The sequence below is a fragment of the Pararhizobium sp. genome (assembly GCF_965279435.1).
Lineage (GTDB): Bacteria > Pseudomonadota > Alphaproteobacteria > Rhizobiales > Rhizobiaceae > Pararhizobium.
Genome location: NZ_CBDIHY010000002.1, coordinates 171,500 through 284,286, shown reverse-complemented (window position 1 = coordinate 284,286; position 112,787 = coordinate 171,500). Strand labels below are relative to the sequence as shown.

The 112,787-nt window shown below is 60.3% G+C and carries 107 protein-coding genes, 1 pseudogene and 1 riboswitch (2 of these 109 running past the window's edge); of the genes and pseudogenes, 72 read left to right on the top strand and 36 right to left on the bottom strand.

The features are described from left to right. Both ACQY8Q_RS02870 and ACQY8Q_RS02865 read right to left on the bottom strand, forming a co-directional pair. Nucleotides 1-100, bottom strand: the 5' portion of a protein-coding gene (locus tag ACQY8Q_RS02870) for an amino acid ABC transporter permease (RefSeq protein WP_428424465.1). Its footprint begins 548 nt before the window's first position; the window shows 100 of its 648 coding nt (coding positions 1-100); the start codon lies at nucleotides 98-100; its stop codon lies beyond the left edge, outside the window. An 80-nt stretch (nucleotides 101-180) separates the two neighbouring features. After that, the gene (locus ACQY8Q_RS02865) at nucleotides 181-963 is read right to left on the bottom strand and encodes an ABC transporter substrate-binding protein (protein WP_428424463.1); all 783 of its coding nucleotides are present in this window, start codon (nucleotides 961-963) and stop codon (nucleotides 181-183) included. Nucleotides 964-1,098: 135 nt separating this feature from the next. Between ACQY8Q_RS02865 and ACQY8Q_RS02860 the strand changes: the two genes are divergently transcribed. Further along, on the top strand, nucleotides 1,099-2,058 hold the full coding sequence (locus ACQY8Q_RS02860; RefSeq protein ID WP_428424461.1) for a LysR family transcriptional regulator: 960 nt from the start codon (nucleotides 1,099-1,101) through the stop codon (nucleotides 2,056-2,058). Here ACQY8Q_RS02860 and ACQY8Q_RS02855 read toward each other — a convergent pair. The 6 genes from ACQY8Q_RS02855 to rpsU form a co-directional block, all read right to left on the bottom strand. After that, nucleotides 2,055-2,501, bottom strand: a complete 447-nt coding sequence (locus tag ACQY8Q_RS02855) for an acyl-CoA thioesterase (RefSeq protein ID WP_428424459.1) — start codon at nucleotides 2,499-2,501, stop codon at nucleotides 2,055-2,057. The genes ACQY8Q_RS02860 and ACQY8Q_RS02855 overlap by 4 nt on opposite strands. A gap of 156 nt (nucleotides 2,502-2,657) precedes the next feature. Beyond that, nucleotides 2,658-2,933, bottom strand: a complete 276-nt coding sequence (locus ACQY8Q_RS02850; RefSeq protein WP_428424457.1) for a hypothetical protein — start codon at nucleotides 2,931-2,933, stop codon at nucleotides 2,658-2,660. A 91-nt stretch (nucleotides 2,934-3,024) separates the two neighbouring features. Beyond that, nucleotides 3,025-3,741, bottom strand: coding sequence for a hypothetical protein (locus ACQY8Q_RS02845; RefSeq protein ID WP_428424455.1), 717 nt, complete (start codon nucleotides 3,739-3,741; stop codon nucleotides 3,025-3,027). A 159-nt stretch (nucleotides 3,742-3,900) separates the two neighbouring features. After that, nucleotides 3,901-4,566 carry a hypothetical protein gene (locus ACQY8Q_RS02840; RefSeq protein WP_428424453.1) on the bottom strand — a complete coding sequence of 222 codons (666 nt, stop codon included), beginning with the start codon at nucleotides 4,564-4,566 and terminating at the stop codon, nucleotides 3,901-3,903. Between the two features lie 176 nt (nucleotides 4,567-4,742). Beyond that, nucleotides 4,743-5,123 (bottom strand): helix-turn-helix domain-containing protein, encoded by a 381-nt coding sequence (locus ACQY8Q_RS02835; RefSeq protein WP_428424451.1) that lies wholly within the window; start codon nucleotides 5,121-5,123, stop codon nucleotides 4,743-4,745. Between the two features lie 489 nt (nucleotides 5,124-5,612). Beyond that, nucleotides 5,613-5,846 carry a 30S ribosomal protein S21 gene (gene rpsU / locus ACQY8Q_RS02830; protein WP_037110421.1) on the bottom strand — a complete coding sequence of 78 codons (234 nt, stop codon included), beginning with the start codon at nucleotides 5,844-5,846 and terminating at the stop codon, nucleotides 5,613-5,615. Between the two features lie 451 nt (nucleotides 5,847-6,297). On the opposite strand from rpsU, the gene ACQY8Q_RS02825 reads away from it, so the two are divergent. The 12 genes from ACQY8Q_RS02825 to ACQY8Q_RS02770 all read left to right on the top strand — a co-directional run bounded on the left by ACQY8Q_RS02825 (nucleotide 6,298) and on the right by ACQY8Q_RS02770 (nucleotide 21,243). Continuing rightward, nucleotides 6,298-6,591, top strand: coding sequence for a hypothetical protein (locus tag ACQY8Q_RS02825; protein ID WP_428424449.1), 294 nt, complete (start codon nucleotides 6,298-6,300; stop codon nucleotides 6,589-6,591). 288 nt (nucleotides 6,592-6,879) lie between these two features. Further along, nucleotides 6,880-7,094: riboswitch (cobalamin riboswitch) on the top strand. Between the two features lie 109 nt (nucleotides 7,095-7,203). After that, a complete protein-coding gene (locus tag ACQY8Q_RS02820) occupies nucleotides 7,204-7,611 on the top strand; it encodes a DUF1636 family protein (protein WP_428424447.1) in 408 nt (135 codons plus the stop codon). A 24-nt stretch (nucleotides 7,612-7,635) separates the two neighbouring features. Beyond that, entirely contained in the window at nucleotides 7,636-8,430 is a 795-nt protein-coding gene (locus ACQY8Q_RS02815) for an ABC transporter ATP-binding protein (protein WP_428424445.1), read from the top strand. Between the two features lie 16 nt (nucleotides 8,431-8,446). Beyond that, complete coding sequence (locus tag ACQY8Q_RS02810; RefSeq protein WP_428424443.1) at nucleotides 8,447-9,409, top strand: ABC transporter substrate-binding protein; 963 nt, start codon at nucleotides 8,447-8,449, stop codon at nucleotides 9,407-9,409. A gap of 75 nt (nucleotides 9,410-9,484) precedes the next feature. Next, nucleotides 9,485-10,492 (top strand): FecCD family ABC transporter permease, encoded by a 1,008-nt coding sequence (locus tag ACQY8Q_RS02805; RefSeq protein WP_428424441.1) that lies wholly within the window; start codon nucleotides 9,485-9,487, stop codon nucleotides 10,490-10,492. A gap of 311 nt (nucleotides 10,493-10,803) precedes the next feature. Then, nucleotides 10,804-13,335, top strand: a complete 2,532-nt coding sequence (locus ACQY8Q_RS02800) for a LuxR C-terminal-related transcriptional regulator (RefSeq protein ID WP_428424439.1) — start codon at nucleotides 10,804-10,806, stop codon at nucleotides 13,333-13,335. Between the two features lie 119 nt (nucleotides 13,336-13,454). Then, on the top strand, nucleotides 13,455-15,149 hold the full coding sequence (locus ACQY8Q_RS02795; protein ID WP_428424437.1) for a hydantoinase B/oxoprolinase family protein: 1,695 nt from the start codon (nucleotides 13,455-13,457) through the stop codon (nucleotides 15,147-15,149). Beyond that, a complete protein-coding gene (locus tag ACQY8Q_RS02790; RefSeq protein WP_428424435.1) occupies nucleotides 15,146-17,209 on the top strand; it encodes a hydantoinase/oxoprolinase family protein in 2,064 nt (687 codons plus the stop codon). Before ACQY8Q_RS02795 ends, ACQY8Q_RS02790 begins: the two co-directional genes overlap by 4 nt. A gap of 1 nt (nucleotide 17,210) precedes the next feature. Next, complete coding sequence (locus ACQY8Q_RS02785) at nucleotides 17,211-18,296, top strand: ABC transporter ATP-binding protein (RefSeq protein WP_428424433.1); 1,086 nt, start codon at nucleotides 17,211-17,213, stop codon at nucleotides 18,294-18,296. 51 nt (nucleotides 18,297-18,347) lie between these two features. After that, entirely contained in the window at nucleotides 18,348-19,526 is a 1,179-nt protein-coding gene (locus ACQY8Q_RS02780) for an ABC transporter substrate-binding protein (protein ID WP_428424431.1), read from the top strand. A 59-nt stretch (nucleotides 19,527-19,585) separates the two neighbouring features. After that, nucleotides 19,586-20,455 (top strand): ABC transporter permease, encoded by an 870-nt coding sequence (locus tag ACQY8Q_RS02775; RefSeq protein WP_428424429.1) that lies wholly within the window; start codon nucleotides 19,586-19,588, stop codon nucleotides 20,453-20,455. Beyond that, nucleotides 20,452-21,243 (top strand): ABC transporter permease, encoded by a 792-nt coding sequence (locus ACQY8Q_RS02770; RefSeq protein ID WP_428424427.1) that lies wholly within the window; start codon nucleotides 20,452-20,454, stop codon nucleotides 21,241-21,243. Before ACQY8Q_RS02775 ends, ACQY8Q_RS02770 begins: the two co-directional genes overlap by 4 nt. A gap of 13 nt (nucleotides 21,244-21,256) precedes the next feature. On the opposite strand, the gene ACQY8Q_RS02765 is transcribed toward ACQY8Q_RS02770, so the two are convergent. Next, nucleotides 21,257-21,895, bottom strand: a complete 639-nt coding sequence (locus tag ACQY8Q_RS02765) for a TetR/AcrR family transcriptional regulator (protein ID WP_428424425.1) — start codon at nucleotides 21,893-21,895, stop codon at nucleotides 21,257-21,259. A 283-nt stretch (nucleotides 21,896-22,178) separates the two neighbouring features. Here ACQY8Q_RS02765 and ACQY8Q_RS02760 point away from each other — a divergent pair, with 283 nt between their 5' ends. The 9 genes from ACQY8Q_RS02760 (at nucleotide 22,179) to ACQY8Q_RS02720 (ending at nucleotide 31,840) form a co-directional block, all read left to right on the top strand. Continuing rightward, nucleotides 22,179-22,739, top strand: a complete 561-nt coding sequence (locus ACQY8Q_RS02760; RefSeq protein WP_428424423.1) for a TRAP transporter small permease — start codon at nucleotides 22,179-22,181, stop codon at nucleotides 22,737-22,739. Nucleotides 22,740-22,749: 10 nt separating this feature from the next. After that, a complete protein-coding gene (locus ACQY8Q_RS02755) occupies nucleotides 22,750-24,030 on the top strand; it encodes a TRAP transporter large permease (protein ID WP_428424421.1) in 1,281 nt (426 codons plus the stop codon). Nucleotides 24,031-24,097: 67 nt separating this feature from the next. Continuing rightward, nucleotides 24,098-25,111 (top strand): TRAP transporter substrate-binding protein, encoded by a 1,014-nt coding sequence (locus tag ACQY8Q_RS02750; RefSeq protein ID WP_428424419.1) that lies wholly within the window; start codon nucleotides 24,098-24,100, stop codon nucleotides 25,109-25,111. Between the two features lie 66 nt (nucleotides 25,112-25,177). Continuing rightward, a complete protein-coding gene (locus tag ACQY8Q_RS02745; RefSeq protein WP_428424417.1) occupies nucleotides 25,178-26,065 on the top strand; it encodes a shikimate dehydrogenase in 888 nt (295 codons plus the stop codon). After that, a complete protein-coding gene (locus ACQY8Q_RS02740) occupies nucleotides 26,062-27,969 on the top strand; it encodes a bifunctional sugar phosphate isomerase/epimerase/4-hydroxyphenylpyruvate dioxygenase family protein (RefSeq protein ID WP_428424415.1) in 1,908 nt (635 codons plus the stop codon). Before ACQY8Q_RS02745 ends, ACQY8Q_RS02740 begins: the two co-directional genes overlap by 4 nt. A 212-nt stretch (nucleotides 27,970-28,181) precedes the next feature. After that, nucleotides 28,182-29,201: a glycosyltransferase family 2 protein gene (locus tag ACQY8Q_RS02735; protein WP_428425532.1), complete on the top strand. Its 1,020-nt coding sequence runs from the start codon at nucleotides 28,182-28,184 to the stop codon at nucleotides 29,199-29,201. After that, nucleotides 29,194-29,895 carry a class I SAM-dependent methyltransferase gene (locus tag ACQY8Q_RS02730; RefSeq protein ID WP_428424413.1) on the top strand — a complete coding sequence of 234 codons (702 nt, stop codon included), beginning with the start codon at nucleotides 29,194-29,196 and terminating at the stop codon, nucleotides 29,893-29,895. Before ACQY8Q_RS02735 ends, ACQY8Q_RS02730 begins: the two co-directional genes overlap by 8 nt. Continuing rightward, complete coding sequence (locus ACQY8Q_RS02725; protein ID WP_428424411.1) at nucleotides 29,867-30,301, top strand: GtrA family protein; 435 nt, start codon at nucleotides 29,867-29,869, stop codon at nucleotides 30,299-30,301. The genes ACQY8Q_RS02730 and ACQY8Q_RS02725 overlap by 29 nt, the downstream gene beginning before the upstream one ends. Nucleotides 30,302-30,385: 84 nt before the next feature. Then, complete coding sequence (locus tag ACQY8Q_RS02720) at nucleotides 30,386-31,840, top strand: hypothetical protein (protein WP_428424409.1); 1,455 nt, start codon at nucleotides 30,386-30,388, stop codon at nucleotides 31,838-31,840. Nucleotides 31,841-32,011: 171 nt separating this feature from the next. On the opposite strand, the gene ACQY8Q_RS02715 is transcribed toward ACQY8Q_RS02720, so the two are convergent. Both ACQY8Q_RS02715 and ACQY8Q_RS02710 read right to left on the bottom strand, forming a co-directional pair. Further along, nucleotides 32,012-33,859 carry a dipeptide ABC transporter ATP-binding protein gene (locus ACQY8Q_RS02715; protein WP_428424407.1) on the bottom strand — a complete coding sequence of 616 codons (1,848 nt, stop codon included), beginning with the start codon at nucleotides 33,857-33,859 and terminating at the stop codon, nucleotides 32,012-32,014. A 35-nt stretch (nucleotides 33,860-33,894) separates the two neighbouring features. Continuing rightward, a complete protein-coding gene (locus ACQY8Q_RS02710; protein WP_428424405.1) occupies nucleotides 33,895-35,094 on the bottom strand; it encodes an aminotransferase class V-fold PLP-dependent enzyme in 1,200 nt (399 codons plus the stop codon). 112 nt (nucleotides 35,095-35,206) lie between these two features. On the opposite strand from ACQY8Q_RS02710, the gene ACQY8Q_RS02705 reads away from it, so the two are divergent. Beyond that, the gene (locus ACQY8Q_RS02705; protein WP_428424403.1) at nucleotides 35,207-36,022 is read left to right on the top strand and encodes an IclR family transcriptional regulator; all 816 of its coding nucleotides are present in this window, start codon (nucleotides 35,207-35,209) and stop codon (nucleotides 36,020-36,022) included. A 16-nt stretch (nucleotides 36,023-36,038) separates the two neighbouring features. Here the strand turns inward: ACQY8Q_RS02705 and ACQY8Q_RS02700 are convergent, their stop codons facing one another. The 6 genes from ACQY8Q_RS02700 to ACQY8Q_RS02675 all read right to left on the bottom strand — a co-directional run bounded on the left by ACQY8Q_RS02700 (nucleotide 36,039) and on the right by ACQY8Q_RS02675 (nucleotide 42,348). Continuing rightward, complete coding sequence (locus ACQY8Q_RS02700; protein ID WP_428424400.1) at nucleotides 36,039-36,539, bottom strand: RidA family protein; 501 nt, start codon at nucleotides 36,537-36,539, stop codon at nucleotides 36,039-36,041. 42 nt (nucleotides 36,540-36,581) lie between these two features. Beyond that, the gene (locus ACQY8Q_RS02695; RefSeq protein ID WP_428424398.1) at nucleotides 36,582-37,793 is read right to left on the bottom strand and encodes an amidohydrolase/deacetylase family metallohydrolase; all 1,212 of its coding nucleotides are present in this window, start codon (nucleotides 37,791-37,793) and stop codon (nucleotides 36,582-36,584) included. Between the two features lie 3 nt (nucleotides 37,794-37,796). Then, nucleotides 37,797-38,666 carry an ABC transporter permease gene (locus tag ACQY8Q_RS02690; RefSeq protein ID WP_113315887.1) on the bottom strand — a complete coding sequence of 290 codons (870 nt, stop codon included), beginning with the start codon at nucleotides 38,664-38,666 and terminating at the stop codon, nucleotides 37,797-37,799. Beyond that, nucleotides 38,666-39,607, bottom strand: coding sequence for an ABC transporter permease (locus ACQY8Q_RS02685; protein WP_428424396.1), 942 nt, complete (start codon nucleotides 39,605-39,607; stop codon nucleotides 38,666-38,668). Before ACQY8Q_RS02685 ends, ACQY8Q_RS02690 begins: the two co-directional genes overlap by 1 nt. An 86-nt stretch (nucleotides 39,608-39,693) precedes the next feature. Next, nucleotides 39,694-41,220 (bottom strand): ABC transporter substrate-binding protein, encoded by a 1,527-nt coding sequence (locus tag ACQY8Q_RS02680; protein ID WP_428424394.1) that lies wholly within the window; start codon nucleotides 41,218-41,220, stop codon nucleotides 39,694-39,696. 483 nt (nucleotides 41,221-41,703) lie between these two features. Beyond that, nucleotides 41,704-42,348 carry a TetR family transcriptional regulator C-terminal domain-containing protein gene (locus ACQY8Q_RS02675; protein ID WP_428424392.1) on the bottom strand — a complete coding sequence of 215 codons (645 nt, stop codon included), beginning with the start codon at nucleotides 42,346-42,348 and terminating at the stop codon, nucleotides 41,704-41,706. A 275-nt stretch (nucleotides 42,349-42,623) separates the two neighbouring features. Between ACQY8Q_RS02675 and ACQY8Q_RS02670 the strand changes: the two genes are divergently transcribed. The 11 genes from ACQY8Q_RS02670 to ACQY8Q_RS02620 all read left to right on the top strand — a co-directional run bounded on the left by ACQY8Q_RS02670 (nucleotide 42,624) and on the right by ACQY8Q_RS02620 (nucleotide 56,432). Next, the gene (locus ACQY8Q_RS02670) at nucleotides 42,624-44,726 is read left to right on the top strand and encodes an FAD-dependent oxidoreductase (RefSeq protein WP_428424390.1); all 2,103 of its coding nucleotides are present in this window, start codon (nucleotides 42,624-42,626) and stop codon (nucleotides 44,724-44,726) included. A 10-nt stretch (nucleotides 44,727-44,736) separates the two neighbouring features. Beyond that, nucleotides 44,737-46,008, top strand: a complete 1,272-nt coding sequence (locus tag ACQY8Q_RS02665) for an MFS transporter (protein WP_428424388.1) — start codon at nucleotides 44,737-44,739, stop codon at nucleotides 46,006-46,008. Then, on the top strand, nucleotides 46,005-48,023 hold the full coding sequence (locus ACQY8Q_RS02660) for a CocE/NonD family hydrolase (protein WP_428424386.1): 2,019 nt from the start codon (nucleotides 46,005-46,007) through the stop codon (nucleotides 48,021-48,023). Before ACQY8Q_RS02665 ends, ACQY8Q_RS02660 begins: the two co-directional genes overlap by 4 nt. A 16-nt stretch (nucleotides 48,024-48,039) precedes the next feature. Further along, a complete protein-coding gene (locus ACQY8Q_RS02655; protein ID WP_428424384.1) occupies nucleotides 48,040-48,984 on the top strand; it encodes an ABC transporter permease in 945 nt (314 codons plus the stop codon). Nucleotide 48,985: 1 nt separating this feature from the next. Then, nucleotides 48,986-49,894: an ABC transporter permease gene (locus ACQY8Q_RS02650; protein WP_428424382.1), complete on the top strand. Its 909-nt coding sequence runs from the start codon at nucleotides 48,986-48,988 to the stop codon at nucleotides 49,892-49,894. Next, the gene (locus tag ACQY8Q_RS02645) at nucleotides 49,891-50,790 is read left to right on the top strand and encodes an ABC transporter ATP-binding protein (protein ID WP_428424380.1); all 900 of its coding nucleotides are present in this window, start codon (nucleotides 49,891-49,893) and stop codon (nucleotides 50,788-50,790) included. Before ACQY8Q_RS02650 ends, ACQY8Q_RS02645 begins: the two co-directional genes overlap by 4 nt. Next, the gene (locus ACQY8Q_RS02640; protein ID WP_428424378.1) at nucleotides 50,787-51,791 is read left to right on the top strand and encodes an oligopeptide/dipeptide ABC transporter ATP-binding protein; all 1,005 of its coding nucleotides are present in this window, start codon (nucleotides 50,787-50,789) and stop codon (nucleotides 51,789-51,791) included. Before ACQY8Q_RS02645 ends, ACQY8Q_RS02640 begins: the two co-directional genes overlap by 4 nt. 51 nt (nucleotides 51,792-51,842) lie before the next feature. Further along, nucleotides 51,843-53,405, top strand: a complete 1,563-nt coding sequence (locus tag ACQY8Q_RS02635) for an ABC transporter substrate-binding protein (RefSeq protein ID WP_428424376.1) — start codon at nucleotides 51,843-51,845, stop codon at nucleotides 53,403-53,405. A gap of 98 nt (nucleotides 53,406-53,503) precedes the next feature. Next, nucleotides 53,504-54,676 (top strand): aromatic ring-hydroxylating oxygenase subunit alpha, encoded by a 1,173-nt coding sequence (locus ACQY8Q_RS02630; protein WP_428424374.1) that lies wholly within the window; start codon nucleotides 53,504-53,506, stop codon nucleotides 54,674-54,676. Between the two features lie 49 nt (nucleotides 54,677-54,725). Next, the gene (locus tag ACQY8Q_RS02625) at nucleotides 54,726-55,475 is read left to right on the top strand and encodes an electron transfer flavoprotein subunit beta/FixA family protein (protein WP_428424372.1); all 750 of its coding nucleotides are present in this window, start codon (nucleotides 54,726-54,728) and stop codon (nucleotides 55,473-55,475) included. Nucleotides 55,476-55,502: 27 nt separating this feature from the next. Further along, complete coding sequence (locus ACQY8Q_RS02620; protein ID WP_428424370.1) at nucleotides 55,503-56,432, top strand: electron transfer flavoprotein subunit alpha/FixB family protein; 930 nt, start codon at nucleotides 55,503-55,505, stop codon at nucleotides 56,430-56,432. 62 nt (nucleotides 56,433-56,494) lie between these two features. Here ACQY8Q_RS02620 and ACQY8Q_RS02615 read toward each other — a convergent pair whose 3' ends face one another. Continuing rightward, complete coding sequence (locus ACQY8Q_RS02615; protein ID WP_428424368.1) at nucleotides 56,495-58,597, bottom strand: FAD-dependent oxidoreductase; 2,103 nt, start codon at nucleotides 58,595-58,597, stop codon at nucleotides 56,495-56,497. A 355-nt stretch (nucleotides 58,598-58,952) separates the two neighbouring features. Between ACQY8Q_RS02615 and ACQY8Q_RS02610 the strand changes: the two genes are divergently transcribed. From ACQY8Q_RS02610 to ACQY8Q_RS02590, 5 genes are read left to right on the top strand one after another with little or no spacing between them, the layout of a single operon-like run. Further along, nucleotides 58,953-60,038 carry an ABC transporter substrate-binding protein gene (locus ACQY8Q_RS02610; RefSeq protein ID WP_428424366.1) on the top strand — a complete coding sequence of 362 codons (1,086 nt, stop codon included), beginning with the start codon at nucleotides 58,953-58,955 and terminating at the stop codon, nucleotides 60,036-60,038. Nucleotides 60,039-60,054: 16 nt separating this feature from the next. Further along, a complete protein-coding gene (locus ACQY8Q_RS02605; protein ID WP_428424364.1) occupies nucleotides 60,055-60,678 on the top strand; it encodes a hypothetical protein in 624 nt (207 codons plus the stop codon). Further along, complete coding sequence (locus ACQY8Q_RS02600; protein WP_428424362.1) at nucleotides 60,671-61,378, top strand: hypothetical protein; 708 nt, start codon at nucleotides 60,671-60,673, stop codon at nucleotides 61,376-61,378. Before ACQY8Q_RS02605 ends, ACQY8Q_RS02600 begins: the two co-directional genes overlap by 8 nt. Beyond that, the gene (locus tag ACQY8Q_RS02595) at nucleotides 61,378-62,442 is read left to right on the top strand and encodes a FecCD family ABC transporter permease (RefSeq protein ID WP_428424360.1); all 1,065 of its coding nucleotides are present in this window, start codon (nucleotides 61,378-61,380) and stop codon (nucleotides 62,440-62,442) included. Before ACQY8Q_RS02600 ends, ACQY8Q_RS02595 begins: the two co-directional genes overlap by 1 nt. Nucleotides 62,443-62,444: 2 nt before the next feature. Next, nucleotides 62,445-63,206 carry an ABC transporter ATP-binding protein gene (locus ACQY8Q_RS02590; protein WP_428424358.1) on the top strand — a complete coding sequence of 254 codons (762 nt, stop codon included), beginning with the start codon at nucleotides 62,445-62,447 and terminating at the stop codon, nucleotides 63,204-63,206. Between the two features lie 39 nt (nucleotides 63,207-63,245). On the opposite strand, the gene ACQY8Q_RS02585 is transcribed toward ACQY8Q_RS02590, so the two are convergent. The 5 genes from ACQY8Q_RS02585 to ACQY8Q_RS02565 all read right to left on the bottom strand — a co-directional run bounded on the left by ACQY8Q_RS02585 (nucleotide 63,246) and on the right by ACQY8Q_RS02565 (nucleotide 69,559). Further along, entirely contained in the window at nucleotides 63,246-64,151 is a 906-nt protein-coding gene (locus ACQY8Q_RS02585) for an NAD(P)-dependent oxidoreductase (protein WP_428424356.1), read from the bottom strand. Nucleotides 64,152-64,227: 76 nt separating this feature from the next. After that, entirely contained in the window at nucleotides 64,228-65,841 is a 1,614-nt protein-coding gene (locus tag ACQY8Q_RS02580; RefSeq protein WP_428424354.1) for a GMC family oxidoreductase, read from the bottom strand. A gap of 19 nt (nucleotides 65,842-65,860) precedes the next feature. Beyond that, complete coding sequence (locus ACQY8Q_RS02575; RefSeq protein ID WP_428424351.1) at nucleotides 65,861-67,078, bottom strand: mandelate racemase/muconate lactonizing enzyme family protein; 1,218 nt, start codon at nucleotides 67,076-67,078, stop codon at nucleotides 65,861-65,863. Nucleotides 67,079-67,103: 25 nt separating this feature from the next. Beyond that, nucleotides 67,104-68,528, bottom strand: coding sequence for an aldehyde dehydrogenase (aldA, locus tag ACQY8Q_RS02570; RefSeq protein WP_428424349.1), 1,425 nt, complete (start codon nucleotides 68,526-68,528; stop codon nucleotides 67,104-67,106). 110 nt (nucleotides 68,529-68,638) lie between these two features. After that, on the bottom strand, nucleotides 68,639-69,559 hold the full coding sequence (locus tag ACQY8Q_RS02565; protein ID WP_428424347.1) for a LysR substrate-binding domain-containing protein: 921 nt from the start codon (nucleotides 69,557-69,559) through the stop codon (nucleotides 68,639-68,641). Nucleotides 69,560-69,821: 262 nt separating this feature from the next. Here ACQY8Q_RS02565 and ACQY8Q_RS02560 point away from each other — a divergent pair, with 262 nt between their 5' ends. The 12 genes from ACQY8Q_RS02560 to ACQY8Q_RS02505 all read left to right on the top strand — a co-directional run bounded on the left by ACQY8Q_RS02560 (nucleotide 69,822) and on the right by ACQY8Q_RS02505 (nucleotide 81,586). Continuing rightward, the gene (locus ACQY8Q_RS02560) at nucleotides 69,822-71,414 is read left to right on the top strand and encodes a sensor histidine kinase (RefSeq protein WP_428425530.1); all 1,593 of its coding nucleotides are present in this window, start codon (nucleotides 69,822-69,824) and stop codon (nucleotides 71,412-71,414) included. Beyond that, a complete protein-coding gene (locus ACQY8Q_RS02555) occupies nucleotides 71,411-72,025 on the top strand; it encodes a response regulator transcription factor (protein ID WP_428424345.1) in 615 nt (204 codons plus the stop codon). Before ACQY8Q_RS02560 ends, ACQY8Q_RS02555 begins: the two co-directional genes overlap by 4 nt. A gap of 94 nt (nucleotides 72,026-72,119) precedes the next feature. Beyond that, nucleotides 72,120-72,605: a GlcG/HbpS family heme-binding protein gene (locus tag ACQY8Q_RS02550; protein WP_428424343.1), complete on the top strand. Its 486-nt coding sequence runs from the start codon at nucleotides 72,120-72,122 to the stop codon at nucleotides 72,603-72,605. Nucleotides 72,606-72,812: 207 nt separating this feature from the next. Continuing rightward, nucleotides 72,813-74,453, top strand: a complete 1,641-nt coding sequence (locus ACQY8Q_RS02545) for a TIGR04028 family ABC transporter substrate-binding protein (protein ID WP_428424341.1) — start codon at nucleotides 72,813-72,815, stop codon at nucleotides 74,451-74,453. Between the two features lie 57 nt (nucleotides 74,454-74,510). Further along, a complete protein-coding gene (locus ACQY8Q_RS02540; protein WP_428424339.1) occupies nucleotides 74,511-75,455 on the top strand; it encodes an ABC transporter permease in 945 nt (314 codons plus the stop codon). After that, complete coding sequence (locus tag ACQY8Q_RS02535; RefSeq protein WP_428424337.1) at nucleotides 75,452-76,372, top strand: ABC transporter permease; 921 nt, start codon at nucleotides 75,452-75,454, stop codon at nucleotides 76,370-76,372. Before ACQY8Q_RS02540 ends, ACQY8Q_RS02535 begins: the two co-directional genes overlap by 4 nt. Then, nucleotides 76,369-78,069, top strand: coding sequence for a dipeptide ABC transporter ATP-binding protein (locus ACQY8Q_RS02530; RefSeq protein ID WP_428424335.1), 1,701 nt, complete (start codon nucleotides 76,369-76,371; stop codon nucleotides 78,067-78,069). Before ACQY8Q_RS02535 ends, ACQY8Q_RS02530 begins: the two co-directional genes overlap by 4 nt. Then, complete coding sequence (locus tag ACQY8Q_RS02525) at nucleotides 78,069-79,118, top strand: putative FMN-dependent luciferase-like monooxygenase (protein ID WP_428424333.1); 1,050 nt, start codon at nucleotides 78,069-78,071, stop codon at nucleotides 79,116-79,118. Before ACQY8Q_RS02530 ends, ACQY8Q_RS02525 begins: the two co-directional genes overlap by 1 nt. Before the next feature lie 30 nt (nucleotides 79,119-79,148). Then, nucleotides 79,149-79,775 carry a CMD domain protein gene (locus ACQY8Q_RS02520; RefSeq protein WP_428424331.1) on the top strand — a complete coding sequence of 209 codons (627 nt, stop codon included), beginning with the start codon at nucleotides 79,149-79,151 and terminating at the stop codon, nucleotides 79,773-79,775. A 12-nt stretch (nucleotides 79,776-79,787) separates the two neighbouring features. After that, entirely contained in the window at nucleotides 79,788-80,393 is a 606-nt protein-coding gene (locus ACQY8Q_RS02515; protein WP_428424329.1) for an alkylhydroperoxidase domain protein, read from the top strand. Nucleotides 80,394-80,553: 160 nt separating this feature from the next. Next, a complete protein-coding gene (locus ACQY8Q_RS02510; RefSeq protein ID WP_428424327.1) occupies nucleotides 80,554-80,904 on the top strand; it encodes a hypothetical protein in 351 nt (116 codons plus the stop codon). A gap of 217 nt (nucleotides 80,905-81,121) precedes the next feature. Beyond that, nucleotides 81,122-81,586: a DUF411 domain-containing protein gene (locus ACQY8Q_RS02505; protein ID WP_428425528.1), complete on the top strand. Its 465-nt coding sequence runs from the start codon at nucleotides 81,122-81,124 to the stop codon at nucleotides 81,584-81,586. Nucleotides 81,587-81,692: 106 nt separating this feature from the next. Here the strand turns inward: ACQY8Q_RS02505 and ACQY8Q_RS02500 are convergent, their stop codons facing one another. Then, a complete protein-coding gene (locus tag ACQY8Q_RS02500; RefSeq protein ID WP_428424325.1) occupies nucleotides 81,693-82,448 on the bottom strand; it encodes an IclR family transcriptional regulator in 756 nt (251 codons plus the stop codon). Between the two features lie 137 nt (nucleotides 82,449-82,585). On the opposite strand from ACQY8Q_RS02500, the gene ACQY8Q_RS02495 reads away from it, so the two are divergent. The 3 genes from ACQY8Q_RS02495 to pcaF are packed head-to-tail and all read left to right on the top strand — an operon-like array spanning nucleotide 82,586 to nucleotide 85,433. Next, nucleotides 82,586-83,434: a CoA transferase subunit A gene (locus ACQY8Q_RS02495; RefSeq protein ID WP_428424323.1), complete on the top strand. Its 849-nt coding sequence runs from the start codon at nucleotides 82,586-82,588 to the stop codon at nucleotides 83,432-83,434. Between the two features lie 10 nt (nucleotides 83,435-83,444). Next, on the top strand, nucleotides 83,445-84,227 hold the full coding sequence (locus ACQY8Q_RS02490; protein ID WP_428424321.1) for a CoA-transferase subunit beta: 783 nt from the start codon (nucleotides 83,445-83,447) through the stop codon (nucleotides 84,225-84,227). Then, complete coding sequence (gene pcaF, locus ACQY8Q_RS02485; RefSeq protein WP_428424319.1) at nucleotides 84,228-85,433, top strand: 3-oxoadipyl-CoA thiolase; 1,206 nt, start codon at nucleotides 84,228-84,230, stop codon at nucleotides 85,431-85,433. A 276-nt stretch (nucleotides 85,434-85,709) separates the two neighbouring features. Here the strand turns inward: pcaF and pobA are convergent, their stop codons facing one another. Beyond that, nucleotides 85,710-86,882, bottom strand: coding sequence for a 4-hydroxybenzoate 3-monooxygenase (pobA, locus tag ACQY8Q_RS02480; protein WP_428424317.1), 1,173 nt, complete (start codon nucleotides 86,880-86,882; stop codon nucleotides 85,710-85,712). Between the two features lie 115 nt (nucleotides 86,883-86,997). Here pobA and ACQY8Q_RS02475 point away from each other — a divergent pair, with 115 nt between their 5' ends. Continuing rightward, complete coding sequence (locus ACQY8Q_RS02475; protein WP_428424315.1) at nucleotides 86,998-87,879, top strand: helix-turn-helix domain-containing protein; 882 nt, start codon at nucleotides 86,998-87,000, stop codon at nucleotides 87,877-87,879. A 187-nt stretch (nucleotides 87,880-88,066) separates the two neighbouring features. Then, nucleotides 88,067-89,143, top strand: coding sequence for a D-TA family PLP-dependent enzyme (locus ACQY8Q_RS02470; protein ID WP_428424313.1), 1,077 nt, complete (start codon nucleotides 88,067-88,069; stop codon nucleotides 89,141-89,143). Nucleotides 89,144-89,169: 26 nt separating this feature from the next. Here ACQY8Q_RS02470 and ACQY8Q_RS02465 read toward each other — a convergent pair whose 3' ends face one another. Continuing rightward, nucleotides 89,170-89,568: a VOC family protein gene (locus tag ACQY8Q_RS02465; protein WP_428425526.1), complete on the bottom strand. Its 399-nt coding sequence runs from the start codon at nucleotides 89,566-89,568 to the stop codon at nucleotides 89,170-89,172. 102 nt (nucleotides 89,569-89,670) lie between these two features. Here ACQY8Q_RS02465 and ACQY8Q_RS02460 point away from each other — a divergent pair. Then, nucleotides 89,671-89,901, top strand: a pseudogene (locus ACQY8Q_RS02460) (WGR domain-containing protein); the annotation flags it as partial. Between the two features lie 72 nt (nucleotides 89,902-89,973). On the opposite strand, the gene ACQY8Q_RS02455 reads toward ACQY8Q_RS02460, so the two are convergent. From ACQY8Q_RS02455 to ACQY8Q_RS02440, 4 genes are read right to left on the bottom strand one after another with little or no spacing between them, the layout of a single operon-like run. After that, a complete protein-coding gene (locus ACQY8Q_RS02455) occupies nucleotides 89,974-90,825 on the bottom strand; it encodes a metal ABC transporter permease (RefSeq protein ID WP_428424311.1) in 852 nt (283 codons plus the stop codon). After that, nucleotides 90,822-91,682: a metal ABC transporter permease gene (locus ACQY8Q_RS02450; protein WP_428424309.1), complete on the bottom strand. Its 861-nt coding sequence runs from the start codon at nucleotides 91,680-91,682 to the stop codon at nucleotides 90,822-90,824. The genes ACQY8Q_RS02455 and ACQY8Q_RS02450 overlap by 4 nt, the downstream gene beginning before the upstream one ends. Continuing rightward, on the bottom strand, nucleotides 91,679-92,614 hold the full coding sequence (locus ACQY8Q_RS02445; protein ID WP_428424307.1) for a manganese/iron ABC transporter ATP-binding protein: 936 nt from the start codon (nucleotides 92,612-92,614) through the stop codon (nucleotides 91,679-91,681). The genes ACQY8Q_RS02450 and ACQY8Q_RS02445 overlap by 4 nt, the downstream gene beginning before the upstream one ends. After that, entirely contained in the window at nucleotides 92,611-93,516 is a 906-nt protein-coding gene (locus ACQY8Q_RS02440) for a metal ABC transporter substrate-binding protein (RefSeq protein ID WP_428424305.1), read from the bottom strand. Before ACQY8Q_RS02440 ends, ACQY8Q_RS02445 begins: the two co-directional genes overlap by 4 nt. 120 nt (nucleotides 93,517-93,636) lie before the next feature. Here ACQY8Q_RS02440 and ACQY8Q_RS02435 point away from each other — a divergent pair, with 120 nt between their 5' ends. Continuing rightward, nucleotides 93,637-94,065, top strand: a complete 429-nt coding sequence (locus ACQY8Q_RS02435) for a Fur family transcriptional regulator (RefSeq protein ID WP_428424303.1) — start codon at nucleotides 93,637-93,639, stop codon at nucleotides 94,063-94,065. Between the two features lie 107 nt (nucleotides 94,066-94,172). Here the strand turns inward: ACQY8Q_RS02435 and ampC are convergent, their stop codons facing one another. Then, on the bottom strand, nucleotides 94,173-95,351 hold the full coding sequence (gene ampC / locus ACQY8Q_RS02430; protein WP_428424301.1) for a class C beta-lactamase: 1,179 nt from the start codon (nucleotides 95,349-95,351) through the stop codon (nucleotides 94,173-94,175). 217 nt (nucleotides 95,352-95,568) lie between these two features. Here ampC and ACQY8Q_RS02425 point away from each other — a divergent pair, with 217 nt between their 5' ends. Next, nucleotides 95,569-96,471: a LysR family transcriptional regulator gene (locus tag ACQY8Q_RS02425; RefSeq protein ID WP_428424299.1), complete on the top strand. Its 903-nt coding sequence runs from the start codon at nucleotides 95,569-95,571 to the stop codon at nucleotides 96,469-96,471. A 283-nt stretch (nucleotides 96,472-96,754) separates the two neighbouring features. Continuing rightward, nucleotides 96,755-97,249, top strand: coding sequence for a histidine kinase (locus ACQY8Q_RS02420; RefSeq protein ID WP_428424297.1), 495 nt, complete (start codon nucleotides 96,755-96,757; stop codon nucleotides 97,247-97,249). 54 nt (nucleotides 97,250-97,303) lie between these two features. Here ACQY8Q_RS02420 and ACQY8Q_RS02415 read toward each other — a convergent pair whose 3' ends face one another. The 5 genes from ACQY8Q_RS02415 to ACQY8Q_RS02395 are packed head-to-tail and all read right to left on the bottom strand — an operon-like array spanning nucleotide 97,304 to nucleotide 102,874. Then, on the bottom strand, nucleotides 97,304-98,323 hold the full coding sequence (locus ACQY8Q_RS02415) for a histone deacetylase family protein (protein ID WP_428425524.1): 1,020 nt from the start codon (nucleotides 98,321-98,323) through the stop codon (nucleotides 97,304-97,306). A gap of 9 nt (nucleotides 98,324-98,332) precedes the next feature. Beyond that, entirely contained in the window at nucleotides 98,333-98,845 is a 513-nt protein-coding gene (locus tag ACQY8Q_RS02410; RefSeq protein ID WP_428424295.1) for an N-acetyltransferase family protein, read from the bottom strand. After that, complete coding sequence (locus ACQY8Q_RS02405) at nucleotides 98,845-99,777, bottom strand: 3-keto-5-aminohexanoate cleavage protein (protein ID WP_428425522.1); 933 nt, start codon at nucleotides 99,775-99,777, stop codon at nucleotides 98,845-98,847. Before ACQY8Q_RS02405 ends, ACQY8Q_RS02410 begins: the two co-directional genes overlap by 1 nt. A 7-nt stretch (nucleotides 99,778-99,784) precedes the next feature. Further along, complete coding sequence (locus ACQY8Q_RS02400; protein WP_428424293.1) at nucleotides 99,785-101,149, bottom strand: aspartate aminotransferase family protein; 1,365 nt, start codon at nucleotides 101,147-101,149, stop codon at nucleotides 99,785-99,787. 21 nt (nucleotides 101,150-101,170) lie between these two features. Next, entirely contained in the window at nucleotides 101,171-102,874 is a 1,704-nt protein-coding gene (locus tag ACQY8Q_RS02395) for a N,N-dimethylformamidase beta subunit family domain-containing protein (RefSeq protein ID WP_428425520.1), read from the bottom strand. Between the two features lie 41 nt (nucleotides 102,875-102,915). Between ACQY8Q_RS02395 and ACQY8Q_RS02390 the strand changes: the two genes are divergently transcribed. From ACQY8Q_RS02390 to ACQY8Q_RS02335, 12 genes are all read left to right on the top strand, one after another. Beyond that, nucleotides 102,916-103,914, top strand: a complete 999-nt coding sequence (locus tag ACQY8Q_RS02390) for a LysR family transcriptional regulator (RefSeq protein ID WP_428424291.1) — start codon at nucleotides 102,916-102,918, stop codon at nucleotides 103,912-103,914. Between the two features lie 235 nt (nucleotides 103,915-104,149). After that, entirely contained in the window at nucleotides 104,150-104,869 is a 720-nt protein-coding gene (locus tag ACQY8Q_RS02385; RefSeq protein ID WP_428424289.1) for a FadR/GntR family transcriptional regulator, read from the top strand. Next, entirely contained in the window at nucleotides 104,866-106,038 is a 1,173-nt protein-coding gene (locus ACQY8Q_RS02380; RefSeq protein WP_428424287.1) for a PLP-dependent transferase, read from the top strand. Before ACQY8Q_RS02385 ends, ACQY8Q_RS02380 begins: the two co-directional genes overlap by 4 nt. 44 nt (nucleotides 106,039-106,082) lie before the next feature. Next, entirely contained in the window at nucleotides 106,083-107,342 is a 1,260-nt protein-coding gene (locus ACQY8Q_RS02375; protein ID WP_428424285.1) for an ABC transporter substrate-binding protein, read from the top strand. A gap of 111 nt (nucleotides 107,343-107,453) precedes the next feature. Beyond that, nucleotides 107,454-108,395, top strand: coding sequence for a carbohydrate ABC transporter permease (locus ACQY8Q_RS02370; protein WP_428424283.1), 942 nt, complete (start codon nucleotides 107,454-107,456; stop codon nucleotides 108,393-108,395). 19 nt (nucleotides 108,396-108,414) lie between these two features. Beyond that, the gene (locus ACQY8Q_RS02365) at nucleotides 108,415-109,248 is read left to right on the top strand and encodes a carbohydrate ABC transporter permease (protein WP_428425518.1); all 834 of its coding nucleotides are present in this window, start codon (nucleotides 108,415-108,417) and stop codon (nucleotides 109,246-109,248) included. Between the two features lie 4 nt (nucleotides 109,249-109,252). Continuing rightward, nucleotides 109,253-110,323 carry an ABC transporter ATP-binding protein gene (locus tag ACQY8Q_RS02360; protein WP_428424281.1) on the top strand — a complete coding sequence of 357 codons (1,071 nt, stop codon included), beginning with the start codon at nucleotides 109,253-109,255 and terminating at the stop codon, nucleotides 110,321-110,323. A 105-nt stretch (nucleotides 110,324-110,428) separates the two neighbouring features. Beyond that, nucleotides 110,429-111,025: a class I SAM-dependent methyltransferase gene (locus ACQY8Q_RS02355; protein WP_428424279.1), complete on the top strand. Its 597-nt coding sequence runs from the start codon at nucleotides 110,429-110,431 to the stop codon at nucleotides 111,023-111,025. Nucleotides 111,026-111,082: 57 nt separating this feature from the next. Next, nucleotides 111,083-111,664, top strand: coding sequence for an isochorismatase family protein (locus ACQY8Q_RS02350; RefSeq protein ID WP_428425516.1), 582 nt, complete (start codon nucleotides 111,083-111,085; stop codon nucleotides 111,662-111,664). Nucleotides 111,665-111,787: 123 nt separating this feature from the next. Next, nucleotides 111,788-112,180 carry an MAPEG family protein gene (locus tag ACQY8Q_RS02345; protein ID WP_428424277.1) on the top strand — a complete coding sequence of 131 codons (393 nt, stop codon included), beginning with the start codon at nucleotides 111,788-111,790 and terminating at the stop codon, nucleotides 112,178-112,180. Between the two features lie 37 nt (nucleotides 112,181-112,217). Continuing rightward, nucleotides 112,218-112,571 carry a YciI family protein gene (locus tag ACQY8Q_RS02340; RefSeq protein ID WP_428424275.1) on the top strand — a complete coding sequence of 118 codons (354 nt, stop codon included), beginning with the start codon at nucleotides 112,218-112,220 and terminating at the stop codon, nucleotides 112,569-112,571. Beyond that, nucleotides 112,571-112,787 carry the 5' portion of an RNA polymerase sigma factor gene (locus ACQY8Q_RS02335; RefSeq protein WP_428424273.1) on the top strand. It continues 1,022 nt past the right edge of the window, so 217 of the gene's 1,239 nt are visible here — the first part of the coding sequence; it begins with the start codon at nucleotides 112,571-112,573; the stop codon falls past the right edge of the window. Before ACQY8Q_RS02340 ends, ACQY8Q_RS02335 begins: the two co-directional genes overlap by 1 nt.

Sequence of the window (112,787 nt, the reverse complement as noted above, 5' to 3'; positions counted from 1 at the left end):
CCACAAGGCCGAGCAGCAACGACAGCACCGATATCTGCACGGTGACCCAAGCGGCTTCCACGAAAAACGGGAAGACGCGCAGCATCAGCGGGAAATCCATGGGAAAAACTCCGGGAGAGGCCTGCGAACGGCATTTGGCCGGCTTATCCAGCCGGCCAAATGCGTCTGATTATCGATCGATCAGCGGATGTCGCTGCCAACCCATTCCATGGCGATCTTTTCGTAGGAACCGTCCGCCATCATCTCGTCGAGAGCCTTCTGCATGGCAGCCTTCAGCTCGGGATTGTTCTTGCGGATAGCGATGCCGATGGCGACGCTGCCGCCTTCGATGTCAGGCGTTTCGAGACGGCGGACCTTTTCGCCGGTTTCCTTGACGGCAACCATGACAGGGATATTGTCGACGACGATAGCATCGACGCGGCCGGCTTTGAGTTCGAGCATCAGCTCGGGCAGACCCTTGTAGGTGCGCACGTCCCAGCCGCCCTGTTCGCGGGCCCATTTCTCGTGGGTTTCGCCCAGCGTGACACCGAGCGTCTTGCCCTTCAGATCGTCCAGCTTCTGGACGGCCGATGCCTCGTTGACGAAAACCGCGCGGCCGGCGTGGTAGTACGGCCCGACGAAATCGACAACCTTCTCGCGCTCCGGCGTGATGGTCATTGAGCCGACGACAGTGTCGAACTTGTTGGCGAGCAGGCCGGCGATGATGCCGTCCCAGGCGGTGGTCACGAGCGTACCCTTGACGCCGACCCGTTCGGCGATCGCCGTTCCGATCGAGGCATCAAAGCCGACGACTTCGTTCTTCTCATTGACAAAGTTGAAAGGCGGATACTGGCCGGACATGGCGATGCGAATTTCACCGGAGGACTTGATCGCCTCGAGATCGTCGGCACTGGCCGAAAAAGCGGTAAAGCTGGCAGCAAGGGCCAGGGTGGCGGCCATGAGGCCTGAAATGAGTGTCTTCATGTGCTGTTTTCCTCTGGATGAAAGCGCATTCTCTGTCGCTTGGGTACGCGTGGACGCGCCTTCCGATTTTGATGATTGCCTTTGTGCTATTATTGCGCAAATAGATAATGTAAATAGAAGGCATAGATTTCAGGAATGATACCACCGCGATCCGAGAGGCTGGTCTGGGAACTGGACTGGAATCTCCTGCGAACCTTCGTGGTCATCGCCGAAGTCAAGAGCATTACGCGCGCCGCCGAGCAGCTCAATCTCAAGCAACCCAGTGTCAGCAATGCACTTCGCCGGCTCGAAGACCGCATTGGCCGGCGCCTGGTCGAGCGCGACGCCACCCGGTTTGAGCTGACCGATGTTGGCCAGCTGCTTTATGAGCAAAGCATTGAGGTCTTTGGCACCATTTCGCAGCTTCCGCAGCTGGTGCGCGGTGTCGGCGACGACGTCACCGGCCATGTCACGATCGCGGTCGCCAGCCACGTCATCTCGCCGATCTTCGACAAGGCGTTGACCGCGTTTCATCGCAGTCACCCGCGCGCCACGCTGACCATCTCGGTCGCAACCAGCGGCGATGTAACCCGGCAGGTGCGTGAAAAACGGGCGTCTCTCGGATTGTGCCTCGTCAGCAGCCGTGATGCCGCTCTCGACTACACCATGGTCTACCGGGAATTCTTCGGCTTTTTCTGCGGGCCGGATCACCCTTTCTTCGGGCAACAGGGCTTGAAGCTCGCCGACTTGAAGGGCGAACCGTCTGTCTCGTTCCACACGGACAATGTTGCGGATGTGCTGCGGCCCGTGGCGCTTTTGCGCAGCGAGGCAAAGCTGGCAAGCAATGTGGTCGGCGTATCGTCAAGCCTTGAGGAGGTCCGGCGCATGATCGTGGCAGGCCTTGGTATCGGCCCGCTCCCCGTTCACGTCGCCAAGCGCGATGTGCAGGATGGCCTTTTGTGGCGGTTGCCGCCCTATGAGGCACCGCCCGCGATCGACGTCTTCCTGCTGGTAAATCCCGAAAAGATCTTCAATCGCGCTGAAAAGGCGCTGATCACCGGCATCCAGACCGCAATCGCCGAAACGCCGCTCGATGAGCGCATCTACGGCGCTTAACCGGCACTGTTTTCGTTGGCTGCGGCGCTTGCCTGAAGCGCCTCGGCGCGTATTCGCATGTCGGCATCAATTCCAACGGCGACCCGCCCGACGAGGTCGAACCGGACACTGACCGTTCTGTTGACCGCGTGAACCACACCGTCCAGCGAACCGGACATGACCTGTTCGAACGTCACCGAACTGCGGCCAGCCTTGACGACGCGAGAGTGGATCGTCAGCAGCGCGCCGGCCTTGGTTTCGTGCTTGTATTCGACCTCAGAGCGGACATCCGCCCAGCCCCGGCTTGTGTCGGCAAGACCGCCGGTACCGGCGATATGGCCGAGAAGCTGAAAACTGGCATCGTCGAACATCGCGGCGTAGTGGCGGACATTCATATGCCCCATGATGTCGCACATCCACGGATGGGCCACGCCAACGTAAGTGACGAGCGATTGATCCTGCATGTTTTCCTCCGGCGCCACGACGAACAGGGAGCTACCCACCATTGTGAGACGAAGGCTTAGCGCAAGCGTCGGAGGGCCGCAACGCGGTCACAGGAGATGTGGCCGCTGCGAACGCCTTTTCAGACATGCCCCGCAGCGGCCTAGGCAACACCCCATTCACATTTTGGTAAAGGCAGTAATCCCGTAGGCAAGACCGCCACCGGTTTGGATGGTCAGTGTTCCGCCATTGGCGCCGGCCCAACCGGCCTCGATATTCAGGATAGGGGAACTGATGCGCACGATGTTGGCGTTCGGCCATGCGAAAATTTTACCGAAATATTTTTGGGAAAAACTGCCGTTGGGGTAGCTGAAGACAACCGTGCAGGGTTTGTTGAGAATGTCGGACCCATGCGGGATGTCGGCGTTCAGCGTAATGTTGTAATAGGTTGCCATGTTGAAACTCCCATTGGTTGGCGCCGCTTAAAAGCGCTTCAGGTAAATTCTCGATTTCTAAAAATATACCGTGATTTTTCTACAGCATCCGTCAGCTCCCCTTTGTCGTGAATGAACCATCACTGTTGTATTGAACGATGATTACGCTGTATCCCAAGGTAAAATCGCACTCGGCAGCTTGGCCTGTTGTGTAAGTTACAACCTGCCCGGCGGAATAATTTCCGACGCGGACGTAGTATGTCGCGTAGGGTGAACAATAGACTTGGCTGTTGGGCAGCGGAGCGATGAAGCTCGATAGCGTGATGCTCCCGTCCTGATTGATGGCTGCGCACCCGCAATACAGTTCCGGCACAGGCTTGGGCGCGTAGGACGGGACCTGGATACCGAAAGAACCTGCCGTAAGACCCGGCTGATAGGTTGCCGCCGACAAACCCAAGGGGCTGGTTGTCAGCACGGAAGAGTTATCGACCGCTTGACTGGGCGCTGAGGTCGTCAGGTTGATCGGCTGCACCGCAGCTGCACTGCTCACGGCGCCTTTGGCACTGACCATAGAGAGGCTTGCATTGAATTTTACCTGGGACGAGGACGTGGCGGTGCTTTTCGAGCCGGCATAATTTTGCATATCGAAACCGAAATCCAGTTGCGCGCCGGAACTGGCATTGGAGGCCAAGGTCCCGGAAGCGAGGCTGCTGGACAGAACGGTCGGCGCTGCTCCGGAGTTGGTAAAGGACGCCTGTTTCTGGAAGGCATAGAAAGACATGGTCTGCGCCGACATGTTCTTGATGATGATGCTGTATTGCGAAGCCATGGGTTCTGCCTCCCAGGTGCCGTCCGGCTGCCTAAGTGATCAGTGATGTGTGAATAGGAAGCCGGATGTGGGCGTGCCAGCGATAGGCCAGCCGCTCGATTGAACCGTGTGAGCGGGTCCCTTGAATGGCCGCCCACACGTTCACTCTCAGATCAGCACTTACTGAATGATCTGCTGTCCCCACGAGCCATCGGCGTTGAGCGTGACATTGATGATCGAGTGGCCGCCGGTGAAATCGCAAACGGCAGCGTTGACGCTGGAGGTCGAGAAATTCATGACGGTTCCCGGCGTGTAGCCGCCCGTCTGGACATAGTATTTCAGAATCGGCTGGCAATCCGTGTTGTTGCTCGGGTTTGCCACCACGAAGTTCGACAGGGCGATGCCCCCGTTGACTTCGACGGCCGAGCCGACGTTGTAGACGGCAGGCGGCGAATAGGTCGGGGTGGTGATCCGGAACGCACCCGGTTGAACACCGGTACCATTCGTCGGCTGCGTCAATCCCAGCGGGCCGACGGATGCGGTGGTCCAGTCGTTGGCCGGACCTGAGGCAGGCGCCAGATCAATGGCCCGGCTGGCAGAGGAATAGCCTGAAGACTGGCCAACCGTTGGCGTGCTATGCGCCTGCTGGATGCCGGCATAGAACTGCATGTTCACCTGGAACGTCAGGGTAGAGCCTGTGGCGGCGTAGTTTCCCAAGCTCTCGGAATAGAGGCTGTTGCTGTAAACAATCGCGCCGCCTGTATAGACTGCCGGCTGCTGAAAGAAATAAAACTGCTGCGTTGCGGTCTCAAGATTGGTGACATTGATCGTCAGGAGTGTGGACATCGATAGTTCTCCGATTTGAGGTCTGTAAGGGGGCAATTTCACCTCTGTCAGCTGCCTATGGCATCGCGCGATACGCACCCATCAGTTGCATTCCCCGATGAAACTATTGCGATATCCTCTTTGTGTTTACTATCTAAAGCTGTTTACCGTGGGTAAAATAGCCAGGCCGTTTTGACCTACGGTTGAACGCGTTTTGGTTGCTCGGGTAGCGGCACTTTTGGCATCTCGGTGGTCAGCCCGATCAGCAGTTTGGTAATCCGCGTGGGGCGCTCCCGCAGCTTTCCGATAAGGTCGATTTCAAGCTCGCTCAACTGACCTGGCCGCAGCCAGTCCGGCCCGTTCCGCCCCATCAGTAACCAGTCGAGTGAGACATTGAGCAGGGCGGCAAGATTGCGTGCGTGATCCACGGACATGGCGTGCCCCTGCGTCCACTTGGTGATCGCCGCCGGGGAAATGGAAAGCTCGGCCGCAAGCGCTGTCGCCTTGCGATGGCCGCTTGCTGTCATAGCCTGTTTGAGCCGATCGCCACGCGCTCTGTCAATTTTAGGCTGGTGCATCGATCTACCCCTGGAATCAATCAGAAGTAGATATGAATGAAACTTAAACGTGTAGGAAATATTTCCTTTATACAGCGGAAATTCACTGAACGGTTCAACTCGGCTACATCCGGCAGGGAATCACATTTGTTTCCCGCGAGAGGGGATGCGTCCCACATGGAGAGCATCAACGCTAAATGGGAACGCCAAAGAAGCCGGGACGGCGAGGCATCGGCGGCGCCGAAAATAGGGATGCGCAGAACCAGGGCTTTTGGCGAGTGCGATGGCACGAGCGTAGCAGCAGTTATTGACTGGACCGTTCGAGCGCCGGAAAGCGCTGCACGTACCGGTGCGATCGGCGGGATATAGCTTCCACAGCGCCGTACCGTCGCTGCCGACGGTGGCCGAGTCGCCCAAATCTACTTATCGAGAAAAAACGAAACGAGGCGCGACCGGATACCGGACGCGCCTTGGACTAAAAAGCCCGAATCTCGTCAGAAGCCGCCGCTATTAGCGGGTTGGCTTCTTCTTCGGTGCGGGCAGAAGGCCTTCGCGCTGAAGCTGCTTGCGCGCATTCTTGCGCTGACGGCTGATAGCTTCTGCCTTCTGACGCGCCTTTTTGACGGACGGCTTCTCGTATGCTTCCCGCATACGCATTTCACGGAAGACGCCTTCGCGCTGAAGCTTCTTCTTCAGCACCCGGAGTGCCTGATCGACGTTGTTATCACGAACCAATACTTGCATGTGAATCTTTCAAAGTCTGATGTTCACTAAAGAGATGGCAGGGGCAGTAGAGCAATTTACGAACCAAATCCAGAGCGCGGGGCAAATTTTCTCACATAATTAGCCTAGTCTTTTGCGTAGCCCCCCAAACTTTAGCAGGAATACCCTTGATCAATTGGGTGGTTTTCCATCGGGAGCGCTGAAAAACAAGCCGCAACACCCCTCAGCCAAAGCTGCGGTGACCGGCGAGATTTGGAAACCTCATTGGATGCCCCAACACAAATAATGGAGCCTGATTCTGCTCAACCTCGTGATCCGCCGGTTACCGCAGGAACATGATATTGCTTCAGCGACACCCCGCCGGGCGCCCGCTCCTGTAGAAAGCAAAGCTGGCTTCCAGAATATTGAGGATCATTCGGGCGAGAGGGCTTAAGATCGGGTTCACCAATGTTTGACATAGCTCGGAAAAGCAGTGAATGCGGACCAAAACCGTGGGAACAAAATGCAAGTGTTAAACAGACCCAGACAGAATGGACCATACCGAGATCGCGATATCGGCTGCCAGGAGGCGCTTGAGCAATCCTTCCTGACTCTCGCGGAGTTGCATTCGGGTGAGGTTCTGGACGCAGCCGCCGGCAAGCTTTCATCAACCTTGATGGCATTGGCAAAGCGCGCTGAAAGCGTCGGCTGGACGCTGGAGGAAGCGGAAGTGGCCATCAGCGAATTGGCGCAAAATCTACTCGATGAGAACACGGGACACGGTTGAGACGTCCGGGTGACCGACCATTTGCTGAGGTAACGCCTACTCAACGCCACTTTCATTCCCCGGCTGTTTTCTTGAAGGTACGCCGCTGGAAATGCTCCTGCTCAATGAGGTACGCCGCCGGCCGGAACTCGGGACGGTTCCAGATTGCGTTGCGTCACAAACAACATCCGACAGGCTGTACGGTCGCCACAATGGCGCTTGACGCAGAGTGCGTAATTAAATAACATAACAGCCGTGATGAAGATATTGAAAGAGCGGAATCCGGCGTTGTCTGGTTGGTGGAATCGTGCGAGATGTCGTTCTGATGGTGCTGCTTCCAGGTGACCCTGGAGCGGCTGAAAAGGGAACACGGTGAGGACGACCCATCAAGGGCCAAAACCGTGGCTGCCCCCGCAACTGTAAGCGGAGAGTGCATTCACAACATCCCACTGGCCAAAAGCCGGGAAGGGGTGGATGCGCACTGACCCGCGAGCCAGGAGACCTGCCATCATCGATGATCAACTGCAACGGACGGGGTGTTCCGATGGAAAAAATCTGGCCTGAAAGCTGCGCTCTTGCGCGCCTGCACTTTGTCGCCATGTGGACTCCGGACGTCGCCTCCGGGGATAAAACATGGCGCATCATCCACAGCACATCATAACCGTCTGCACCGATTGCCGGATCACTGGAACCGCGTGCCGCCCGGGACTGGCACTGCTCGCCCGCCTGAACGACAGCCTGTCGCGCATGGGCGTTGCCAGCGGCTCTGATTTTTCGGTCGAGGGCACCGTCTGTATGGCCGGTTGCCAACGTCCGTGCACGATCGCATTCCAGGCCAGCGGCAAGGCGACCTATCTGTTTGGCGACATCGCGCCGGACACGGATATCGGCGCACTGGTGGATTTTGCCGCCATCTATGCCGAACGGCCGGATGGCTTGACGCGCGAGGCCGAACGCCCCCGCGGTCTCGGCGGCAAGACCATTGCCCGCATCCCGGCGGCTTTCCTTATCTCGGAACATCCCGGAGAGCGCATCCAATGAGACTGTGGTTGCGGGAGATAACCCATGAGCTGTGATGGCAGGGGCGCAAGCCTCAACGTTCTGGGCCTTAGCTGGGGACCAAGAGCCAATCTGCTGCTCGTTCGCGATGTCAGCTTCTCACTGGAAGCTGGCAACCGGCTCGCCATCGTCGGGCCGAACGGTGCCGGCAAGACGTCGCTGTTGCGCTGCCTTTATCGGGGCGTGGCCCCTGTGGCGGGTCGCATCGAAATCGATGGCGAGGACATTCGCACGCTTTCCGCCCGGGCTGTGGCTCGCCGTGTCGCCGTCGTGCTGCAGGAAATGCCGGCAGACTTCCCTTTCACCGTACTTGATGTGGTGATGATGGGCCGCATTCCGAGGCGCCAGGGACTGACAGGCTGGACGGACGAGGACCGTGCCCAGGTCAGACATTGCCTGGAACATCTGGATCTCGCCGCCATGGCCAATCGTCAGTTCACGACGCTGTCTGGCGGTGAAAAGCAGCGTGTGCTGGTCGCCCGGGCGCTGGCGCAGCAACCGGACATCATCATCCTTGATGAGCCGACCAACCATCTCGATATCCGCCACCAGCTGGAGATTCTTCATCTGCTCGCGGGGCTGAAGCTGACCATCGTCACCAGCCTGCATGATATCAATCTGGCCAGTACGTTTGCCACCCATGTGGCGCTGATGCGCGACGGCCGGATGGTCGGCTTCGGCCTGCCGCACGACGTGCTGACACCCCACGCGATTTCGACCACCTTTGGCGTCACCGCCCTTGCCCATCCGGGACAGGGCAACGCCGCCGCGCGCTTTTCATTTTCCCTCAAGACCGCCTGAACCGAAAGGACCAACCATGCCCTCTTTCCGCCTGTTCGCCTCCGCTGCGGGTTTCCTTGCCACGGCCTTCATCGCCATGCCGGCGTTTGCATACCCGGTCACCGTGAAGAGCTGCAACCGAGAGGTTACCTTCGATGCCGCGCCAAAACGGGCAATTTCCAACGACGTCAATCTGACTGAAATGATGCTGGCCTTGCAGCTGCAGGACCACATGGTCGGCTATACCGGCGTTTCCGGCTGGAAGACGCTGGATGAAAAGCTGCGCGACGGGGTCAAGGAACTCCCCGAACTGTCGGAGAAATATCCGACCAAGGAGGTCCTGCTCAATGCCGACGCCGACTTCTTTTTCGCCGGCTGGAACTACGGCATGAAGGTCGGCGGCGAGGTGACACCAGAAACACTCGATCCCTTCAAGATCAAGGTCTACGAACTGACGGAATCCTGCATTCACGTCATGGCCAAAGCCAAACCAACGATGAACGACATGTTTGTCGATATTCTCAACCTCGGCGCAATCTTCGGCGTCGATGACAAAGCAAAGGCACTCGTCGCAGGTTACGAAAAAGGGCTTGCCGACGTCAAAGGCCGGATCGGCGAGGTCAAGCAGCCCGTTCGCGTCTTTGTCTATGATTCGGGCACCGAGAAGCCATTTACATCTGGACGTTTCGGTATTCCAACCGCAATGATCGAGGCCGCCGGCGGCGCCAACATCATGGAAGATGTCGAGAAAAGCTGGGTCGAAGTATCCTGGGAGCCGGTGATCGAGCGCAATCCGCAGGTGATTGTCATCGTGAATTATGGCGACGTGACCGCCGAGCAGAAGATCGCCTTCATGAAGGAAAATCCCGCCTTCAGAAGCCTCGACGCCATCAAGAACGATCGTTTTGTGGTGCTCGACTATGTCGAAGCCACACCCGGCCCACGCAGCATCGACGCGATCAGCCGCCTAGCCGACGCATTTCATCCACGCAACATGTAGCAACAGTTGATCCGAAACATCCGGCCGGGCGAACGATCTGCCCGGCCTTTGCTTACTGCGTACAATGGACACCACATGACCAGCAGCCGATTTTTTCTGATGATAACCGCACCGGCGATCCTGATCGGTCTGAGCGTCACAGCGGGCGTCTCTCTGGGCGCTGCCCCCATTTCGTTCGCCACCGTCTGGTCCATCGTTGCCAACAAGCTGTCACCGGGCTTGATCGAGGTCACATGGTCGGCCGGCCGCGATAGCATCGTCTGGGATGTCCGCTTTCCACGTGTCATACTCGCCGCATTGGTGGGTGCAGGTCTTGCCGTGGTCGGCACCGTGTTGCAGGCCGTCACGCGCAATCCACTCGCCGACCCGCATCTTCTCGGGGTTTCGTCCGGCGGTGCGCTTGGCGCTATCGTGGCATTGCTACACACCGGCCTGATCTTCGGTATTGTCACCGTACCGCTGTTTGCGTTTGCCGGTTCGCTTCTGGCAACGATCGCCGTCGTCGCGGTCACCCGCTTTTCAGGCCAAGCCGCCGATCGGCTGGTGCTGTCAGGCATCGCCGTCGCCTTTGTGGCCACGGCGCTCGCCAATCTCCTGATCTTTCTCGGCGACCCGCGCGCCGCTCATACGGTGGTGTTCTGGATGCTGGGTGGCCTGGGGCTGGCGCAATGGCAGCACCTCGTCTATCCCGCCGCAGTTCTCGGCGTCTGCCTCGCCTGGCTCATCTTGCGGGCGCGGGAAGTCAATGCACTGGCCATGGGCGATGAGACGGCGGCAACGCTCGGCATCCCGGTCGCGCACTTTCGAGCACAACTCTTCGTGGTGACGGCCCTTCTCACAGGGGTGATGGTCGCCTTTTCCGGCGCCATCGGATTTATCGGTCTGATGGTGCCGCATTTCGTCCGGCTCGTCGCCGGCAGCGACAATATCCGTGTTATCCCACTGTCAGCGCTGACCGGTGCGGTGGTGCTCATTCTTGCCGATATCGCCGCCCGCGTTGTCATGGCCCCGGAAGACATCCCGATCGGCGTGATCACAGGGCTGGTCGGCGGCTTGGCCTTCATTGCAATTCTGCGGCGCTGAATAAATCCCGCGCAACTATGCCAGCGCAAAACCCGGCAGATTTGGCATGTAAATTGTGAAATACATCACATTTTCAGAATTTAGAGGACGCTTATTTCCATCGTTAACTTGCAATCTGGCTCCGGCCTCCGCAAACATATGGAATGGTCACTCATCAAAACCGATTTCAACCGCCGGTAAATGGCGGCCAGCATATCAGGCGCCGAAATCTGCTCCAGCAGTTGCAGCGTTTGGGGCCTCGGCGGCTGACGACCATCATAGCTCCGGCCGGCTACGGCAAGACGTCTTTCGCCGCGCAATGGTACGATCTATTGAAAAACCACGCGGGAAACGTGGTCTGGTTGCCGCTGGAGGTGGATGATTGCGACCAAAGCCACTTCCTCGTCGCTCTGCTGGAAGCGCTGCAAGATCTGCAACCGGGCGAGGGGCGGGGCCTTGATGCCAGCAACATGCCCGTCGCCACACTTTTATCCGTACTCGTCACCCGGTTGCGCCGGATCGAAACACCAGTGACGCTTTTCCTGGACGACTACCATTTTGCTCAAACGGATGCGACGGAATCGCTTCTGACAAAGCTCCTGGCTGCAAAAGACCTCACCCACGTCAAATTCGTCCTGATTTCCCGCAGTGCCCCGCGGTTTCCGATCTCCGCTCTTCGGCTGAATGGTGAACTCAAGCAGATCGGCGTCGCTGATCTCAGTTTTTCAGACATCGAAGCGCAGGAGTTTTTTGTTGGACGAGCCGAAAAACTCACGCGCGACCAGATCGGCGAGCTGAACAAACGCACCGAAGGCTGGGCAGTGGCGCTGCAGATGGTCCGTGTTCTCGTTGCCGAAGGCAGCAACAGCGCCTCCATCCTGGAATCGTTTGACGGCAGCAACACCGAGATGGCCCGCTATCTGTCCGAACAGGTATTCTCCAGCCTACCCGCTGACATCCAATATTTCCTCGTCGAGACCGCATCGCTTCCTGCGATCAGCCGCACGCTGGCCGCAGCTATATGCGCCAGCCCGGACGCAGCAACGCTCTTTAACCGGCTTGCGGACTATGCGCTGCCGATCGCTGTTTTGGATGCCCACGGAATGTGGATCCGGTGTCACCCCGTCTTCAACAGCTTCCTCAAGGAAGAGGCGGTACGGGTTGGCATAGAGACGCATGATATACTGCGAAAGGCCGCACGCTGGTTTCAAACCCGCGACGATTGCGAGGCTGCGGTTCGTCACGCTCTTTTGGCCGGTGACACAGCACTGGCAGCGGAAATCATCGAGACAGCCGGCGGATGGAGGCGGGTTTATGCGACGACCCGTGGCGGCACGCTGCTGTTTCAGACATTGATCCCCAGGGCTGCCGATATCAATCTTTCCGGCTATCCGCTGACTACCCTTGGCCTCTCCGTGATCAGCGCCAAGGCCGGCCAGCTCGACGCAGCCAACCACTATCTGGCGATCGCCGAGCGGGCGTGCACCGGCCAGACATTATCGCGTGACCTGCGTGTGGTGCGCGTGCTGATGTCGCTCTATACCGATCGGTGGGCCAGCACTGCCGATCTTTCCGCGCTGGAGGACGATCTGGCTTACGGCAGCGATATGGAGCTCATTCACCGTGCGCTGGCGCTCAATATGCTAGCCTACAATTTCCTCATCCGTACAGACCTCGATCGCGCCATGCACTATGGGCAGCTTGCCATGCGGGCCTTTCGCGATGGTGGCGCGGATTTCGGCGCCATGCATCTCTATACCCATATCGGCCAGGCGGCATTCTTCAGCGGCGATAGCGCAAGCGCTGAGGATGCCTACCGGAGCCTGATTGCGGAGGCCCAATCCAATATTGGCGAGGGCAGTGATCTTGATGCCGTAGGCCAGGTCCTGCTGAGCGAGGTTTTGTCGATGCGCGGCGAGCACGATGCCGCGACCACCGCGCTATCCTGGGCGCTGCCGCACCTGGAGCGCCACGACACCTGGTTCGATCTTCTGGCCGCAGGTTTCATGGCGCAGCAGCGCGTACTTCGCCTCAACGGCGATGTACTTGCAGCCCACGCCGCAATCGATAGCGCCAGATCCGCCGCCCGCCGCCGAGGCTTCGACCGGCTGACCCGCTTGATCGACGGTGAGCGCGTGACCCTTCTTGTCGCTATGGGCGATATCGAGGAAGCGGTGCGTTACGCCGAAGCCAGCGGCTTCGCACTGCAGACTGCCTATACCGACGCGACCAACAATCTCAGCTTGAACCTCCGTGGTTGCGTTCCAGCTCTCCTCTGGGCACGAATTTACGCTGCGCGTGGCGATATCGCGCGTTCACGCGACGTATTCGACCGCCTGAGAACGCAGCAGGCGTTAAAACCTCATGTGCCGCGCCGGATTGAGCTCGATCTTCTCGATATCCGGTTATTGCAGGCCGAAGATCGGCCGGACAAAGCCGCCGCGTGCCTGTCGAACCTGCTTTTGTCGCAACCGGTGGCGGACTATCGCGCCATCCTGCAGATCGAAGGCACCGATTTCACCCGTGAGCTACGCCGTCTGGCGACCGTGATGGAAATCCCGGCGGTGATCGTGCAACGCCTGGCCGATGTTCTTGAAGGGCCGGCAATGCCAACGCCTGCCGGCGTCACTTCAACGAGTACAGCGGCTGCCGATCTGTCCCGTGAACCCGGCGGATTGACGGAGCGCGAGCGCAGCGTCATGCGACTTTTGAGTGCAGGTCTCAGCAACAAGGAAATCGGCCGCCAGCTGGATCTCAGCGACAACACGGTCAAATTTCACCTGCGTAATATTTTTGCCAAACTCAACGTTACCACCCGCACCGCGGCGGTGACGGCTGGACGGAACTCCGGCTTACTGCCGTAAACAGGAACCTACCCAAACGGGTAGGATGCGAAAAACCCAACCACCCATCTGACCAGCTACCGGATCGCGGACAACGCTCCTAGTCTACCCTTAATGGGTGCATGGAGGGTTCGCAGACGATGACCACCGGCGGGAGACTTATCGACCCTGTGACCCAGGAGATCATCGAAGGCAAGCTGATGGCGACCGTCGATGAGATGGGTATCGTCATGGCCCGCACCAGCATGAGCCCGGTCATCTACGAAGTGCTCGATTTTGCCTGCGGTCTCCTGACTGCCGACGGTGAACTCGTCGCACAGATGAACGGTATCACTTTGTTTACCGGCACGTTCGGCGTGCAGGTCAAGGCACTCATCGAGAAGTTCAACGGCAATCTCGCCGATGGCGACATCCTGCTTTCCAACGATCCCTATGCCGGCGGCACGCATGCCTGCGACTTCGCCATCGTCAAGCCGCTGTTCGTCGGTGGTGAGATCCTCGCCTACGCCATCAATGTTGCCCACTATTTGGATGTCGGCGGATCGGTGCCGGGAAGCCTTGCTCCGGATGCGACGTCGGTGTTCCAAGAAGGATTGCGTCTGCCGGGCGTCAAGATTGTTCGCGCCGATGTGTTTTCCGATGAAATCCTGCACATCATCAGCGAGAATGTCCGCCTGCCCGATGTCGCTCTGGGTGATCTCAATGCGCAGGTGGCAACTGTCAGGGTTGCCGGACGCCGCATGGCCGAGCTTGCCACGCGGTACGGAACCTCGGTAGTTCATTCCGCATTCGCCAATCTTTTGAACGCCAGCGAGATCCGCAGCCGGGCAGCGATCGCTGCTCTTCCTGATGGCCGCTACGAGGCAACCGATATTATCGATGGCGACGGCGTCTGCCAGGAGCCGATTCACGTCAAGGTCGCGGTGACCATTGCCGGCGATGGCATCACGATCGATTTCACCGGCTGCCCGCCAGCTGTTGCCGGCCCGATCAACTGTGCCCGGGGCGCGTTGCAGTCGGCAGTCAGAACGATCGTCAAGGCGATGGTCGGTCCCCAGGCCCCGTCCAACGAAGGCTGGTTCCGGCCGCTGACGGTCATCGCGCCGTCCGGAACCATCTTCACCGCCGAAAAGCCGTCCCCGACCGGCTGGTATTACGAGGGGTCAGTGCACGCCTCGGAACTGGTCTGGAAGGCCTTGGCTCCCCTGATGCCTTCGCGGTTTTCCGCCGGGTCCTATTCCAGCCTCTGCGTCGTCTACATTTCCGGCAAGGATCGCAGCGGAGAGCCCTTCATCCACATCGAGCCGCAGCATGGCGGCTGGGGCGCAAGCGAACACCGGGATGGCGCCGGCGCGCTGATCGCGCTCACGGATGGCGATACCTACAATTACTCCGTCGAGGTGATCGAAGCGCGGTTTCCCCTGCGGGTCAAGCGCTACGGCTTCAATATCGAGGGCGGCACGGGGGCGGGGCGCCGGCGCGGCGGTTTCGGTATCGTCCGCGAATACGAGATCCTCAGCACGGACGCCTCGGCGTATGGCAGCTTCGGGCGGACCACGACGCAACCCTGGGGCATGGATGGCGGCGGGCAGGGAACTGTCAATGCCTTGCAGATTGCCCCTGTACAGGGCGGCGCTGTCCGGACCTATGGCCGTGTTGCGCATATCGATCTCAACAAGGGCGACGTTTTGCGCGTCATCACCGGCGGCGGCGGCGGGTGGGGCGATGCCAGCAAGCGCGAGCCACTGCTTGTCGAGCAGGACGTGCGCAACGGCTTTCTGACCGAGGCCCAAGCCTCGCATCTTTATGGATACAACACGGAGGTTTCAGGATGATCAGACTGGCAACCGATGTCGGCGGGACTTTTACCGATCTCGTCGGATACGACGAACGCAGCGGCGAGCTATTTACGGCAAAGAGCCTGACAACCGTCAAGAATCAATCCAGGGGCGTCCTCAACGCCATCGCTTCGGCAGAAGAGACGTGCGGGCTTCGAACGCGGGACGTCACATTCTTCGCCCATGGCGGAACCACCGTCATCAATGCCATCACCGAACGCAAGGGCGTGCGCACCGCACTGGTCACCACCGCAGGTTTTCGCGACGTACTGGAAATCGGCAGGGGTAACCGCCCCGATCTCTACAATCTGCAGTTCCACAGTCCGGAGCCTTTCGTTCCGAGGGAATTACGCTTTGAGGTACGAGAACGGCTCGATGCTTCAGGTCACATTGTCGTGCCGCTTGAACTCGATGACCTGCGGCCGATCATTGCCCGCTGCAAGGAGGAAAAGATCGAGGCAATCGCCATTCTCTTCCTGCACAGCTATGCCAATCCCGAGCATGAAATCCTGTGTGCCGGCATTCTCGCCGACGCGCTTCCCGAGGTTACCGTCTGTGCCAGCCATGCCGTATCGCGGCAATGGCGGGAGTATGAGCGCACCAACACGGCTGTGCTGAACGCCTATGTCCAGCCGATCATCCAGTACTATTTCGAGCGGCTGGAAGAGGCTCTGATGAAGCGCGGCCTGACCTGCCCCTATTACGCCATGCAGTCCAACGGCGGAATCTCGACATTCGACCAGGCGGTGGACAGCCCACTGACCCTTGTTGAATCCGGCCCTGCAGGCGGCGTTGCTGGCGCGGCCCGGATCGGAGAGGCTCTTGGTGAAAGCGAGGTCCTGTCGCTCGATGTCGGTGGCACCACAGCCAAATGCTCGCTGATCCACGACGGGCGCCCGACTCTCAATGTCGACTACAAGCTCGAACACACCCGCATCCGCCCCGGCCACCCCGTGCAGGTGCCGGTCGTGGATATCGTCGAGATCGGCTCCGGCGGCGGTTCCATTGCCCGTATCGACGACCGGGGCGCCTTGCGCGTCGGCCCCGAGAGTGCGGGCTCCACTCCTGGACCAGCCTGCTACGGGCATGGCGGCAAGAAGCCTACGCTGTCCGACGCGATTCTCATTGTCGGCATCTTTGATCCGGCAACGTTTGCCGGTGGCAGCATGCATCTGGACAGGCAAAAGGCTGCCGATGCCATCGCCACCGTCGCCACGCCACTCGGCATGAGCATCGAGGATGCGGCCATCGCCATTATCGACATCGCGCATGCCAGCATGATCAATGCCCTGAAGCTGGTAACGGTCCAGCGCGGCCACGACCCGCGCGATGCGGTTTTTGTCGTCAGCGGCGGTGCCGGGCCGGCGCTGGCCACCCGCCTTGGCCGCGACCTGAGTGTCAAGGCGACCGTCATTCCGCCGCATCCGGGTATTTTTTCCGCCTGGGGCATGTTGGCGGCAGAGCCCCGCGCCGATTTTCGCAGCACTTGGTTTTCCGCCCTGACAGCGGAAGCTTTGGGCGAATTATCAGGCCGGTTCGATGACCTCGAAACCGAAGCCGTCGCCTATTTTGCCAAGGGCCACGATGCGGACATCCGCTTCACATACCAGGTTGAGGCCCGGTATCGTGGTCAGGAACATGGCGTCTTTGCCCAGTTCGATCGCCATGACGATGCCGAAAGTTTTGCCGAGCGCTTTCACGCAGCACATGAGCGGGCCTATTCCTTCCGCCTGGCCAATGCCGGCATCGAGATAACCACGCTCCATCTCGAAGCCGTCCTGAACGGCCCCGTGATCACCTTGCCGTCGCTGCCTGCAACCGGTAATAGTATAAAATCGGCACTGACGGCCTATCGCGACGTCTATTTCGGGAAAACCCTCGGGTGGGTTTCATGCCCTGTCTATCAGCGAGGCCTGCTGGGAGCGAGGCAAGTGATCGAGGGTCCGATAATCGTGGAGGAGGCAACGGCGACGACACTTGTTCTGGAAAACCAGGTGCTTGAGGTGACGGATACGGGTATCCTGATCATCCGCGAGAGCAATGGTGAGGCGAGGTAAGATGGCGATATCGATCCAGATTGATCGTGTCAGCCGGGAATATGGACCGGTCAAAGCGCTCGATGACGTAACCCTCGACATCAAGGCCGGTGAATTCTTCACCCTGCTCGGATCGTCCGGCTGCGGGAAAAGCTCGCTTTTGAAGCTCATCGGCGGCTTTGACAGGCAGACATCGGGACGCGTCGCCTTCGACGGCAAGGATGTCGGCAATCTCCCGGCCAACAAACGGCCGGTCAATACGGTATTCCAGAGCCTCGCCCTGTTCCCCCATATGAGCGTGGCTCAGAATGTCGGATATGGTTTGCGCTTGAAAGGCCTCTCAGGCGCCGCACTGGATGCCAGGATCAAGGATGCCCTGGATCTGGTCGAACTCTCGGGCTTTGGTCCGCGCAACGTCAATCTCCTCTCCGGCGGTCAGCGCCAGCGCGTCGCCCTTGCCCGGGCGCTGGTAATGGAGCCGGGCATTCTCCTACTCGATGAGCCCTTGACCGGCCTCGACGAACGGCTGCGGCAGCAGATGCGCGATGAATTCGGGCGGCTGCACAAGCGCACAGGCGCAACCTTCATTCTCGTCACCCACAATCAGGACGAGGCGCTGAGCCTGTCGGATCGCATGGCGGTGATGCACAAGGGGCGGATCGAACAAGTGGATGCGCCCGCCCGTTTCTTCGAGGCGCCTGCCAACGCGTTCGTTGCCCGTTTCGTCGGGATCGACACATTGCTGCGGCCGGAAAGAGTGGTCTCGAACGCCGGCCAAACGGAAGCAACCGTTGGTGGCCAAACGTTGGCGGTCCGCGCAAAAGGCGCCGTCGATACTGCTGCCAGCGTCATTGCCATCCGGCCCGACCGGTTGTTTCTTGCACCGCAAGGAGTACCCCACGCGCTGACCTTGACGGTCGTCGAAACGACATTCCGCGGCCTGCATCGCGATCTGAAACTTGCTTTTTCTGACGGCCAGACGATTGTGATTGCCATTGAAGCCGATACCGACATCGAACAGCTTTCACCCGGACAGCAAGTCGCTGTCGGGCTCAAGCCCGACGCAGCGGTGCTGATTTCCAGTGCAGGATTACCGCCGGCAGGATGAAAACCAGAGCCTCATAGTCAACGCATGCCAAAACCAAAAAGGGGAATGATCATGACCAAGCAGAGCAGACCATTTTCACCTCGGGCGCACAGCAATGTGCAGCGGCGTGACTTCCTCAAGCTGATGGGGGCGGGCGGCATTGCCCTGTCGGCCGGCGGCTTGGGCTTTGCCTCGCGCCTTGCCGCACAGGATGCGGCAACGGTCGCCTTCTGGGCGACAGCGACATTGGATATCGGCGAGAAATGGCCGGAGTTTGCCAAGCAGAGCGGCGTCACGCCGGAATTCACCGATAATGGCAATGATCTCGGTCCGGTCATCGCTCGTCTCGCCGCCGGCAATGCCAACGATCTCTTCGATATCGGCGGCTTCCAGGGCGGCGCAGAAAAGGAATTGGCACGCCAGGGGGTGATCATCCCCTGGGATACCGCCAAGATCCCCAATTACGAAAGCCTGTGGCAATGGGCAAAGGACATTCCCTATCTGAAACATGAGGGCAAGCAGTACGGCATTCCGGCCGTGGTCAATGCCGACTCGATCATCTACCGGCCCGACAAGCTCGGCAAGATCGATAGCTATGGCGCGATCTTCGATCCGAAGCTGAAGGGTCGCGTGGCGATGGAAGATGCCTGGATCAACAGCGCGATCTTTACCGCGATGTATCTCAAGGAAAGCGAAAACCAGCCGATCGCCGACCCTGGCAATCTGTCTGAGTCCGAACTCGGCCTGGTCATGGAATTCCTGATCAAGCACAAGTCCGATGGCCAGTTCCGCACGTTCTGGAATGGCTGGGAGCAGGGCGTCCAGCTCGTTGCCGATCAGGAAGTCGATGCCATGACCGGCTGGGAGCCGATCGTCTACGAAGGCCGCAAGCGCGGGCTGCAGGTCGAATATGCCGCCCCCGTGGAGGGTTACGAGGGTTGGGGCAACAACATGGTTCTGCTGAAAGGCGCCGGCGATCGCGGCGTTGCGGATACGGCCCATAAATTCGTCGATGGCCTGCTCGGCGGTTTCTACGGATGCGAACTCGGCCAAGCGCGCGGCTATCTCGTGCCGACGGATAACAACGTTGCCTACGCCAAGGCCCATCCGGAGGAATACAAGCCGGAGGAGGTCGAGAAGCTGGCCGAGCACGTCAAGGCAAAGTTTGCCGGGAAGATCTACTGGCAGAATGCCCGGCCGGACAATTTCCAGCTCTACGAAGAATGGTGGCAGAAGCTGCGCAACGCCTGAAGTTGATGACGGGTAGCGGCAAACGCCTTGCCGCTACCGCCTACTCTTTAAGGACAACCATGACCGGACCGCGCCTGCCAATTTCATCGGTTCTGATGACGCCGCCATTGCTGGCGATCCTGGCGTTTGGACTGGCGCCGCTGACCATCGTTGTCGTCTGGAGTTTCTGGAGCTGGGATCCCTCGACCTACTGGATCAAACCGGATCTGAGCCTGGCGGGATATGCGGGCATTCTGGAGGCGGGGCGCTGGACGGTGATCGTCTCGACGCTGGTCAAGGCCTTCGCCACAGCGCTGCTCTGCCTGCTCATCGCCTATCCGACGGCCTATGCCGTGCATTTCCTCGCCGGACGCAGGCTCAGCATCATCCTGCTGGCCTTGATCACCATTCCCTTCTTCACATCCTACCTGATCCGGTCCTTCTCCTGGCGGCTGGTGCTTGGACGAACCGGGGTGCTCAATACCTGGCTGCAGGATATCGGCATCATCAATGCGCCGCTCGACTGGCTTCTGTTCAGCAATTTTGCTGTCGTCGTCGGGCTGGTCGCGTCCTATCTGCCGTTTGCAACGTTCCCCTTGCTCCTGTCGATGCGCCGTGTCGATCCGACCTTTCTTGCCGCAGCCCAGGATTTGGGTGCCGGATTCTGGAAAAGTCTGACCAGCATCCTGCTGCCGCTGACCATGTCCGGCATTTTCGCGGGCTTCCTGTTCGTCTTCGTCATGGTGGTGGGCTCTTCCACCGAGGTGCAGATGCTCGGCGGCGCCGGGGCATCGATCGTCTCGGTGATGATCAACGACGTCATGCGCGTCGCCAACTACCCGCTGGCCTTCGCGATTTCCACCATCGTCCTGATCGTGATCTTCGGTCTTGTCCTGATCGGCAACCGCATTTTCGGGCTTGCCTCGCTGTTTGAGGATCAGTCGCCATGATGATCCGTGAAGGCCTATCCAACCGTATCCTGCTCTGGGCAATCACCATTGCCGGACTGATCGTCATCTATGCGCCACCGCTCTATCTGCTCGCCGTGTCCTTCAATCCGGCCTTGCAGCCTGGGTTGCCCCGCCTGTCCGATCTCAGCCTGACATGGTACGCCGCGCTGCCAAATGACCGGGCGCTTGTCGGAGCTTTGCAACAGTCGCTGATGATTGCGACGATAACGGCGGTACTGGCGACCGGCATGTCGCTGCTGGCAGCCCTTGCCTATTTCGAGTTGCGCGCGCAGCGGACGGCGTGGTTCCTGACGGTGATCCTGCCAATGTTTGTGCCGGGGGTGATCCAAGGGTTGGCGCTATCGGCGGTTTTCACGCGCAGCGGTATCAAGGCTTCGAGCCTGACGGTCATCGCCGGCCACCTTCTCTGGGCCATGCCCTTCGCCTTCATCGTTATTCTCACCAGTTTCGCCGCCGTGCGCCGGTCCTACCTGACCGCTGCGGCCGATCTCGGCGCGACATGGTGGCGTCAGTTCGTCGATATTACATTGCCGCTGATCCGCCCGGGATTGATCAGCGCCTTCATCTTTTCCTTCCTTCTGTCGCTCAACGAATTCACCCGCGCCTTCTATCTCGCCGGACGCCAGAATACCCTGCCGGTGGTCCTGTTCGGTAAAATGAACTCGGGGGCATCACCGGTGATCTACGCCATGTCGGGTGCCATTTTCCTGGTTTCCGTGGCCTGTGTCGCCTTGGCGTCCATCCATTTCATGCTTCGCCGAAACTGAGCCAAGCGCCCCGTTACGCCTTCAGGTAACCGATAACGGCATCGGCAATCATCGTACGGTGGCGTTCGATCGTGCCGGGCTCGGAGAGGTCGCGGCGAAAAATCGAGCCGAAGGTGTAGCGGTTGGAAACGCGAAAAAAGCAGAACGCGCTGATCATCATGTGAATATCGATCGGATCGGCCTGGCGTGTGAAAACACGCTGTTTGACGCCACGCTCGAGAATGCCGGCGATGGTCTCGATGACGGAGACATTCAGGTCGCGGATTGCCTCAGAGCGCAGCATATGGGCGGCATGGTGGATGTTTTCGATGCTGACCAGCCGGACGAAATCCGGATGCGCCTCGTCATGGTCGAAGGTGGTCGAGATCAGTACCCGCAGCGCCTCTTCCGGCTCCAGATTGGAGAGTTGAAGGTCTGCCTCCAGCGTGCGGATCTTGCGATAGGAACGCTCCAGCACCGCCAGATAGAGGCCTTCCTTGTTGCCGAAATAATAATAGATCATGCGCTTGGACGTGCGGGTCCGCTCGGCAATGGCATCGACGCGACCGCCGGCAAGACCATGCGTAGAAAACTCTTCCGTCGCCACCTCGAGGATGTTCTCCTGCGTGCGTTGCGGATCGTTTTTCCTGCCGTTTTCAGCCTTTATTGCCATGCTCCGCCGCTCCCTCCCGGCGCCTCACCCGTCACGTCCGTGTGTCTCCCGCACACGAATCTGCATCCGGTTACCCGATGCCCATCAAGTCATAGTCAGCTTGTAGCATGCTTTCAATAGATGCCTCTTGACATACGTACCAGTTCGTACATTTTGTACAAACGTCGAATGTTCCTGAGGAGGAGGCATCGGCGCGGATCTCTGGTCACGGTATTGTGCGGCCGCTGCGGATGCAGCACAGGACGCGCAATCGCAACGACGGAATCCATTTGGGGGGACAGGCATGACACGCATCATCGATTTTTATTTTCTGGGCCTGAAGGCGATTATCGCCCTTCTGCTTGCCGCCATGGTCGTTCTGGTGTTCGGCAATGTCGTGCTGCGCTATGCGTTCAACCAGGGCATCACCTCGTCTGAAGAGCTGTCCCGGATTTTCTTCATCTGGCTGACATTCCTGGGGGCGGTCGTTGCCATGCGCGAACACGGCCATCTCGGGGTCGATTCGCTGTTGAAGCGCCTGCCGCCCACCGGCGCCAGGCTGGCGGTTCTGGCAGGGCAGGGGCTGATGCTTTTGGCAACCGCGCTGATGATCAGCGGCAGCTGGACACAGACGATCATCAACCTGCCGGCGACGATGCCGGCAACCGGCCTGTCCATGGGGTTCTTCTATGGCGCTGGCCTTGCCTTCGGAATTCCCACCTTTCTCATCATCCTCTGGGATGCCTTTTGCGTCGCGACCGGCCGCATCGACGTGACCACCGCCGAACTTGTCCGTGACAGCGAGGAGCAGGTGGCGCTCGACGATCACCCCGCGCCGACAGCCGTCACCGGCGCGAAGATCTGAGGAGAGAACCATGACCCTGACGATTTTCCTCGGTGCACTTCTCGGACCCATGGCGCTTGGCGTGCCGATCGCTTTTGCCCTGATCCTCAGCGGCGTGGCGCTGATGATGTACATGGGCATTTTCGATGCCCAGATCGTAGCGCAGAACGTGATGAACGGTGCCGACAGCTTTCCGCTGATGGCCGTCCCTTTCTTTCTTCTGGCCGGCGAGGTGATGAACACCGGCGGCCTGTCGCGCCGGATCGTCAATCTGGCCATGGCGCTGGTTGGCCATGTCCGCGGCGGGCTCGGTTTCGTCGCCATCTTTGCCGCTTGTGTCCTCTCCAGCCTTTCCGGTTCGGCAGTGGCGGATGCGGCAGCGCTTGGTGCGCTGCTCTACCCGATGATGCTGAAATCCGGCCACGACCCGGCCCGCACCGGCGGCCTTCTGGCATCCGCCTCGGTCATTGGCCCGATCATCCCGCCATCGATCGGTTTCATCCTCTATGGCGTCATCGGCGGTGTCTCTATCACCAAGCTGTTCCTGGCCGGCATCGTGCCGGGCCTTTTGATTGCGCTGGCGCTCTGCGTCACCTGGCTTCTGGTCGCCCGCAAAGAACAGTTTGCGCTACCGCCCCGGCAAAGCGGTGCGGTACGCCTGAAAGCGTTCGTCGATGCCATCTGGGCACTGATGCTGCCGGTGATCATCGTTTTCGGCCTGAAATTTGGTGTCTTTACCCCGACGGAAGCGGGCGTTGTTGCCGCCGTCTATTCGCTGTTCGTCGCCATGGTCATCTACCGCGAACTGCCGCCGTCCCGGGTGTTTCATGTCTTCGTGGCCGCAGCAAAGATCACATCTGTGGTGATGTTCCTGGTTGCCTGTGCTGCCGTTTCCGCGTGGCTGATCACGGTCGCGGATGTACCCGGCGATCTCGTCGCGCTGCTCGAACCGCTGATGGACAACCAGACGCTGCTTCTGATCGCCATCATGGTGCTGATCGTGCTGGTCGGCACCGCCATGGACATGACCCCGACCATCCTGATCATGACGCCCGTGCTGATGCCGGTCATCAAGCAGGCAGGTATCGATCCGGTCTATTTCGGCGTCCTGTTCATCATCAACAATTCCATCGGCCTGATCACTCCGCCTGTCGGCACGGTGCTCAATGTCATCTGCGGCGTTTCCAAGCTGTCGATGGAGGATCTGATGAAGGGCGTCATGCCGTTCCTGATCGCCGAACTGATCGTGCTTTTCCTCCTCGTTCTCTTCCCGCAACTGGTGATGGCACCGGTTGCCTGGTTCGGACATTGAGGCGGAAGGCATTTTTGAAAGCCATTCAACCGGCCGGGAAACACCGGCCAAAATCTGGGAGGAAACCATGTTGAACAGGATGATGAAAATAGCCTTGGGGCTCGCTCTGCCCGCAATGCTTCTGGCGGGAACGGCTTCGGCTGAAATCCGCGAAACCACAGTGAAATTTGCCAGTGCCAACAATAAAGGCCATCCGCAGGTTACCGGCATGGAAAAATTCGCGGAGATCGTCAAGGAAAAGAGCGGCGGCAAGATCGACGTCAAACTGTTCCCGGGCGGCGTGCTCGGCGGTGACGTGCAGACCGTTTCGTCACTGCAGGGCGGCGTCGTCGAGATGCTGGTGCTCAATGCCGGCATTCTGGCCAGCAACGTCAAGGCGTTCGGCGCTGTCGACCTGCCGTTCCTGTTCAACAGCGGCGAGGAAGCCGACAAGGTCATGGACGGCCCGTTCGGCAAGAGCCTGTCCGACAAGCTGCCCGACACCGGCCTTGTTGGCCTTGCCTATTGGGAACTGGGCTTCCGCAATCTCACCAACAACCGCCATCCGGTCACCAAACTCGAAGACATCAAGGGCCTGAAGATCCGCACGCTGCAATCGCCGATCCCGATCGAGCTGTTCAACGGCCTTGGCGCCAATGCTGTGCCGCTGCCTTATACCGAGCTCTACACGGCGCTTGAAACCGGCACTGTGGACGGCCAGGAAAATCCGGCTGCCAACATTCTCAACGCCAAGTTCTTCGAAGTGCAGAAGTACATGACGGAGACCCGTCACCAGTACAATCCGCAGATTGTGCTGATCAGCAAGGCCTTCTGGGACAAGCTGAACGACGAGGAAAAGGCTGTCATCCAGTCGGCGGCAACCGAGGCCCGCGACTACCAGCGCAAGGTTTCGCGCGAGGTGGATGCCAAGGCGATGACAGAGATCAAGGCGACCGGCATGGAAGTCGCTGAACTCAGCCCGGAAGAAACGCAGAAGCTGCGCGACGCCGTCAAGCCACTGGTCGACAAGTTCAGCGGCGAAATCGGCCCTGACACCGTCTCGCTGCTCTTCAAGGAACTCGCGGCGGCCCGCGGGCAATAATGCCTTCGCCGGCCCGCCTGGAGGTGGGCCGGCTCGTCTCTCCCGACAATCACGGAACCTGCTGCAATGGTCGAAACACGTCTGAAACCGCTGAAAGCCGGCTTGATCGGCGCGGGCATCCAGGCTTCGCTGACGCCGGCGATGCATATGCGGGAAGGCTCCGCCCAGGGATTTGCCTACGATTACGAAATGATCGATCTCAACCAGCGTGGCCTGTCACCGGACAGCTTGCCGGACCTTTTGAACCAGGCTGAACGACACGGTTTGAGCGGTCTCAACATCACCCATCCCTGCAAGCAACTGGTGATCCCTTATCTCGATGAACTTTCCGACGAGGCACGCGCACTGGGCGCAGTGAACACCGTCGTCCTGAAGAATGGCCGGAGATACGGCCATAACACTGACTGGTGGGGTTTCGCCGAAAGCTTTCGGCGCGGCTTGCCCGATGCCGATCTTGAGGCTGCGGTCCAGATCGGCGCCGGCGGTGCCGGCGTCGCCACCGCCTATGCCATCCTGTCGCTTGGCCTGAAGAACCTGACGGTGTTCGATCTGGATCCGAAAAGGGCAACCCATCTGGCGCAAGCCCTATCCGCGCTGTTTCCGGAAGCGGCGATTACGGCATCCGGTGACCTCGCGGCGGCGATGGAACCGGCATCCGGCCTGATCCATGCGACCCCGACCGGTATGGCGAAATATCCGGGCATACCGCTTGCGCCGGAACTGCTTTCGCCCCGCCACTGGGTGGCCGAGATCGTCTATTTTCCGCTGGAAACCGAGCTTCTGAAGACGGCAAAGCTTCGGGGATGCCGGGTGTTGAACGGCGGCGGCATGGCCGTCTTCCAGGCCGTCGGCGCCTTCAGCCTCTTCACCGGGTGCGCGCCGGATGCCCACCGGATGATGCGGCATTTCGACAATCTGACATCCGGCAGCCGTCCAAGCGAGGATATGCAATGAAAACCTCCATCGCGACCGTATCGATCAGCGGCGAACTTCCCGAAAAGCTCGCAGCAATTGCCAAAGCAGGGTTTGACGGCGTCGAGATTTTCGAGAACGATTTTCTGGCTTTCGATGGCAGCCCGGCAGATGTCGGCCGGATGGTTCGCGACCATGGTCTGGAAATCACGCTGTTCCAGCCTTTCCGCGATTTCGAGGGCATGCCGGAGCCGCATCGCGCCCGCACCTTCGATCGTGCCGAGCGCAAGTTCGATATCATGCAGCAACTCGGCACCGATCTCGTTCTAGTCTGCTCGAATGTGTCGCCGGTGTCTCTTGGTGGCATCGACCGGGCCGCAGCGGATTTCCATGAACTCGGCGAACGGGCCGCCAAGCGCGGTCTGAGAGTTGGTTACGAGGCGCTTGCCTGGGGAAAGCACATTTTCGACCACCGGGACGCCTGGGAAATCGTCCGGCGCGCCGATCATGCCAATATCGGCCTGATCCTTGACAGCTTCCACACCTTGGCGCGCAAGATCGATATCAATTCGATCCGCTCGATCCCCAAGGACAAGATCTTCATCGTCCAGCTGGCAGACGCGCCGTTGATCGATATGGACCTGCTCTACTGGAGCCGTCATTTCCGCAACATGCCGGGCGAGGGCGACCTGCCGGTCACCGCCTTTACAACCGCGATCGCTGAGACCGGCTATGACGGTTACTTCTCGCTGGAAATCTTCAACGACCAGTTTCGCGGCGGCTCTGCCAAGGCAATCGCCGCCGACGGACATCGCTCGCTGATCACGTTGGGCGACCGGGTGCGGCGCAATCCGAATGCTTCGGGGCTCACTGTCGCCGAGATGCCGGAGCGCGCGCCGGTGAAGGCCATCGGCTTCGTGGAGTTCTCCCTTGATGAAAGCGAGGCGACGGACTTGATCGCGCTTCTTCGCACACTTGGCTTCCGCAACACCGCCCGTCACAAAACCAAGCAGGTCAGCGTCTACAGCCAGGGTAAAATCCGGTTGCTGGTCAATACGGAGCGTGCAGGGTTTGCCAATGCGTCCTATGCAGTCCACGGGCCGTCGGCCTATGCCGTGACGCTTATCGTGGACGATGCGGAGGAGGCGATGGCCCGGGCGGTGGCGCTGGGGGCAGAACCGTTCAGCCAAGCGGTCGGCACTGGCGAACTGGAAATCCCGGCTATTCGCGGCGTCGGCGGTGGGTTGATCTACCTGCTCGACGGGAAAGCCGATCTCGGCCGTATCTGGGATATCGATTTCGTCCCTGTCACGGACGAGAACGAAAGCCAGCCGGCGCATCTGTGCACCATTGATCATATCGCTCAGACGGTCGCCTATGAGAAGATGCTGACCTGGCTTTTGTTTTACACCGCGATCTTCGATACGCAGAAGACGCCGATGGTGGATATCATCGATCCGGCCGGCGTCGTGCGCAGCCAGGTAATCGAGAATACCGCAGGCACCCTGCGCATCACCCTCAACGGGGCGGAAAACCGCCGCACACTCGCTGGTCATTTCATCGCCGAAACCTTTGGATCAGGCATCCAGCATCTGGCTTTCAACACCAGCGATATCTTCGCAACGGCTGCAGCATTGAAACAAAACGGCTTCCGGCCACTGCATATCTCGCCCAACTACTACGACGATGTCGAAGCCCGCTTCGGCCTTGATCCGCAGTTGAGCGAGCGGCTGAAGACGGAAAACATCCTCTACGACCGTGACGAGCACGGCGAATTCTTCCAGCTCTACAGCGGCACCTATGGCGAGGGCTTCTTTTTCGAGATTGTCGAGCGGCGCGGCTATCGCGGCTATGGCGCTGCCAACGCCATCTTCCGCATCGCCGCTCTCAAGAAACAGATTCGGCCGGATGGCATGCCGGTCATCGCTCAGAAACGGCCCAGATAGTGCGCTTAAAAGACCGATCAGACCTCGCGTTCTAAGTTGTGGTGACGTGTTGTCCGACCGGCTCTGCGGAAGCGTCTGAATCCGCGCGCGATACCGCGCTTAAACCATTTCAAATCAATCACCTAAATCCACTTCAACTAAACGCGAACGGATTTTTAATCGCTATGCCGTAAACCCAAGCGAGCAACAGGGAGCAACGGGTGCCCGAACGGATGGATATTGCGGCGAAACAGGCAATAGCACTTTCTGTGGTCATCCCTTGCTACAACGAACGGGACGGCATCGCAGAACTGCACCGGCGCGTGACGGCGGCATGCGATGCGCAAGCCGGCTCATCCTACGAGATCGTCCTTGTTATCGACGGCGCCACAGACGGGACGCGCGAAGCGATCGTCGATCTTGCCCGCAAAGATATCCATATCGTTGCAATCGACCTGGCACGAAACTACGGCCACCAGATTGCGCTCAGCGCCGGGCTTGAGCTGTGCCGTGGTGAGAGAATTCTGATCCTCGATGCCGATCTCCAGGATCCGCCAGAACTGCTTGGCCCGATGATGGCCAAGATGGACGAGGGCTTCGACGTTGTTTACGGCCAGAGGCTGAAGCGCGATGGAGAGAGCCTGTTCAAGAGAACGTCTGCCTCGCTGTTCTACCGGTTGCTACGGCGAATGGTCGATATCGACATTGCCGCTGATACCGGCGATTTCCGGTTGATGAGCCGCCGTGCCATCGATCATCTCAACGCCATGCCGGAGCGCTACCGTTTCATCCGCGGCATGGTCACTTGGATCGGCTTGAAGCAAACCGCTTTTCATTATCACCGCCAGGCCCGCTTTGCCGGCACGACGCATTACCCGCTGCGCAAGATGGTGCTTCTGGCAATCGATGCGATGACCAGCTTTTCTATCGCGCCGCTCCGTTTTGCCTCGCATCTTGGCATGATCTTCGGTCTGATCGGCCTTGTGGCGCTGGGTTACACCATCGTCGCCTGGCTGGAGGGCAACGTCCTCCCCGGCTGGACCAGCCTGGCTGCGATCGTGCTCATTCTGGGTAGCGTCCAACTGCTGGTTCTGGGTATCTTTGGCGAATATCTCGGACGAATGTACATGGAGACGAAGAGGCGGCCGCTCTACATCGTCAATGAAATTGTATGTTCCGACGTGGTTGCAGAAGGTGCAGATTCGCAGGTGCATCGCTTGCGGACCCTTGCCCGGGGGACCGCCGGTGCTTGAGGCCGAATTCGACAAATTCGCCGATGAATATGAACAGGAGCACGCTGCCAGTATTCGCCTGAGCGGTGAGGCGCCGGCGTTTTTTGCCCGTTACAAGATCAACGACGTGGCTGATGTTCTGCGGCGGCGTGGCGAGAAACCGCTGCGGATACTCGATTTCGGCGCCGGTGTCGGTAACTCGCTGGGACCAATGCGCGAAGCCTTTCCCGACAGCGAGATCGTTCTTCTCGATCCATCGGCGCAATCGCTGGACATCGCCCGGACGCGTTTTCCGGGCCAGGCGCATTGCCAGCCTTTCGACGGCCAGACGATTCCTTATAGTGACAACCATTTCGACCTGGTTTTCACCGCCTGTGTTTTCCACCATATCCCCGAGGAGTTTCATGTCGGCCTTCTTGCCGAGATCGGCCGGGTGATGAAGCCGGGCGGGAGTTTTTTCCTGTTTGAGCACAATCCCTGGAATCCGCTGACCCTGCACGCGGTAAAGAACTGCAGCTTCGATGAGAACGCCGTTCTGATCAACGCAGCCCAGATGAAGGCCCGGATGGCCAAGGCCGGCTTCTTCAAGACCGAAACCGTTTACAGGATCTTCTTTCCGCGTTTTCTCGCGAAATTACGGCCACTGGAGCGCTATCTCGCCGGTGTCCCGATGGGAGCTCAATATTTTGTTCACGCGGTCAAGCCGGGTCTTTGAGGCCACGCGCCTCCTGCGGTTTGCAGCAGTCGGATTGCTCAACACCGCGCTTGGATACACGGTTATCCTAGTGGCACTCGCGTTCGGTTGCGGCGACATCGCGTCCAATATTCTCGGTTATGCCAGCGGGCTGATACTTGGTTTCGTCCTCAATAGCCGCTGGACATTTTCAAGCGCCGCACGCCTGCGCAAGGGCACGGCACTTCGATACGCATTGAGCTTTGCGATCGCCTACGGCGCCAACCTGGGTGTTGTTTTGACTGCGCTTTCCTTCGGATTCACCAACAATCCGTGGGTGCATCTCGCCGGTATCTGCATTTATTCGGTTCTTTTTTATCTCGCATCATCGTGGTTCGTTTTCGTTCCCGCCCCTTTGTGTAACCCGTCAGACGACACGGCATTTTGAGAGTAGATCATGACTGCGACTGAGGTGATTTTTGGGAAAACGGGCCCGCAGGATGTGTCTGTCTTGGGTCATGAACAAGCATCTATGGAACAGAGCCGGCGGATCCGTTTGGTCATCTGCCTGTTGATGGTTCTCGCCGTCACCGCACAGTTGCTTTTCTATTCATCGGAACTCTTAAAGGATCCCGACAACTGGTGGCAGGTGAAAGTGGGCCTCGACATGTTGGCAAACAGGATTATCCCGGTTGCCGATACCTACTCGCATACGTTTGCAGGCCAGCCATGGATTGCCAAAGAGTGGTTAAGCCAGGTGCTTCTGGGGTCCGCCTACACGGCTTTCGGCTGGAGCGGCGTGATCGTCATCACGGTCTCGTCGGTTGGCCTGATGACGTTCATTTTGACGTGGTATCTCAGCGCTGCGCTAAAACCGATCGTCGCGATCGCCGCTGTCATCGCCGTCACGATTGTCGTGAGCTCCGTCTATAATGCTCGGCCGCTCATTTTCAGCCTTCCGATCATCGTCTTGTGGACGGCAGTGCTGTTCCAAGCTGCCCGTGAGCGGCAGCCACCGCCGTTCTGGCTTTTGGCTTTGATTGCCCTCTGGGCCAATCTGCACGGCACGTTTACCTTCGGCTTCGTGATCGCGGCCTTTGCAGGCTTGGATTTTTTGGCGCGCACACGCCTGTCGCAACCCCGGATTCTCGCCCAGTGGATCGCCTTCGGCCTGCTATGCCCCTTGGTCACCCTGATCAATCCCTACGGCATAAAGGCCATCCTCGCGACCTTTACCGTCACGTCCGGCAACGAGGCGGTTGCCTATATTGGCGAATGGAACCCCTTCAATGCCCGCACGGACGTTCTGCCCGAAATCCTTCTCCTGATCGTCGTCGCCGCCCTGTTGATCACGAGAATCCGCATCCGCTGGACCTATGCCGCCTTCTTCATCTTCACGCTGCACCTGTTCCTCGCCTATTCGCGCTTTCAATATCTCTGGCTGCTGCTGGTACCCATCGTCCTGGCGGCCGATATCGCGGAACAATTTCCAGCCTTGTCGACGCGTCAGTGGATGGGAGAAGCCCGTGATGGTCTTGAACGGGCCATCGCCAAACATTACCGCCGGATCACCGGTGTGGTTGTGGTGGGCTGGTTTGCGGCCTGCGCAGCCTTCCTGAATTTTTCAACGGTCGCTCCGAGCGACACAACGTCCGCATCGGGTGCACTCGCTTTCGCAGAGACACAGGGACTGTCTGGCAATGTGCTGAACAGCTACAATTTCGGCGGCACGCTGATTTTTCACGGCATCAAAACTTACATCGATGGCCGGACCGATCAGCTGTTCCTGAATGGCTTCATGAGCGCAACGGCTGAAATGGGAACGGCCGCAGGCAAACCCATTCTCCAGAAAACGATCGAAGACCACAACATCAAATGGGCGCTCCTGACACCGGACGACGCGCGGATTCCGTTTTTCAATGAGCTTTCCGGTTGGCGCAAAGCTTATGAAGACAAGTTCGCCATCGTTTACATCAATGGCAATTGACGCGTATCTGTCTGGGCAAAGGAGCCCCGCAGCATTTTTGTGCGGGCTTTCCCACCATTTTAGCGATCGGCAACTTCATACCCGGAGGAGGCGGCACGCGGCGGGCCTGGCGTAGAAAAAATATCGATCCAGCTGAATGTACCATTCCAGAACGCGCTGACTCGGTCCGTTTCACGAATGATCTGACGTTGCCACCAGATGGCCCGGCGACACTTCGCGATACTGGATCGGCACGACTTTATAGTCTGCGGGCCGCATCGGGCTTTTGATCTCGTCATTGCCGGTCTTGCCCTTTTCTCGACGCCGGTCCGGATTGGGGATCGGCACGGCTGAGATCAGCTTTTTCGTATAGGCATGCTGTGGATTGCCGAAAACTGCCGCGCGCGGGCCGATTTCAACGATTTCGCCCAGATACATCACGGCAACACGATGGCTGACGCGTTCGACGACGGCCATGTCGTGGGAGATGAACAGGAAAGCGAGGTTGAGGCTTTGCTGCAGATCGAGCAGCAGATTGATCACCTGCGCCTTGATCGAGACGTCGAGCGCCGAGACGCTTTCGTCGGCGACAATCACCTTCGGATCCAGCGCCAGTGCGCGGGCAATGCAGATGCGCTGGCGCTGGCCGCCGGAAAACTCATGCGGATAGCGCGACGCCATATCAGCGGTCAGCCCGACCTTGACCAGCAGATCGGCGACAAGATCGCGCGCCTGTTTTTCGGTTCCCATCTTGTGCTCGAGATAGGGCTCGGCAATCGCCGTGCCGATCCGCATGCGCGGATTGAGGCTGGCGAAAGGGTCCTGGAAAATCATCTGGACGGTCTTGCGCATCTCGCGCATGCCGTTCGGATCCAGCGTCAGGACTTCCGTACCATCGACCCGGACGGAACCTGCCTGCGGCTCGATCAGCCGCATGATGGCGCGGCCGGTGGTGGATTTGCCGCAGCCGGATTCGCCCACCAGCGAAAGGGTTTCGCCTGCATGCAAATCGAAGGAAACGTTTTCGACGGCGTGAACACGGCTGGTCAGGCGGCCGAACAGGCCGGAATGAATGTCAAAACGCTTGGTGAGGTTCCTGACCTCCAGCACCGGGCGTTTGCCGGAGGCCACGGTATCGATCGTTTCGACGGGAGTGTCGGGAAGCCCCGTCGCTGGATCGACGATCGGAAAGCGCATCGGCCGGTCCTTGCCGTTCATCGAACCGAGCACCGGAACGGCGGACAGAAGCGCGCGGGTGTAAGGGTGCTTGGCACGAAAGAAGATATCGCTCGTCGGGCCGGTTTCCACCTGCTCGCCGCGATACATCACCACTGTGCGGTCGGCGATTTCGGCAACGACGCCCATGTCGTGGGTGATGAAGAGAACGGAGGTTCCTTCCTCTTCCTGCAGCGTCTTGATGAGATCGAGGATCTGCCCCTGGATGGTCACATCAAGCGCCGTCGTCGGCTCGTCGGCAATCAAAAGCTTCGGCCGCGAGGCAAGTGCCATGGCGATCATCACGCGCTGGCGCATACCGCCGGAAAACCGGTGCGGATACTCATCGAACCGGGACGCGGCGGCAGGAATGCGCACCTTTTCCAGAAGCCGGATTGTTTCGGCCTTGGCATCGCGCTTGCTGATTGCCGAGTGACAGAGAAGTGCCTCGGAAATCTGGTCGCCGATGGTAAAGAGCGGGTTGAGGCTCGTCATCGGCTCCTGAAAGATCATAGCGACGTCATTGCCGCGCACCTTGCGCATCGCATTTTCAGGCAGTTTCAGGATATCGCGCCCATCCAGCATGACGCTGCCTTCGATGCGACTGGTATCCGCCTGCAGCAGCCGCATGATCGACAGCGAGGTGACGCTCTTGCCCGAACCGGACTCGCCGACGATCGCCACCGTTTCACCGGGGGCGACCGAAAACGAGACGTTGCGCACGACCGGTTTCCACTCCCCATCGACGATGAACGATGTCGTCAGGTTCTCCACCGACAGAACGGGTTGTACGGTATCGATCTTTTGGGCGTGTGAACTGGCCATGACGGGATCCTTGGTTGGGTTTCGAAGCGGTCGGTTCAATCCGGCCAGCGCAGAGCGCCGTCGAAACGGTGCTTGCTGCGGTTTTCCAGCGGCGTGGCGATGATCTCGTTCGAGGCTCGTGCCTTGTCGAGTTCTTCGGCGAGCCGGCTGGCAACGATCGTCTCTTGCCCGGGGTGCAGGTTGCACGGATCGAGATAGAAATAACGATGCTCAACCTCGTGATCGCGCACGATGATCGGTGGCGTGCCGCGCGCCAGCGCGTCGGCAAGATCCCAGGCAGTGATGTGGGCCTCGGGCGCCGAGATGATTACGCGCATGCGGTCCAGCGGGTTGCTGGTTGGATCCGGTTCGATCAACGCCTGAACACCAGGGCGTCCCTCCAGCGTGTCGCGCCACAGATGCAGGTAGCTTGTTTCGCGGGCGCGGATGCCGTCGTGATCGCGCGTCTCCCAGGCTTCAAGGGCTGCCATGACGCCGAAGACACTTTCCTTGCCGACCTTCATGCCGCGGCCGATCCCCATGTTCTGGAGGAAGGCGTTGCGAACCAGTTCCTTCTTGCCCGCCACAATGCCGGAGGTCGGACCGCCAAGGAACTTGTGGCCCGAATAGAGCACGATATCAGCACCCTGTTCGAGAAAGATCCGCAGGTCATATTCCGATGCGGCATCGACGATGACAGGCACGCCCTTGGCATGGGCGATGTCAGCGAATTCCTTGAGGTTCAGCAGGCCGTAATCGACCACGTGATGCGAAATCACATAGAGCGCCGCCGCCGTCTTTTCGTTTATGGCGTTTTCCATGTGGTAGCGATGGGTCGAGGTTGCCTGACCGATCATCACCGTCTTGCCGCCTGCCAGCCGCACGGCTTGGTCGACCGGTGCGCCATAACTGACGACATGCCCCATCTGCACCAGGATCTCTGTCTTTTCCGTGCTGACGTCGGGCAGCTTTTCGATGGCCAGCAGGTTGTTGCCGGTAATCGTTCCGGCAACCGCCAAACTGATGCCCGCTGAGCACGATGCCGTGACGAAGCCCGCTTCGCTACCGGTCAGCCGCGCGATGATGGCGCTTGCCTTGCGCTGCAGATCGTTCATCTCGACGAATTGCGGCAGGATGGACGTCATCGCAGCAATGGCTTCAGGGACCACTATGGATGCACCGAGGCTGGTCATCGTGCCTGAAACGTTGATGACCGGACGCAGGCCAAGCGATGTGCGGATGTCTTCAGTGGGCATTGTCTTCTCCAAAAATTCCGCTGTCGCAATTCGAAGACGTCGTCTTCTGGCAGTCGACAGCTATGCCATAATAATGTAATAACGAGACAAAATCGCAATGTGAGCTTTTGTCTTGGATACCAAAACCCAGCCCGTTTCCACCGCCCTCCCGGACAATGCCAAAGGCGAAAAGCGCTCGCGCGTCAGCGGCATCGACCGGACCCTGCAAATCCTCGATTACCTCTACGAGACCGGTGCGCCCTCCGGCGCCTACGCTATCGCCAAGGCCATCGGCGCACCGCTGTCCACAGTCTACGTGATCATCGACGATCTCGTAGACAAGAACCTTCTGACACGCGATGCCGACAGCATGATCTGGCTCGGCGCTCGGCTGTACCATTACGGTCTGGCCTACGCCCGTTCGCTGGATTTCATGAGTGTCGCTACCCATGAAATGCACGATCTTTGCCGTGAGGCCGGCGAAACCGTTCAGGTCTGCGGTCGCGACGGCGATCATATGCTGGTGCTGGCGATGGCGGCTGGCCCCAATCATTTTCAGGTCACGTCGCGGGTGGGAACCCGGGTGCCCTTGAACTGGACCGCGTCCGGCCGCCTTCTGGTCGGGCATCTGCCCGACGATGAACGCCTCGAGCTTTTCAAGCGCTGTGCCCGCTCGTCGCCCACCGGCCGCGCCGATGTCGATCCGGCAACCCTGGCTGCGGCTGCGGCGGACGCCATGCAGGCCCGGCTTTCCATTCAGGCCGGCGAATCCGACTATGCCGTTGCCTGCATTGCCTCGCCGATCTGCGACCGCGAAGGCCAATGCGTCGCCACGATCTCGATCGTCCTGCCGGAGCAGAAGGCTTTTTCCGACGAGACGCATTACACGTCCCATGTCCGCGCGTCGGCGGAACGGATCGAAACCTTGATGGGCTGGCGCAGCCATTGACATGCCGGGTGGTTCCTCAATCGTAAAGGGCGACGATCGCTTCGATCTCGACGGTGATATTGCCCGGCAATGACCCGAAGCCGACGGCCGAGCGCGCATGATGGCCAGCGTCCGCAAAGACCTCGATGAAGAGATCGGAGCAACCGTTGATCACGCTCGGGTGATCCTCGAAATCGGGTTCCGCATTGACCATGCCGAGCAGCTTGACGACGCGCCGGACCCGCGCAAGATCCCCCAGCGCATCCTGCAGAACCGCCAGCAGATTGATGCCGGTCAGCCGTGCGTGGCCATAGGCCTCGGTGACATTGACGCCGCCGATACCGACCTTGCCGGTGTGCATGAAGCCGTTGGCCTCACGCGGCCCCTGGCCGGAGAGATAGATCAGATTGCCTTCGCGCACATGCGTGACGAAATTGGCGATCGGCGGCGGCGGCGGCGGCAACTTGAGGCCGAGCGAGGCCAGCCGCTCGGCAGGCGAGCCCGTCCTGCCGGTAGCGGTTGCTGTGGAACTGTTCACGCGAACTCCTGTGTCCTGCTAAGGCTTTAAGAAACGGCACGGCTACCGGTAGGAATAGCCGTGGCTGTGGCGCACGAGTTTGCGGGCGCGGGGAATGTAGCGGCTGGCGGTAATCGCCTCGGCGCCGATGACGGCATAGCGCGGCTCGAAGATCCGAGTGAGCACCGAGACGTCACCATTGGAATCTGTCGCCTCGATGTCGGAATCGACGAGGTCGAAGATTGTGAAGTCTGCGCGTTCGCCAACTGTGAGGCGATTCTCCATCGAAAGCTTGATGACGGATGCCGGTGCCTGGGTGACGGCTTCAACCACCTTCTCGAACGGCATGCCGACCACCAGCAGCTTCGACATGGTCGTGGCCAGGTCCCAGACCGGAAAATTCATCGAGTGGTTGTGCAGGTCGGTCGAGATCGAGAAGGGCAGCAGGCCCCGGTTGATCGCCGCTTCCGCAACCTTGAACGAGAAGGACGCGCCGCCGTGGCCGATATCCAGCCGGATGCCCTCGCCGGCACACCGCTCAGCCAGATCGAACAGATCCTCATCTTCCATGATGCTCGAACCGGCCTTGCCGTTGAAGCAATGGGTGACGATATCGCCGGGGCCGAGGATTTCGAGCACTTCGTCATAGAGCGCTGGCGGTTCGCCGACATGCACCATCATCGGGATCTTGAGGATCTTGGCGATTTTCTTGCCGAGCTTGACCGGCGTTACGCCCCAGGAACCAGTGATAACGTGGCTCGCCCGTACCTTGATGCCGACGATGTGCTCGCTGTTTTCGGCATAGACTTCCAGAATGCGGTCGAGGTTGATGTCCTGAATGCTCCTGAGTTCGGCAACGCGGTTGCAGGCGACAAGGCCGATGGAGCCCAGATTGATGAACGCCTTGATGCGTTCGCGCGACGGCTCGATGATATACTCGCGAAAACCATGGAAATTGGCCTCACCGGCAGAGCCGGCATCGACCAGCGTGGTGACGCCACGCTCGGCGCCGCATTCGGATGGGCGCAGCGAAATATCCGTTCCGCCGTGCCAGATATGGACGTGCAGATCTATCCAGCCGGGCGAAATCCACGCACCCTTGCCGTCAATACGTTGGACATCGGCAGATACCGCAAGCGACGGACCGGTTTCGGCGATGCGGCCATCCGCGTTGATGAGAATATCGATCAAGGTGTTGGGTGCACCGGTACCGAAAGCCATGGGTTTGACGTTGGCGAGAAGCACAGGCCCCCTCGCCTCATATCCGGAAGACATGATTCATAAGTCCTTTCGAAGTCTTGGATCGAGAAGATCGCGCAGTCCGTCGCCAACCATCTGCAGCGACAGCACGGAGAGAATGATGGCAAAGCCCGGAAACAGCGTCATCCAGTCGGCTTGGCCGATATATTGCCGCCCGGCGGATATCATCGTGCCCCAGGTGGGGATTTCCGGGCTGACGCCGAGGCCGAGGAACGAAAGGCCCGCTTCCGCCAGCATGGCGCTGGCAAACAGGAACGTGCCCTGCACGAGGATCGGCGACAGGAGGTTGCGCAGCACATGCCGGGTCATGATATGCCGGGTCGAAATACCAAGCGCCCGAGACGCCTCGATATAGGGCAGTTCGCGAATGACCAGCGTCGAGGCGCGGACGATACGGGCCAGGCGTGGCGCATAAACGATGCTGAGCGCGATGATGACGGTGGTCAGCGACGGCCCAAGAGCTGCGACCAGAGCGATGGCGAGCAGAATGTCCGGAAAGGCCATCATCGCATCGATCAGCCGGGCAATCGGCGCATCGAACTGCTTGAAGAACCCGGCGATCAGCCCGAGCGTCACACCGATCACGGCAGACAACGTCACGACGGCAGCGCCGACCAGCAAGGACAACCGTGCCGAATAGATCGTTCGCGAAAACACATCGCGGCCGAATTCATCCGTGCCGAAGATGAAGGTACCGCTTGGTGGTTTCAGCCGATTGATGATCGACAGTTTCGATGGCGAATAGGGTGCGATCAACGGCGCAAAGATAGCCAGAAGCACGAAGATCGTCAGGACGATCAGTCCGAATGCCACCGTCTTGCGCTTTAACAGCCGCCGGATGAACTTGCTGCGCTCGCTGAGCGCCGGTTTGGAGACGATTGCTGTCATCAGTAACGTACCCTCGGATCGACCAGCAGATAGAGCATGTCGATGGCAAAATTGATCAGGACGTAGAGCGCAGCGATGACCAGCAGCGCACCCTGAATGACCGGATAATCGCGCCGGAGCACGGCGGATACCACCAGGTTACCAATGCCCGGCAGACCGAACACGGTCTCCGTCACCACCGCTCCGGAAACAAGAACCGCCGCTGTCAGGCCGATGACGGTCAGGATCGGGATCAGCGCATTTTTCAGGGCGTGCTTGAGGATGACGCGGCGCTCGATCAGTCCCTTGGCCCGCGCAGTGCGGATATAATCATCGCCGAGCACATCGAGCATCGAGGCGCGTGTAAATCGCAGGACCAGTGCCGAGGAGACGATCCCGAGGGCAAAAGAGGGGAGGGCCAGGTGATACATCCGCTCGGTAAACGTCGATCCCGGCCCGCCATAACCGGACACCGGAAACAGATCGAAACGGACGGCAAACACCTGCATCATGATTAAGCCGAGCCAGAAGCTCGGGATGCTGGCGGCCAGCATTGCAAGCGCAGTCGCCGCCTGATCGAAAATCGAGCCACGGCGATAGGCCGCATAGATGCCGATCGGCAGGGCGATGGCGCTGGCGATCAGCAGCGAGAACAGCGTCAGGAAAAACGTCGGTTCGGCGCGGTCGAGCAGTGCCGATGTCACGGGCATATTGAGGAAGATCGACTGGCCGAGATCTCCCCTCAGCAACTGCCCCATATAGTAGAAGTATTGGATGCCGAGCGAGCGGTCGAGGCCGAGCTGAGTGCGCAGGTCGGCGATATCCTGGGAGGTGGCGTCCGGCCCGAGCATGACCGCAGCCGGGTCGCCGGGCGTGACGCGCACGATCACGAAGACGATCGTGACGACGAGAAACATCACGACGATCATGCCGAAGAGGCGCTGGAAAATGTACCGTATCATGAAAGCCTGATCCTTATGCCCCGGAAGCCTGCCGGTCCGGAACGGACACCGGCCCTGATGAGCCTGTGCCTTCCCTTATCGAATGATCATTTCGCGATCGATGCGTTCCAGAAATACGGCCACGGAGCCGGATCGACACCTTCAAGCTTGGTCGACTTGGCTGCAACCGCATTGAAGTTGCCGATCTTCATGAAGGCAACGTCATCATAGATCGCCTTCTGGACGTCGGCGAACAGTGCAACGCGCTTGTCGGGATCGACTTCCGCCGTGAAGGCATCCACTGCCGCCTTGCGGGCCGGCGTGTCCCACCAGCCCGGCGAGCTGGTCGAGAGCGAGCCGATCAGAGCCGGTTCCGGCAGGAAGGGGCTATGGGTGATGTAGATATCCCACAGCTTTGGATCAGCCCGGCGCTGCGTCAGCGTCGCCCAATCGACAACCTGCATGTCGACGGTAAAGCCGGCAAGCTTCAGATATTCGGCCGCGACCTGAGCCATCTTGTAATGGAACTCATACTGGCGGCTGGTCAGAATGCGCAGTGGCTCGCCATTGTAACCGGCAGCCTTCAGCGCAGCTGCTGCCCCTTCCGGGTCTGCTACATTATAGGCACCGTCGGTGCCTGCTTCCGTGTGCCAGGAATAGGCCTCCGGATAAATTGCGCCGTCGAGCGAGAAGAAGTCCGGGCTACCAAAAGCGGCGGCCATCATGTCTTCCATGCTCAGCGCCTGGCGGATGGCCTTGCGCACGGCGACGTTCTTGCTGACACCTTCAGCCGTATTGAAGACGAAGACCGGATAACCGAACGGCTTCAGCATCATCGGCTGCGTTGCGGCTGCGGCCTTGATCTTGTCGAAGGATTCGACCGGGATGGAATCCACATAGTCATACTGGCCGGAGACCGCAGCTTCGACGCGCGTATTCGGATCGGGAACGGGCACGAAGCGGATTTCGTCGAGATACTGATGGCGAGCACCACCGTAACCATCACTCTCGCCATCACGCGACTTGTAGCCATCAAAACGGGTCAGCTGGATATACTGGTCAGCCTTGCGCTCTTTCAGCAGATAGGGACCGGTACCGATGAAATCCTTCATCACATCATCCTGCTTTTCAGACGGGATGATGATGGCGGCGGAGTTGTTGAAAGCCAGCAGCGAAGCCAGCGGCGCATAGGGCTGCGTCAGCGTGATCTTGACGGTGGCCGGATCGACGGCCTCGATGGATGTGATGAAGCCAGCCACCTGCTTGCCGCGCGAGGCGATCTTCTCCCAGCGATGAAGCGAAGCGACGACATCCTCGGATGTCATGTCGGTATTGTCATGAAACTTGATGCCGCTGCGCAGCTTGATCGTATAGGTTTTGCCGTCGGCGCTGATCTCCGGCAGGCTCTCCGCCAGAAGCGGCGTGACCTTCCAGTTCTTGTCGAATGTGTAGAGCGTTTCGAAAATGTGTTGCGTGACGATGCCGACGAGATCGGCGGTCGACGACATCGGATCAAGCGTCGGCGGCTCGCCGATCGTGGCGACATTGACGATGCCACCCTTCTCCTGCGCAAACAGGCTGGAAGGAAGGACTGTCAGTGCCGTTCCGAGTAAAAGCGCGGTGATCGTTTTCATGTTGGAGCTCCCATTTGTTCCATTATTATGTTATATGTATTCTTATAACAGAATAATTGGCATTCGATTTCTGTCAATGGGAAAAGAACGAAAAGGATGGGAGAACCGACGACCCAGCTACCGATGGCAAGCGAAGCGCCATTCCAGCTGATATCAATCGATCGAACCGCCGCGTGCGTGAGGCACGGCACCGCACTTAATTTAAGCCTTTGAAAATAATCCGTAAAATATAACCAGAAAGTACAAACCGCCCAGGAAATGGACCTTATTCCGCAACGGTGTCACCGGCACGGCCTTTACGGTAAACCAACGGCTTCAGCCGCAGCTTTTCCACGACAGGGAGAGAATTCGAGGCTCTTCTATCGATTTCGACAGGCTTGTATTCCAGCCGTCCAAGGAAGAGTTATATTTGGGTGCAACCCACGACGACTGTGGCCGGGCTCTGCCAGTCGCGCGCAGGTGAATAGCTTGGTGCGCAATCAGCTACTGTGCATAAGCGCCGCGCCGCAGGCCTTCGATCCAGTTGCGGCAGAGCGCAACGCCATCCTCCGGCCGGAATGCGGCGGGGTTCAAACACCAGGCAAGCCAGAGCCCGTCAAGCAGCGCGGTAAAGGCAATGGATGTCAGCCGCAGGTTACCGATGGCAAAGCCTTCCGCTTCGGCGAGATCGGATAGCAATCCCTCGACGGTAACGACGTAGGACGAATATTCGCCCTGCTGAGAGGCGCTCATGCGCGGCGAATGCAGGATCAGCCCCCAGAACACCACCCAGACACCGAGCACGTCGCGGTCGAACAGCAGTGGCGAAAACGATGCCTCGATAAACGCATCAAGGCGTTCGCGGGGCGACGGCGGGGCGGCATCGACAGCAGCAGTAATCGCCTGCAGCAGGCCGTCCGACATGATGTCGAACGCATAGGCGACCAGTTCGTTGATCTCGCCGAAATGATGGGTGATGAGCCCCTGGGTCACTCCGGCCTCGGCGGAAATCTGGCGCACGGAGACGCCGGCATTGCCGTGCTTGACGATGCAACGCAACGCGGCCTCACCCAGTTGCCGACGACGGTCCTCCGGCGTTTCCCGCCGGAAGCGGGTGGATAGTTTCTTGGCGGGCTTGGTCTTGATCACGTCGGACAGGTCTCGTTCGAAACAAGGCTTATCATTTCCACCGCGCCGATTTCAAAGACTTTTGGTCTACCCAAAAACCGCGCCGCAATAGCTCTCCCTACCGAGGAGACGTTGAAATTAGTATCATAAAATATCGTTATTACAATAGCTTGAAAGAGAAACTATAAGGTCGTATAATTTCCCTTGCGTGAATATTTTTTCCTGCCTATCCTTTTCTCAACAAAGCCGCCAAAGCGCGGCAGCCCGAAACGGGCTGAGGGGAACGAGGTAAGGTCATGATGCGGGATTCCCGTTACGACGTGCTGTTTGAACCTGTGCGGATCGGCCCGGTCACGGCGCCCAATCGCTTCTATCAGGTGCCGCATGCAAGCGGCATGACCAACGCCCTGCCACGGGTGCGTGCTGCCTTCCGCGAGGCCAAGGCCGAAGGCGGCTGGGGCGTGGTCTGCACCGGCGCCTGTTCCACCGATCCGAGCTCCGACGATGCGCCGCTGCCGATGGCAACGATGTGGGACGACAACGATATTCGCGCCCACGCGCTGATGACGGACGCTGTTCACAAGCATGGATCGCTGGCCGGTGTCGAGCTCTGGCATGGCGGTGCCGCCGTCATGAACCGGGCAAGCCGCCTGCCGCCGCTGTCGCCGTCGGGTATTCCATGGATGGCAACCCATATCGGCTTCATGGGCAATCTGCGGCCGAAGGTCATGGACAAATCCGACATTCGTGACGTGCTCAAATGGCAGGCAGAGGCAGCACGAAAGGCCCGCAGCGCCGGCTTCGATATCGTTTACGTCTATGCCGGCATGGGTTATCTCGGTTACGAGTTCCTGTTGCCGCAATACAATCACCGGACCGACGAATATGGCGGCTCGATCGCCAACCGGGTGCGCTTTGTGCGCGAATTGATCGAGGTCACCAAGGATGCGGTCGGCGAACATTGCGGCGTCGCGCTGCGCGTCAGCCTGGAAGAGCTCCGTGGCCGGCCCGGCCAGAACCAGCCGTCCGAAGCCCATGAACTGATCGAACTTCTGGCCGACTGTCCGGACTTGTTCGACGTCAAGATGGATTCAAGTCCCACCGACTGTTCCGCCTCACGCTTCAGCGGCGAGGGCAGCCATGAGCCGGTGATCGAATTCGTCAAATCACTGACGAAAAAGCCGGTGGTCGGCGTCGGTCGCTTCACCTCGCCCGATACGATGGTGTCGCAGATCCGCCGGGGCGTGCTCGATTTCATCGGCGGTGCCCGCCCGTCGATCGCCGATCCCTTCCTTCCCGCCAAGATCAGGGAAGGGCGGATGGAGGAAATCCGCGAATGCATCGGCTGCAATATCTGCATTTCCAGCTGGCATGATGGCGTTCCGGTTCGCTGCACCCAGAACCCGACGGCGGGCGAGGAATGGCGGCGCGGCTGGCATCCGGAGCGCGTTGTCCCGGCCGCCAAGAAAGAGCGCGTGCTGATTGTCGGTGGAGGCCCTGCCGGCCTTGAATGCGCCCTGACGCTTGGCCGGGCCGGACACGAGGTGACATTGGCGCATGCCGGGCGCTCCTTCGGCGGCCGCCTGACCTTCGAAAAGACACTGCCGGGCCTCTCCGCCTGGAACCGTGTCGCCGAATACCGGCTCGGACGCCTGAACGAGATGAGCAATGTCTCGATGTATCTTGAAAGCACACTGGGCGTCGACGAGATCATCGATCTCGCCCCCGATCACGTCGTGGTCGCCACCGGCGCCCGCTGGACCAACATGCTGTATTCGACACTGGAAATCCCTGTCGGAACGCTGGAACATGCCAACGTCTTCACACCCGACGACATCGCTGCGGGGCGACTGCCGGAAGGGCCGGTCCTCGTCTTCGATTTCGACAATTACTACATGGGCGGCGTGCTAACCGAACATCTCGCCGCGCAGGGTATCGACGTCTCCTACGTCACCCCGGCCGGACAAGCCTCGGCCTGGACGATTATGACCAACGAGCTGCCGCTGGTGCATAAGGCCCTTGCCAAGCGCAATGTGCCGGTGACGACGTTGCACATGGTCACTGCGTTTGACGGCGAAATCGCCACCCTGACGCATCTGTTTAATGGCGAGCAGACCCGCGTTAGCTGCCGCTCGGTTCTTATCGTCGGCATGCGCACCCCCCGCAACGAGCTTCATGAGGCGCTGCTCGCCCGCTCCGGAGACCTTACAGCTGCCGGCATCCGCAGCGTCGAGCGGATCGGCGATGTTCTGGCGCCCGGCGCCATCACCCATGCCGTCCACAGCGGCCACAAGCTCGCCCGCGAACTCGGCACTCTCGATATGCACAAACCCTATCGCCGCGATACGCCGTTCGTTGACGCCGTGCCGGACTTCGCTCCGCGCGTCGCAGCGGAATAGGGGGCGGCTGATGAACGCGGTCCAGAGCCTATCGCCATGGTCGATCGCATCACCGCTTGCCGGTGGCGCGCTCCACGCGGCAGGCTCTGGGCTGTTTCATACGCTGCTGCCATTGCGCATCGTCGCTGGCGGCCATGGTGCCAATATCGTCGGGCTTGTCGTCATGGCTGAGGGAGCGGGCTTTCTGCTCGGCTGCATGGGGTCGGTCCGGCTTATTCGCTCTGTCGGTGAAGTGCGGGCCTACGCGGCGTTTTCGGCCCTGTCGGCCGCGCTGCTTCTCTCGCTCGGCGTCGAGCCGGGCGTCGCCGTATTCATGGTCATCATGGCGGTGATGGGGTTCGTCAATGCGGGGCAGTCGGTGATCATTGAGAGCTGGCTGAACGCGATGGTCCCGAATGCGGGGCGGGGCCGCACGCTCACCCTCTACGTTCTGGTCCTCGGCCTCTTTTATGGTCTTGGGCAATTGCTCGCACGCAACATCGATCCGGCCGGAAGCGGCATGTTGATGATTGCCGCCGCCTTCTATGCTCTGGCGCTTGTTCCGGTGACGGCCATCTGGGTCGGCGAGCCGCAGCTGCACGCACCGGTCGGCGTGCATTTCCTGCGTGCCTTCAGGACGTCACCGCTCGGCACACTCGCCTGCCTGATGACCGGACTGATTTCTTCGACCTTTGCCAGCATCGGCTCGCTGTACGGGCTGGAGCTCGGCTTTGCCCAGGACCGCATCGTCGTGCTGATGGCGGCTGTGTCTCTCGGCGCGCTGTTCCTGCAATTTCCGCTGGGTGCGCTATCCGACCGCCTCGACCGGCGCGGCATGATGGTGTGGCTCGCCGTCGTCCTCGCAGCCGTCTGCACGCTGTTTCTGCTGGTCGATGCCGCAACGCCATTCTGGATGCTGCTGATCCTGTTTTCGGTGTTTGGCGGCATTTCGGAAATCTTCTATCCGCTTGGCGTCGCCCATGCCAATGACCGGGCCACATCATCGGAATTCGTATCGCTCTCCTCCAACCTTCTGCTCGTCTGGGCTTTGGGCGGGATGATCGGACCGGCAATTGCCGCGACCGGTGTCCAGCACTTCGGCGCGGCATCGTTCTTCTGGTACGCCATCGTCCTTTCCATAGCCTTTGCAGGCTTTGCCCTGTGGCGGCGCACGCAGCAGCCGGATGTCGGCAACCGCGAGGATTTCGTCACCTATCCCCAGACCTCGCCAGCGGTCTATGAATGGCTGCCACGCAAGGATGATCCCACGGATGGTGATGGCAAAGGCGAGGGGACACCATGACGGACATCGTCGAGACGTTCCCACGCGCGGTGCGGTGCATCGATCCGGTCTTCATTCCGATGAAGGACGGCACCCGGCTTGCCGCCACGATCTGGCTTCCCGATGACGCCGAGACCCAACCGGTTCCGGCAATCCTCGAGCTCATTCCCTATCGCCGCCGCGACGGCACGGTGTTTCGCGATCTGAAGATGCACCCCTATATCGCCGGCCATGGATTTGCCTGCTGCCGGGTCGATATCCGTGGCTCCGGTGACAGCGAAGGCATTCTTCCGGACGAATATACCGAGCAGGAATTTGACGACGCCGAGGAGATCATCGCCTGGCTTGCGGCACAATCCTGGTCGACCGGCGCAGTCGGCATGACCGGCATTTCCTGGGGCGGGTTCAACGCGCTGCAGGTCGCCGCCCGCCAGCCGCCGGCGCTGAAGGCCGTGATCGCGCTTTGCTGCTCGGATGATCGTTATGCCGACGACGTGCATTATCACGGCGGCTGTCTTTTGACCGAGGACGCCATGTGGTCGTCCTTCATTCTCGGCCTCGGAGCCCTGCCACCGGATCCGCAGATCGTCGGCGACCGCTGGCGGTCGATGTGGCTGGAAAGGCTGGAGGCCACCACCTGCTGGTCCGAGACCTGGATGAAGCACCAGCGCCGCGACGCCTATTGGCAGCGTGGTTCTGTTTGCGAAGATTTTTCGAAGATCACCATCCCGGTCTATGCCATCAGCGGCTGGGACGATACCTATTACAACGCCGTGCCCCGGTTGATGCAGGGGCTCTCCGGCCCACGCAAGGGGCTGATCGGTCCGTGGAGCCACGCCTATCCTTTCCTTGGCGATCCGGGTCCTGCGATCGGCTACCTGCAGGAGGCGATCCGCTGGTGGCGGCATTGGCTGGAGGGTATCGATACCGGCATCATGGATGAGCCGGCCTACACCACATGGCTCGTCGAGCCGCATGCACCGGCACCGTTTTACACTGACCATCCCGGCCGCTGGGTCGGTGAACCATCCTGGCCATCGCCGAATGTTTCGCAACACCTCCTGCATCTGAATGACGGCGCACTCTCGCCTTCGGCAGAACTGGGCCAAACCATGATCCTGTCATCGCCTGTGACCGCCGGGCGCGATTTTGGCCGTTACGGCGGCTATGGCGGAACCGTGCCGGACATGGCGCTCGATCAGCGCCGGGAAGACGGCCTTGGCCTCTGCTTCGACACGCAACCACTCGCCGAAGGTTTCGACATGCTCGGCGCGGCCGTTGTCGAACTGACGGCCGCCTGTGATGTGCCGGATGCCTTTATCGTGGCAAAAATCTGCGACGTCGCCCCGAATGGAACGTCGACGCTGGTCACATGGGGTGCGCTCAACCTGACGCACCGCAACGGCAGTGGCGCGCCGGTCAAACTGGTTCCCGGCGAAACGTTCAATGCCCGCCTCGATCTCAACCATACCGGCCGCCGCATTCCCGCCGGTCATAGGCTGCGTCTGGTGCTGACGACACAGCTCTGGCCGATCCTCTGGCCATCGCCGGTTATCCCCACCATCACCATCGCATCCGGTACATGCCGGCTCTCGCTACCGGTCCGCACCCCAGTCGCCGGCGCGATCGCCCCGCATTTCGAACCGGCTGTTTCCTCACCAGCTGTTGCCTCCCTCGAGCTTTCACCCGAAACGCATCGCCGCACCGTGGAAATGGATGTTGGCACGCGCCGGGAAGCAACCACACTGATCAGCGATTTCGGCCGCCAGCAGCTGACCGACCGCGCCATCGTTACCGCCGCCCGTGTCATCGATCGCATGACGATCGTGGAGGGCGATCCGCTGTCGGCGCATCTCGATACTGGCTGGGATTTGAGCTTTGTCAGCGCTGATGCCGATGTCGCAACCCGCTCGAAGGTGACGCTGACCTCGGATGCCAAACAGTTCCATCTGACTTGGCGCCTGGAGGCGTTTGAGCGCGATACTCTCGTTTTCGAAAGGGAGGGCACGACGTGTTTCGACCGCGATCATATCTGACCCAGAGTGTGCGACCATGACACTCTACATCCTGCGCCGGATCGCCCTCGGCCTCGTCATTCTCTTGATCGTCGCTCTCTTGCTGTTCGGCATGATGCACATGATCCCCGGCGATCCAACCGTGGTGGCGCTCGGACCGCGCTCGACGCCGGAAATGCGCGAGGCTTTCCGCCAGATGATGGGGCTCGACAGACCGTTGCTTGAACAGCTCGGCGCATTTCTCGCCCGTTTGGCACAGGGCAATCTCGGCGAAGATGTCTGGAGCCGCCGGCCTGTGCTCACCATGATCCTCGAAGTTCTCCCCTATACCGTCACTTTGGCCGTGGCCAGTTTCATCTGGGCGGTCGCGCTCGGCATCGTGCTGGGTTGCGCCGCCGTCGTGCATCACGGCCGCTGGCCGGACTGGCTGATCGGTGTCCTCTCGGTCGGGCTGGTGGCCGTGCCGTCCTTCGTGGTGTCGCTGTATTCGCTGCTGATCTTCGCCGTCACGCTCAACTGGCTGCCTGCGATCGGTGCCGGCGAACCCGGCGACATCACGGGGCAGGCGAGAGCGCTGATCCTGCCGTCCTTTGCCATCGGGCTCGGCTGGGTCGGTTATGTCTCGCGCATTGTGCGGGCGGCGATGATCGAGGCGATGGGCGAAGGTTATGTCCGCACGCTCCGGTCCTTCGGTGTTCCGGAACGCCGCATCATCTATCGCTACGCCCTGAAACAAGCGTTTCTCGCCGTTCTGTCGGTCATCGCCATCGGCTTTGGCGGATTGCTCACCGGCTCGGTTTTCGCGGAAATCGTCTTTTCCCGGCCCGGGCTTGGCAAGATGACCTACGACGCGGTGATCTCCCGCAACTATCCGGTGGTCATGGGCACGGTGCTGATGACCTCCGGTCTCTATGTCACCTGCATGATTATCGCCGATGTGGTCACGGCCTTTATTGACCCGCGCGTCAGGAGCGCTTTGTAACATGGCACTCGCAGCACCGGACATCCTTTCCAGCGCTGCCGTTCCAGAGCCCGGCCGGCTGTCGCGCATTGCCGCCACCCTGCGCCAGGTGGTCTCGACACCGCTGGGCGCCATCGGCTGTGCGCTGGTGGCGCTGATCGTACTCACCGCCCTGTTTGCTCCGTGGATCGCCCCCTATTCACCAACCGCGATCAACGTCAAGGAGCGGCTTGCCGATCCGTCGCTCAGCCACTTGCTCGGCACCGATCAGCTCGGCCGCGACCTGTTTTCCCGCGTCATTCTTGGCACCCGCACGGCGATGACCGTGGCGCTGGTATCCCTCTCGGTGGCGCTCGCTTTGGCTTTGCCGCTGGGGCTGATTGCCGGTTACGGGCCGCGCTGGCTCGATGCCTGCCTGATCCTCGTCTTCGATAGTCTGAGTTCGCTGCCGATGATCATGTTCGGACTTGCCATGGTCGTGCTGCTCGGCCCGGGTGTCTCCACCGTCATCTTCGTCATCGTCATCTATTCGGTGCCAAGCTATGCCCGGCTGATCCGCACGCAGACGCTCAGCATCAAGGCGCGCGATTTCATCAAGGCGGAACAGGCGATGAATGCCGGTCTCGGCCGCATCCTGTTCGTCCACCTTCTGCCCAATGTCATTGGCCCGCTGCTGATCCTCGCCTGCCTTGATCTATCCACCATCATCACGCTGGAGGCAGGTCTGTCCTTCCTCGGGCTGGGGGTCAAACCGCAGATCCCCAGCTGGGGCAATATTCTCTCGGATGGCTTTTCGGTCATTCGCACAACGCCGCTGCCGGTGATCGCCGGCGGCCTGCCGCTGATCCTGGCAACGATCGGTTTCACCTTCTTCGGCGAGGCGCTGCGCGATGCGCTCGACCCAAAGCTTGCGCGGGAGAGCCGGGCATGAACCTCGAACTGGATGTCCGGCACATGACAGGAACAGCGCTGGCAGAACCGGTGCTCGATATCGCCGGCCTGTCGATTACCTACGGCGGAGCGCCGGCGGTCAGGGGCGTCGACCTCACCGTGCGGCCGGGTGAAGTCGTCGGGGTGATCGGCGAAAGCGGCTCCGGCAAGACCTCACTGGCCCACGCGATCCTAAAGCTCCTGCCGCAGTCGGCAACGGTGACCGGCAAGCGCCTGTCACTCTGCGGTACGGACCTTCTTGGGGCCAATGACAGGACACTCGCCGCCCTGCGCGGCCCTGGCGCTGCCATGATCTTCCAGAACCCGATGACCACCTTCAGCCCTCTGCACACGCTCGGCCGCCAGCTCACCGACCTGCTCTGGCGCGACCGCAAGGCGACGAAGGAGGAAAAGCGGCAGCGTATTCTTGCCGTCCTCCGCCAGGTCGGTTTGCCGGACCCGGCCGCCCGCCTGGAAACCTATCCGTTCCAGCTGTCCGGCGGCATGCTGCAGCGGGTGGCGATCGCGGCGGCCCTGTTGATGCGCCCGTCGCTGCTGATCGCCGACGAGCCGACGACGGCACTTGATGTCACCATGGAGGCGCAGATCCTGCATTTGATGCGCGAACTGCGGGCCGAATCCGGCGTTGCCATCCTGATGATCTCCCATCATCTCGGCGTTATCGCCGAAATCTGCGACCGGGTGGCGGTGATGTATGCCGGCCGTATCGTCGAGGAGGGAACGGTCGAGGCGATCTTCGCCGATCCGCGTCATCCCTATACCAAGGCGCTGTTTGAGTGCGAGCCGTCGCTGCTCGAAACCGGCATCAGGCGGCTGCCGGTGATCGATCACGAAGCCCTGCGCCATGTCGCTCCGATCCAGAGGAATGTGTCATGACGCCAAAAACACCCGTGATCGAGGCGGCGAATTTGACCGTCAGCATTCCGGAAGGGCCGCATTATTTCTTCCAGCCGACCTACAAGCTGGACATCCTGATCGATGTCTCGATCGCCGTTTCCCCCGGCGAAATCGTCTGTGTCGTTGGCGAGAGCGGTTCGGGCAAGACCACCTTCGGCAGGGCACTTCTCGGGTTGATGCGGCCGTCGGGTGGCAAAATCCGCCTTGATGGGACCGCACTTGCGGATTTCTCCAGAAAGAGTTTCCGCAAGGTGCGCCAGCAGGCGGCCCTGCTGTTCCAGGACCCGGCCTCGTCCTTCAATCCGCGCCAACGCATCGGCACAATGATCGCCGAGCCGCGCCACATTGCCGGAGCCGGATCAACCCGGCAGGCCGATATCGCGGCACTGGCGCTGCAGGCCGGTCTGCAACCCGACCTTCTCACCCGTTTTCCGCATGCCCTGTCCGGCGGCCAGGCGCGCCGCGCAGCCGTCGCCCGCGCACTGTCGGTGATCCCCCGCCTGATCATCGCCGACGAACCGACGGCAGGTCTCGATGTTTCGGTGCAGGGTGGTGTGCTCAACCTGTTTCTCGACATTCGCGACCGGCACGACACGGCCTTCCTTTTGATCACCCACAATCTCGCCGTCGCCCGGCATGTGTCGGATCGCATCGTCATCATGTATCTCGGCCGCGTCGTTGAAAGCGGCCCGACAGCGGAGATTTTTCGCGCACCGCGCCATCCCTACACCAAGGCTTTGCTCGACAGCGAACCCGTCCCGGACCCAAAACACCGCCGCGCCGAGCCACCGGTTATCGGCGAGGTTCCGTCTCTGATGGCGCGTCCGGCAGGCTGCGAGTTTCATCAGCGCTGCCGCCATGTTCTCGAGCGCTGCCGCACCGAGGCGCCGGAAGACACGCAGCTTGGCGATGGCCACAGCGTGCGGTGTCATTTTCCACTTCAGGAGACGAAAGCCGTGGCCGCCATGGCCGCAGGATAAAGACGCCAGACAGGACGTGCATCAAAGAAGTCAAAAAAGGGGACAGAGATCATGCCGACCACCATGCCGCTGAACAGACGACAATTCCTGACCGCCAGCGCGGCTGCCGCTGCTGCTATCACCCTTCGACCGGGGCTCAGCTATGCCGTCGAAGGTGATACGCTGGTCATCCGTGGCGCTTCAGACATCGAGATCCTTGACCCCGCTTTCCAGAACGGCCTGCTTGAGGAAGAGATCGGCCGCTGTCTGTTCCTGTCGCTCAACCGGCTGAACGATGTGCGCGAGACACCCGGCTGGCAGCCTTACGCCGCCAAGACGCTGACGCAGAAATCGCCGACCGAGATCGCATTTGAACTGCACGACTGGCTGGAATGGACCGGTGGTTTCGGGCCGGTTACCGCCGATGACGTCAAGTTTTCCTTTGAACGCGTCGCCGACCCGGCCAACACATCCGCCTGGGCCTATGCCTTCGAGGCCATGGACAAGGTCGAGGTCACCGGCGAGCGCACCGGCATCATCCACTTGAAAGCCCCGTCGATCCCGTTCTGGGTGACGACGCTGCCCTACTACATGGGCCATATTGTCAGCCGCAAGGCCGTGGAAAAAGCCGGCGGCAAGTTTACGACAGAAGTTCCCGCCAGCGCCGGTCCGTATGTGATCGAAAAATGGGTGCCGAAGCAGAACCTTCAGCTTGCGCTCAATCCCGGCTGGAAAGGTCCGGTGCCAGCCTTCTCCAGGGTCAAGTTCGAGATCGTCACCGACGATGAAGCCGCAGCCTTGGCCTACGAATCCAAGGCGGTTGCCTATACCAAGATCAGCCTCAACACCCTGGCCAGCTATCGCACCACGCTTCCAGCCGACACGACTCTGATCGAAATGAACGGCAACCGCTTTCTCTGGCTGTCGATCAACCTCGTCAATCCGAAATTCAAGGATGAACGGGTCCGCCGCGCCATCCAGTATGCGCTTGATGTCAGCCAGATCATGGACGGCTCCTATTCGGGGCTGGCAGCCCCGGCGACCGGCGTCGTACCGCCTGGCATGATCGGCCATCGCGATGCGATCCTCTTTGCCCCGGATGCGGAAAAGGCGCAGGCTCTGCTGGAGGAGGCGGGTGTTTCAGATCTGACCATCGAACTCACCGCCATGAATGACAAGACCAGCCAGCTGACCTGCCAGATTATCCAGGCGCTGCTCGGCGCAATCGGCGTCACGGTCGAGATCAAGTCCGTCGATGAAGGTGTCTACTGGACGCTGGGCGACAAGAACGGTGAGACCTGGAAGACGTTCGATATCGTCCTGATGGGCTTTGCCGGTGGCGTCGATCCGTCGGAAAACCTCACCTGGTTCCGGCCGTCGCAGATCGGCATCTACAACTGGTCGCAGTTTGACAGCCCGGAATTCGAGGCCCTGTACCAGCAGGGCACCAACGAACCGGACGTGGAAAAGCGAGGAGCGATCTACAAGAAGATGCAGGACCTGATGGAAGAGTCCGGCGGCTTCGTCTTCCTCACCCACGAGACCTTCGCAGCGGTGACGCGCGGCGGCCTGAAGCCCTGCATTCTAGCTGATGGTTATCTCGATATTCCGCGCTTTGCCAAGGGCGCGATTTAGCAGGCAAAACGACTGCCCGTCCTAGCGGGCCGTGGTTTCCATGTTGGCCAAAGGCACTCTGTCATCCGGCCACACGATGCAATCGAGGGAGTTCAGACATGAATATTGCCCAGACCGCTGCACCTGCGGACCTGCAAGCCAGCCTACCATCGTCGTGGTATCTCGAAGACCGGATCTTCGAGCTTGAAAAGCAGCGGATTTTTCTCAACGAGTGGATCTGCGTCGGCCGTGTCGAGGATATCGACCAGGCCGGTGGCCACAAGGTTTTCCAGACCTTCGGACAAAGCGTGCTGGTGGTCCGCAACCGCGACGGCGCGCTCAAGGCCTTCTACAATGTCTGCCGCCATCGCGGCGCCGAACTCTGCGTCGCGGCGGAAAAGGAAGAGCGGCCCGGCCGCTCGCCGCTGAAGGGCGGCGTGGTCGGCAAAAACCTGATCCGCTGCGCCTATCATTCCTGGGCCTATAATTTCGACGGTGCGCTGGTGGCGGCCCCGCATCTGGCCGAAGGCGTGGCGATCAAGAAGGAGGATTTCTCGCTCTATCCGGTCGGGGTCGATAGCTGGGGCGGATTTCTGTTCCTGCACCTGACGCCCGCAGACGCGCCGTCCCTGGCTGAGCAGCTGGGACCGATGCCCGGGCGCATCGCCCGTTATCCACTCGCCGACCTGCGCGTCGGCGCCGTGCTTCATTATGAGGTTGATGCGAACTGGAAGGTGATCGCCGAGAATTACAACGAATGTTACCACTGCGCCGGCGTGCATCCGGAGCTGTGCGCCGTCGTGCCGGCATTCCGTGAAAACGGCGGCGCTATGCTGGACTGGGAGAACGGCGTCCCGCACCGGGAAGGGGCCTATACGTTCACGACATCCGGCACGACCAGCCGCCGCCCGTTCCCGGGTCTCGACGAGCATGAACTGACGCGGCACAAGGGTGAACTGGTCTACCCGAACCTGTTCGTCAGCCTCGCCTGCGATCACGCCGCCTGTTTTCTCTTGACCCCCAAAGGGCCGAACCGGACCGATATCGACTGTCTCTTCCTGTTCGAGCAGCAGGAGGTCGAAAAGCCGGATTTCGATCCGTCCGATACCGTCGATTTCTGGGATCTGGTCAACCGGCAGGACTGGTCGGCCTGCGAACGGGTCCAGCGCGGCATGTCCAACCGGGTCCATCATTTCGGCTATTACGCACCGATGGAGGATTGGAGCCTGGATATTCGCAACTATGTCCGCAGCCGCGTCGGTGAAGGGGCTGAAGGCTTGGCTGCGGTTTGAAGGCGCGTGCGGATGCGCGTCTGGCAATGAAATCAATGAAGGGAATGCCATGAAAATACTTGTCACCGTCAAGCGTGTCGTGGATTACAACGTGAAGATCCGGGTTAAGCCGGATGGATCGGGTGTCGAGCTTGCCAATGTGAAGATGTCGATGAACCCGTTCGACGAGATTTCGGTCGAGGAAGCTTTGCGGCTGAAGGAAGCAGGCAAGGTCGAGGAAGTGGTCGTCGTTTCGGTTGGTCCGGCCAAGGCCGAAGAGACCCTGCGCACGGCGCTGGCCATGGGTGCCGACCGGGCGATCCTGGTCGAGACCGACGATGCCGTCGAGCCGCTGGCCGTTGCCAAGATCATTAAGGGTGTCGCGGAAGCCGAGCAGCCTGGCCTGATCATCGTCGGCAAGCAGGCGATCGATGATGATTCGAACCAGACCGGCCAGATGCTCTCGGCACTGCTCGGCTGGGCGCAAGGGACGTTCGCCTCCAAGATCGAGCTTGGCGATGGCAAGGCTACCGTTACCCGCGAAGTCGATGGCGGGTTGCAGACCATCGAGATCAAGCTGCCGGCCGTGGTGACCACTGACCTGCGCCTCAACGAGCCGCGTTATGCCTCGCTGCCGAACATCATGAAGGCCAAGAAGAAGCCGCTCGACAAGAAGACGCCAGCCGATTTCGGCGTCGATACCACGCCGCGCCTCAAAGTTCTGAAGACCGAGGAGCCAAGTGGCCGCAAGGCCGGCATCAAGGTCAAGTCGGTCGCTGAACTGGTCGACAAGCTGAAAAACGAAGCCGGCGTCCTCTAAGAATTCCAGAATAAGGAGACTAACATTATGGCCATTCTTCTTCTGGCTGACCACGACAACGCAACCCTGTCCGACCAGACCGCCAAGGCGCTGACGGCTGCGGCAAAAATTGGCGGCGACGTCCACATTCTCGTGGCTGGCAAGGGCGCCAAGGCTGCCGCCGATGCGGCTGCAAAACTCTCCGGTGTTTCCAAGGTGCTGCTTGCCGAAAGCGACGACCTCGCCAACAATCTGGCAGAACCCCTGGCAGCGCTGATCGTATCGCTCGCCGGTTCCTACGACACCATCCTGTCGGCGGCCACCTCGACCGGCAAGAACGTGCTGCCGCGCGTGGCAGCGCTCTTGGACATTGCCCAGATCTCGGAAATCACCGAAGTCGTCTCATCAGACACGTTCAAACGGCCGATTTATGCCGGCAATGCCATCCAGACGGTGCAGTCGGGCGAGGCCAAGAAGGTCATCACCGTGCGCACGGCCTCCTTCGCCTCGGCTGCAGACGGCGGCTCGGCCCCGGTCGAGACCATTTCGGCTGCCGCCAATCCCGGCCTCTCGACCTTCGTCAAGGACGCGCTGTCCTCGTCGGATCGTCCGGAACTGACCTCGGCCAAGATCATCATTTCCGGCGGCCGCGCGCTCGGTTCCGCAGAAAAGTTCCAGGAAGTCATCCTGCCGGTGGCCGACAAGCTCGGTGCTGCCGTCGGCGCATCGCGCGCTGCCGTCGATGCGGGTTATGCCCCGAACGACTGGCAGGTCGGCCAGACCGGCAAGGTCGTCGCACCACAGCTCTATATCGCCGTCGGCATTTCCGGTGCCATCCAGCATCTGGCCGGCATGAAGGACTCGAAGGTCATCGTCGCCATCAACAAGGACGAGGAAGCCCCGATCTTCCAGGTCGCCGACTACGGCCTCGTCGGTGACCTCTTCACAATCCTGCCGGAGCTTGAAAAAGCACTGTAAGCCGCCGCATTAGTCCAGGCATTTTCCGGGCCGTACAGCGACGGCCCGGAAACAAGCCATGCCTATATCGTACCGGCCGTAACGGTTGACCGGATCATCGCAATGTCCTCACGCAGGAACGGCACTGCATCTCTCGACGGCGTCGTTCCAAACTCCCGCGCGTATTGATGGCCCGAATAGTTCGCCGCCGCAATCAGGCCGGGCGCCAGACAGTCGCCGATGCGGGTCACGGACCGGATGCCCGCATCCGCCCATTCGTCACGGCGCGCGGTCAAGTCAAGCCAGAGGCTTTCATCGGGCAGGCGCGCTGTCACCGGCACGAGCGCGGCGCAGTCGATCACCACCGTCTTTCCACTGTAGATGCAGGCCAGTTCGAGGCTCTCGACTGCACGGCCGGAAAGACAGTGAGCGGTGATGATCGTCACGTCCAGATCGATCAGCCGCCGCTGGACCCTGGCCTGTTCCAACGTGTGATTGCTCCACGGAGAGACCTGAGCCTCCGGCGTCACGAAGGTGACTTTCCGCCCCGACGCTGCCAGCAATTCGGCCAGCACGCTGCCCATGTAGAAACAGTCATCATCAAAAATCACCACCGGTCCATCGACCGGGACGGCCTTCGCACCGTCGCTCAACAAGGCATCCGGAGAGACGGTGACACCCGCCTGCAAATAGTCCAGCGGCAGGCAATGCGTGCGCCCGACGCCATCGGAGCGCCAATGCGCGCCTGTGGCGATGGCAATATGGGGGATTCCGTATGCCAAGATATCGTCGGCGCTCAGCGGACTTTGCAGGTACATCTGTGCATTCTGGTAGGTCTTCAATTGCCCCAGCCGCCAGTCCCGGACGCGCGCCCATGTGGCCAACCCCGGCAGCCGGCTTTCCCCGCTGACCCGGCCGCCCCATTCGCGGCCCGCTTCCGCCAAGGTTACGTCGAGGCCGCGCTGCGCCAGCGCACGCGCCGCTTCAAGCCCTGCCGGTCCGCCGCCGATGACCAGCACGGCATCGGCAGTTTCCGCCGCTGCGATCTTTTCCGGATGCCAACCCTTGCGCCATTCCTCGCCCACGGTCGGATTTTGCGTGCAACGCATGGGAACGGAGGTGTTGTCGCCGGATGTACAAATGTTGCAGCCGATACACTCGCGGATATCATCGATGCGGCCTTCCTCGATCTTCACCGGCAGGAACGGATCGGCGATCGAAGGCCGCGCCGCGCCGATGAAATCCATGATGCCCTGCTTGATCACTCGCGCCATGCTGTCTGGCGAGGTGTAGCGCCCAACACCGACGACGGGCTTGGTGGTCACCGATTTGACAAAGCGGATATAGGGCTCCTGAAAGCCTTCCTCTGAAAACCGCGACGTCTGGCTGTCGTTCGACCAGTTCGACAGGTTGACGTCCCAGAGGTCCGGCACTTCGGCCAGCGCCTCGATGATGTCGCGCCCTTCACCCTCGCAGGTAATGCCGGAGGGGCCAAGCAGTTCATCAACGGCCAAACGGACGGCAAGCGCGCAGGTATCGCCGACGACGTCCCGGGCATCGCCCAGAATCTCCCGGAACAGCCGCAGCCGGTTGTCGAAGGACCCGCCATATTCGTCGGTCCGATGGTTGTGCCGCCGCGACAGGAAGTGTTGGATCACACTCATGTCATGGCCGGAATAGATGTAGATGATATCGAAGCCGGCCTGCTTGGCGCGGATGGCGGCGTTGCGGTACCAGCGGCGCATATCGGCGATATCAGACTTGTCCATGGACCGTGCCTGAACCGGATCCAGCCCGTCGCCGACGACATGCGACGGGGCAAGCGGGATCATCCGGCTGAAGCGATTGGCAACGTGCAGCCCGTTGTGAACCAGCTGGATTGCCGCCAGACTGCCATGCGCGTGGATCTTGTCGACCACCAGCGAAAGCGCGCCGATATCGCTGTCATCCCACAGCCGGGCTTCGTTGGCCGGCGTCAGGTCGGATGTCGGGTGGATTTCCGCCTCCTGCGTCGAGATCACCGCCCAGCCGCCTTCCGCCTTGATCCCACGCATCTGCGCCTCGGCATTGGGATAGCGATAGCCCATGCCGGAACAGTGGGGGACCTGGTAGAAACGGTTTCGTGCCGTCAGAGGTCCTATTTTCACAGGTTCGAAAAGCACGTCGTAGCGGGGATCTCTCGTCATCGTCTAGCCGTCGTCCACTCTGCTGTTGTCGCTGCCGCCACGGTTTGCCGGACAGTCACCAAAGGCAGGATAGCGGGCTTCAGTCATCTTGCAAGTCAAATTATACAGTCATATAATTACGCCATATCCGATTGGAAATATTCGATTTTAACAGTTTCATAAAATGGCTTCAGCGGCTCTTCACCATCCTTGAACGTTTGGGATAGTCCGTGTGTGCGTCACAGCCCTCGGCACCGCGTTGCCGGCAATCGTGATGGTAGCGTCCCGTTCGTATTCGGTTCCCACCAAACGAATACTTGACTAATATCGTCATGATTACTATGCGAATGGCATATTCGCCAGAAGGGGTGTCTTCATGACCGCACTGCCATATTCCCGCTCTCTCTTGCCGCTGCTCGCCAGTCTGGCGGCGCTGACCTTTTCACCGGCTCGTGCCGATGACATCGTGGTCAAGGATTCGCGCGGGCAGGACATTGCGATCCAGCGCCCCGTCGATAGCGTCGCGATTTTCCCGCTGCCCATTCCCGAAGCGCTGATCGCGCTGGATGGCGGCACGCAGCGGCTGACCGCGATCAATCCACGTGCCAAGGCCGCCCTGATGGGCGGCGTGATCGGCCAGCTGTTCCCCGAAATTGCCGATATTCGCACCGATCTCGTCGCCCCGAACTTCATCCCGAATGTCGAGGAAATTCTGAAGGCCGGGCCGGATGTCGTCGTGCAATGGCAGGCCAAGGGCGACGAACGTGTTGCGCCGATGGAAAATGCGGGCATCAAGGTCGCGACCGTCAGCACGGAATCGCGCGAAACGCGCCGTGGTTATGTCGCCATGCTGGGCCAGATTCTCGGCAAGGAAGACCGCGCCAAGGCATTCCTCGACTGGGAGGACAAGACCGTTGCCGATATCGCTGCCGTTCTTGAGAAGGCCGGCCGGCCCAAACCCCGCATCGCCTTCATCGACAGCATGAACGACAACGAATTCGTCGTCTTCGGCCGGGAAGAGGCTTACTTCGCCGCCTCGGGCCTTGCGAATGCGGCAACGGAAGCGGGCTTTACCGAAGGCTCGGTCAAGGTCGGCGCGGAATCCCTGCTCGAATGGAAGCCGGACATCATCTTCGTCAATTACTACAATGACGCGATCAAGCCGGCAGATATCCTTGCTCATCCGGTTCTCGGCGCACTTGATGCCGTCAAGAACGGCCGCGTCTACAAGACCCCGGCCATCGATCCGGCAACGGCGGCCGGTGGCGAACTCGCCTATCAGTGGTTTGCGGAGATCGGGTACCCTGACCTGTTCCAGACAGACATGCGCGCAGCCGTCACCGATGGCTTCCAGCTGCTCTATGGCAAAAAGCTCTCCGACAAACAGATCGATCAGCTCATGCAGTTGGACTGGAACGGCAAGAGCGCCGGTTACACCGAAGCATTCGGCAAGACCAACTAACTGAAGAGGGGACGACGTGAAAGATATCGGTTTCATCACGTCCGGCGATGGCGCGCATCTGCAATGCTATCAGGACTTCAAGGCCTATCTCGACGAAGAGATCTATCTGCGTACGCTTGAAAGCGTCGATCTCATCGGCTTCAAGGCGATCGTCGTCCCCGATTTTTCCAATCAGGCGCTGCTGCAAAAGCACGCCCGCCAACTGAACGATTACCTCGCCAATGGCGGCTTCCTGATCGTGTTCGAACCCAACCGCATGGACGAATGGCTCGACGTCGTCTCTGTCCAGTGGTTCTCGCGTGAGACGGAGGACTGGAAATGGTGGATGAAGCCGGGAGGCCGCATGGAAGCCTACCAGCCCAACCCCGATCATTCGATGGCGAAGGCCATTCCGCTGGCCGACATGTGCTGGCATTTCTTCGGCGCATTCCGCTTTGCCGAAGGCGCAACCCCGATCCTCAACCTCGACAACGACGAGGGCTGTCTGATGTACGATCAGCCCGTGGCGGGCGGCGGGCGGCTGATCGCCTCGACGATCGACCCGCACACCCATCACGGCCGCCGCTTCATGCCGGCGACGACACGCTTCCTCAACGGTTTCTATCCGTGGCTCAAGGCGGAGGTGCAGGGACGTGGTTGAGCTGGGATCAGCGTTTCGTGGCGGCAAGCGGCCGCATCTGCTCTATGTCCGCTCCACCAGGAGCTACAATATCGACCGCATGGGCGGCCTCGTTCCGCAGGACTGGCGCTACAGCGCGCTCGATATCTACGATCTGGAAAACATCACGCTCGATGATGTCGATGTGCTGTTCGTTTCGGGCATGCACGATCAGATCTTCATGAAATCGATCGAGCCGAAACTGGTTGCCTATCTGGCAGCGGGCGGCCATTTCCTGATCAACGGCCACATCATCCTGCCCTGGCTGCCCTGTCTTTCGCCGTTCAAGACGGTCAGCCCGCGACCCTTCACCAACTGGATGATCCGCCCCGCCGAACCGGGCGCCTATTTCGGACGCATGGATTTCGAGAATTTCCATCGCCACGAAGGTATTCTCGGCCAATATGCCCGCGGTTATACGGATGTCGCGGAAGGCGGCCAGACATTGTGTCTGATCGGTGGCCCAACCGCCGATGGCTCCATCCATGAGGGACCGGTCGACTGGGTCTGGCAGATGCCGGATGGTGGCAAGGTCTTCGTGCACAATGGCGACCATATCGAACAGTTCTGTTCCGATCCCCGCTATCAGCCCAATCTGTTCCAGGACATCCTGCAGGCGCTGATCGGCACCGATGAGGCTTCAGCGCTCGACAAAGACACCGCACCGGGCATTGCCGGCTGATGTCGTCGCTGGTGAAGGAAAACGCCTCGCTCCATACGTCTGACCGGACTGCCGGAACCCAGAGGCTTGTGATGCTGGCGCTGGTTGCGCTGCTGTTCGTGGCAATCATCGCCGCCCTCAGCATCGGCCGCTACTCTGTGGGCTTGTCCGACCTGATGACGCTTGTCGGCGGCTGGTTTGGCCTTGGTGAGGGCCGCGCAGCGGTGACGGAGCCGGTTTGGCGCGTCGTCGAGCTCGTCCGGGTGCCGCGCATGTTGATCGGCGCCTTTGTCGGCGCCGGGCTGGCGCTTTCGGGTGCGGTCCTCCAGGGCGTGTTCCGCAATCCGCTGGTCGATCCGCATGTCATCGGCGTCTCCTCCGGTGCTGCCTTTGGCGGCGTGCTGGCAATTCTCCTTGGGCTTGGGGCCGTGGCTCTCTGGTCGATGGCATTCGCCTTTGGTTTCGGAGCACTTGTGCTCGTGGTGCTGGCCAGCCGGAAAGCCGGACGTTCCTCGATCCTGATGCTAGTCTTGTCCGGCATTGTCGTCTCGGCCCTGTTTTCAGCGCTTGTGTCGCTCGCAACCTATCTCGCCGATCCCAACGACACGCTACCGGCCATCGTCTTCTGGCTGATGGGATCGTTTGCCAGCGCCACCCCCGAGCGCGCCCTCTACATGGTGCCGATCGTGGCGCTGTTTGCCATTCCGCTGCTGATGATGCGGTTCCGGATCAATATCCTGTCGCTTGGCGACGAGGAGGCGAGGGCGCTGGGTCTCAGGGTCGAACCGAGCCGATGGTTCATTTTATGCTGCGTGACGGGCATTACGGCGGCGAGTGTCGCCAATTCTGGCATCATCGGCTGGGTCGGGCTCGTGGTTCCGCATTTCGCCCGCGTTCTGGTCGGCCCGGACCACAACCGGCTTCTTCCGGCGGCCGCACTTCTTGGGGCAAGTTTCATGCTGGCGGTCGATACGATGGCACGATCGCTTGTCGCGGCCGAGATTCCGCTCGGCGTCCTGACGGCGATCGTCGGCGCTCCTGTCTTCATGCTGCTCCTGCACAGGACGCGGGGCGAGGGATGGTAGGAATGATCGAAGGGCACGCGGTCGGCTTCCGTTATGTTGCCGATGCACCGTTCCTGTTCGAGGACCTGTCCTTCACGCTCGACAGGGGGCAGACCGTTGTCTTGCTCGGCCGCAACGGCCGGGGAAAAACAACGCTGCTCAAGTGCCTGGCCGGTCTTGCGACGCCAACGGTGGGAACAATCTGCTGTTTCGGTGCGGTCGGCTATGTGCCGCAGCAATTTGCCACCCCGTTCAGCTATTCCGTTCGCGATGTCGTGCTGATGGGCCGTGCCCGCCATGTCGGCCTGTTTTCCAACCCCACCTCCCGCGATCGCACGCTCGCAGCGGATGCCATCGATCTCGTCGGCCTGAGCGCCTTTGCCGACAGGGCCATCGGCACATTGTCGGGCGGTGAACGCCAGCTTGCACTGATCGCCCGCGCACTCGCTTCCGAGGCCGAAATTCTGCTGCTTGACGAGCCTGCCTCGGCACTCGATTTTCGCAACCAGGCCCTGATGCTCGCGATGCTGAAAAAACTGTCGAAAGATAACGGCTTGACGATCGTGATGACAACACACGAACCCACCCATGCGCTGGAGATCGCCGACCGCGCCATCCTTTTGCATGGTGCGGGCCGCTGTCACGAGGGCAGTATCGAGACCGTCTGTACCGAAGAGCACCTTTCGGAACTCTACGGTATTCCGATGCGACAGCTGCATTACTCGGCCGGTGGCCGCCCGGTATCGAACATTGTCGCAAGTTATGGTCCGGTCCATTCCGAATGAACGCTGCATAGCCGCTGTTTTGTCGCCAGCGAGCCGACATTACAATTCAGCGGGAAACCCCGGCGCGCGCAGATCTGTGCCCACCGCGTCCTCCAGCAGCTTCACCACCTGCGACGACCACGCGTCGCCGCCATAGGTCGAGCGGGCGCGGATGAAAGTTTGCAGCGTCTGCGATGCCAGATCGAGTGGCACGCCGAATTGTTTGCCGAAGCCGAGCGCAAAGCCCAGATCCTTGCAGGCGAGGTCCATGGTGAAGTTGATATTGTAGCTGCCGTTCAGGATCACCTGGCCTTCTGTCTCGTGCACGAAACTGTTGCCCGAACTTGCCTTGATGATGTTGAAGGCATCGGTCAGGTCGATGCCGCCCTTCTTCGCCAGCATCAGCGCCTCGCCGGTCGCCAGAAGGTGGATGAAGGCCAGCATATTGGTGATGACCTTGATCACGGCGGCCTTGCCAAGCGGCCCGGCATGAAAGATCTCGCCTCCCATGGCGCTCAGCGCTGGCAGATGCATTTCAAACAGGTCGCGGTCACCACCGGCGATGACGGTGATGTCGCCAGCGGCGGCGCGGTGAACACCGCCCGTCACCGGTGCTTCCAGCATCCGAATGCCGTGGGCGGCGGCGATGGCAGAAAGACGCTCGATATCGTTCTGGTCGAGCGTGCTCATCTCGATCCACGTCCCGCCGACTTTCAAGCCCGACAGGATGCCGTCCGGACCGGTCAGCACGGCCTCAGAGATCGCCGGCGAGGGCAGGCAGGTGATGACGGCATCAACTTCTATCGCCAGCGCCTGCGGACTGTCCGCCCACAGCGCGCCACGCTCCAGCAACGGCTCCGCCCGGCTGCGATCCCGGTCGTGAACCGTGACCGTAAAACCCTCGCGCACGAGACTGCCGGCCAGGTGCTGGCCGAGATGCCCAAGTCCAATGAAGCCGTAACGCATATCCGTCCTCCGTTTCAGGTTGGCTCCGGAACGCAGGCGGAAACCGATTTCCATCCATCGTATCCGGCCTTGGTTCTCAAGCCGCGTCCTCAAGGATCATCGCAGCACCCTTTTCCGCGACCATCATCGTCGGTGCATTGATGTTGCCGGCCGTGACATTGGGAAAGACCGAGGCATCGACGATACGCAGGCCTTCGACCCCATGCACCCGAAGCCGGGCATCCACGACGGATGTCTTTGCATCCGGTCCCATCATGCAGCTGCCACAGAGATGGTAGATCGAACTGGCATTGGCGCGGAAATAGTCGAGCAGGCTTTCGTCGCTTTCAGCCGCCGGTGACGGGGAAACCTCTGCGTCGATGATGGCTGCGAGCGACGGCGCCGACGCGATCCGGCGCACCAGTCGGCTGCCCTCGATGACATCGGTAATATCGCGGTCGGTCGAAAGGTAGTTTGGCTGGATCAGCGCCGCAGCCAACGGATCGGTGGAGGCAATGGTTACACGGCCTCGGCTGGTGGGACGGCAGGAATTAAAGGCGATGAGGAAACCCGCATAAGGCTCCGGCACCATCGAGGCGCTGGCGTCGACGGGAATGCGGTAGGAGAGGGGATTGAAATAGAGCTGGATGTTCGGTCGCGCATGCGCCGGAGTACCGCGAAAGAAACCACCTGCCTGATTGACGCTCATGGCGAAAGGCCCCTTGCGGGTCAGCAGATATTGCAGCCCCAGTCGCGCCTGTCCGAACAGGCTGCCGAACACGCCATTCAACGTCGGCCGGTTGGCACGGTAGTAGAAGCTTGCAGCCAGATGGTCCTGCAGGTTTTCGCCGACAGCGGGCAGATGACGGCGGATCTCAATCCCCTTTTCGCCAAGTGTTTCGCCATTGCCAATGCCCGAAAGCTGCAGCAGTTTCGGCGTATCGACCGCACCGGCCGAGACGATGACCTCGCGCCGCGCCGAAAATGTCCGCCGGACACCATCCTGCAAAACCTCGACACCGGTCGCGCGCCCGTCCGGCGCAAAGACCAACCGTTGTGCGAAGGCACGGCGCTCGATCGACAGATTGGCCCGCTTTAGGGCCGGACGAAGGTACTCGGCGCTGGAGTGCGAACGCTGACCTTTGCGAGTGTTAATGTCGTAGACTCCAGCACCCTCGATCGAAGCGCCGTTGAAGTCTGTTGTCGATGGCAGCTGCAGCTCTTCGCAGCCCTTCAAATAAGCGTCGGTGACCGGATGGGTCATGCCGCGCATCGGCGTCACATGGATCGGGCCTTTGTCGCCGTGCCAGTGAGAGGCGCCTCTTTCATGGGTCTCGAGCTTCTTGAAAAAGGGCAGGACATCGGCAGCGCCCCAGCCTGAGTTCCCGGCCGCTTTCCAGTCGTCGAAGTCATCGGCCGCACCCCGCACGAAAACCATGGCGTTGATCGAGCCGGAGCCGCCCTGGACCTTGCCGCGCGGCACATAGATCCGCCGTCCGTCGAGCGCGGTTTCCGGCTCGGTCGAATACATCCAGTTGACCTTGGGATTATAGTAGCTCTTGGCGTAGCCGATCGGAATCTTGAACCACAAGGATGAATCCTTGTCCCCCGCCTCGACGAGGAGAACGCTGTAGCGGCCGCTCTCGCTCAGGCGGCTTGCAAGGATGCAGCCAGCCGACCCTGCGCCGATAATGACGAAGTCGTAGATCATGGAAGGTCTCTGTTCGGGCTCAGCCCTTGGCGGGCACGAATTCCTTGACGTCGGCAGGCTCGGCAGCCATCTGCAGATGCAGGCGGTCGCCGGTATAGGGGGAATGCTTCTCAACGACATCGAGATTGAGCTCGATGCCGAGGCCCGGTTCGCGCGACGGAATGAGATAACCATCGTCGAACTGCAGCTTGGTTTTCAGCACCTCGCCGTGGAAACCTCCAAAATCCATGATCGCCTCGTGGATCAGGAAATTCGGGGTGGCGGCCGAAAGCTGGATGCTGGCGGCGGCGCCCACCGGACCGTTGTAAAGATGCGGTGCGATCTGGGCATAGAAGGCCTCGGCCATGCCGGCGATCTTCTTGGCCTCCAACAGGCCGCCGACGCGGGCGACATTCATCTGCAGGATTGCGGCAGCACCCAGCTGCAGCACGCGCTGGAATTCGTATTTCGTCGTCAGCCGCTCGCCGGTCGAGATCGGGATGGATGTGGCGCGCGCCACTTCGGCCATGGCCGCTTCCTGTCCGGGCGGCACCGGTTCCTCGAACCACAGCGGATCGTATTTCTCCAGCCGCTTCGCCAGCCGGATCGCCGAGGACGGCACCATTTGCCCATGCGTCCCGAAGAGGATATCGGCGCGGCTGCCGATCGCTTCGCGGATCTTGGCGCAGAACAGTTCGCAGCGGTCGAGAACACCCATCGAAAGCTGGTGGCCGGAATAGTTGGTATAGGGGCCGGCGGGGTCGAACTTGACGGCGGTAAAGCCCATCTCGACCATGCGGATGGCTTCTTCTGCGGCGAGATCAGGGTCGTTGTAATCGTAGTCGCCGGCCGCATTCTTCGGATAGAGATAGGTGTAGGCGCGCAGCTTTTCGTTGACCGTGCCACCGAGCAGATCGGAGACAGGCCGGCCGGCCGCCTTGCCGATGATGTCCCAGCAGGCGATTTCCAAACCCGAGACGATACCCATCATGGTTGTGTCCGGCCGCTGCGTGAAGCCGCTCGAATAGGCCGCACGCCAGAAACGCTCGATCTGGTGGGGATCGTGATCGAGCAGATAGCGCTGAAAAACATCGTCGATCAGTGGAACCATGGCAGAGGGATGAAACGAGGTCGCATAGATTTCGCCGACGCCCGAAATGCCGCAGGCCGTCTCGAGCTGGACGAAAATCCAGTACATGCCGCCGACATGCGGCGGCGGAACGGCAACCACGTACGTCTTCAGCGATGCGATCTTCATGGGTGGTTCCTCCCTCGCCAGGTGATCAATGTTTCAGGATAACAAGCCGCGTCTGCGTGAATTCCAGCATGCCGTGTTTGCCGTCGTCGCCGCCAAGGCCGGATTTCTTCCAGCCGGCGTGATAGCCCTGATACGGGTCCGCCGGGAAACGGTTGACATAGAGTTCGCCCGCCTCGATCTCGCTCGCTGCCTGCATCACCTTGCGGTAATTCTCCGAAAACAGCACCGAGGCCAGCCCGAACTGGTGATCGCTGGCCAGCGCCAGGGCTTCGTCGAACGTCTCGTAGGACAAGACCGCCAGCACCGGACCGAACACCTCTTCGCGGACGATCTCCATCTCCTGGCGGCAGCCGGTGATCAGGGTCGGCGGATAGAAATACCCTTCGCCATCCGGAAGGACGCCACCGGCCAAAACCGTTGCCCCCTCGGCCTTTGCGCGCTCGACCATCCCATGAATACGGTCGCGCGCCGCGGCATTGGCAAGCGGTCCCATGATATCGGGATCGGTGGCGCGGTCGCCGAAGCGGCGAGCCGCAAAGCCTTGGCGCAGCTTCTCGACCAGAGCGTCGTGGATCGAGGCGTGGGCATAAAGCCGCTCGGCCGAGGTGCAGACCTGTCCGCAATGGGCCGTCTTTGCCCCAAGAACCATGCGGGCGACCGCGTCGATATCAGCATCGGGCTCGACGATGACAGGCGACTTGCCGCCGAGTTCAAGCGACGGCTTGGCGATATTGGTCTTGCAATAGTCGAGCACCGTCTGGCCTGCGGCAACGCTGCCGGTCAGCGTGTTCATGCCGACGGCCGGATGCGTGCACATGGTGCGGGCAACATCGTGCGACATCGTCATGATGTTGATCAGGCCCGCCGGCAGACCGGCTTCCAGCACGGCTTGTGCAAACGCGAAGGCCGAGGTCGGCGTATTGTTGCTTGGGCGGACAACGACGGCATTGCCGGTGATCAGCGCAGGCGCGATCTTGCGCACCAGCGTGTAGATCGGGAAATTGAACGGGATCAGGCAGGCGACGACGCCGATCGGCTCACGCTTGAGCAGCAGGGTCTCATCCGGCGTATCGCTTTCAATGATCTCGCCTTCGATGCGGCGTGCCCATTCAGCATGGTAGCGCATCAGCTCGACGCCATAGATGGCCTCGGCAGTGGCGTCTGCAAGGCTCTTGCCGGATTCCAAGGCAAGCGCCTCGCCAATCCTTGCTGCATGCCGCTCGATGGCATCAGCGAGTTTGCGCAAGGCATCGCCACGCTGGATTGCCGGCAGCTTGCGCCAGGCCTTTTGCGCCCCTTTCGCAGCCTCGACAGCCGTGATGACATCCGCGTCGTTTGCGGCCGGAACCGTAGCGAAGACCCTGCCATTCGCCGGATTGCGCACCTCAATGCAGGGCAAGCCGGACGCCTCGACAAAACGGCCACCGATGAAGTTACGATATTGCGTCATGAACCCACCCGAAACATGGTCTGTTTCAGGCAGTAGAGTGGACATAGCCCTCGGTTCGCAAGCGACTTCTTATCGGGTCAAGCATTCCAAAACCGAATGTTCGGTCTCGCTCATTTTGCAGCGCCGCAAAGGCTGTGATCCAGCGCGACCTCGTTCAGAAGCCACGCACGAAAATCCCGGACATTGGCGGGTTCCGGCTGATCGGTGCGGGTGACCAGCCAGTAGGATTCATGGCCTTCGATTTCGACGTCGAGCACGGGCACGAGCTGGCCGCTTTGCAACTGGCTGCTGACCATGAAGCGATCAACCACGGCTATGCCGAGCCCGTTGCAAGCCGCTTCGATCACCAGGTCGAGAAGATCGAACTCCAGTCCGCCGCGCACATCGGTGTCGCTGAGGCCGGCGGCGTCCAGCCAATGCTGCCAGGTGAGATAACGCTGGTCGGCGGCGGCCAGCACATGCAGGAACGTGAACGATGAAAGGTCGATAGGACCACTCCGGCTGGCTGCGTCCAACAGGCCGGGCGCGCAGACGGCGATATGCCGCTCGGTCATCAGGATGCGCGATTGCAGCACCGGCCATTCGCCATCTCCGAAGCGGATGGCGCAATCGAGCAGACTGCGCTCGGCAAGCGTGTCCTTGAGATCGGTGCTGAGGCTGATCTCAATCTCCGGCAACGCTTCGCGCAGGCACGACAACCGGGGCATCAGCCAGCGTTTGGCAAAGGTCGGCGGCACGTTTATGCGCAGCCGGTTGCGGTTGTTCTTCTCCATGATCGAACGCACCGTCTGCTCGACATTGTGAAACGCCAGCTGCAGCGTTGCCAGAAGCTCGGCACCGGCGCGCGTCAACTCGAGATCATGGTGATGGCGGATCAAAAGGTTTTCGCCCAGCTGCTTTTCAAGATTGCGCACCTGCCGGCTGACCGCACTTTGGGTCAGGTTCAGCATCTCCGCCGCACGCGTGAAACTGCGTGTCTGTCCGACGACCTCGAACACCTTCATCGCCGAAAGCGCAGGTAATTTCCGCATTCCATCGCTTCCATTCAGTGCAGTTGGTCTGTATCAGCCGGGAGGTGGCGTTTATCTATGTTTCAGAGGTTCGGGTCAGGTCAAGTTCCCCATAGTCGCGCTGCAAGATTTGGTGCCCCGAACCAGCCGCAGGGCGTCGCCGCGCAAAGAGCGGCTGCCGCCTTCCGCAATATGGTTGTTGTGATACGATCCACCCAGCCTTGCCTGTTGCGCCTGGCAGCGGAACGAGGGCTTGGCAAACTTGGACAGGCATTTGAACAACATGATCTGGCGACATTTCCCACTCAAAAGCCTGGCGGTCTCCTTGCTCGTCTGGCTGGTCCTGATCGGGCTTTTTGCCGCCCTATCGATGCGGATCGAGTACCAGCGGGCGTCGGAAGAACTCACGGCGACCGGGCAGACGATCCATCGGCTGATCTCCCAGCGGGCGGCGCAACATGATGCGCACCTCACCAGTCTTGTGGCCCTGATCAAGGCAGCGCCCGAGCTCCCCGAAACGGCCATCGGCGAAGTCTTCCAGAGCATTATCCAGTTCTATCCGCGCATCACCGCGATCGATCTTCTACGGCTTCCGGTGGACGCCGTGTCTGCGGCAATGGCATTGATATCGGTGCCGGAAAACCAGCAGAAAACCGATCTCGCCACCGTAGCAAGCGCCATCGCCAAACAGCGGCAGGGTGAGGTGCGAACATATGTGGGTGACGCCCATCCGGACAGGTATCTTCTGGGCAAGCGTGCAACTGCAGGTAGCCCGGGCCTGGCGATCCTTATTCAGGTCGATCCCGCCTTGCTGATCGAAGGCGAAGAGCTGCCCGCATGGGCACATCTGCGTCTCAGTCTTGATGGCCAGCCGGTGCTGGATCGTCCAGCGGAAGGTGGCGGCGAAGCGTCAAGCGCGTTGACGCAACCGCATTTCAGCAAGATTGTCGATAGCCAGAGCCAGCCCTTCACGGTGGACATAAGCCGCCCATTGTCCCTTTTTGATATTCTGAACGGGAGCTGGATCGGTGGTTTTGCGTTCGTTTCATTGCTGATGCTGCTTTTGCTCCAGTTCACCCGGCAGCTGAAGGCCAATGCCAGGAAACTGCAGCAAACGGCCGAAGAAGCAGAGCGAAGAGCCTATCTTCAGGAGCACGAAACGCGGCTTGCCCATGCCTTGCGGGTCAACGCGCTGGGGGAACTGGCGTCGGGAATTGCCCATGAGCTGACACAGCCGCTGACCGCGCTATTAAGCCAGAGCCAGGCGGCCCTGCGCCTCGCTTCCTCTGATAGCCCCGATCCAGACTTGCTCCCCAAAGCACTCAACGCCAATGTGCGCGAGGCCAAACGTGCCGGGGCGATGCTGAAGCGGATGCGCGACTATATTAGCAAGCGCGAGCAGAAATCTGTTCTTGCCGATATCAACCCGATCGTTGCCGATATCGCCGAGCTTGTGCGTGCCGACCTCGAAAAGCGGCGGATCGGTCTCGTTCTCGACCTCGCCACACCATCGCCGCAGGCGGTCGTCGATCCCATCGAAATGGAGCAGGTACTGCATAATCTCATCCGCAATGCTGCCGACGCGCTGCAGGATACGGCTGACAAGACCATCCGTATCGAGACGATCCTGTCTGAGAGCGGCGCGATCATTCGGGTCACCGATACCGGCCCCGGCATCAGTGCGGAAACGCTGCCACGCCTTTTCGAACCGTTCTTCACCACCAAAACCGACGGCATGGGGCTCGGTCTTGCCCTGTGCGCCTCATTGATCGAAAGGATCGGCGGGCATGTTGACGGCCGCAACCAATCATCCGGCGGTGCCGCCTTTACCGTCGCGTTGCCGCCCGTCGAGCAACACCTGAAAGCCGCGCAATGAACCCGTTTCAGATCTACCTGATCGACGACGATGAACCCGTCCGCGAGGCGATAAAGCTGTTGCTGCGGACCTATGGCATGACGGTCGAGACATTCGGCGATCCTGCCACGTTCCTTGCCCATGTCGATCCGAAACGCCACGGCTGCATTCTGGCCGACCTGCGCATGCCGCTGATCAGCGGCCTGCAGATGCACGAGCGGCTGCTTGAACGCGGCATCGGCTGGCCAACCATCATGATCACCGGCCATGGAGATGTGAATGCCTGCCGCCGCGCTTTCAAGGCGGGTATTCTCGATTTTCTAACCAAACCGATCGATGAGCAGATCCTGCTGGATGCTATACACTCCGCGTTCCAGGTCCTGGAGCGCGTCCTTGAAAAAGAGGAATCCATGCAACTGCTGCGCAGCCTGACCGAGCGCGAGCGGGAGGTACTGGATATGGTCTGCCGCGGCTGGGCCACAAAGGAAATCGCTGCCGCGCTCAGCGTTTCGGTACGGACCATCGATGCGCACCGGGCCAACATCGCCGATAAGCTGGGAACCAGCTCCGTGGCCGACTTCGTGCAGTTGACCTCCGCCGGTGCTGCAGGTCCCATAGGTAGGAATACCTAGACGGATTGGTCCCGTTGCGGATTCGGCATCGGCATTTGCACCGCTATTCCTATCGCCAGAAAGCAAGGCGCTTTCACGATAGGAGACAGATGAGATGAACCGTATATTGCTTGCCGGCACCATTGCCCTTGGCCTGACATCCGCAGCCTCTGCCGAGGTTTTGAAGGAAAACAACATACCGCTTGATATCGCGGTAGAACTGGCACAAGGCGCCGTCTCCGCCTGTGCCGCCGATGGCTATAACGTGTCGGCAGCCGTCGTGGACAGGGCAGGTGTGGTTCGCGCTCTGCTGCGCGCAGACAATGCCGGCCCGCATACGGTCAGTGCCGCCAGCCAGAAGGCGTTTACGTCCGTGTCGGCCCGCATTCCGACCAGCGTCATGGTTGAAAACATCCAGAAGAACCAGGGCGCAGCACAGCTCGTCGCCATTGACGGCTTCCTCGTTCTTGGCGGCGGCGTTCCGGTGACGCTAGGCAAGGAAACCATCGGCGCGATTGGCGTCGGCGGAGCACCGGGCGGCCACCTCGATGAGGCGTGTGCCAATGCGGCCATTGCCAAAGTGCAGGATCAGCTCAAGTAAGCCACGGCACATTCTTGAAGGGGATACCCCCGGCGGCCTCGGTCGCGTGGGGGTATCCTTGCGGCAGCTTATTGTCGAAAACAGGCAAACGGCGATCCCTTCCTTCCACGTCGGGCGGATAAAATAGAACACTAATTCAATAGACTATCTTGATTAGATGCCCCGTTGGTTTACCCTTTTCCTCAGCTTACAATTTGAGGATATCCAATGGGAATTTCGGGAAAATTCAAGGCAGCAACCGTCATCGGCGCGGTGCTGATGTCGCTGGCATCGTCGGCAGCCTTTGCTGAGGATGCTGCCAAGCCCGTGCAGGGTGGCACGCTGATTTATCTAGAGCAGCAGCCGCACACCAACCTGTATCCACCGGCCGGCGGCTTCTACCCGAATGGCGGCGTCCTCAACCAGATCACCGACAAACTGACCTATCAAAACCCGAAAACGCTGGAGATCGAGCCCTGGATCGCCGAATCCTGGACAGTCAACGACAACGCGACGGAATATACCTTCAAGCTGCGCAAGGGCGTCACCTTCTCCGACGGCTCGCCGCTTGATGCCAGTGCCGTTGCCAAGAATTTCGATACGTTCGGTCTCGGCAACAAGGAGCTGAAGCAGCCGGTCTCCGAAGTCATCAACAACTATGACCGCAGTGAAGTCATCGATCCGCTGACCGTCAAATTCTATTTCAAGAAACCGTCGCCGGGCTTCCTGCAGGGCACGTCCGTCATCGGCTCCGGCCTGGTGTCGCTGGCAACGCTGGCGCTGCCGTTCGAGCAACTGGGTGATGCGACCAAGATCGTCGGCTCCGGGCCGTTCGTGGTCGAAAGCGAAACGCTTGGCAAGGAGCTGTCGCTGAAGGTTCGCGAGGACTATGTCTGGGGTCCGGCAAAGATCGAACATCAGGGCCGCGCCTGCCTCGACGGCATCAAATATGTGATTACCGGCGAGGACAGCGTCCGCATCGGCGCACTTTTGTCCGGGCAGGCGGACTTCATTCGCCAGGTTCAGGCCTATGACGAAGCGCAGGTCGAAGGGCAGGGCTACAAGATTTATGCGGCCCCGACGCGCGGCGTCAACAATAGCGTTGTCTTCCGTCCGGACAATCCGCTGGTTGCCGATGTGCGCGTCCGTCAGGCCCTGCTGCACGGCACGAATGCGCAGGAAATCATCTCGACGCTGTTTTCGGCCAACTATCCGCAGGCCAAGTCGATCGTCGCGTCGACGGCGCAAGGGTATGTCGATCTCTCGTCCAAACTGAGCTTTGATCCGGCCAAGGCTGCAAAGCTTCTGGATGAAGCTGGCTGGACACCGGGCGCCAATGGCATTCGCGAAAAGGATGGCCTGCCGCTCGTGCTGACGGCGTATGAATCACCGCCGCAGCCGCAGAACAAGGCGACGCTTCAGCTCGTCTCGCAACAATGGGCCAAACTCGGCGTTACGCTGAACGTTCTGGCTGGCGACGCCGGTAGCAGGACCGTCGATGATCTCGATCCGGCAAAGACCCCGGTCTCTCCCGCCATGGTCGGCCGTGCCGATCCGGATGTGCTCAAGAGCCAGTATTATCCGAAGAACCGCGACGTGCTGCGCCAGAAGGGCGGTCCGAGCGACAAGGTCAAATCCTTCGTCGATGACAAGCTGAACGGTTTGCTCGAAGCGCTGTCCTCGGAACCGAACCGCGAAAAACGGCTGCAGATCGCCGGCGAAGTTCAGAGTTACGTGCTCGACCAGGCCTATGCGATCCCGATCTTTGAAGAGCCGCAGGCCTATGCAGGCGCACCCTATCTGCAGGGTGTCGATTTCGAAGCTGTTGGCCGCCCGCGCTTCTACAGCACCTGGCTTGCCGAACACTAAGGCTCCAAGCTTGCCTGGCACTTTGCCGGGCAAGCTGCAATGACAAGGTAGAGAGCGATGGCAAGATACATATTCTCGCGGGTAGGGCAGGCGTTGCTCGTCCTTTGGGCAGCGTTCACGATTTCCTTCGTGCTGCTGCAGGCAATGCCCGGCGATGCGGTGCTGATCAAATTCCAGAACCCGGAATATGGATTGAGCGCCGAACAGATCGCCGATATCCGCGCCGCCTATGACGCCGATGGATCGGTCGTGCTGCAATATGTCCACACGATCGGCAATTTCCTCACCGGTGATTTCGGCTATTCGCTGCAGGCCGGCGTCGCGGTCAGCGCCCAGCTGGCGGCCAACCTGCCATCGACGATCCGGCTTGCCGGGCTTGCCTTTGCCGCCGCAGCCCTGCTTGCGGTGATCATCGCGGTGCTGTCCAATCTTCCCGGCTTTGGCCGTCTGCGGTCCATTATCCAGTCGCTTCCGTCGCTGTTCGTTTCCATTCCGACCTTCTGGCTCGGCATCATGCTGATCCAGATCTTCTCCTTCCGGCTCCGGCTGGTGCCGGTGATCAATCCGGGTGAGTGGGAAGGCCTGATCCTGCCTGTTCTGACCATCGCACTGCCGATCTCAGCACCGATGGCGCAAATCCTCCTGCGCAATATCGACGAGGTGCTGACGCGGCCATTCGTCTCTGTTGCCCGTGCCAAGGGCGCTTCGCACACCTTCGTGCTCTGGCGGCATGTCGCCAAGAACGCCTTCCTGCCGGTGCTGACGGTCGCCGGCGTCCTGTTCGGCGAGTTGCTGGCGGGAGCTGTCATCACCGAAACCGTATTTGGCCTCAACGGCATCGGCAGCTTGGCGGAACAGGCGGTCAATTTCCAGGATGTCGCAGTGCTGCAGGCCATCGTGGTGATCTCAGCCGCCGCCTTCGTCACCATCAACCTCGCTGTCGATCTGCTCTATCCGGTGCTGGATCCACGGCTGAAAGCAAAACTTGGGGGCGTGGCATGACCATTCTCGACACCGCCGAACGGCACCGCAATATCGACAGTCCCAATCCGCTCGACTGGATTTCCCCGGCACCTGCCGCTGAGGCAACCATCGGGGCGCGTGCGAAAGCCCGCTCCCACGCTATCCGCATCCAGCCGGGTCTTGTCCTTGCCTATATCATACTCGCAATCGCGCTGCTCTGGGCTGTCGCGCCCGGCCTGTTCACATTCTATGATCCGGTTCAAGGCTTGCCGGGCCAGCAGCTAAAGGCACCAAGCGCGCTCCATTTCCTCGGAACGGATGCCCTCGGCCGCGATCTTTATACGCGCCTCGTCTACGGTGGTGTTCACTCGCTGTCCGGGGCAATCGCCGCCGTGGCGATCGGGTTGTTCGTCGGCACCGCCCTCGGGGTGATCGCCGGCTCGGTCGGCGGTTGGATCGATGAGGTCATCATGCGCCTCGTCGATGTTCTTCTGTCCATCCCCGTGCTGCTTTTATCGCTCAGCATCATCATTTTGCTTGGTTTCGGTACCGTCAACGCCGCCATCGCCGTCGGTTTCACCTCGATTGCGAGTTTTGCCCGCCTTGTCCGCTCCGAAGTCGTCAGCGTCCGGCGCAGCGAATATGTCGAGGCCGCGTTCGGCAGCGGCGGCACGTTCTTCAAGGTTCTCTGGCGCCATGTCCTGCCGAACTCGCTGACATCGGTGATCGCCTTCACCGCACTTCAGGTCGGCTCCGCCATCCTGCAGCTCTCCACCCTCGGCTTCCTCGGCTACGGCGCGCCGCCACCAACACCGGAATGGGGCCTGCTGATTGCCGAGGGCCGCAACTACATCGCAACCGCATGGTGGCTGACGGCTGCACCCGGCATCGTCGTGGTGCTGGTGGTTCTCTCGGTCAACCGTGTCAGCCAGGCAATCGGGAGGGCGCAGCAATGACCATCTCACCCATCGACCGGCTCGAAGGCACCGTCCTTCCATCTCCGGTACTCGACGTATCCGGCCTGACCATTTCCTATCGCGACCAGAGCGGCACGCGAACCGCCGTTCATGGCATCGACTTCAGCGTCGCGCCCGGCGAGGTGGTGGCCCTTGTCGGCGAGTCCGGTTCAGGCAAAAGCTCGACGGCACAGGCCATCATCGGCCTTCTCCCGGATAATGGACGGCTCGAAAGCGGCAGCATCCGGCTGAACCGGCAAGAGATTGCCGGCTGGCCGCAGAAACGGCTCGATGGCATACGCGGATCGGTGATCAGCCTCGTGCCGCAGGATCCGGGCAACTCACTCAATCCGGTCAAGACGATCGGCAAACAGGTCGCGGAAATTCTTGTCATCCACGGCAAGGCCTCCGGCGCTGCCGCCGACGGACGCGCCATCGAACTGCTCGAACGCGTCGGCCTCAACCAGCCGGCGCTCCGCGCAAAACAGTATCCGCATGAACTCTCCGGCGGCATGAAGCAGCGCGTGCTGATCGCCATCGCCATTGCGCTCAAGCCATCGCTGATCATCGCCGACGAGCCGACCAGCGCGCTTGATGTCACGGTGCAAAAGCACATTCTGGATCTCATCGACGAGCTCCGGCGGGAATATGGCACTGCCGTGCTGCTTGTCACCCATGATCTCGGCGTCGCCGCCGACCGCTCCGACAGGCTGATCGTGCTGAAGCAGGGGCGCATCCAGGAACAGGGTCTGACCGCCGATATTCTGGCCAACCCGCAAAGCGCCTATACCCAGCGGCTGCTCGCCGATGCACCCTCGCTCAATATCCGGCAGCGTCGCGTAGCCGCCGTCGCAAAGGTTACGCAGGAAAAGGCAATCGACGACATCATCATCGTCGAAGGACTGGTCCAGGATTTCGGCCTTGGCGGCAAGGACAAGGGTCTTCGCGCCCTCGATAATGTGTCCTTCCGCGTCCGGCGCGGCACCACGCATGCGCTGGTTGGCGAATCCGGTTCCGGCAAGACGACGACGATCCGAACCGTCGCAGCTTTTCAGAAACCCACTGCGGGCAAGGTGATTGTCGACGGCCTCGATCTGTCCGCACCGCCGCGCGAAACGTTGAGACTGCTGCGCAAGAAGATCCAACTCGTCTATCAAAATCCCTTCGGCTCGCTCGACCCGCGCCAGACTATTGCAGGGATCGTTGAAGAGCCGTTGTTGAATTTCGAGCCGATAGCACGGGCCAAGCGCGCCGAGATCGTCGCCAGCACCATCGAGAAGGTGGGGTTACCGCTCGACGTGCTGCAGCGCCGGCCGCATGCACTGTCCGGTGGCCAGCGCCAGCGCGTCGCCATTGCCCGCGCATTGGTTCTTAATCCGCAGATTCTCATTCTCGACGAAGCCGTGTCGGCGCTCGATGTCACCGTGCAGGCGCAGATCCTGTCGCTGCTCGATACGCTGCAGCGCGACCTCGGGCTCACCTATCTATTCGTCTCGCACGACCTCGCGGTGGTGCGCCAGATATCGGACACCGTCAGCGTCCTCAACGGCGGCAAGATCGTCGAAAGTGGTGCGGTCGAAGAGGTCTTCGAGCGCCCGCAAAGCGCCTATACCCGGGAACTGATCGACGCCATCCCGGGCAAAAAATACCCACTGCTTGCCAGGGGACCAATCTCGACCAATTCAGGAAATATCTGATGACATATACCGTCCAGCCCAAACGGCTCGGCTTTTTCAGCCGCGTCCTCGATCATGGCGATGCGGCGACCCGCTACCGGCTTGTCGCCGAGCAGATCATTCACGCCGAAAAGCTCGGTTTCGACAGCGCCTGGGTGGCCCAGCACCATTTCGACGCGGACGAAGGCGGGCTTCCCGCACCGCTGATTTTCCTCGCCGAACTGGCGGCGCGAACCTCACACATCCGGCTTGGCACCGGCGTGATCACCTTGCCGATGGAAACTGCGGTTCGCGTTGCCGAGGATACGGCAGTGCTCGATATCCTGTCGAATGGCCGGCTGGAGATCGGTTTCGGCACCGGCGGCACGCCACAGGCGTTTCTGCCCTTCGGGCTGGAGAGCACCGACCGGGGAGCCGTCTACGCCAAGAGCATTGCCACCGTGCGCGATGCGTGGGCTGGCCGGGAGCTTGTCGGCGGCAACCGGCTCTATCCGACAGCGCCGCACCTGCTGGATCATATCTGGCAGGCAACCTTTTCCGTTGGCGGCGGCGAACGCGCCGGGCGCGACGGCGACGGCCTGATGCTGTCGCGCACGCAGCCGCGTCCTGTGGAAGCGCCGCAGGCGGCACTTTGGGATTTGCAGAACCCGATCCTCGACGCCTATTTCGCCAACCTTCCGAAAGGCAGAACCCCGCGCATCCTTGGCTCCAGAAGCCTGTTTGTCGCTGATGACCGCAAGGAAGCGCTGCATTTCGCCGAACTTGGATTGCAGCGCATCCGCGAGCGCTTCATCGCCAGCGGCCACATCGTCACGGGGACGACCACCGCCGACCTCATCAAGGCTTTCGATGTGCATGTGGGAACGCCCGAGGATGTGATCGCGTCGCTCAAGGCCGATACCGCCCTGTCGCGTGTCACCGATCTCGTCTTCCAGGTGCATTCGGTGGACCCGCCCCACGCGCTTATTCTGCGCTCCCTCGAGCTGACCGCAACTGTCGTCGCCCCGGCGCTCGGCTGGGCCGGTCAGCCGCCCATGCAGCAACCGCGCCGGTTGGCCGCATCCGCGTGATTTCCGTTTTTTTAAAGAAAGGCAACGACCATGACTGTACCGACACCTGACGTCATCGACCGTCTGGCAGATCTCCACCCCGGATCGTTCGTCGACCGCATCCGCAAGGAACGGCCGGAAACGCGCACCAACGCCCAGAAGAGCTATCTTGCCTTGTTTGAGCCGGCACATGAAGGCGATGTCACGCGGACCGAGCGCTTCGTCGTCGCAACGTTTGTTGCCGGATTACACCGGGCGGATGCGGCCGAAGCATTCTATGTCTCCGGTATCGAAGGCGATGCTGCGGTGATCGCTGCGGTGAAAAGCGAGATCGAGGCCGGGCGGACGAGCGGTCCCTATGGCAAATACCCATCCGGGCCATTGTCCCGCGAAGACAAGCCGGGACCGGTTTTCACCGTGTCGGAATCCGGTCGAAAAGCTCTCGGGCAAAAGCTCTCGGCGGCTCTGGAGCATAGCCATCTGCTGGTCTACCGGCCGCGCGAAGCAAGCCCCGAGGCGTTGCAGGCGCTGCTCGATGCTGGATGGACAACGACGGCGCTCGTCACTTTGTCGCAGATCGTCGCCTTCCTCGCCTTCCAGATTCGTGTGGTCACCGGTCTCGCAGCCCTGTCCGAGGCGGGCGAGGGCACTCTCGCATCCGCAACGGCAGCCGAATAAGGAACCAAGCACATGACTGAGACCGTCATTCATCCCACCATCGACAATCGCCCGGCCGCCTTCACCCAGGCCGAGATCGGCTGGACACCGTGGCTGCAGCCGCTTGCGGAAGAGGACCTGACCGACCGGCACTGGGCCGGGCTCGTCGATGCCTCACGCTCGAAATCGCCCTATTTCATGCTGCTTGCCCGCGATCCGGAAATTTTGGAAGCACGCACCAAGACGGACAAGGACATTTTCTACAACACCAAGGCGGGCCTGCCGCGTGCGGAGCGCGAGCTTTCCGCCACTGCTGCATCGCGCTTCAACGGCTGCATCTTCTGCGCGTCGGTGCATTCCCGCTTCGCTTCGCATCATTCCAAGCGCACCGCCGATGTGCAGAAGCTGCTTGATGAAGGAACCGACGCCGATCTCGGCAGCCGCCGCTGGAATGCCGTCACCAAGGTCTCGGTTGCGCTGACGGAAACCCCGTCCACATTCGGCGTTACTGATATCGAACGGCTGCGGTCTGAGGGTCTCGACGACCTCGAGATTGCCGACGCCATCCACGGCGCTGCCTTCTTCAACTGGGCAAACCGCTTGATGCTCTCGCTTGGAGAGCCAACACCGGCGGCCTAAAATCGTCGCCAAGAGCTTGATCAACCGTTGCCGGTAGATTGCCGGCAACGGCACCCGCCGCTGATCCGTTGGCACCGCGCGGCGCAGAGTCGCAGCAACATGCCGGCACATTTTCAGGGTACCTCTTCCAACAGCCGCACCACCATGCCATGACTGTCGCATGAGGTTCGTTGCGATCATCCATCGGCTGCTTTTGGTGTGCGCCCTGCTCGGGGTCATCGTCGGTCCCGTCAATATCGGGGTGACCGGCAGCGCCATGGCGTCCTCTGTTTCAACGCATACCACAACCATGGACATGCCGGGCGATATGCGCTGCTGTCCTGCCGAAACATCGGATTGTGATGGCGTGGCTTGCCCGCTGGCCCTGCTGTGCGCCACGGTCTTTGTTGGCCATGCCACGGGCGAAACGCCCGTTAAACTTGCCTGGACCGCCCATCAATTTTTGAGCGCGCCGTATCCGGTCCTTGCATCGACACTGGTCGATCCGCCGGCGCGGCCTCCCAGGGTCTGATCACACATCATCGAGGTACCTCGTACGTCTGCAACTGTTGCAGCCGTACGAACATCCTGTGGAATAGATCAGCGGGTCTCGGCGTAGGGCGGCAGTGCATCCTCGTGGATGCTGCCGCGCAAGGCCTCGTCAAACAGGTCGCTTGGCTCGGCCGACTGCGTAAACCACGGGAAGCAAGCTTTCAAAATATAGTCCTTGAAGGAACGACACCATGAACATCAATAGAAGACGGTTTATCTACACGGGCGCCGCCATCGCGGCCGCTTTTACAGGCATCGGGCATGCTTTTGCCGCAGCGCAGACCATGACCGTCTACAAGGATCCGAACTGCGGTTGCTGCCATCTCTGGGCGGAGGCGATGACGGCCGAAGGATTTGACGTCAAGATCGAGGATCGGGACGACCTGACACCGATCAAGGCTCGTCTTGGCGTGCCGGCCGATCTGCAGGGATGCCACACCGCAGTCGTGGCGGGTTATTTCCTTGAGGGCCATGTGCCGCTGGAGGCGGTCCGCAAGCTGCTTGCCGAAAAGCCATCCATCGCCGGTCTGGCTGTGCCGGGCATGCCATCCGGGTCGCTTGGCATGGGGAACGATCCGAATGCCACCTACGATGTCTTTGCCGTGGCAAAGACGGCTGGCACAAAGCCGGCCCTCTACCTGGCGATCAAGCCCAAGGTGTAAGTTGCCTTGCCGTCTGTCGGCGGTTGAACCCGCTACTGCCGTCAGGCAGCATCGGGTTCGTCATGTTTAGGCCAAGTGGTTATGTCGATAGCGCGCGCAATATGGCCTAACGCAAGACCAGCCGCAGTGCGCGTTGCGTCTCCTTCAACAAAGGCAGGTAGCGCGCCACCATCTCGGCAGCGGGCACGTGGGCGGCCGGGGCGCCGATGTTGATGGCAGCAACCACACGGCTGCGATCATTCTCGATCGGAACCGCGATGGAGCAGAGCCCCAGTTCCAGTTCCTGGTCGATAACCGCGCAGCCCTCGGCGCGGATGCGGCGAAGTTCGCCCATCAAGACATCCGGATCGGTCTTCGTCAGCGGCGTATTGGCCTTGAGTTCCGAGCGATCCAGGACGCTGCGTGCCTCAGCCTCTGGCAAGGCCGCCAGCAGAACCCGCCCCATTGACGCACAATAGGCAGGCAGGCGCGAGCCGGGCGAGAGATTGATCGACATCACCCGTTTCTGCGAGGCGCGGGCGATGTAGACCACCTCGGTCCCGTCGAGAACCGAGGCCGACGCGCTTTGGCCGGATTTTTCCGAGAGCTGGTCGAGATAGGGCTGGATCATCAACGGCAGCGGCGTCGCCGACAGATATGCATGCCCCAGTCTTAGCACCTTCGGCGTCAGCGCGAAGAACTTGCCGTCATAGTCAGCATAACCGAGATCGGCCAGTGTCAGCAGACAGCGGCGCACCGTTGCCCGGTCAAGATCCGTCAGTTTGGCGGCCTCGGCGATGGTGAGTTTCGGCCGCATTTCTCCAAAGGCTTCGATGACTTTCAGGCCGCGTGCAAAGCCGCTGACAAAATCCGATTCCTGCATGCCAAAGCTCCCATCATCGTTTTAATATGTGCGTTATACGAACAAATATCAAATAACGCACGAAATATTTGACGGCAGACGAAATCGCGCGCTTATTTGCGCCAACCAGACAGGAAACAGATCAGGAGGAGAATGCCTTGGCACGACTGACTTCGCTGGCAGAAGCCATTTCCGAAAACGTTCATGACGGCGACACCATCGCCATGGAGGGGTTTACCCATCTGATCCCGTATGCTGCGGGTCATGAGGTGATCCGGCAGGGCAAGAAGGATCTGTTTCTCATCCGCATGACGCCGGACATTCTCTATGACCAGTTGATCGGTGCGGGTGCGGCCCGAGGCATGAAATTTTCCTGGGGCGGAAATCCCGGCGTCGGCTCGTTGCATCGTTTCCGTGATGCCGTCGAAAACCAGTGGCCACGGCCGCTGGAGATCGAGGAACATTCCCATGCCGCCATGGCCAATGCCTATGAAGCAGGGGCTGCAAACCTGCCCTTTGCCATGTTGCGCGGCTATATCGGCGCCGATCTCAGCAAGGTGAACCCGAACATCAAGCAGGTGACCTGCCCCTTCACGAGCGAAGTGCTGGCGGCTGTTCCAGCCATCCGCCCGGATGTGACGATCATCCATGCACTCAGAGCCGACCGGAAGGGCAATGTGCTGATCGAAGGCATTCTCGGCGTGCAGAAGGAGGCGGTGCTTGGCGCCAAGCGCTCGATCGTCACAGTCGAGGAGATCGTCGACGAGCTGAACCCGCCTTCGCCGAACTCGGTCGTGCTGCCGTCCTGGGCGGTGACTGCGGTTGTCGAGGTGCCTGGCGGCGCCTTCCCGTCCTATGCGCAAGGATACTATGCGCGCTCCAACGCCTTCTACATCGCCTGGGACGAGATTGCCCGCGACCGCGATACGTTCCAGGCGTGGATCGAGGAGAACATCATGAAGGCCAAGCCGGAAGACTTTGCCAAACATGCGAAGAAGGCTGCGTGAGGAGACAATGATGAGCGCTTTCACCCCCACCGAAATGATGACCATTGCCGCCTCCCGCGCACTGACCAATGACGATGTCTGCTTCGTCGGCATCGGCGCCCCATCGGCCGCCTGCAACGTCGCGCGCCTCACCCATGCGCCGGATATCACGCTGATCTATGAAAGCGGCACAGTCGGCACCAAGCCGGATGTCCTGCCGCTGTCGATCGGCGACGGCGAGCTATGCGACACAGCGCTATTCACCGTCTCGGTGCCGGAAATGTTCCGCTACTGGCTGCAGGGTGGACGCATCACCACCGGCTTTCTCGGCGGCGCCCAGATCGACAAGTTTGCCAACCTCAACACCACCGTGGTTGGCCCCTATGAGCACCCGAAAGTTCGCCTGCCCGGCGGCGGCGGCGCGCCGGAGATCGCCAGCAATTGCGGCCAGATTTTTATCACCATGGCACTGTCCAAACGCGGTTTTGTCGACAAGCTCAACTTCATCACCTCGATGGGCCATGGCGAAGGCGGCAACCATCGCGAACGGCTGGGCATGAAGACCAAGGGCCCGACGCAGGTCATCACTGACCTGTGCATTCTCGAGCCGGACCCGATCACCAAGGAACTGACAGTTGTTTCGATCCATCAGGGCGTGACCCGCGAACAGATCGTTGAGAATTGCGGCTGGCCGATCAAGTTCGCCCAGATCGTGATCGACACGCCGGTTCCGACAGAAACCGAGCTTCAGACCCTGCGCGACATCAACGCCCGCACCAAAAAAGCCCATCAGGGCAACAAGGAGGCCGCGTAAATGACTGAGGCCTATATCTGCGACTATATCCGTACCCCGATCGGCCGTTTCGGCGGTTCGCTCTCCTCCGTGCGCCCCGACGATCTCGGTGCCATTCCGCTCATGGCACTGATGCAGCGCAATGCAAGTGTGGATTGGCAGGCGGTCGATGACGTCATTTTCGGCTGTGCCAACCAGGCGGGCGAGGACAATCGCAACGTCGCGCGCATGTCGCTGCTGCTGGCAGGCCTGCCGCTGGAGGTCTCCGGCACGACGATCAACCGGCTCTGCGGCTCCGGCATGGATGCGGTGATCGCGGCCGCCCGCGCCATCCGTTCGGGCGAGGCGGACCTGATGATCGCCGGCGGGGTCGAGAGCATGTCGCGCGCGCCGTTCGTCATGCCGAAAGCCGAAAGCGCCTTCTCCCGCGCCGCCGAAATCCACGACACGACAATCGGTTGGCGCTTCATCAATCCGCTGATGAAAAAACAATGCGGTGTCGATTCGATGCCGGAAACCGGCGAGAACGTTGCCGAGGATTTTAAGATCAGCCGCGCGGATCAGGATGCCTTTGCCGTCCGCTCGCAGAACAAGGCCGCCGCCGCCCAGGAAAACGGACGGCTCGGCCAGGAGATCACATCCGTCACCATCCCGCAGCGCAAGGGCGACCCGATCGTCGTCGACAAGGATGAACATCCGCGCGCGACGACGATTGAAATTCTTGCCAAGCTCGGCACGCCCTTCAAGAAAGAGGGCGGCACCGTGACCGCAGGCAACGCCTCCGGCGTCAATGATGGCGCGGCGGCTCTGATCATTGCGTCCGAAGCCGCCGTGAAAAAACACGGACTGACGCCGATCGCGCGTATCATGGGCGGGGCCGCAGCCGGCGTGCCTCCACGCGTCATGGGCATCGGGCCCGTGCCTGCGTCGCGAAAGCTGATGGCCCGGCTTGGCATGACGCAGGACCAGTTCGACGTGATCGAGCTCAATGAAGCCTTCGCAAGCCAAGGCCTTGCCGTCCTGCGCGAATTGGGCATTGCTGACGACGATTCACGCGTCAACCGCAACGGCGGCGCCATCGCCCTCGGTCACCCGCTCGGCATGTCCGGCGCCCGCATCACCGGCACGGCCGCACTCGAACTGAAGCTGACCGGCGGCCGCTATTCGCTGTCGACCATGTGCATCGGCGTCGGGCAGGGGATCGCGATTGCGCTGGAACGCGTCTGAGGAGATCGGCGCGGCGGCGATATCGCTTGCCGCCCACATTCCTGCGCATCATGATGGTTCTCTGCCTAGGGAGGAAAGCATCATGACAGACGCACAAACTCCATCTTCGACAAACTGTTGTGACACAGATGGCTCAGATGTTCGGGAACCTGAAGAAAAAGGCGTCGCTCCACCCGCGCCTGTAGGAAAAGAGCCGTGGAGCAATCTTAAAGCAGCAATCGCTCGCGGGTTCAGCGAGGACTTTATGTCCGGTGGACGCGACCAGCCGCCTATCCCTCAATAAGCCAATCCCACATAATTCTCCGCCAGCACCGTCGCCGCCGCCCGGGAGTGGGTGAGATAATCCAGTTCGGCCTCCTGGATCTTCTGATCGAAGGCACCGGTGTCCGGAAACCGGTGCATCATCGTCGTCATCCACCAGGAAAAGCGCACGGCTTTCCAGACGCGGGAAAGAGCGCGGGCGGAATAGGCGTCGATGCCGGCAGACGAGCGCTCCTGATAATACTCGCAGAGACCCGCATGGAGATAATGAACATCGCTGGCCGCCAGATTGAGCCCTTTGGCGCCGGTCGGCGGCACGATATGAGCGGCGTCACCGACCAGGAAAAGTTTGCCGAACCGCATCGGCTCGGCCACGAACGAACGCAGCGGCGCGATCGACTTTTCGAAGGATGGGCCGGTGACCAGCGCTTCGGCATGATGTGCGGGTAGGCGGCGGCGCAGTTCGTCCCAGAACCGGTCGTCGCTCCAGTCCTCGACCTTCTCGTCCAGAGCACATTGCAGATAATAGCGGCTGCGGCTTTCCGAGCGCATCGAGCAGAGCGCAAAACCGCGTGGATGGTTGGCATAGATCAGTTCGTGATTGACCGGTGGCACATCGGCGAGCAAACCGAGCCAGCCAAACGGGTAGACCTTTTCGAATGTGGTGATCGATTTTTCCGGAACGGCCTTGCGGCTGACGCCATGAAACCCATCACATCCGGCAATAAAATCGCAATCGATACGGTGGTTTATCCGATCTTTCTCATAGGTAACATACGGTGAGAAACCGTCGAAATCGTGTGGGCAGACATTGGAAGCATCATAGATCGTCACTGCCCCGATCGCCTCGCGGTGCTGCATGAGGTCACGCGTCAACTCGGTTTGTCCGTAGACCATGACGCCCTTGCCGCCAGTCAGATCCGCAAGGTCGATCCGGTGGTCCCGGCCGTCAAAGGCGAGCGAAAAGCCGCCATGCGGCAAGCCTTCAGCATGCATTCGCGCACCGGCTCCGGCTTCGTCCATCAGCCCGACCGTGCCACTTTCAAGGACGCCTGCCCGAACCCGGCCGAGAATGTAGTCCTTGCCGACACGATCCAGAATGACAGCTTCGATGCCGGCTTTGGCCAGCAACTGCCCGAGCAGCAATCCGGATGGACCTGAACCAATGATGACGACCTGCGTGCGCATTTTTTCCTCCCGAAATAGTGCAGTTGAATTGTTGCACCGGTGCGAGACCGCCTCCATGGACATCGAGCCCAATAAATTGCACAAATCGAACATTCACGATCTTTACGGGACAAAGATGCGCGCGATCCCCACCTATTACCTCTATGGCGAAAAAACCGGCGATTCTCCCGGTTTCTGGCTGCATTGCGAAACCATCCCGTCGCGCAGCAGCCTGCATCACTGGGAGATCAGCCTGCATCGCCATGAGCAGTTCTTTCAGATCCTGTACATCGAGGCAGGATCAGGCGATGCGATCTTTGATGACGTGACACAGACGATTGTCGCGCCCGCAGTCATTACGGTGCCACCTCTTTCCCGACACGGCTTTCGATTTTCGAAGGACATTGACGGTTATGTCTTCACAATTTTGACGTCACACCTAAAGACCATTCCGGCCGATCACAGCCGGTTTGGTGCGTGGCTGAGCCTCCCGCGCCTGACGGCGCTGCTACCGGAACATGCCGACAGCTATTACATCGCCGATACACTGCATCGTCTGGCTGCAGAAGCAGAAGCCCGGCGAACGGGACCGGCGGATCTCTGCGAGGCATACCTGACATCCGCACTCCAGCTGACGGCGCGCCTATCTACGGAAGGGAAGGCTGACGACGATGCGGCAGCGACGGAAAACGAGCAGCGGCTGAACCGGCTGACCGGGCTGATCCACCAGCATTTCCGTTCGCACAAACCTGCATCGTTCTATGCCAATTCACTCGGTATCTCGTCGACGCATCTCAACCGCATCGTCAAACAACGCACCGGTCGCAGTACCCAGAGCCTGATCAACGGCAAGCTGATCGACGAAGCGCAGCGCGAACTGCTGTTTACGCAAATCCCGGTGCAGGAAATCGGCTTCCGGCTCGGTTTTACCGATCCTGCCTATTTCTCCCGTTTCTTCCTGACACGGACAGGCCTCTCGCCACGGCAATGGCGCCGTGGACAGGGCAGGGAGGGCTAACCACGCGCGTTCAAGGCATTTGCGGCAGCTGGATGAACCGCCGGTCACTATCTGCCGCAACGGCCAGCATAGCAGACTGGGGTAATAAACGTAGAGTGCATGGACTGCCGGGAGTTTGCCGGATAGGACTTTGGGCGACGGACGCACCACCTTCCATTTCAAATTGCAGCAGACTTTCGGAGACACCATGAGCAAGGCCCCATCGACGCTTCAGACCGTGAGCACTCCGGCCGTCCTGGTCGATCTCGACATCGCCCGGCGCAATATCGATCGTTTCCAGGCCTATGCCGACGCGCATGGATTGAAGGTTCGCCCGCATATCAAGACGCATAAGCTGCCGGCAGTGGCCGAGATGCAGTTGCGGGCAGGGGCCATCGGCGTCACTTGCCAAAAGGTGTCGGAAGCCGAAGCGATGATTGCCGCCAGCCCGGAGATCAGGGACGTTCTGATCACCTACAATATCCTCGGCGCTGAAAAACTGAGCCATCTCACCGCTCTCGCCCAAAAGGTGACGCTGAGCGTGGTTGCCGATAACGAGACGGTCATCGACGGCCTCTCTAACGCTTTCGCCTCAGAGCCTGCGCCGCTGCGGGTGCTGGTGGAATGCAACACCGGCGCCGACCGCTGCGGCGTGCCGACGCCGGAAGCAGCAGCAGCCCTTGCGCAACGGATCGCCAAGGCGCCCGGTCTCGTGTTCGGCGGCCTGATGACCTATCCGCCGGCAAACGACGCCGCCGCTGTCGAATCCTTCATGAACCGCGCTAAGGCCTTCATCGAAGCCGCCGGCATCAAGGTTCCGGTGATCACCTCCGGCGGCACCCCGTCGATGATGGAAGCCGCCAAGGCACCCGTAACAACCGAATACCGGCCCGGAACCTATGTCTATAACGACCGCTCGCTGGTTACGCGCGGCGTCTGCACCTGGGGCGACTGCGCGCTCACCGTGCTCGCCACCGTCGTTTCAGTCCCCGCTGCCAATCGCGCCATCATCGATGCCGGCTCCAAGGCGCTGACCTCCGACCTGCTCGGCCTGTCCGGCTACGGCCATGTGCTCGGGCGTAACGACATCACCATCGACCAGCTTTCGGAAGAGCATGGCCGCTTGGTCAGCGAAGGGCCGATCAACGTGAAGGTTGGCGACCGGCTGCGCATCGTGCCCAATCACGCCTGCGTCGTCACCAACCTGGTCGATGCGGTGAACATCATCGAGCAGGGCGAGATTTCAGCTCTCTGGCCGGTCGTCGCGCGCGGGCGGATTGTCTGAAATCCTTCTCAATTTCCCGAACAGCGCTAGCCGGATAAATTGAAAACAGCCTCGATCGCGTGCCCATCCGGATCGATAACGAAGGCTGCGTAATAGTTTGGGCCATAGGCCGCGCGTAGTCCGGGGCCGCCATTGTCGCGGCCGCACTTTTCGAGCGCCGCCTTGTGAAAATCTGCGACGGCCCGCCGGTTTGGGGCCGCAAAGGCGAGGTGAAAACCGGACCCGGGCGGCGGCTGTCCTTCCGGGCGAAGTTTGATGGCGAATTTGTCACCGCCGCCGGGAATACCGTAGCCGACGGCCTGGTCGTCAGCACCGGAGCTCATGTCTTCCCAGACGCGAACGTAGCCCAACGGCGCAAGAACAGCATCGTAGAACAGCGCCGAGCGCTCGATGTTCGACACACCAAACGAAATGTGGTGAAGCATGTTCATTGGCGATCCCAATCCATCAGCAACATGAATCGAACACGCGTGACCGATTCAAAACTCTCATTGGACGCATAACGCCGTTCAGGCGATTCTTGCGTCATGAGCAAGCAACCCTATCACCTCCGCGTTCAACGGATCGATCCTGCAAAAAACATGGCGCGCTTCTATGTCATGTCGATCGAACCAACCCTGTTCGGCGACACGTCCCTTGTCCGCAACTGGGGCCGCATCGGCACGTATGGACAATGGCGGGTCGATCTGTTCGCGCATGAAGCGCAGGCCGTCGATCTCTTTCTCACTCTCCTGCGGCAGAAGCGGCGAAAGGGCTACACGCTCGTGAGACGCCGGCACGCGCAAACGCCGTGGTGGGAAGGCCGCTCCATGCAGCCTTCGCCATCCACATCACTCGATGATCGTCCGCTGCGCCTCGATGCGGGCGGTTCTCCATGATGACCAAACAAAGGCAACAATGAAAATCACGGTCATCAGCAGAACGATGGTCGGCGCCGGCGCGCTGTCGATGAAGAACGACAGGTAGACGCCGAAGAAGGATGCCACAGTCGCGACCAGTACGGCGACAATGAGCATCATTCCCATAGTCCGGGTGATCAGGAAGGCAATGGCGCCGGGGGCGATCAGCATGGCGATGGCGAGGATCAGCCCGACGGCCTTCAAGGCACCGACAATCGTCAGCGACAGAAGCGCGAGCAGCCCATAGTGCAGCCAGTTGACGCGCAGACCAACGGCCTTTGCCTGCGCCGGGTCGAAGGCGTGCAGCAGGAAGTCCCGCCACTTGACCGCAAGGATACCCGTCGTCACCAGCGCAATCAGGCCGGTTTGGAGGATATCGGGCCAGCCGATGCCGAGCATGTCGCCAAAGAGGATGTGGTCGAGATGCACGTCGCTCTGGATCTTGACGTAGAGCACTAGGCCAAAACCGAACATGCCGGAAAAAACCACCCCCATCACAGTGTCCTGCTTGATGCGGCTGTTTTCCTTGAGATAACCCGTCAGAAGCGCGCAGGACATGCCCGCAGTAAAGGCGCCGACGGCAAAGGGCAGGCCGACAATGTAGGAAATCACGACGCCCGGAAAGACAGCGTGCGAGATGGCGTCGCCCATCAACGACCAGCCTTTCAGCACGAGAAAGCACGAGAGCATTGCGGTCGGGATGGCCACCAGCACCGAGATCAGCAGCGCGTTGCGCATGAACGCGAATTCGAAGACGGCCGTGAGCATGTCGAGCGACATCATCGGGCCACCTCCAGCGCTTGTGCCGTGCGCCTGCGGGCGGCAAGCAGTCCGTGTTTTGGGGCGAAGACGAAGGCCATGAGAAAGATCAGCGTCTGCAGCATGATGATGATGCCGCCGGTGGCACCGTCGAGGAAATAGCTGAAATAAGCGCCAAAGAAGCTCGTCAGCGAACCGATCGCCACGCTGATCAGGATCAGCCGGGGAAAGCGATCGGTGAGCAGATAGGCAGTCGCGCCGGGCGTCACAACCATGGCAATGACGAGGAAGGCGCCAACCGTCTGCAGTGCCGCGACCGTGCAGGCGGACAACAGGGTGAAGAACAGCACCTTAAGAAAGGTCGTGCGGATACCGATCGAACGCGCGTGGCTCTCGTCAAAGAAGGTCACCATTAGGTCCTTCCATTTGGCTGTCAGGATGATCAGTGAGATTATGCCGATGAGGGCAAGCTGCAGGGTGTCGGCCGGGGTGATGGCGAGAATGTTGCCGAGCACGATCGTCTGGATGTTCACCGAGGTCGGCGACAGCGACACCATGAACAGGCCGAGACCGAAGAAGGAGGTAAAAATCAGTCCGATGATGGTGTCTTCCTTCAGCCGGGTGCGCTGGTTGAGGAACAGCATCGCCCCGGCCGCAAGCCCGCCCGAGAAAAAAGCGCCGAGCGAGAAGGGCAGACCGAGCATATAGGCGCCGGCCACGCCGGGGACGATCGCGTGCGAGAGTGCATCACCGATCAGCGACCAGCCCTTCAGCATCAGATAGGATGACAGGAAGGCGCAAACGGCGCCGACCAGCGCGCTCACCCACATGGCGTTCAACATATAGTTATAAGTGAACGGCTCCAGCAGCGTTGTGATCATTTCCCGTCCGCCTCCGGATCGGTCTCTGGCTTGGCCGGCTGCGATACCATCTGGCCCTTGGCGCCGTACATGACCAGCGGCCGCTCATCATCGGTGATAACAGACACCTGCCGCGGATCGGCATCGTCATGCAGGCTGTCGCCTCCGAGCACGAAATGACGCAACACGCCGCCGAAGGCGAGTTCGAGATTTTCCCGGGTAAAGGTGGTTTCGGTCGGGCCATAGGCAAGCACGGTGTTCTTGAGAAGAACCGTGCGATCGCAGAATTCCGGAACGCTGCCAAGATTGTGGGTGGAGACCAGCATCACCCGGCCTTCGTCGCGCAAACCCATCAGCAGGCGGATGATCGCGTCTTCGGTCTTGACGTCAACACCGGTGAAGGGTTCGTCGAGCAGGATGACCCGCCCGTCCTGCGCCAGTGCGCGTGCCAGAAAGACCCGTTTCTTCTGCCCGCCGGAAAGCTCGCCGATCTGGCGTTTGCGGAAATCACTCATGCCAACGCGGGCAAGGGCGGCTTCGACAGCATCGTGATCGGCCTTCTTGGCGATGCGCAGCATGTTCATGTGGCCGTAGCGGCCCATCATCACAACGTCTTCGACGAGGACCGGGAAATTCCAGTCGACTTCCTCCGCCTGCGGCACATAGGCGACGAGGTTCTTCTTCAGCGCTTCAGGCACCGAAAGCCCAAGCACCGAAATTTCACCGCGGGCCAACCGGGCAAAGCCCATGATCGCCTTGAACACGGTCGACTTGCCGCTACCGTTGACGCCGACCAGCGCGGTGATGGTGCCGGTCGGGATTTCGAAGGAAGCATCGAGCAAGGCGCGATGGCCGTTGCGGTAGGTCACTGTCGCGCCGGAGACGCGGATGCCGCTGCCCGGCTGCCCGGCTGCCGGTCCCTGGCCGGGCCGGGCTTTAACCTGAAGGTTCATTGCGAAAGGCCTTTGGCGACGGTTTCTGACGTGACGCGCAGAAGGTCGATATAGGTCGGAACCGGACCGTCCGCCTCGCTCAAGGAATCAACATAGAGCACACCGCCGTATTTTGCGTCCGTCTCGCGCGCCACCTGCTGTGCCGGGTCGGGAGAAATCGTGCTTTCGGAGAAGATGACAGGGATGTTGTTGGCGCGAACGGCGTCAATCACCTTGCGGACCTGCTGCGGTGTGCCCTGCTGGTCGGCGTTGATCGGCCAGAGATAGAGTTCCTTCAGGCCGAAGTCACGGGTGAGGTAGCTGAAGGCGCCTTCGCTCGAAACCAGCCAGCGCTTGTCTTCAGGAATCTTGACTATCTCGGCGCGGATGGGAGCGATCGCCGCCTCGATCTTCTGTTTGTAGGCTTCGGCATTGGCCTTGTAGGTCTCGGCATTGGCGGGGTCATATTTGACGAAGGCATCGCGGATATTATCGACATAGATCAGCGCCGACGAAGGCGACATCCAGGCATGCGGGTTGGGCTTGCCGCTATAGGGGCCTTCGGCAATGCCCATGGGCTCCACGCCCTCGGAGACGACGACCCCCGGGACATCGTCGAAATTCTGGAAGAATTTTTCAAACCAGAGTTCGAGATTGAGGCCGTTCCACAGGATCAGGTTGGCGTCATGCGCCTTCAGGATGTCACGCGGGGTCGGCTGGTAGTTATGGATCTCGGCGCCGGGCTTGGTGATCGATTCGACGGTTGCGGCATCACCGGCAACATTCCTGGCCATGTCGGCGATTACAGTGAAAGTGGTAACAGCCTTGAATTTCTCCTGCGCCGATGCGGCTCCCGCAGCGAGCGCAAAGGCTGCCAGTACCGTTGCTGCCGCCAGGATCCTGCGTCTCGTCCGATCGATCATTCCATACTCCCTTGATTGTCGCCGACAGGACTAGGTGAATGATCTGCACAAGTCAATGCAAATGAGAAGCATTTGCAACTGGCTATTTTCAAAGTTATCGCGCTTGGCTAATGTGCAGCCATGAAACAGAACAAGAATCGCGTTGCGGAATTGGAGGGCGTCCTGAGGGACGGCGGTGTACGCGTGACGCGTCAGCGTGCGGCGATCCTGAAGATACTCGCCATTGCCGAAGACCATCCGGATGCCAGCGAATTGCACCGCCGGGCAAAGGAAATCGACGCTACAGTCTCACTTTCGACTGTCTACAGAACGCTCTCGGCGCTGGAGCAACAGGGCGTCGTGCATCGCCATGCCTTTGAAAGCGCCACGGCCCGGTTTGAAACCGCAGATGCCCCGCACCACGATCATCTGATCGACATCGACACCGGAGCGGTCATCGAGTTCCGCTCCGACAAGATCGAGCAGTTACAAGCCGAGATCGCCGCAGAACTCGGCTACGACCTCGTCCGCCACCGGTTGGAACTCTACTGCCGCAAACGCAAGCCATGACGGGCAGGGGCTGACGCGCACTGCTTTAGATTGGTCGCCGAGCGTTGATGCGCGCCAGGCGCCCCCCCACGAAGATGTGAGGTGCGGGCCGCTCGCTGCACCTCCAGTCAGTCTTCTGAAGTGTTCTTTACACCAAGCTGCGTCAGTATCTGATGCGCTGCAGTGATGCGGTCTTCGTTGGGGTAGTTCTTGTTTGCCAGGATGACGATGCCCAGTTGTTTCTCCGGAACGAACGCGACGTAGGCCCCGAATCCGTTTGTCGAGCCGGTCTTGTTGATCAAAACATCCTCACGCGGCTCTTGCGGCGGGGTGAGCTGCGTCACGGGCGTCGGCTTGTAGATGACCTCGTTCGAGTTGCCTTGCAGCAGCGTGTTCAGATCGACCGGATAGGCATACTGTTCCCAGATCAAATCTTGAGTCATCTTGCCGGCAATGAAGTAGCCTTTGTGGGTCGCCGTGATCGCCCGCTGCAGCTTTTCGTCCAGCGGGATCATTTTCATATTCGCCTGCACGAAACGGAGCAGATCGCTGGCCGTGGTCCTCACGCCGTAGGCTTCCGAAGAAAGGACGGCCGCCGTCACCCGGGCGGGAGCGTCCTTCCTCGTATAGCCCTGAGCATAGTCTTGCATTTTGGTCTTCGGCACATTGATATAGGAGCTGGTGAGCCCGAGCGCCTGAAACAGCTGGCCTTCCATCAAGGCGGCATAGTCACCGTTCATGCTTTTCGCCGTGATGACCCCAAGCATTCCGATGCTCGGATTAGCGTAAGTCCGGTAGGTGCCGGCCTTGTAGGTCGGTTTCCACGCCGCGAAGTAGCGCATCAGCTGGTCGTTGGTCTTGATATCGTCGGGTAGCTGCAACGGAAATCCGCCGGGCGTATGCGTGCCGAGATGGAACAGGCTCACATCGCCGAACGCGGTACCCTGCAGGGAAGGCAGATATGTGCTGGTCTTGTCCGACAGCGAGAGCTGGCCAGTCATTTCAGCATAGGATGCCAGCGTCGCCGTGAACGTCTTGCTGATCGATCCGACTTCGAAGATGGTGGAGACCGACACAGGTTGCCGGGTTTCCTTCGAGGCGACACCATAGTCGAATAAGTAAGGTTTTCCGCCGACGGTGATGCCGATCGCCATGCCGGGAATGTTGTGCTTTTCCATGATCGGCCGGATCACCACATCCACGGCAGCCTTGACCTTGGCCTCGTCGTCAGCGGCATGGAGAACGGCCGTAGAGGCAAACAGGGCAACAAGCGTTGCCATCGAGGCTGCTGTCTTTGTGGTTTTCATATAAGGATTTCCTTTATCTCAAACGACGGTTCGGCGCTTTTTGTCAGCTTCTCGATTGCCGGGGCGACGGATGCTGCTTCCGAGGCAGCAGCCTGGTGGGGCATGATCTGCCTTCTTCTGTCCCCGGCGAAGTTGGCTTCGTGGTGTCTAGTGGCCCTGTGATCCCTTGACAAACGATGATATCTGGGAGGAGACATAAGAAAAACTAAGGCAACCCATGGTTCGACCATTCCTTCCTCTGAATGGCTTGAGAGCCTTCGAAGCGTCCGCAAGGCATCTGAGTTTCACCCGCGCAGCCATCGAGCTGTGTGTGACGCAGGCTGCGGTAAGCCAACAGGTCAAGAGTCTCGAAACGCGACTGGGCGTCCAGCTTTTCCAACGCCTCCCGAGAGGCCTGCAAATAACCGCTGAAGGCGAGGCGCTGCTACCCGTCGTGACCGGCTCCTTCGATCAGTTGGCGGATACGTTGGAACGGATCGAGGGTGGCCACGTTCGCGAACTGCTGTTTTTAGGCGCCGTCGGAACCTTTGCCGTCGGATGGCTTCTTCCACGATTGCCGGATTTCCAGCGGCAATTCCCCTTCGTCGATCTCCGCCTGTCGACAAACAACAATCGCGTGGACATGGCAGCGGAGGGGCTCGACTTCGCCGTTCGCTTCGGGAACGGCTCTTGGCACGGCACGGAGGCGATCGAGCTGTTCGAGGCTCCTCTTTCGCCTCTCTGCATCCCCGAACTGGCAGGCCTGTTGCGAGAGCCTGCTGATCTCGTCCATCAACCGCTTCTCAGAAGTTATCGCAAAGACGAGTGGAGCAGCTGGTTTGCCGCAGCGGGTGTTGCATCGTCACCGCAGTCAAGCAAGGGCATCGTCTTTGACTCATCGCTGGCCATGATGGAAGCCGCCCTCCAGGGCGTCGGCGTCGCCGTGGCTCCGCCGTCGATGTTTCCCCGGCACCTTTCGTCTGGCGCCATCGAGCAACCATTCCCGATCACCATATCCCTGGGAAGCTACTGGCTGACGCGACTCCAGTCCCGGTCGCCGACGCCAGCAATGCTCGCCTTTTCCGAATGGATTACTTCCAAGGTATGGGAGACAGAGTTGGCAGTCGTTCAGACGAAGTGACCAAGCCCTAGAGGTTCATTGTTATCTATTGCAAGTCGCATTTCATCCTTGAACCCACCCGGCTACACACGACAGATAGATAATATGTATTATGGAACTTAATAATACTTCTTAGGCTCACGTTAATCGGCATTCAGATTATCCCCGACACCACTGATAAAAAGGCGTTACATTTCAGAGCAACTTAAATTGATCTTCGGACCGTTTCCGGTCTAATTGCGTCCAGCAGCAGGATCGACACCTTTGCTCGTGAAAACAGCGTATTTCCAATAGAGGACTTCCTTTGAAAAAGACATTCATGATAGCCGCCGCATTTGCCATGATGCCGTTTCTTGCCCATGCCGAAACGCTTGTTTTTCCGAGCGATGCGCCGATTGCGTCGGTGACCATTCCGGATGCCTGGGGTCCTAAAGAAACTATTTCCGGCATCGAAGCCAAGTCGCCAGATTCGGCGATCTACTTCTCGATCGATGTTGCTACAGATAAGGATATGGACAAGGTCATTGACGAAGCCGTCAAGTTTTTGACCGATAACGGCGTCACCATTGACGCCGCAACGCAAAAAGACTCTGGCGACGTCGAGATCAACGGCATGAACTTCGGTAGCATCGAGTTCGACGGAACAGATGCCGACGGTCCTGTGGAGGTTTCCCTCGGTTTCGCATCGCCTACTGAAGGCAAGATGCTTGTGGTTACGTATTGGGGCACCAAAGCAACCCAGGACGCACATAGCGCTGATCTCGGGGAAATTTTGAAGTCGCTCAAGCCGTCAAATTAGACGCTTTAACAACGGCATGGCATGTAAGCTTGATGAGAGCTTACATGCCATGTCTCAGTTTCCAAACCCGGTCAGAAACGATGTTAGATTGTCACCAAGTTGGTCGCAGAGATAGCCACCTTCCTGGACGATGACGGTCGGCAGGCCGAGGCTGCTGATCGCTTCGGCAATGCGTGCGAAGCCCGGCGTCGAGACGGATAGTCCACCGAACGGATCGCCTTCGAAGGCGTCGAGGCCGAGAGCGACGACCAGCGCATCCGGCGCGTAGGCCTCGATACGGCGGTTGGCTGCCTCCAGTGCCCCAAGAAATCCGGCGTCGGCCGTCTTGCGCGGCAGCGGCAGATTGTAGTTGTAGCCGAGACCGAGGCCTTCGCCGCGTTCATCGGCATTGCCCCAGAAGAACGGATAGAAACGCACCGGATCGGCATGCAGCGAGACCGTCAGAACATCGCTGCGACCGTAGAAGATACCTTGCGTGCCATTGCCGTGATGCAGGTCGACATCGAGGATGGCGACACGTTTCGACGAGGCCAGCAGATGCTGCGCGGCAATAGCCGAATTGTTGAGGAAACAGAACCCGCCGGCGACATCGGCAAAGGCATGGTGGCCCGGCGGACGGCAGAGCGCATAGGTGTGACGGGCACCGGCCAGAACCGCTTCCGCGGCCTCGACGGCGCTCCAGGCACTCCAGCAGGCACTGCCCCAGGTATCGGCGGATATCGGGCAGGCCGTGTCGGCCATGTGATAACCGGCCTGACCGACGGCGGAGGCCGGATAACGGCCGTTCCGCGCCAGCGGGTGGATATTCGGGATCACCTCCTCCGAGGCGCCCTCGATCCGCTGCCAGCGCAAAAAGATGTTTTGCAAGAATTCAAGATATTCCGGCGTATGAATGGCAGCGATCGGCTTCAGGCCGTGATCACGCGGCCGGACGATCTCGGATCCGGCGGCCTTTGCGCCTTCGAGCAATCGCGCGATGCGCTCCGGCTTTTCCGGGTTGGGCTGCGGCGCGCCGCTGGAGAGGAACATTTTCGGATCGTGTTTCGCCTGCTCTTCCGCATAGAAGGTCTTCATGCTCATCCCTCAAACCCCGCTCTCGTGCTGTCCGGCAAGCGCCTCGAACGTCTCGCCATAGGCGGCATGAATGCGTTCTTCCTCAGACCACACAAGCCCCATCCGCTGATAGAAATGCTGGGCCGAGACGTTCTTCGCATCGACCGACAGCCGCAGATAGGTACCTCCCCCGGCGCGGACATGTGCTGCCGTGTGGCGTAGAAGCGCTACGCCGATGCCGGCACCGCGAAAGCGCTCCTCGACGGCAATATCCTGAATGTAAGCCCCCTTCTGCCCGCGCCAGGTCGAAAAACTCTGGAAGAACAGGCACATGCCGGCAAATTCCCCACCGATTTCAGCAAGCAACACGGTAAACGCGGGTTGCGGGCCAAAACCATGTTTGCGAAGATCATCCGGGGTTGCTGTGACCTTACCTTCGGCATCGAGATGCTGGGCGATGATCATGAGGCCAGCATGGATAAGATGCACATCTTCAGCCGTTGCGACACGAATTGCCAAAGGCTGGTTTAAGATATCAACCATCAGAAGCCCACCCGATCGCCGCCCTTGAGCGCCAGCATGGTGCGCGCCTCGTCGGGCGTCGCGACCTCCAGCGACAGAGCTTCGAGGATGGTCCGGATGCGGCTCACCTGATCGGCGTTGGATGTGGCGAGTTCTCCTCGCCCGAGATAAAGGCTGTCTTCCAGCCCGACGCGAACATTGCCGCCCATCGTAGCCCCCATGGTGATCAATGGCATCTGCTGGCGGCCAGCAGCCAGCACCGAGAAGCGATAATCGCTGCCGAACAGCTTGTCGGCAATACGCTTCATGTGGCTGAGATTGTCCGGATCGGCGCCGATGCCGCCGAGAATGCCCAGCACGAACTGGATGAACAGCGGTCCTTTCACCAGGCCGCGATCGTAAAAATGCTTCAGCGAATAGAGATGGCCAACATCATAGCATTCGAATTCGAACCGCGTGCCACACCCCTCGCCCAGGCGCTTCAGGATGTCCTCGATATCCGCAAACGTGTTCTTGAAGATCGTGCCCCGCGTCGCCTCCAGCAACTGCGGCTCCCATTCGTGCTGCCATTCCATGCCGGGTTTTGCCAGCGGGAAAATGCCGAAATTCATCGAACCCATATTGAGCGAACACATTTCCGGCTGTGCCTGCAGCGAAGCGGCCAGCCGCTCGTCGAGCGTCATCAGCGAACTGCCGCCGGTGGAAATGTTGATGACGGCATCCGTCGCCTGCTTGATGCGCGGCAGGAATTGCATGAACACCGCAGGATCGGCGGTCGGGCGTCCATCGGCGGGGTCACGGGCATGCAGATGCAGGATCGACGCCCCGGCTTCAGCTGCAGCGATTGCCTGTTCGGCAATCTGATCCGGCGTGACCGGCAGATAGGGGCTCATCGACGGCGTATGGACAGAGCCGGTGACGGCGCAGGTGATGATGACTTTGTTCTTCATAATACCGCTCTCAGCCATTAACCGGCAGATCAAGTTCGCGTGCCAGCTGTTGAAAACTGTCGCCGAGGATCGAGACCATTTCACCAATTTCGGCAGCGGTGATGATCAGCGGCGGCGCGAGGATCAGGTTATCAACCTCATAGCCATCGCCGCGGATACGGCGCGAATAGAGGATGAGGCCTTTTTCATAGGCGATATCGAGCAGCCGCTGGTTGGTCGCCTGCGATTTGGCAAAGGGTTTGAAGGTCACGGGATCGGCGACGAGATCGGCGCCGATCAGCAGGCCCTTGCCGCGCACCCCGGCGATGAACGGGAAGCGTTTCGACAAGCCCTCCAGCTCGGACTTCAGCAGATCACCCATGGAAGCCGCGTTGGCTTCGACGCCAAGCCGTTCCATCTCCTCCAGCACCGCGAGGCCTGCGGCGCAGGCAAGCGGATTGCCGGCATAGGTATAGCCGTGCTGAAAGCCGCCCATGTCGAGCACCGGCTTGACCAGCTTCGCCGAGGCCGCCATGGCGCCGAGCGCCGCATAACCGGAGCCGATGCCCTTCGACAGGGTGATGATATCCGGCTTGCAGTTCCAGTGATCGCCGCCGAGATAGCGGCCGGTGCGCGCGGCGCCGCTCATCACCTCGTCATGGATCAGCAGGATCCCATATTTGTCGCAGATTTCGCGGATACGGGCGAAATAGCTGTCAGGCGCCACCAGCGCCGCCGTTGCCGCGCCGCCGATTGGCTCCATGATAAACGCGACGACGCTTTCCGGCCCTTCGGAGAGAATTTTTTCTTCCAGCATGTCGGCATAACGCAGGCCACGCTGTTCCATCGTCAGGTTGTCGCGGTCGCGGTAGGCTGTTGGCGCCGGAATGGCCGGCATCGGCTGGATCTGCGGCGCAAAGGTTTCGGTCAGTGCCAGGTCGCCGGTAACGCCAAGCGCCCCCATCGTACCGCCATGATAGGACGGAAACCGGCAGATTACCTTCCAGCGCTTCGGCTGGTTGGTTGCCACGGCCCATTGCCGCGCCAGCTTGATCGCCGATTCCACCGCTTCCGAACCGCCGGAGACGAAGAAGATCCGGTCGAGATCACCGGGCATTTTTCCTGCCAGCTGCCGGGCCAGTTCTTCGGCCGGTTCATTTTCGAAATGCAGGCGATAGGCGAAACTGGTCTTCTCCATCTGCCGCTTCATGGCCTCGATGACATGCCGGTTGCCATGGCCGATATTGCTGACCATCGGCCCGCTGGAACCGTCGATGAAGCGGCGGCCGTCCTGCGTCCAGAAATAGATACCCTCGGCGCGATCGACCAGCGGCCGGCGCAGGCGTGTCACGTAAAAGAGATGCGATGCGGGCCGCTCATTGGCTTGGATGTTCATGATGCTCTGCTCTTGGTGAAATTAGCGGTTGAGATAACGGTTGAGGACATTGGCGGTGACACGCTCGACCATTGCGTCCTTGCGCAAAAGCCCCGCCACCCATTCGCAGGTGCCAGCATGGAAAACCTCGCCCTTGCCGCGCTTGAAATTGACGATCATGCCGTTGCTGTAACGGACCTTTTCCATATTCTCGTCGCTCGCTTCGCCATACAGCGTCTCGGCGATGAAACGCCCGTCCTCGTCGCCGAAGAACAGATCTTCGCGCGTCAGGATATCGCTTTCCTCGACTTGGCTCGCCATGCCAAGTGCGAGGATTTCCAGTCCCTCCGGAGCGCCGCTGTCGGCGGTCGGATACGGCAGGCCGTAGCGGATTTCGTAGGCGAGGCCATCGACTTCGTAGCCATAGATATGGCTGTCAGCGCCCAGCAGGTCGCCGTAGAACAGGCCGGTTCCGGCAAAGGCCCAATGGCGTGGCCGGTAGATCGGGAAACCGCGAACACCGCGCGGCGCGCAGCCGCCCCATCCGGAATAGACGCCATTGGTGGCGTTGAGCCCGAAGGTCAGCGCCCCGGGGCGGCCGATTTCCGGCGCTTCCCAGGAATTGGTGGCGCGGGTGACGTCGCCGCTTTGGTAGATCGGGTCTTCCTTGCGGGCGACATATTTGTAGCAGACCTGCCGCTGCCCCTCGTCCTCCAGCCGCGTCTGCCACATGAAATTGCCGGCAAAGCGCGCAACATGTCCGCCCTGATCGACATAGGCATCGACGGCATCGCGCATTTCCCAGGTCCAGTATTCGTCATGGCCGACGAAGACGACGCAGTCGTAATCGTTGAGAATACCGGGATTGTTGTGCAGCTCGTGCTGGCTGGCGAGATCGACGCCATAGCCGTGGCGTTCCGCCCAGCGGAAGAACTGGCTGTCATAGCTCGCCCAGCCGGACGAGGTGTATTTTTTCGAATAACCGTTGGCAAAGGCCCATTCCATATGGGGATAACGCGGAATGGTGCCCGGCGGCAGGCTTACCTCCAGCGGCACACGCGGCGCATCCGGTGGAAGCACGACGAAGCCGCGGCAGAGCGGCCGCTCAATGCTGACGGTGGTCGCATATTTGTCGCGATTGGGGCCGGTGATGCCCTGGTAATGGTTCGATCCGCCCCAGGTGTTGTAGGCGGTCCAGGTGCCGGTGGCGGCAACCTGCAGGATCCGCCCGGGTTTTGGGCCGACCTTCGGCAGGACGATGATCATATGGTGACACTGGATCGGCTTGCCGTTGCGCCCCTCAGCCGTCAGCGTGATACGGTAGGCGCCAGATGGCCAGCTGTCGTGGACCTGGAAAGTGAAGGTCGGCTCCCAGCCGCAACCAGTGACGGAGACCTGATCGGGCGTTTCCTGCCAATCCGTGGCGATATCGTCGGTGCCATAGACACTTGTCTCAACCGCGCCATCACGAACAATCTCCAGCTGGCAGGATGAGGCCGTCGAACTGATGTGCAGGTCCACCATTGCACCGCGCGCATAGGCATAGGATCGCGTGTAGCACCAGATCTCGCCTCGGGCGCCGTCCATGCCCGGATGCTCGTAATAATGACTGCGCACCGCTTGGTGCCGCTCCTCGGGGCTCAACCCGAAATCGGGGAAAACTTGGGTATTGTCGATCACGTCACGCCTCGCTGGGTCTCCGGTGACGATGATCAAACCACAATGGACTCGCCCGGACAAATACATTAGGTGAAGGATCAGCATTCACCAAATGAATGAGGTGGCCCATGGCCAACCCAAGACGCCGCTTCGTCTGGGAGATCGACTGGAACCTGTTGCGCACCTTCACGGTGATCGTCGAGGAAAAGAGCCTGACGGCAGCCGGCAACCGTCTGTCACTGAAGCAACCGACCATCAGCAACGCACTGCGCCGCCTCGAAGAGCACATGGCCTGCCGCCTGATCGACCGTTCGTCCAACCATTTCCGTACGACACCGGCCGGGGCGCGGCTTTATGCCGAATGCCAGACCATGTTCAACATCGTCAACGGCCTGCCCGATCTCGTCAAGGACGATCCGGATCTGGTTACGGGCAATGTCGAGATGGCCTTTGCCAGCCATATCGAATGCCCGTTTCTCGACCGCTTCCTTGCCGATTTCCACAAGACCTTTCCACGGGTCAGTTTCTCTACTACGGTCTCCGCCAGCCAGACGGTGATCGACAATGTTTTGTCCGGCGAAGCCTGCTTGGGTATCTGTCTTGCCCACGAGAAGCATCCGGAACTGGACTATACGGTGCTTTACCGCGAGCATTTCGGATTCTTCTGTGCACCCGGCCATCCGCTGTTCGGCAAGCGCGGGACGGAAACCGCCGATCTCGCCACGCTCGACTATGTGTCCTTCAAGACCGACCATCTCGGTGGCGCGCTGGCACCGATCGCGCGCCTTCGGCAGCGGGAAAATTTCAGTGGTCAGGTGCTTGGACTTTTCACCAATCTTGAAGAGGTCAAGCGGCTGATCAAGGTCGGCTTCGGTTTCGGTCCGTTGCCAATCCATGTGGTCACCGCCGATATCGAGGCGCGGCAACTCTGGCAATTGCCGCCGTACGAGAACCCACCGGCAGCTGATGTCTACCTGGTCACCCGGCGGTTCGCACGCGGCAGCCGCGCCGAAAATCTGTTGGTCGACAGGCTGATTGCAGCGATCGACGCGGTCCCTCTCAGCGGCCGCACCTATCCCGCCGGGCTGGTGGATTCAGCGGCGGAAGCGTTCAATCCCATTCCCTGAATGAATGTCGAAGCGGCTGACAATGAGCCATCCAGATGAGTCCCGTGACTGAATTTTGCCGCCTGATCAGCGTCCTCCGCCTGCCAGATACCGGCACCCTTCCGTCTCCACCTCACGTCCCGTTCCGCCCCGGCGTATTTGTGCGTTCACGCATAAACGCGCTTGACGGCGGCGTTTTGATTTGCACTATTGCTCAGATGTCAGACCAATTCTGGTTTCAGCTGGAAAGCGGGCAATGAAGCATTTGGATGCGAGATCGGCACTTGTCCCCCTGCCCCCGGCCGACCGGGCGCAGCAGGTGACGGCAGCGCTTGCCGACTATATCCAGCGCTCCAACCTTGTCCCCGGCGACCGGCTTCCGGCCGAGCGGGAACTGATGAGTGCGCTTGCCGTCGGCCGCTCGACCATCCGCGAAGTCATCCGCCATTTTCAGGCGCTCGGAGTGATGGAAGCCCGCAAGGGCAGCGGCACCTACCTGTTGAAGCCGATTTCCGGCACCACCATCCACATGCCGCTATCGTTGGAAACGACGCATCTGCGCGACGTGCTGTTGATGACGCTGGAAGTGCGCCGGGGTATCGAGGCGGAAGCCGGCATGGTTGCAGCCCGAGTCCGGACGCCGGAAGACCTCCGGATGATCGAAGAAAAGCTCAATGAGATGGAGCGGGTGCATCTTTCCAAGGGCACATCCGGCCCGGAAGATCTGGCCTTCCACCTCGCCATCTACGACGCCACCCACAATCCGCTGTTCAAGCAGTTGCTCGAACAGATGCGCGGCGCTTTCGAGCGTTTCTGGGAATGGCCTTTCGACCGGCTGGATTTTGCCCGCCGCTCCTTTCCGTTCCACCGCACCCTCTTCAATGCAATCGCTGCCCAGGACCCTGAAGCCGCGCGTGCTGAAACACTGAAAATCCTCGCGATCGTCGAGGAAGACATCAAGGAAATGTCCAAATGAGCAACGGGTTTGATCCGTTCGAGGAAGCCTCCCTCATCGTCGCCCACGATGTGAGCAATGCCTATGACGCCGTCGTGCCGCCGATTGTGCAGACGTCGCTGTTCACCTTCACCGATTATGACGACATGGTCGCCTCCTATCGTGGCGAAAAGGTCCGGCCGATCTATACGCGCGGCCTCAATCCGACCGTGCGGATATTCGAGGAAATGCTGGCGAAACTTGAGGGCGCTGAAGATGCCATCGGCTTTGCCAGCGGCATGTCGGCGATCTCCTCGACTGTGCTGTCCTTGGTCCAGCCGGGTGACCGCATCGTTGCGGTCAAGCATCTCTATCCGGATGCCTACCGCCTGTTCGGCACGTTCTTCAAGCGCATGGGCATCGAGGTGACCTATGTCGACGGCCGCGATGAGGAAGAAGTTGCCAGGGCCCTGCCCGGTGCAAAGTTTCTTTATCTCGAAAGCCCGACGAGCTGGGTGATGCAAACCCATGATGTCGCAGCGCTGGCAGCGCTGGCCAAGACCCATGGCATCATCAGCGCCATCGACAACAGCTGGGCGAGCCCGATTTTCCAGCAGCCGATTTCGCTCGGCGTCGATCTGGTCATCCATTCGGCCTCGAAATATCTCGGCGGCCATAGTGACGTCGTTGCCGGCGTTGTCGCGGGCTCCAAGGAACTGATAGGACGGATCCGCTCGGAGGCCTACCCCTACCTTGGTGGCAAGCTGTCGCCGTTCGATGCCTGGCTTTTGATCCGCGGCATGCGCACCCTGCCGATCCGCATGAAGGCGCATGAACAGTCCACTGTCGAGATCGCCAAGCGTCTGCAGGCGCACGATGCGGTTGAATCGGTCAACTATCCGGGCCTTGCCAATCACCTGCCGCCCGGCCTCAAGGGCACGTCCGGCCTGTTCTCGTTCATCTTCAAGGACGGCATCAATATCCGCACCTTCTCGGATCACCTTGAGCTGTTCAAGCTCGGTGTCAGCTGGGGCGGACACGAAAGCCTGATCGTGCCGGGCGAAGTCGTCCTTTCACAAAAAGCACAACCCAATTCCGCGGTCGCCTTCGGCATCAGTCCGCGGTCGGTACGGCTCCATGTCGGCCTGGAGGGAACGGAGGCCCTCTGGAGCGATATCGAAGCGGCAATCACTGCCGCATCGATAGGCTGACACGACAGCAAACAACTTAAACCAACAATAAAAGGGAAACGAAAATGAGGAAACTGATTGCCGCGACCTTGGTCGCCACGCTGATGGCAGGCACTGCCCTTGCCGATACCAAGCTGAAGCTGGTGGAAGTCATCACCAGCCCGGAACGTACCGAAACTCTGAAGTCGATCGTCGCGAAATTCGAAGCCGCCAATCCCGGCACCACGGTCGAGATCATCTCGCTGCCCTGGGGCGAGGCATTCCAGAAGTTTGCCACCATGGTGTCTGCCGGCGAAATCCCGGACGTGATGGAAATGCCGGACACCTGGCTGTCGCTCTATGCCAATAATGGCATGCTTGAAAGCCTCGAGCCTTACCTCAAGACCTGGGATCAGACGCCGGAACTGACGGATCGCGCCCTTGAACTTGGCCGCGACGTCAAGGATACGGCCTATATGCTGCCTTACGGCTTCTATCTGCGCGCCATGTTCTACAACAAGAAGATCTTCGCTGAAGCCGGCGTCGACGGCCCGCCAAAGACGATGGACGATTTCGTTGCAGCGGCCGAAAAGATCAAGAAGCTGCCGGGCAAGTATGCCTACTGCATGCGCGGCGGTCCGGGCGGCCTGAACGGCTGGATGATGATGGGCGCCACGATGGCGGGCGACAACACCTATTTCAACGCCGACGGCACGTCGAAATTCTCGGAAGAAGGCTGGGTCAAGGGCTTCACCTGGCTGATCGACCTCTACAAGAAGGGCTATGCGCCGAAGGACAGCGTCAACTGGGGCTTCAACGAGATCGTCGCCGGATTCTATACCGGCACCTGCGCGATGCTCGACCAGGATCCGGATGCGCTGATCGCCATCGCCGAACGCATGGATGCGGCCGATTACGGCGTCACCACCATGCCGAAGGGTCCATCCGGCAAGACATTCCCGACCATCGGCTTTGCCGGCTGGTCGATGATGTCGGCCAGTGCCAACAAGGACCTGTCCTGGAAGCTGATCGCCACGCTCGAAGGCCCGGAAGGCAATATCGAGTGGAACAAGAAGATCGGCGCCCTGCCGGCACTCAAGTCCGCCGAGAAGGATCCGTTCTTCGCCACGGATCAGTTCAAGGGCTGGTTCGAGGAACTGGCCGACAAGGACGCCGTTCCGACCGTGATGCCGACCTACCTGGAAGAATTCGCCTTCTTCAAGGATTCCATGGCGATCAAGACCAGCCAGGAAGCCATGCTCGGCGATATCACGCCGCAAGAAATGGCCAAGCAATGGGCTGACTACATGACCAAGGCTCAACAGAAGTTCCTCGCGAGCAAATAAGTCATCAGCCTTTAACCGCAGGCAGCGACATGATGTCGGCTGCCTGCGGCTCATTCCCCTGACGGAAAAGCCGGCACGCCTCAACGCGCCGCGAAACGGAAATATTTGACGATGGCTTCACATGCAGCAGCCCGCAATGGCGGCGCCCGCAGGGACCAGCGGCCGCTGAAGAAGCGCCTTGCCGATGCCTCCGCCCCCTATCTCTATAGCGCGCCGGCGCTGATCCTGATCGTCACCGTCATGCTGGTGCCGCTGGTGCTCGGCATTTCCTACGCCTTCCGCGATATCCAGCTGCTCAATCCGATGTCCGGCGGCTTCATCGGGCTCGATCACTTCAGGACATTGTCTGAGGACCAGAATTTCTACCGCGCCTTGAAGAACACGCTGTGGTGGACCGGCTGGTCTGTCCTCCTGCAGTTCGTCTTCGGCCTCATCCTCGCGCTGTTGCTCGACAAGCCATTCTATGGCCGCGCCATCGTCCAGGCGCTGGTCTTCCTGCCATGGGCGGTTCCAAGCTTTCTCGCCGGCCTCAACTGGGCCTGGCTGTTCAACCCCGTCGTCGGCCCCATTCCCCATTGGCTGTTTGCGCTTGGCCTGATGAACGAGCCCTACAACATCCTCTCGGATCCGCAGCTGTCGATGTGGGGACCGATCATCGCCAATGTCTGGTGGGGCATTCCGTTCTTCGCCATCACGCTTCTGGCCGCTCTTCAGGCGATCCCGCGCGATCTCTACGAGGCAGCCAGCATCGATGGCGCCGGGCCGGTGCAGCGGTTCATCTCGATCACCCTGCCCTTCCTCGCCCCGACGATTGCCATTACCGTGCTTTTGCGCACCGTCTGGATTTCCAATTTCGCCGACCTGATCATCGTCATGACCAACGGCGGACCGGCCGACCGCAGCCAGATCGTCGCCAGCTACATCTTCACCCAGGCCTTCAAACGGCTGGATTTCGGTTACGCGTCGGCCATCGCCCTCGTCCTGCTCGCGCTTTTGATCACCTATTCCATGCTGATCGTGATCCTGCGTCAGTGGCTGTTGAGCAAGGATTGAGATCATGACCGGACATTCAATGACAAAGGGGCGCATCCTCTCCGTCCTCGCCCATCGCCTGGCCATTATCGCCTATGTCGTCTTTGCGCTGTTCCCGCTCTACTGGCTGTTGAAAGTCTCGGTCACGCCCAACAAGCTGCTCTACTCCGAGGGCATCAAGATGTGGCCGTCGCGGACCAGTTTCGAGCATTTCGACTTTGTTTTGAAGCACAGCGAATTCCCGACCTTCTTCAAGAACAGCCTGATCGTCTCCGGCTCGACTGCCGTCATCGTCACAGTCCTTGCCTCGCTTGCCGGTTACGCCATGTCGCGCTTCAATTTCCGTGGCAAGTACTGGATCGTGACGCTGATGCTGCTGACCCAGATGTTCCCGCTGGTCATGCTGGTGGCGCCGATCTTCAAAATCCTCTCGCCGCTCGGCCTGACCAACAGCCTCACCGGCCTCGTCATCGTCTACACCGCCTTCAACGTGCCCTTTGCCACCTTCCTGATGCAGTCGTTCTTTGACGGCATCCCGAAGGACCTCGAGGAAGCCGCGATGATCGACGGCGCCACCCAGTTTGTCGCGTTTCGCCAGATCATCCTGCCGCTGACGCTGCCGGGTATTGCCGCGACCCTCGGCTTCGTCTTCACGGCCGCCTGGAGCGAACTGCTGTTCTCGCTGATGCTGATTTCCGGAAACGATTCGGCGACCTTCCCGGTCGGGCTGCTTTCCTTCGTATCGAAATTCTCGGTCGACTTCGGACAGATGATGGCGGCGGGCGTCATGGCGCTTATCCCGGCCTGCCTGTTCTTCCTGTTGATCCAACGTTACCTCGTGCAGGGCCTGACGGCCGGCGCCGTGAAAGGCTGATCCCATGGCATCTATCGATATCGCCGCCATCCACAAATCCTATGGCATCCATCCGGTGCTGCACGGCATCGATCTGGAGATCAAGGACGGCGAGTTCGTCGTTCTGGTCGGTCCGTCCGGCTGCGGCAAGTCCACGCTGTTGCGGATGATCGCTGGCCTCGAAGCCGTCACCGATGGCGAAATCCGCATCGACGGCAAGCGCGTCAACGATCTCGCTCCAAAGGACCGCGACATCGCCATGGTGTTCCAGTCCTATGCACTTTATCCACATATGAGCGTGGCGAAGAACATGAGCTACAGCTTGCGCTTGCGAAAAACCGCCAAGGAAAAAATCGCCTCGGTGGTTGCCGGCGCCGCCAGCAAGCTCGGCCTCGATCCGCTGATGGAGCGACGCCCGAAAGCGCTGTCCGGCGGCCAGCGTCAGCGCGTCGCCATGGGGCGAGCCATCGTGCGCGAGCCGAAAGCCTTCCTGTTCGACGAGCCGCTGTCCAACCTCGACGCCCGCCTGCGCGAGCAGATGCGGGCCGAAATCAAGAAGCTGCATCAGGATCTCGGCGCCACCTCGATCTACGTCACCCACGACCAGATCGAAGCCATGACGCTCGCCGACCGGATCGTTGCCATGCATGGCGGCATCATTCAGCAGGTCGGCAGCCCGCTCGAACTCTACGACAACCCCGCCAACCTCTTCGTTGCCGGGTTCATCGGCTCGCCGGGCATGAACTTCTTCGAAGGCCGCTATATGGTAACCGGCGATACCGCAAGCTTTGCCCTCACCGGCGGCATCGTTCTGCCGCTCGGTGGCACCGCCAATCTCGCCGACGGAAGCCGCGCCACGCTCGGTATCCGGCCAGAACACGTTGTGCTTGGCGCCGAAGGCCCGGACGTTCTCAAGGCCACCGTCGATCTGGTCGAGCCCACCGGCTTCGGCATCATCGTCCACCTGAAACTTGGGCCCGTCGCCTTCAAGGCCTTCACGCTCGACCGCCGATTCCTCGGTATGCAAGGCGAAGTCGACGTCCGGCTTCCGGTTGAAAATCTGCATTTCTTCAACGAGGCCGGGCGGAAGGTTTGACTTTCTGGCTGCGGTAAAGGGGTTCAACTTCCGGTTTTGACATTGACGATGACTTCCAGTATTTTCAATATAAACAATAGTTTATGAGAAAATCCTGTAAGAGCAATGTCTCACGATCCCAACACCCTGCGCTTCTACGAAATGGAAGCCGCCAAATACACATCCAGAGGCGTGGAGCCGAGCCGGGCCTGGATCGAGCTCTTTCTTTCGCAGCTGCAGCCGCACGCGCCCATCCTTGAACTCGGGTGCGGCGGCGGGCAGGACAGCGAGTTCATGCTGGCGAAGGGGTTTGACGTACGCCCGACGGACGGCACCCCGGAAATTGCCAGCGAAGCAGAAAAACGCCTTGGAATTCCCGTCGCCACATTGCTGTTCGGCGATCTCGACGCGCAAGGTGCCTATGACGGTATATGGGCCAATGCCTGCCTTCTGCACATCCCCAGAGCCGAACTGCCTGATATCTTCGCCCGCATCCATGCTGCGTTGAAGGCAGGCGGAATTTTCTATGCCAGCTTCAAGGCTGGAGAGACCGAGGGCCGCGACGAGTTCGACCGGTATTACAACTATCCCTCCGAAAGCTGGTTGAGAGACATCTATGCCAAACTGGACTGGTCTGCGATCTCGATCGAAGCCCAGTCGGGAAGCGGCTATGACAATAAGCCGACCGAATGGCTCCACGTCCTGGCGACGAAACGGTCCTGATCTCCATACGACTTCCCGATCTTTGCGATGTGATAAAAGCGAACGAGGTACTTTTTGGTGGAGCAATCAGAGAGCGTTGAGGCGACGGCGGATGCTCTGATCGTTGTCGATGTCCAAGTGGCATTCGTCATCGGGATCGAGGCTGTCCCCGATCATGTTAAATTGCTGAAAGCCGTCGAAACTCTCATCACCTCGGCGCGCGCGGCAAAGGTTCCTGTTGTTTTCCTGCAGAACGACGGCGAGCCGGGCGCGGCCGATGAGCCGCATCAGCCGGGCTGGAAACTTCACTTTCCAGCGCTTTCCGGCGAAAGCGTCGTGCGGAAGGCCGCAGATGACGGCTTCGACGGCACATCCTTGAACGACCTGCTCGTGGCGTCGGCCGTGCAAACCGTTGCCCTGTGTGGTGTGTTGTCCGAAATGTGCGTGGCAGCGACCGCACGGGCGGCGATGCAACGGGGTTATGATTTGATCCTGCCGCATGACGGGCACGCAACCTATGACGTGCCTCCAGGTCCCGGCGGGTCGGCAAAGGTTCCAGCCAGCATGGCGGCGCGGGCAGCCGAGTGGTCGCTTGGCGACGGGATCACCATCCCCGCTTCGGTTGTGGACGTTCGTTTTTCCAGACTGACAGAAAAATAGCGACCGGTTTCGCTGTTTCGACGGTTGCATCAAAAAATACAAAATAATTTTCACACCATGTCGAAATCCCAAAACGGGCAACGTTCTTGGGAGGTAGAGACAGAAACACAAAGAGTAACAGCAATGAATTTTCCGATTACCTCGCTTTACGCGATCGTTCTGGCCGTCATTTTCCTGCTCCTATGGATCAATGTCAGCAAGACGCGTTCGGCGCTCAGCCTTTCCATCGGCGACGCCGGCAACGTCGATCTGCACGAACGCATTCGCCGGCACGGCAATTTCGTCGAGTGGGTTCCGATGATCCTGATCCTGATGATATTGGCCGAGGCACAGGGTGCAGGCCCGCTCTGGCTGCATGCGGCAGGTGGTCTGACCGTGGCCGGGCGGATTGCACATCCGTTCGGACTGCGCGCCAACGCGCCAACCCATCCCCTGCGGATCATCGGCAATTCCGCCTGCATTCTCGCAACCCTGACCCTCACTGTCGCCCTTGCCCTTGCAGCGTTTAACCGCTGATCAACACGTCCAAATTTCCCAACCGAGGAGAACCACTATGCAATATATGGCACTGATCTATTCCGACCCGTCGCTGGAACCTGCCTATGGCACACCCGAATTCGACACCATGATGCAGGGGTACTTTGCCTTCAACGAAACCTTGAAAGCAGCGGGTGCCTATGTCTCCGGCGAAGGCCTGCAGGACATTGATACGGCCACAAGCGTGCGCCTTCGCGGCGGCAAGGTGGAAACGATGGATGGCCCCTTTGCCGAAACCAAGGAGCGGCTGGGTGGCTTCTTCGTCATGGAGGTTCCCGATCTGGATGCCGCCTTGCGCTACGCCGCCATGATCCCCTCGGCCGCCTATGGCACGGTCGAAGTGCGGCCATTGATGGACTATAATTCCTGATGCACAGAGCCGCCCCCGATCCTCAAGCCGTGTCCCGGGCCATCGATGCCCTGGCTCGGACGGACCGGGGGCGGCTGTTATCGGCGCTGATCGCCCGGCTGAAGAATTTCCAGCTGGCCGAAGACGCGCTGCAGGATGCGCTGGCTTCCGCCGTCGTGCACTGGGGCAGGACCGGGCTTCCCGCCTCACCGCAGGGCTGGCTGCTGAAGGTCGCGC

What these genes read in the sequence shown, in the direction of transcription:
- ACQY8Q_RS02865 (WP_428424463.1), bottom strand. Translation starts at nt 963, where the DNA reads ATGAAGACACTCATTTCAGGCCTCATGGCCGCCACCCTGGCCCTTGCT.
- ACQY8Q_RS02860 (WP_428424461.1), top strand. Translation starts at nt 1,099, where the DNA reads ATGATACCACCGCGATCCGAGAGGCTGGTCTGGGAACTGGACTGGAAT.
- ACQY8Q_RS02855 (WP_428424459.1), bottom strand. Translation starts at nt 2,501, where the DNA reads ATGCAGGATCAATCGCTCGTCACTTACGTTGGCGTGGCCCATCCGTGG.
- ACQY8Q_RS02850 (WP_428424457.1), bottom strand. Translation starts at nt 2,933, where the DNA reads ATGGCAACCTATTACAACATTACGCTGAACGCCGACATCCCGCATGGG.
- ACQY8Q_RS02845 (WP_428424455.1), bottom strand. Translation starts at nt 3,741, where the DNA reads ATGGCTTCGCAATACAGCATCATCATCAAGAACATGTCGGCGCAGACC.
- ACQY8Q_RS02840 (WP_428424453.1), bottom strand. Translation starts at nt 4,566, where the DNA reads ATGTCCACACTCCTGACGATCAATGTCACCAATCTTGAGACCGCAACG.
- ACQY8Q_RS02835 (WP_428424451.1), bottom strand. Translation starts at nt 5,123, where the DNA reads ATGCACCAGCCTAAAATTGACAGAGCGCGTGGCGATCGGCTCAAACAG.
- rpsU (WP_037110421.1), bottom strand. Translation starts at nt 5,846, where the DNA reads ATGCAAGTATTGGTTCGTGATAACAACGTCGATCAGGCACTCCGGGTG.
- ACQY8Q_RS02820 (WP_428424447.1), top strand. Translation starts at nt 7,204, where the DNA reads ATGGCGCATCATCCACAGCACATCATAACCGTCTGCACCGATTGCCGG.
- ACQY8Q_RS02815 (WP_428424445.1), top strand. Translation starts at nt 7,636, where the DNA reads ATGAGCTGTGATGGCAGGGGCGCAAGCCTCAACGTTCTGGGCCTTAGC.
- ACQY8Q_RS02810 (WP_428424443.1), top strand. Translation starts at nt 8,447, where the DNA reads ATGCCCTCTTTCCGCCTGTTCGCCTCCGCTGCGGGTTTCCTTGCCACG.
- ACQY8Q_RS02805 (WP_428424441.1), top strand. Translation starts at nt 9,485, where the DNA reads ATGACCAGCAGCCGATTTTTTCTGATGATAACCGCACCGGCGATCCTG.
- ACQY8Q_RS02795 (WP_428424437.1), top strand. Translation starts at nt 13,455, where the DNA reads ATGACCACCGGCGGGAGACTTATCGACCCTGTGACCCAGGAGATCATC.
- ACQY8Q_RS02790 (WP_428424435.1), top strand. Translation starts at nt 15,146, where the DNA reads ATGATCAGACTGGCAACCGATGTCGGCGGGACTTTTACCGATCTCGTC.
- ACQY8Q_RS02785 (WP_428424433.1), top strand. Translation starts at nt 17,211, where the DNA reads ATGGCGATATCGATCCAGATTGATCGTGTCAGCCGGGAATATGGACCG.
- ACQY8Q_RS02780 (WP_428424431.1), top strand. Translation starts at nt 18,348, where the DNA reads ATGACCAAGCAGAGCAGACCATTTTCACCTCGGGCGCACAGCAATGTG.
- ACQY8Q_RS02775 (WP_428424429.1), top strand. Translation starts at nt 19,586, where the DNA reads ATGACCGGACCGCGCCTGCCAATTTCATCGGTTCTGATGACGCCGCCA.
- ACQY8Q_RS02770 (WP_428424427.1), top strand. Translation starts at nt 20,452, where the DNA reads ATGATGATCCGTGAAGGCCTATCCAACCGTATCCTGCTCTGGGCAATC.
- ACQY8Q_RS02765 (WP_428424425.1), bottom strand. Translation starts at nt 21,895, where the DNA reads ATGGCAATAAAGGCTGAAAACGGCAGGAAAAACGATCCGCAACGCACG.
- ACQY8Q_RS02760 (WP_428424423.1), top strand. Translation starts at nt 22,179, where the DNA reads ATGACACGCATCATCGATTTTTATTTTCTGGGCCTGAAGGCGATTATC.
- ACQY8Q_RS02755 (WP_428424421.1), top strand. Translation starts at nt 22,750, where the DNA reads ATGACCCTGACGATTTTCCTCGGTGCACTTCTCGGACCCATGGCGCTT.
- ACQY8Q_RS02750 (WP_428424419.1), top strand. Translation starts at nt 24,098, where the DNA reads ATGTTGAACAGGATGATGAAAATAGCCTTGGGGCTCGCTCTGCCCGCA.
- ACQY8Q_RS02745 (WP_428424417.1), top strand. Translation starts at nt 25,178, where the DNA reads ATGGTCGAAACACGTCTGAAACCGCTGAAAGCCGGCTTGATCGGCGCG.
- ACQY8Q_RS02740 (WP_428424415.1), top strand. Translation starts at nt 26,062, where the DNA reads ATGAAAACCTCCATCGCGACCGTATCGATCAGCGGCGAACTTCCCGAA.
- ACQY8Q_RS02735 (WP_428425532.1), top strand. Translation starts at nt 28,182, where the DNA reads ATGGATATTGCGGCGAAACAGGCAATAGCACTTTCTGTGGTCATCCCT.
- ACQY8Q_RS02720 (WP_428424409.1), top strand. Translation starts at nt 30,386, where the DNA reads ATGGAACAGAGCCGGCGGATCCGTTTGGTCATCTGCCTGTTGATGGTT.
- ACQY8Q_RS02715 (WP_428424407.1), bottom strand. Translation starts at nt 33,859, where the DNA reads ATGGCCAGTTCACACGCCCAAAAGATCGATACCGTACAACCCGTTCTG.
- ACQY8Q_RS02710 (WP_428424405.1), bottom strand. Translation starts at nt 35,094, where the DNA reads ATGCCCACTGAAGACATCCGCACATCGCTTGGCCTGCGTCCGGTCATC.
- ACQY8Q_RS02695 (WP_428424398.1), bottom strand. Translation starts at nt 37,793, where the DNA reads ATGTCTTCCGGATATGAGGCGAGGGGGCCTGTGCTTCTCGCCAACGTC.
- ACQY8Q_RS02690 (WP_113315887.1), bottom strand. Translation starts at nt 38,666, where the DNA reads ATGACAGCAATCGTCTCCAAACCGGCGCTCAGCGAGCGCAGCAAGTTC.
- ACQY8Q_RS02685 (WP_428424396.1), bottom strand. Translation starts at nt 39,607, where the DNA reads ATGATACGGTACATTTTCCAGCGCCTCTTCGGCATGATCGTCGTGATG.
- ACQY8Q_RS02680 (WP_428424394.1), bottom strand. Translation starts at nt 41,220, where the DNA reads ATGAAAACGATCACCGCGCTTTTACTCGGAACGGCACTGACAGTCCTT.
- ACQY8Q_RS02670 (WP_428424390.1), top strand. Translation starts at nt 42,624, where the DNA reads ATGATGCGGGATTCCCGTTACGACGTGCTGTTTGAACCTGTGCGGATC.
- ACQY8Q_RS02665 (WP_428424388.1), top strand. Translation starts at nt 44,737, where the DNA reads ATGAACGCGGTCCAGAGCCTATCGCCATGGTCGATCGCATCACCGCTT.
- ACQY8Q_RS02660 (WP_428424386.1), top strand. Translation starts at nt 46,005, where the DNA reads ATGACGGACATCGTCGAGACGTTCCCACGCGCGGTGCGGTGCATCGAT.
- ACQY8Q_RS02655 (WP_428424384.1), top strand. Translation starts at nt 48,040, where the DNA reads ATGACACTCTACATCCTGCGCCGGATCGCCCTCGGCCTCGTCATTCTC.
- ACQY8Q_RS02650 (WP_428424382.1), top strand. Translation starts at nt 48,986, where the DNA reads ATGGCACTCGCAGCACCGGACATCCTTTCCAGCGCTGCCGTTCCAGAG.
- ACQY8Q_RS02645 (WP_428424380.1), top strand. Translation starts at nt 49,891, where the DNA reads ATGAACCTCGAACTGGATGTCCGGCACATGACAGGAACAGCGCTGGCA.
- ACQY8Q_RS02640 (WP_428424378.1), top strand. Translation starts at nt 50,787, where the DNA reads ATGACGCCAAAAACACCCGTGATCGAGGCGGCGAATTTGACCGTCAGC.
- ACQY8Q_RS02635 (WP_428424376.1), top strand. Translation starts at nt 51,843, where the DNA reads ATGCCGACCACCATGCCGCTGAACAGACGACAATTCCTGACCGCCAGC.
- ACQY8Q_RS02630 (WP_428424374.1), top strand. Translation starts at nt 53,504, where the DNA reads ATGAATATTGCCCAGACCGCTGCACCTGCGGACCTGCAAGCCAGCCTA.
- ACQY8Q_RS02625 (WP_428424372.1), top strand. Translation starts at nt 54,726, where the DNA reads ATGAAAATACTTGTCACCGTCAAGCGTGTCGTGGATTACAACGTGAAG.
- ACQY8Q_RS02620 (WP_428424370.1), top strand. Translation starts at nt 55,503, where the DNA reads ATGGCCATTCTTCTTCTGGCTGACCACGACAACGCAACCCTGTCCGAC.
- ACQY8Q_RS02615 (WP_428424368.1), bottom strand. Translation starts at nt 58,597, where the DNA reads ATGACGAGAGATCCCCGCTACGACGTGCTTTTCGAACCTGTGAAAATA.
- ACQY8Q_RS02610 (WP_428424366.1), top strand. Translation starts at nt 58,953, where the DNA reads ATGACCGCACTGCCATATTCCCGCTCTCTCTTGCCGCTGCTCGCCAGT.
- ACQY8Q_RS02595 (WP_428424360.1), top strand. Translation starts at nt 61,378, where the DNA reads ATGTCGTCGCTGGTGAAGGAAAACGCCTCGCTCCATACGTCTGACCGG.
- ACQY8Q_RS02590 (WP_428424358.1), top strand. Translation starts at nt 62,445, where the DNA reads ATGATCGAAGGGCACGCGGTCGGCTTCCGTTATGTTGCCGATGCACCG.
- ACQY8Q_RS02585 (WP_428424356.1), bottom strand. Translation starts at nt 64,151, where the DNA reads ATGCGTTACGGCTTCATTGGACTTGGGCATCTCGGCCAGCACCTGGCC.
- ACQY8Q_RS02580 (WP_428424354.1), bottom strand. Translation starts at nt 65,841, where the DNA reads ATGATCTACGACTTCGTCATTATCGGCGCAGGGTCGGCTGGCTGCATC.
- ACQY8Q_RS02575 (WP_428424351.1), bottom strand. Translation starts at nt 67,078, where the DNA reads ATGAAGATCGCATCGCTGAAGACGTACGTGGTTGCCGTTCCGCCGCCG.
- aldA (WP_428424349.1), bottom strand. Translation starts at nt 68,528, where the DNA reads ATGACGCAATATCGTAACTTCATCGGTGGCCGTTTTGTCGAGGCGTCC.
- ACQY8Q_RS02565 (WP_428424347.1), bottom strand. Translation starts at nt 69,559, where the DNA reads ATGCGGAAATTACCTGCGCTTTCGGCGATGAAGGTGTTCGAGGTCGTC.
- ACQY8Q_RS02560 (WP_428425530.1), top strand. Translation starts at nt 69,822, where the DNA reads ATGATCTGGCGACATTTCCCACTCAAAAGCCTGGCGGTCTCCTTGCTC.
- ACQY8Q_RS02555 (WP_428424345.1), top strand. Translation starts at nt 71,411, where the DNA reads ATGAACCCGTTTCAGATCTACCTGATCGACGACGATGAACCCGTCCGC.
- ACQY8Q_RS02550 (WP_428424343.1), top strand. Translation starts at nt 72,120, where the DNA reads ATGAACCGTATATTGCTTGCCGGCACCATTGCCCTTGGCCTGACATCC.
- ACQY8Q_RS02545 (WP_428424341.1), top strand. Translation starts at nt 72,813, where the DNA reads ATGGGAATTTCGGGAAAATTCAAGGCAGCAACCGTCATCGGCGCGGTG.
- ACQY8Q_RS02540 (WP_428424339.1), top strand. Translation starts at nt 74,511, where the DNA reads ATGGCAAGATACATATTCTCGCGGGTAGGGCAGGCGTTGCTCGTCCTT.
- ACQY8Q_RS02535 (WP_428424337.1), top strand. Translation starts at nt 75,452, where the DNA reads ATGACCATTCTCGACACCGCCGAACGGCACCGCAATATCGACAGTCCC.
- ACQY8Q_RS02530 (WP_428424335.1), top strand. Translation starts at nt 76,369, where the DNA reads ATGACCATCTCACCCATCGACCGGCTCGAAGGCACCGTCCTTCCATCT.
- ACQY8Q_RS02525 (WP_428424333.1), top strand. Translation starts at nt 78,069, where the DNA reads ATGACATATACCGTCCAGCCCAAACGGCTCGGCTTTTTCAGCCGCGTC.
- ACQY8Q_RS02520 (WP_428424331.1), top strand. Translation starts at nt 79,149, where the DNA reads ATGACTGTACCGACACCTGACGTCATCGACCGTCTGGCAGATCTCCAC.
- ACQY8Q_RS02515 (WP_428424329.1), top strand. Translation starts at nt 79,788, where the DNA reads ATGACTGAGACCGTCATTCATCCCACCATCGACAATCGCCCGGCCGCC.
- ACQY8Q_RS02510 (WP_428424327.1), top strand. Translation starts at nt 80,554, where the DNA reads ATGAGGTTCGTTGCGATCATCCATCGGCTGCTTTTGGTGTGCGCCCTG.
- ACQY8Q_RS02500 (WP_428424325.1), bottom strand. Translation starts at nt 82,448, where the DNA reads ATGCAGGAATCGGATTTTGTCAGCGGCTTTGCACGCGGCCTGAAAGTC.
- ACQY8Q_RS02490 (WP_428424321.1), top strand. Translation starts at nt 83,445, where the DNA reads ATGAGCGCTTTCACCCCCACCGAAATGATGACCATTGCCGCCTCCCGC.
- pcaF (WP_428424319.1), top strand. Translation starts at nt 84,228, where the DNA reads ATGACTGAGGCCTATATCTGCGACTATATCCGTACCCCGATCGGCCGT.
- pobA (WP_428424317.1), bottom strand. Translation starts at nt 86,882, where the DNA reads ATGCGCACGCAGGTCGTCATCATTGGTTCAGGTCCATCCGGATTGCTG.
- ACQY8Q_RS02475 (WP_428424315.1), top strand. Translation starts at nt 86,998, where the DNA reads ATGCGCGCGATCCCCACCTATTACCTCTATGGCGAAAAAACCGGCGAT.
- ACQY8Q_RS02470 (WP_428424313.1), top strand. Translation starts at nt 88,067, where the DNA reads ATGAGCAAGGCCCCATCGACGCTTCAGACCGTGAGCACTCCGGCCGTC.
- ACQY8Q_RS02465 (WP_428425526.1), bottom strand. Translation starts at nt 89,568, where the DNA reads ATGCTTCACCACATTTCGTTTGGTGTGTCGAACATCGAGCGCTCGGCG.
- ACQY8Q_RS02455 (WP_428424311.1), bottom strand. Translation starts at nt 90,825, where the DNA reads ATGATGTCGCTCGACATGCTCACGGCCGTCTTCGAATTCGCGTTCATG.
- ACQY8Q_RS02450 (WP_428424309.1), bottom strand. Translation starts at nt 91,682, where the DNA reads ATGATCACAACGCTGCTGGAGCCGTTCACTTATAACTATATGTTGAAC.
- ACQY8Q_RS02445 (WP_428424307.1), bottom strand. Translation starts at nt 92,614, where the DNA reads ATGAACCTTCAGGTTAAAGCCCGGCCCGGCCAGGGACCGGCAGCCGGG.
- ACQY8Q_RS02440 (WP_428424305.1), bottom strand. Translation starts at nt 93,516, where the DNA reads ATGATCGATCGGACGAGACGCAGGATCCTGGCGGCAGCAACGGTACTG.
- ACQY8Q_RS02435 (WP_428424303.1), top strand. Translation starts at nt 93,637, where the DNA reads ATGAAACAGAACAAGAATCGCGTTGCGGAATTGGAGGGCGTCCTGAGG.
- ampC (WP_428424301.1), bottom strand. Translation starts at nt 95,351, where the DNA reads ATGAAAACCACAAAGACAGCAGCCTCGATGGCAACGCTTGTTGCCCTG.
- ACQY8Q_RS02425 (WP_428424299.1), top strand. Translation starts at nt 95,569, where the DNA reads ATGGTTCGACCATTCCTTCCTCTGAATGGCTTGAGAGCCTTCGAAGCG.
- ACQY8Q_RS02415 (WP_428425524.1), bottom strand. Translation starts at nt 98,323, where the DNA reads ATGAAGACCTTCTATGCGGAAGAGCAGGCGAAACACGATCCGAAAATG.
- ACQY8Q_RS02410 (WP_428424295.1), bottom strand. Translation starts at nt 98,845, where the DNA reads ATGGTTGATATCTTAAACCAGCCTTTGGCAATTCGTGTCGCAACGGCT.
- ACQY8Q_RS02400 (WP_428424293.1), bottom strand. Translation starts at nt 101,149, where the DNA reads ATGAACATCCAAGCCAATGAGCGGCCCGCATCGCATCTCTTTTACGTG.
- ACQY8Q_RS02395 (WP_428425520.1), bottom strand. Translation starts at nt 102,874, where the DNA reads ATGTATTTGTCCGGGCGAGTCCATTGTGGTTTGATCATCGTCACCGGA.
- ACQY8Q_RS02390 (WP_428424291.1), top strand. Translation starts at nt 102,916, where the DNA reads ATGGCCAACCCAAGACGCCGCTTCGTCTGGGAGATCGACTGGAACCTG.
- ACQY8Q_RS02385 (WP_428424289.1), top strand. Translation starts at nt 104,150, where the DNA reads ATGAAGCATTTGGATGCGAGATCGGCACTTGTCCCCCTGCCCCCGGCC.
- ACQY8Q_RS02380 (WP_428424287.1), top strand. Translation starts at nt 104,866, where the DNA reads ATGAGCAACGGGTTTGATCCGTTCGAGGAAGCCTCCCTCATCGTCGCC.
- ACQY8Q_RS02375 (WP_428424285.1), top strand. Translation starts at nt 106,083, where the DNA reads ATGAGGAAACTGATTGCCGCGACCTTGGTCGCCACGCTGATGGCAGGC.
- ACQY8Q_RS02370 (WP_428424283.1), top strand. Translation starts at nt 107,454, where the DNA reads ATGGCTTCACATGCAGCAGCCCGCAATGGCGGCGCCCGCAGGGACCAG.
- ACQY8Q_RS02365 (WP_428425518.1), top strand. Translation starts at nt 108,415, where the DNA reads ATGACAAAGGGGCGCATCCTCTCCGTCCTCGCCCATCGCCTGGCCATT.
- ACQY8Q_RS02360 (WP_428424281.1), top strand. Translation starts at nt 109,253, where the DNA reads ATGGCATCTATCGATATCGCCGCCATCCACAAATCCTATGGCATCCAT.
- ACQY8Q_RS02355 (WP_428424279.1), top strand. Translation starts at nt 110,429, where the DNA reads ATGTCTCACGATCCCAACACCCTGCGCTTCTACGAAATGGAAGCCGCC.
- ACQY8Q_RS02345 (WP_428424277.1), top strand. Translation starts at nt 111,788, where the DNA reads ATGAATTTTCCGATTACCTCGCTTTACGCGATCGTTCTGGCCGTCATT.
- ACQY8Q_RS02340 (WP_428424275.1), top strand. Translation starts at nt 112,218, where the DNA reads ATGCAATATATGGCACTGATCTATTCCGACCCGTCGCTGGAACCTGCC.